General features: G+C 68.0%; 107 protein-coding genes, 2 pseudogenes and 1 riboswitch (2 of these 110 only partly in view). Of the genes and pseudogenes, 44 read left to right on the top strand and 65 right to left on the bottom strand.

The annotated features are described in order from the left end of the window. Positions 1-773: the 3' portion of an enoyl-CoA hydratase gene (locus tag OCU_RS30840; RefSeq protein ID WP_014379411.1), read on the top strand. Its footprint begins 40 nt before the window's first position; only the last 773 of its 813 coding nucleotides appear in the window; its start codon lies off the left edge, out of view; its stop codon occupies positions 771-773. A 93-nt stretch (positions 774-866) separates the two neighbouring features. Next, positions 867-2,225, top strand: a complete 1,359-nt coding sequence (locus OCU_RS30835) for an NAD(P)H-binding protein (protein ID WP_014379410.1) — start codon at positions 867-869, stop codon at positions 2,223-2,225. Position 2,226: 1 nt separating this feature from the next. Here OCU_RS30835 and OCU_RS30830 read toward each other — a convergent pair whose 3' ends face one another. Continuing rightward, complete coding sequence (locus OCU_RS30830; protein ID WP_014379409.1) at positions 2,227-2,949, bottom strand: CPBP family intramembrane glutamic endopeptidase; 723 nt, start codon at positions 2,947-2,949, stop codon at positions 2,227-2,229. Beyond that, on the bottom strand, positions 2,946-4,094 hold the full coding sequence (locus tag OCU_RS30825; protein WP_014379408.1) for an NAD(P)H-binding protein: 1,149 nt from the start codon (positions 4,092-4,094) through the stop codon (positions 2,946-2,948). Before OCU_RS30825 ends, OCU_RS30830 begins: the two co-directional genes overlap by 4 nt. Positions 4,095-4,185: 91 nt before the next feature. Here OCU_RS30825 and OCU_RS30820 point away from each other — a divergent pair, with 91 nt between their 5' ends. From OCU_RS30820 to OCU_RS30810, 3 genes are read left to right on the top strand one after another with little or no spacing between them, the layout of a single operon-like run. Then, complete coding sequence (locus tag OCU_RS30820) at positions 4,186-5,268, top strand: type III polyketide synthase (protein WP_043955624.1); 1,083 nt, start codon at positions 4,186-4,188, stop codon at positions 5,266-5,268. Positions 5,269-5,288: 20 nt separating this feature from the next. Further along, on the top strand, positions 5,289-5,789 hold the full coding sequence (locus OCU_RS30815) for an isoprenylcysteine carboxyl methyltransferase family protein (RefSeq protein ID WP_014379405.1): 501 nt from the start codon (positions 5,289-5,291) through the stop codon (positions 5,787-5,789). Continuing rightward, positions 5,786-6,802, top strand: coding sequence for an NAD(P)/FAD-dependent oxidoreductase (locus OCU_RS30810; RefSeq protein ID WP_014379404.1), 1,017 nt, complete (start codon positions 5,786-5,788; stop codon positions 6,800-6,802). The genes OCU_RS30815 and OCU_RS30810 overlap by 4 nt, the downstream gene beginning before the upstream one ends. 16 nt (positions 6,803-6,818) lie before the next feature. On the opposite strand, the gene OCU_RS30805 is transcribed toward OCU_RS30810, so the two are convergent. The 9 genes from OCU_RS30805 to OCU_RS30765 all read right to left on the bottom strand — a co-directional run bounded on the left by OCU_RS30805 (position 6,819) and on the right by OCU_RS30765 (position 17,801). Further along, positions 6,819-7,610 (bottom strand): crotonase/enoyl-CoA hydratase family protein, encoded by a 792-nt coding sequence (locus OCU_RS30805; protein ID WP_009957567.1) that lies wholly within the window; start codon positions 7,608-7,610, stop codon positions 6,819-6,821. Beyond that, positions 7,607-8,755, bottom strand: a complete 1,149-nt coding sequence (locus OCU_RS30800; RefSeq protein WP_008254449.1) for a thiolase family protein — start codon at positions 8,753-8,755, stop codon at positions 7,607-7,609. The genes OCU_RS30805 and OCU_RS30800 overlap by 4 nt, the downstream gene beginning before the upstream one ends. 225 nt (positions 8,756-8,980) lie before the next feature. Beyond that, entirely contained in the window at positions 8,981-10,465 is a 1,485-nt protein-coding gene (locus tag OCU_RS30795; RefSeq protein WP_014379402.1) for an aldehyde dehydrogenase family protein, read from the bottom strand. 91 nt (positions 10,466-10,556) lie between these two features. Then, positions 10,557-11,771, bottom strand: coding sequence for a cytochrome P450 (locus OCU_RS30790; RefSeq protein WP_014379401.1), 1,215 nt, complete (start codon positions 11,769-11,771; stop codon positions 10,557-10,559). Next, positions 11,771-12,772, bottom strand: a complete 1,002-nt coding sequence (locus OCU_RS30785; RefSeq protein ID WP_014379400.1) for an SDR family oxidoreductase — start codon at positions 12,770-12,772, stop codon at positions 11,771-11,773. The genes OCU_RS30790 and OCU_RS30785 overlap by 1 nt, the downstream gene beginning before the upstream one ends. Continuing rightward, positions 12,765-13,913, bottom strand: coding sequence for a spirocyclase AveC family protein (locus OCU_RS30780; protein ID WP_026071436.1), 1,149 nt, complete (start codon positions 13,911-13,913; stop codon positions 12,765-12,767). Before OCU_RS30780 ends, OCU_RS30785 begins: the two co-directional genes overlap by 8 nt. Before the next feature lie 5 nt (positions 13,914-13,918). Then, entirely contained in the window at positions 13,919-15,037 is a 1,119-nt protein-coding gene (locus tag OCU_RS30775) for an ABC transporter substrate-binding protein (protein ID WP_009957561.1), read from the bottom strand. A gap of 87 nt (positions 15,038-15,124) precedes the next feature. Continuing rightward, a complete protein-coding gene (locus OCU_RS30770) occupies positions 15,125-15,985 on the bottom strand; it encodes a CbbQ/NirQ/NorQ/GpvN family protein (RefSeq protein WP_014379398.1) in 861 nt (286 codons plus the stop codon). Between the two features lie 55 nt (positions 15,986-16,040). After that, the gene (locus OCU_RS30765; RefSeq protein ID WP_014381984.1) at positions 16,041-17,801 is read right to left on the bottom strand and encodes a nitric oxide reductase activation protein NorD; all 1,761 of its coding nucleotides are present in this window, start codon (positions 17,799-17,801) and stop codon (positions 16,041-16,043) included. Between the two features lie 141 nt (positions 17,802-17,942). Here OCU_RS30765 and OCU_RS30760 point away from each other — a divergent pair, with 141 nt between their 5' ends. From OCU_RS30760 to metE, 8 genes are all read left to right on the top strand, one after another. Beyond that, on the top strand, positions 17,943-18,932 hold the full coding sequence (locus OCU_RS30760; protein ID WP_009957558.1) for an SDR family NAD(P)-dependent oxidoreductase: 990 nt from the start codon (positions 17,943-17,945) through the stop codon (positions 18,930-18,932). 142 nt (positions 18,933-19,074) lie between these two features. Then, complete coding sequence (locus tag OCU_RS30755) at positions 19,075-20,250, top strand: acyl-CoA dehydrogenase family protein (protein WP_179293418.1); 1,176 nt, start codon at positions 19,075-19,077, stop codon at positions 20,248-20,250. Then, complete coding sequence (locus OCU_RS30750; protein ID WP_009957554.1) at positions 20,247-21,368, top strand: acyl-CoA dehydrogenase family protein; 1,122 nt, start codon at positions 20,247-20,249, stop codon at positions 21,366-21,368. The genes OCU_RS30755 and OCU_RS30750 overlap by 4 nt, the downstream gene beginning before the upstream one ends. Beyond that, entirely contained in the window at positions 21,368-22,015 is a 648-nt protein-coding gene (locus OCU_RS30745) for a nitroreductase family protein (protein ID WP_009957552.1), read from the top strand. The genes OCU_RS30750 and OCU_RS30745 overlap by 1 nt, the downstream gene beginning before the upstream one ends. 138 nt (positions 22,016-22,153) lie before the next feature. Then, positions 22,154-23,434, top strand: a complete 1,281-nt coding sequence (locus OCU_RS30740; protein WP_009957551.1) for a TetR/AcrR family transcriptional regulator — start codon at positions 22,154-22,156, stop codon at positions 23,432-23,434. A 96-nt stretch (positions 23,435-23,530) separates the two neighbouring features. Beyond that, positions 23,531-24,373: an SDR family oxidoreductase gene (locus OCU_RS30735; RefSeq protein WP_008254428.1), complete on the top strand. Its 843-nt coding sequence runs from the start codon at positions 23,531-23,533 to the stop codon at positions 24,371-24,373. 87 nt (positions 24,374-24,460) lie between these two features. After that, positions 24,461-25,102, top strand: coding sequence for an SDR family oxidoreductase (locus tag OCU_RS30730; protein ID WP_009957550.1), 642 nt, complete (start codon positions 24,461-24,463; stop codon positions 25,100-25,102). Positions 25,103-25,175: 73 nt separating this feature from the next. Continuing rightward, positions 25,176-25,399: riboswitch (cobalamin riboswitch) on the top strand. Between the two features lie 169 nt (positions 25,400-25,568). Further along, positions 25,569-27,839 carry a 5-methyltetrahydropteroyltriglutamate--homocysteine S-methyltransferase gene (gene metE / locus OCU_RS30725; protein ID WP_009957549.1) on the top strand — a complete coding sequence of 757 codons (2,271 nt, stop codon included), beginning with the start codon at positions 25,569-25,571 and terminating at the stop codon, positions 27,837-27,839. A gap of 66 nt (positions 27,840-27,905) precedes the next feature. Here metE and OCU_RS30720 read toward each other — a convergent pair whose 3' ends face one another. Further along, complete coding sequence (locus OCU_RS30720; protein ID WP_014379396.1) at positions 27,906-29,630, bottom strand: DUF3556 domain-containing protein; 1,725 nt, start codon at positions 29,628-29,630, stop codon at positions 27,906-27,908. 52 nt (positions 29,631-29,682) lie between these two features. Then, positions 29,683-30,405 (bottom strand): potassium channel family protein, encoded by a 723-nt coding sequence (locus OCU_RS30715; RefSeq protein WP_009957546.1) that lies wholly within the window; start codon positions 30,403-30,405, stop codon positions 29,683-29,685. 121 nt (positions 30,406-30,526) lie between these two features. Between OCU_RS30715 and OCU_RS30710 the strand changes: the two genes are divergently transcribed. Next, positions 30,527-32,023 carry a potassium/proton antiporter gene (locus OCU_RS30710; protein WP_026071435.1) on the top strand — a complete coding sequence of 499 codons (1,497 nt, stop codon included), beginning with the start codon at positions 30,527-30,529 and terminating at the stop codon, positions 32,021-32,023. Between the two features lie 1,101 nt (positions 32,024-33,124). After that, positions 33,125-34,504 (top strand): flavin monoamine oxidase family protein, encoded by a 1,380-nt coding sequence (locus OCU_RS30705; protein WP_014379394.1) that lies wholly within the window; start codon positions 33,125-33,127, stop codon positions 34,502-34,504. A gap of 61 nt (positions 34,505-34,565) precedes the next feature. On the opposite strand, the gene OCU_RS30700 is transcribed toward OCU_RS30705, so the two are convergent. Next, the gene (locus OCU_RS30700; RefSeq protein WP_009957543.1) at positions 34,566-35,087 is read right to left on the bottom strand and encodes a DoxX family protein; all 522 of its coding nucleotides are present in this window, start codon (positions 35,085-35,087) and stop codon (positions 34,566-34,568) included. A 213-nt stretch (positions 35,088-35,300) separates the two neighbouring features. On the opposite strand from OCU_RS30700, the gene OCU_RS30695 reads away from it, so the two are divergent. Next, positions 35,301-36,878 (top strand): pyruvate, phosphate dikinase, encoded by a 1,578-nt coding sequence (locus tag OCU_RS30695; protein ID WP_014379393.1) that lies wholly within the window; start codon positions 35,301-35,303, stop codon positions 36,876-36,878. Next, positions 36,875-37,489: a hypothetical protein gene (locus OCU_RS30690; protein ID WP_009957540.1), complete on the top strand. Its 615-nt coding sequence runs from the start codon at positions 36,875-36,877 to the stop codon at positions 37,487-37,489. Before OCU_RS30695 ends, OCU_RS30690 begins: the two co-directional genes overlap by 4 nt. On the opposite strand, the gene OCU_RS30685 is transcribed toward OCU_RS30690, so the two are convergent. The 3 genes from OCU_RS30685 to OCU_RS30675 form a co-directional block, all read right to left on the bottom strand. Continuing rightward, complete coding sequence (locus OCU_RS30685) at positions 37,490-38,731, bottom strand: WS/DGAT domain-containing protein (RefSeq protein ID WP_036458326.1); 1,242 nt, start codon at positions 38,729-38,731, stop codon at positions 37,490-37,492. It lies immediately after the preceding gene. Between the two features lie 4 nt (positions 38,732-38,735). After that, on the bottom strand, positions 38,736-39,638 hold the full coding sequence (locus tag OCU_RS30680) for an alpha/beta fold hydrolase (protein WP_008254405.1): 903 nt from the start codon (positions 39,636-39,638) through the stop codon (positions 38,736-38,738). Positions 39,639-39,781: 143 nt separating this feature from the next. Continuing rightward, a complete protein-coding gene (locus OCU_RS30675; protein WP_029384428.1) occupies positions 39,782-40,270 on the bottom strand; it encodes a VOC family protein in 489 nt (162 codons plus the stop codon). 120 nt (positions 40,271-40,390) lie between these two features. On the opposite strand from OCU_RS30675, the gene OCU_RS30670 reads away from it, so the two are divergent. Next, positions 40,391-41,254, top strand: a complete 864-nt coding sequence (locus OCU_RS30670) for an alpha/beta fold hydrolase (RefSeq protein WP_008254400.1) — start codon at positions 40,391-40,393, stop codon at positions 41,252-41,254. A gap of 9 nt (positions 41,255-41,263) precedes the next feature. Here OCU_RS30670 and gnd read toward each other — a convergent pair whose 3' ends face one another. Continuing rightward, entirely contained in the window at positions 41,264-42,286 is a 1,023-nt protein-coding gene (gene gnd / locus OCU_RS30665; protein WP_009953426.1) for a phosphogluconate dehydrogenase (NAD(+)-dependent, decarboxylating), read from the bottom strand. A 16-nt stretch (positions 42,287-42,302) separates the two neighbouring features. After that, complete coding sequence (locus OCU_RS30660) at positions 42,303-43,712, bottom strand: glucose-6-phosphate dehydrogenase (RefSeq protein WP_009953427.1); 1,410 nt, start codon at positions 43,710-43,712, stop codon at positions 42,303-42,305. A 122-nt stretch (positions 43,713-43,834) separates the two neighbouring features. On the opposite strand from OCU_RS30660, the gene OCU_RS30655 reads away from it, so the two are divergent. After that, entirely contained in the window at positions 43,835-44,668 is an 834-nt protein-coding gene (locus tag OCU_RS30655; protein WP_009953429.1) for an adenylate/guanylate cyclase domain-containing protein, read from the top strand. Here the strand turns inward: OCU_RS30655 and OCU_RS50200 are convergent. Next, positions 44,620-44,829: a hypothetical protein gene (locus OCU_RS50200; protein ID WP_014381976.1), complete on the bottom strand. Its 210-nt coding sequence runs from the start codon at positions 44,827-44,829 to the stop codon at positions 44,620-44,622. The genes OCU_RS30655 and OCU_RS50200 overlap by 49 nt on opposite strands. Positions 44,830-44,975: 146 nt before the next feature. Between OCU_RS50200 and OCU_RS30650 the strand changes: the two genes are divergently transcribed. After that, entirely contained in the window at positions 44,976-45,659 is a 684-nt protein-coding gene (locus tag OCU_RS30650) for a hypothetical protein (RefSeq protein WP_014384004.1), read from the top strand. A gap of 48 nt (positions 45,660-45,707) precedes the next feature. Here the strand turns inward: OCU_RS30650 and OCU_RS30645 are convergent, their stop codons facing one another. From OCU_RS30645 to OCU_RS30610, 8 genes are all read right to left on the bottom strand, one after another. Then, positions 45,708-46,031: a putative quinol monooxygenase gene (locus OCU_RS30645; protein ID WP_009953431.1), complete on the bottom strand. Its 324-nt coding sequence runs from the start codon at positions 46,029-46,031 to the stop codon at positions 45,708-45,710. A 362-nt stretch (positions 46,032-46,393) separates the two neighbouring features. Next, entirely contained in the window at positions 46,394-47,026 is a 633-nt protein-coding gene (locus tag OCU_RS51600) for a peptidoglycan endopeptidase (RefSeq protein ID WP_371286264.1), read from the bottom strand. Between the two features lie 124 nt (positions 47,027-47,150). Further along, positions 47,151-47,510 (bottom strand): hypothetical protein, encoded by a 360-nt coding sequence (locus OCU_RS51490; protein ID WP_179293417.1) that lies wholly within the window; start codon positions 47,508-47,510, stop codon positions 47,151-47,153. Positions 47,511-47,595: 85 nt separating this feature from the next. Then, the gene (locus tag OCU_RS30630) at positions 47,596-47,979 is read right to left on the bottom strand and encodes a hypothetical protein (protein ID WP_026071433.1); all 384 of its coding nucleotides are present in this window, start codon (positions 47,977-47,979) and stop codon (positions 47,596-47,598) included. 98 nt (positions 47,980-48,077) lie between these two features. Beyond that, positions 48,078-48,476, bottom strand: coding sequence for a VOC family protein (locus OCU_RS30625; protein WP_009953435.1), 399 nt, complete (start codon positions 48,474-48,476; stop codon positions 48,078-48,080). A gap of 78 nt (positions 48,477-48,554) precedes the next feature. After that, on the bottom strand, positions 48,555-49,106 hold the full coding sequence (locus tag OCU_RS30620) for a VOC family protein (protein WP_009953436.1): 552 nt from the start codon (positions 49,104-49,106) through the stop codon (positions 48,555-48,557). A 57-nt stretch (positions 49,107-49,163) separates the two neighbouring features. Further along, positions 49,164-49,535 carry a type II toxin-antitoxin system VapC family toxin gene (locus OCU_RS30615; RefSeq protein WP_009953437.1) on the bottom strand — a complete coding sequence of 124 codons (372 nt, stop codon included), beginning with the start codon at positions 49,533-49,535 and terminating at the stop codon, positions 49,164-49,166. Continuing rightward, a complete protein-coding gene (locus OCU_RS30610; protein WP_026071432.1) occupies positions 49,522-49,728 on the bottom strand; it encodes a type II toxin-antitoxin system VapB family antitoxin in 207 nt (68 codons plus the stop codon). Before OCU_RS30610 ends, OCU_RS30615 begins: the two co-directional genes overlap by 14 nt. A 238-nt stretch (positions 49,729-49,966) precedes the next feature. On the opposite strand from OCU_RS30610, the gene OCU_RS30605 reads away from it, so the two are divergent. After that, on the top strand, positions 49,967-50,629 hold the full coding sequence (locus OCU_RS30605) for a class I SAM-dependent methyltransferase (RefSeq protein ID WP_014379386.1): 663 nt from the start codon (positions 49,967-49,969) through the stop codon (positions 50,627-50,629). A 79-nt stretch (positions 50,630-50,708) separates the two neighbouring features. Here the strand turns inward: OCU_RS30605 and ychF are convergent, their stop codons facing one another. Next, positions 50,709-51,782, bottom strand: a complete 1,074-nt coding sequence (ychF, locus tag OCU_RS30600; protein WP_009953440.1) for a redox-regulated ATPase YchF — start codon at positions 51,780-51,782, stop codon at positions 50,709-50,711. Positions 51,783-51,923: 141 nt separating this feature from the next. On the opposite strand from ychF, the gene OCU_RS30595 reads away from it, so the two are divergent. Further along, the gene (locus OCU_RS30595; RefSeq protein WP_179293415.1) at positions 51,924-53,063 is read left to right on the top strand and encodes a DUF6542 domain-containing protein; all 1,140 of its coding nucleotides are present in this window, start codon (positions 51,924-51,926) and stop codon (positions 53,061-53,063) included. Positions 53,064-53,108: 45 nt separating this feature from the next. On the opposite strand, the gene OCU_RS30590 is transcribed toward OCU_RS30595, so the two are convergent. Then, entirely contained in the window at positions 53,109-54,107 is a 999-nt protein-coding gene (locus tag OCU_RS30590) for a 4-hydroxy-3-methylbut-2-enyl diphosphate reductase (RefSeq protein WP_008254378.1), read from the bottom strand. Positions 54,108-54,196: 89 nt separating this feature from the next. On the opposite strand from OCU_RS30590, the gene OCU_RS30585 reads away from it, so the two are divergent. From OCU_RS30585 to OCU_RS30570, 4 genes are all read left to right on the top strand, one after another. Next, entirely contained in the window at positions 54,197-54,796 is a 600-nt protein-coding gene (locus OCU_RS30585; RefSeq protein ID WP_009953444.1) for a lipid droplet-associated protein, read from the top strand. Next, positions 54,793-56,040 (top strand): exodeoxyribonuclease VII large subunit, encoded by a 1,248-nt coding sequence (gene xseA, locus OCU_RS30580; protein WP_009953445.1) that lies wholly within the window; start codon positions 54,793-54,795, stop codon positions 56,038-56,040. Before OCU_RS30585 ends, xseA begins: the two co-directional genes overlap by 4 nt. Then, a complete protein-coding gene (locus OCU_RS30575) occupies positions 56,030-56,299 on the top strand; it encodes an exodeoxyribonuclease VII small subunit (protein WP_008254374.1) in 270 nt (89 codons plus the stop codon). The genes xseA and OCU_RS30575 overlap by 11 nt, the downstream gene beginning before the upstream one ends. A gap of 61 nt (positions 56,300-56,360) precedes the next feature. Then, positions 56,361-57,461, top strand: a complete 1,101-nt coding sequence (locus OCU_RS30570) for a 3-beta-hydroxysteroid dehydrogenase (RefSeq protein WP_009953446.1) — start codon at positions 56,361-56,363, stop codon at positions 57,459-57,461. Here OCU_RS30570 and OCU_RS30565 read toward each other — a convergent pair. Together OCU_RS30565 and OCU_RS30560 are read right to left on the bottom strand one after the other, a co-directional pair. Then, positions 57,458-59,002: a carboxylesterase/lipase family protein gene (locus OCU_RS30565; protein ID WP_009953447.1), complete on the bottom strand. Its 1,545-nt coding sequence runs from the start codon at positions 59,000-59,002 to the stop codon at positions 57,458-57,460. The two genes, OCU_RS30570 and OCU_RS30565, sit on opposite strands and share 4 nt — an antisense overlap. Before the next feature lie 59 nt (positions 59,003-59,061). Beyond that, positions 59,062-62,349, bottom strand: a complete 3,288-nt coding sequence (locus OCU_RS30560; protein WP_014379384.1) for a non-ribosomal peptide synthetase — start codon at positions 62,347-62,349, stop codon at positions 59,062-59,064. A 154-nt stretch (positions 62,350-62,503) separates the two neighbouring features. On the opposite strand from OCU_RS30560, the gene OCU_RS30555 reads away from it, so the two are divergent. Then, the gene (locus OCU_RS30555; protein WP_041787035.1) at positions 62,504-63,775 is read left to right on the top strand and encodes a glycosyltransferase; all 1,272 of its coding nucleotides are present in this window, start codon (positions 62,504-62,506) and stop codon (positions 63,773-63,775) included. A gap of 7 nt (positions 63,776-63,782) precedes the next feature. Here the strand turns inward: OCU_RS30555 and OCU_RS30550 are convergent, their stop codons facing one another. Both OCU_RS30550 and OCU_RS30545 read right to left on the bottom strand, forming a co-directional pair. Next, positions 63,783-64,580 carry a dienelactone hydrolase family protein gene (locus OCU_RS30550; RefSeq protein ID WP_009953450.1) on the bottom strand — a complete coding sequence of 266 codons (798 nt, stop codon included), beginning with the start codon at positions 64,578-64,580 and terminating at the stop codon, positions 63,783-63,785. Between the two features lie 12 nt (positions 64,581-64,592). Continuing rightward, positions 64,593-65,294, bottom strand: coding sequence for a DUF4245 domain-containing protein (locus tag OCU_RS30545; protein WP_008254364.1), 702 nt, complete (start codon positions 65,292-65,294; stop codon positions 64,593-64,595). Between the two features lie 55 nt (positions 65,295-65,349). On the opposite strand from OCU_RS30545, the gene glpX reads away from it, so the two are divergent. The 3 genes from glpX to OCU_RS30530 are packed head-to-tail and all read left to right on the top strand — an operon-like array spanning position 65,350 to position 68,908. Continuing rightward, positions 65,350-66,429 (top strand): class II fructose-bisphosphatase, encoded by a 1,080-nt coding sequence (gene glpX, locus OCU_RS30540; protein ID WP_026071430.1) that lies wholly within the window; start codon positions 65,350-65,352, stop codon positions 66,427-66,429. A gap of 34 nt (positions 66,430-66,463) precedes the next feature. After that, a complete protein-coding gene (locus OCU_RS30535; RefSeq protein WP_008254358.1) occupies positions 66,464-67,870 on the top strand; it encodes a class II fumarate hydratase in 1,407 nt (468 codons plus the stop codon). 51 nt (positions 67,871-67,921) lie between these two features. Beyond that, positions 67,922-68,908 (top strand): hypothetical protein, encoded by a 987-nt coding sequence (locus tag OCU_RS30530; RefSeq protein WP_014379382.1) that lies wholly within the window; start codon positions 67,922-67,924, stop codon positions 68,906-68,908. Positions 68,909-68,921: 13 nt separating this feature from the next. On the opposite strand, the gene OCU_RS30525 is transcribed toward OCU_RS30530, so the two are convergent. From OCU_RS30525 to glyA, 5 genes are all read right to left on the bottom strand, one after another. Then, positions 68,922-70,376: an adenylate/guanylate cyclase domain-containing protein gene (locus OCU_RS30525; protein WP_008254355.1), complete on the bottom strand. Its 1,455-nt coding sequence runs from the start codon at positions 70,374-70,376 to the stop codon at positions 68,922-68,924. A 49-nt stretch (positions 70,377-70,425) separates the two neighbouring features. Beyond that, complete coding sequence (locus OCU_RS30520) at positions 70,426-71,301, bottom strand: polysaccharide deacetylase family protein (RefSeq protein WP_009953454.1); 876 nt, start codon at positions 71,299-71,301, stop codon at positions 70,426-70,428. A gap of 88 nt (positions 71,302-71,389) precedes the next feature. Then, positions 71,390-72,691, bottom strand: a complete 1,302-nt coding sequence (locus tag OCU_RS30515; protein ID WP_008254341.1) for a PhoH family protein — start codon at positions 72,689-72,691, stop codon at positions 71,390-71,392. A gap of 241 nt (positions 72,692-72,932) precedes the next feature. Further along, complete coding sequence (locus OCU_RS30510) at positions 72,933-73,760, bottom strand: acyl-ACP desaturase (protein WP_008254339.1); 828 nt, start codon at positions 73,758-73,760, stop codon at positions 72,933-72,935. A gap of 96 nt (positions 73,761-73,856) precedes the next feature. Further along, the gene (gene glyA, locus OCU_RS30505) at positions 73,857-75,137 is read right to left on the bottom strand and encodes a serine hydroxymethyltransferase (RefSeq protein WP_009953456.1); all 1,281 of its coding nucleotides are present in this window, start codon (positions 75,135-75,137) and stop codon (positions 73,857-73,859) included. A gap of 115 nt (positions 75,138-75,252) precedes the next feature. Here glyA and coaA point away from each other — a divergent pair, with 115 nt between their 5' ends. Next, positions 75,253-76,191, top strand: coding sequence for a type I pantothenate kinase (coaA, locus tag OCU_RS30500; protein ID WP_008254336.1), 939 nt, complete (start codon positions 75,253-75,255; stop codon positions 76,189-76,191). 6 nt (positions 76,192-76,197) lie between these two features. Here coaA and OCU_RS30495 read toward each other — a convergent pair whose 3' ends face one another. Both OCU_RS30495 and OCU_RS30490 read right to left on the bottom strand, forming a co-directional pair. Beyond that, positions 76,198-76,623: a hypothetical protein gene (locus tag OCU_RS30495; RefSeq protein WP_014379379.1), complete on the bottom strand. Its 426-nt coding sequence runs from the start codon at positions 76,621-76,623 to the stop codon at positions 76,198-76,200. Between the two features lie 148 nt (positions 76,624-76,771). Continuing rightward, on the bottom strand, positions 76,772-77,560 hold the full coding sequence (locus OCU_RS30490) for a (2Z,6E)-farnesyl diphosphate synthase (RefSeq protein ID WP_008254334.1): 789 nt from the start codon (positions 77,558-77,560) through the stop codon (positions 76,772-76,774). A gap of 181 nt (positions 77,561-77,741) precedes the next feature. Between OCU_RS30490 and trhA the strand changes: the two genes are divergently transcribed. After that, positions 77,742-78,515, top strand: coding sequence for a PAQR family membrane homeostasis protein TrhA (trhA, locus tag OCU_RS30485; protein WP_008254333.1), 774 nt, complete (start codon positions 77,742-77,744; stop codon positions 78,513-78,515). Between the two features lie 8 nt (positions 78,516-78,523). On the opposite strand, the gene OCU_RS30480 is transcribed toward trhA, so the two are convergent. The 4 genes from OCU_RS30480 to mca form a co-directional block, all read right to left on the bottom strand. Then, on the bottom strand, positions 78,524-78,907 hold the full coding sequence (locus tag OCU_RS30480; RefSeq protein WP_008254332.1) for a nuclear transport factor 2 family protein: 384 nt from the start codon (positions 78,905-78,907) through the stop codon (positions 78,524-78,526). A 186-nt stretch (positions 78,908-79,093) separates the two neighbouring features. Continuing rightward, entirely contained in the window at positions 79,094-81,109 is a 2,016-nt protein-coding gene (locus OCU_RS30475; RefSeq protein WP_014379377.1) for a thioredoxin domain-containing protein, read from the bottom strand. Continuing rightward, complete coding sequence (locus OCU_RS30470) at positions 81,096-81,413, bottom strand: hypothetical protein (protein WP_009954600.1); 318 nt, start codon at positions 81,411-81,413, stop codon at positions 81,096-81,098. Before OCU_RS30470 ends, OCU_RS30475 begins: the two co-directional genes overlap by 14 nt. After that, entirely contained in the window at positions 81,410-82,282 is an 873-nt protein-coding gene (gene mca, locus OCU_RS30465; protein ID WP_008254328.1) for a mycothiol conjugate amidase Mca, read from the bottom strand. Before mca ends, OCU_RS30470 begins: the two co-directional genes overlap by 4 nt. Before the next feature lie 112 nt (positions 82,283-82,394). On the opposite strand from mca, the gene OCU_RS30460 reads away from it, so the two are divergent. Beyond that, positions 82,395-82,829 (top strand): DUF4307 domain-containing protein, encoded by a 435-nt coding sequence (locus tag OCU_RS30460; RefSeq protein WP_014379376.1) that lies wholly within the window; start codon positions 82,395-82,397, stop codon positions 82,827-82,829. A 219-nt stretch (positions 82,830-83,048) separates the two neighbouring features. After that, entirely contained in the window at positions 83,049-83,543 is a 495-nt protein-coding gene (gene greA, locus OCU_RS30455; RefSeq protein WP_007168983.1) for a transcription elongation factor GreA, read from the top strand. A 19-nt stretch (positions 83,544-83,562) separates the two neighbouring features. Here the strand turns inward: greA and OCU_RS30450 are convergent, their stop codons facing one another. From OCU_RS30450 to OCU_RS30435, 4 genes are all read right to left on the bottom strand, one after another. Next, complete coding sequence (locus OCU_RS30450) at positions 83,563-84,729, bottom strand: cystathionine gamma-synthase (RefSeq protein ID WP_009954595.1); 1,167 nt, start codon at positions 84,727-84,729, stop codon at positions 83,563-83,565. Positions 84,730-84,740: 11 nt separating this feature from the next. Continuing rightward, complete coding sequence (locus tag OCU_RS30445) at positions 84,741-85,475, bottom strand: RDD family protein (protein WP_009954594.1); 735 nt, start codon at positions 85,473-85,475, stop codon at positions 84,741-84,743. A gap of 111 nt (positions 85,476-85,586) precedes the next feature. Further along, entirely contained in the window at positions 85,587-86,993 is a 1,407-nt protein-coding gene (locus OCU_RS30440; RefSeq protein ID WP_009954593.1) for a cystathionine beta-synthase, read from the bottom strand. Positions 86,994-87,028: 35 nt separating this feature from the next. Beyond that, the gene (locus OCU_RS30435) at positions 87,029-88,096 is read right to left on the bottom strand and encodes an alpha/beta hydrolase (RefSeq protein WP_009954592.1); all 1,068 of its coding nucleotides are present in this window, start codon (positions 88,094-88,096) and stop codon (positions 87,029-87,031) included. A 245-nt stretch (positions 88,097-88,341) separates the two neighbouring features. Here OCU_RS30435 and OCU_RS30430 point away from each other — a divergent pair, with 245 nt between their 5' ends. Together OCU_RS30430 and OCU_RS30425 are read left to right on the top strand one after the other, a co-directional pair. Next, positions 88,342-89,304: an SGNH/GDSL hydrolase family protein gene (locus tag OCU_RS30430; protein ID WP_085977619.1), complete on the top strand. Its 963-nt coding sequence runs from the start codon at positions 88,342-88,344 to the stop codon at positions 89,302-89,304. Positions 89,305-89,397: 93 nt separating this feature from the next. Then, positions 89,398-90,615: an acetyl-CoA C-acetyltransferase gene (locus OCU_RS30425; protein ID WP_009954588.1), complete on the top strand. Its 1,218-nt coding sequence runs from the start codon at positions 89,398-89,400 to the stop codon at positions 90,613-90,615. Between the two features lie 86 nt (positions 90,616-90,701). Here OCU_RS30425 and OCU_RS30420 read toward each other — a convergent pair whose 3' ends face one another. Further along, complete coding sequence (locus tag OCU_RS30420) at positions 90,702-91,961, bottom strand: IS30 family transposase (RefSeq protein ID WP_168162058.1); 1,260 nt, start codon at positions 91,959-91,961, stop codon at positions 90,702-90,704. Between the two features lie 167 nt (positions 91,962-92,128). Next, a complete protein-coding gene (locus OCU_RS30415; protein ID WP_026071427.1) occupies positions 92,129-92,980 on the bottom strand; it encodes a Bax inhibitor-1/YccA family protein in 852 nt (283 codons plus the stop codon). Positions 92,981-93,206: 226 nt separating this feature from the next. Between OCU_RS30415 and OCU_RS30410 the strand changes: the two genes are divergently transcribed. From OCU_RS30410 to OCU_RS30395, 4 genes are read left to right on the top strand one after another with little or no spacing between them, the layout of a single operon-like run. Then, positions 93,207-94,244, top strand: coding sequence for an enoyl-CoA hydratase/isomerase family protein (locus tag OCU_RS30410; RefSeq protein WP_009957778.1), 1,038 nt, complete (start codon positions 93,207-93,209; stop codon positions 94,242-94,244). A gap of 13 nt (positions 94,245-94,257) precedes the next feature. Continuing rightward, on the top strand, positions 94,258-95,040 hold the full coding sequence (locus OCU_RS30405) for an enoyl-CoA hydratase (RefSeq protein ID WP_008254287.1): 783 nt from the start codon (positions 94,258-94,260) through the stop codon (positions 95,038-95,040). 8 nt (positions 95,041-95,048) lie between these two features. Further along, positions 95,049-96,821, top strand: coding sequence for an alpha/beta hydrolase (locus tag OCU_RS30400; RefSeq protein ID WP_009957777.1), 1,773 nt, complete (start codon positions 95,049-95,051; stop codon positions 96,819-96,821). Positions 96,822-96,825: 4 nt separating this feature from the next. Beyond that, positions 96,826-97,485, top strand: a complete 660-nt coding sequence (locus tag OCU_RS30395; protein WP_009957775.1) for a TetR/AcrR family transcriptional regulator — start codon at positions 96,826-96,828, stop codon at positions 97,483-97,485. A 200-nt stretch (positions 97,486-97,685) separates the two neighbouring features. On the opposite strand, the gene OCU_RS30390 is transcribed toward OCU_RS30395, so the two are convergent. Both OCU_RS30390 and OCU_RS30385 read right to left on the bottom strand, forming a co-directional pair. Further along, complete coding sequence (locus tag OCU_RS30390) at positions 97,686-98,123, bottom strand: rhodanese-like domain-containing protein (protein WP_009957774.1); 438 nt, start codon at positions 98,121-98,123, stop codon at positions 97,686-97,688. Then, positions 98,120-98,734 (bottom strand): cupin domain-containing protein, encoded by a 615-nt coding sequence (locus OCU_RS30385; RefSeq protein WP_225337483.1) that lies wholly within the window; start codon positions 98,732-98,734, stop codon positions 98,120-98,122. Before OCU_RS30385 ends, OCU_RS30390 begins: the two co-directional genes overlap by 4 nt. Before the next feature lie 115 nt (positions 98,735-98,849). Here OCU_RS30385 and OCU_RS30380 point away from each other — a divergent pair, with 115 nt between their 5' ends. Continuing rightward, a complete protein-coding gene (locus OCU_RS30380; protein WP_179293413.1) occupies positions 98,850-99,305 on the top strand; it encodes a lipoprotein LpqV in 456 nt (151 codons plus the stop codon). Positions 99,306-99,405: 100 nt separating this feature from the next. Beyond that, positions 99,406-100,476, top strand: coding sequence for a patatin-like phospholipase family protein (locus OCU_RS30375; protein WP_193375135.1), 1,071 nt, complete (start codon positions 99,406-99,408; stop codon positions 100,474-100,476). Positions 100,477-100,501: 25 nt separating this feature from the next. Here OCU_RS30375 and OCU_RS30370 read toward each other — a convergent pair whose 3' ends face one another. Genes OCU_RS30370 through OCU_RS30355 form a run of 4 tightly spaced genes read right to left on the bottom strand, consistent with a single transcriptional unit; the run spans position 100,502 to position 104,455 of the window. Next, positions 100,502-101,371: a patatin-like phospholipase family protein gene (locus tag OCU_RS30370; RefSeq protein ID WP_036458371.1), complete on the bottom strand. Its 870-nt coding sequence runs from the start codon at positions 101,369-101,371 to the stop codon at positions 100,502-100,504. A 24-nt stretch (positions 101,372-101,395) separates the two neighbouring features. After that, a complete protein-coding gene (locus OCU_RS30365; protein ID WP_014379370.1) occupies positions 101,396-102,286 on the bottom strand; it encodes a class II glutamine amidotransferase in 891 nt (296 codons plus the stop codon). 28 nt (positions 102,287-102,314) lie between these two features. Further along, entirely contained in the window at positions 102,315-102,788 is a 474-nt protein-coding gene (locus OCU_RS30360) for an SRPBCC family protein (protein ID WP_014379369.1), read from the bottom strand. 35 nt (positions 102,789-102,823) lie between these two features. Continuing rightward, positions 102,824-104,455 (bottom strand): fatty acid--CoA ligase, encoded by a 1,632-nt coding sequence (locus OCU_RS30355; RefSeq protein ID WP_014379368.1) that lies wholly within the window; start codon positions 104,453-104,455, stop codon positions 102,824-102,826. A 339-nt stretch (positions 104,456-104,794) separates the two neighbouring features. On the opposite strand from OCU_RS30355, the gene OCU_RS30350 reads away from it, so the two are divergent. Then, a complete protein-coding gene (locus OCU_RS30350) occupies positions 104,795-106,054 on the top strand; it encodes an IS30 family transposase (RefSeq protein WP_168162058.1) in 1,260 nt (419 codons plus the stop codon). Positions 106,055-106,144: 90 nt separating this feature from the next. On the opposite strand, the gene OCU_RS30345 is transcribed toward OCU_RS30350, so the two are convergent. The 7 genes and pseudogenes from OCU_RS30345 to OCU_RS30315 all read right to left on the bottom strand — a co-directional run. Further along, complete coding sequence (locus tag OCU_RS30345; protein ID WP_225337482.1) at positions 106,145-107,236, bottom strand: YncE family protein; 1,092 nt, start codon at positions 107,234-107,236, stop codon at positions 106,145-106,147. Between the two features lie 397 nt (positions 107,237-107,633). Then, entirely contained in the window at positions 107,634-108,395 is a 762-nt protein-coding gene (locus OCU_RS30340) for a DUF427 domain-containing protein (protein WP_014379365.1), read from the bottom strand. A gap of 83 nt (positions 108,396-108,478) precedes the next feature. Beyond that, positions 108,479-109,276, bottom strand: coding sequence for a hypothetical protein (locus tag OCU_RS30335; protein ID WP_009956357.1), 798 nt, complete (start codon positions 109,274-109,276; stop codon positions 108,479-108,481). 85 nt (positions 109,277-109,361) lie between these two features. Continuing rightward, complete coding sequence (locus OCU_RS30330; RefSeq protein WP_009956356.1) at positions 109,362-110,579, bottom strand: class I SAM-dependent methyltransferase; 1,218 nt, start codon at positions 110,577-110,579, stop codon at positions 109,362-109,364. A 69-nt stretch (positions 110,580-110,648) separates the two neighbouring features. After that, the gene (locus OCU_RS30325; protein ID WP_225337481.1) at positions 110,649-111,062 is read right to left on the bottom strand and encodes a hypothetical protein; all 414 of its coding nucleotides are present in this window, start codon (positions 111,060-111,062) and stop codon (positions 110,649-110,651) included. A 299-nt stretch (positions 111,063-111,361) separates the two neighbouring features. Continuing rightward, positions 111,362-112,762: a hypothetical protein gene (locus OCU_RS30320; protein ID WP_014379363.1), complete on the bottom strand. Its 1,401-nt coding sequence runs from the start codon at positions 112,760-112,762 to the stop codon at positions 111,362-111,364. Between the two features lie 501 nt (positions 112,763-113,263). Then, positions 113,264-113,455: pseudogene (locus tag OCU_RS30315) on the bottom strand (IS3 family transposase); the annotation flags it as partial. Between the two features lie 214 nt (positions 113,456-113,669). Here OCU_RS30315 and OCU_RS51875 point away from each other — a divergent pair. Next, positions 113,670-114,725, top strand: coding sequence for an IS110 family transposase (locus OCU_RS51875; RefSeq protein WP_009953171.1), 1,056 nt, complete (start codon positions 113,670-113,672; stop codon positions 114,723-114,725). Here OCU_RS51875 and OCU_RS50975 read toward each other — a convergent pair. Beyond that, a pseudogene (locus OCU_RS50975) lies at positions 114,726-115,343 on the bottom strand (IS3 family transposase); its annotated part runs 370 nt beyond the window's last position; the annotation flags it as partial.

The following is a 115,343-nucleotide window of genomic DNA, read 5'->3' as shown; positions in this document are numbered from 1 at the left end:
GCCTCGACGTCACGCTGTCCGGCGGCGTGTTCTCGGTGACCATCAACCGGCCCGACAGCCTGAATTCCCTGACCATTCCGGTGATCACCGGGATCGCCGACGCGATGGAGTACGCGGCGACCGACCCCGAGGTCAAGGTGGTGCGGCTCGGCGGCGCCGGACGCGGCTTCAGCTCCGGTGCGGGCATCAGCGCCGACGACGTGTCCGACGGGGGCGGCGTCCCGCCGGACGAGATCATCCTCGAGATCAACCGGCTGGTGCGCGCGATCGCCGCGCTGCCCCACCCGGTGGTCGCGGTCGTCCAGGGCCCCGCCGCCGGGGTGGGCGTTTCCATCGCCCTGGCCTGTGACGTCGTATTGGCTTCGGAGAGCGCGTTTTTCATGCTCGCCTTCACCAAGATCGGATTGATGCCCGACGGCGGCGCGTCGGCGTTGATCGCGGCCGCGATCGGGCGGATCCGGGCCATGCAGATGGCCTTGCTGCCCGAACGGTTGACCGCCGCCGACGCGTTGTCCTGGGGGCTGGTCACCGCGGTCTATCCGGCCGACGACTTCGAGGCCGAGGTGGACAAGGTGATCGCACGGTTGTTGGGCGGCCCGGCTGTCGCCTTCGCCAAGACCAAGCTGGCGATCAACGCGGCCACGCTCACCGAACTGGATCCGGCCCTGCAGCGGGAGTTCGACGGGCAGTCGGTGCTGCTGAAGTCCCCCGACTTCGTCGAGGGCGCCACGGCCTTCCAACAGCGCCGCACGCCCAACTTCACCGACCGCTGACGGCCGTCGCGCCCACCCGGCGCGACGCTTGAGCCCGCGCCGATGCGGTAATCCCTCTCGTCAGGAGAACGACGGCTGACGAGCGGAGAATCGATGCCCGAACAGGTGCGGTGCCTGGTGACCGGAGCGACCGGCTACATCGGCGGGCGCCTGGTGCCCCGGCTGCTGGACGCGGGACATCACGTTCGGGCCTTGGCGCGCAACCCGGACAAGCTGAGCGAGGTGCCGTGGCGGCAAAGGGCGGAGGTCGCGCGCGGCGACCTCGGTGACGTCGATTCGCTGATCGCCGCCTGCGACGGGATCGACGTCGTGTACTACCTGGTCCACTCGATGGGAACGTCGAAGGACTTCGCCGCCGAGGAGACCCGCGCCGCCCGCAATGTCGTGACGGCCGCCCGGCGCACCGGGGTGCGCCGGATCGTCTACCTCAGTGGCTTGCATCCCGAAAACGCTGATCTCTCACCGCATCTCGCGTCGCGCAAGGCCGTCGGCGAGGCCCTCATCGACTCCGGCGTCGAGACCGTGGTGCTGCAGGCCGGGGTGGTCATCGGGTCGGGGTCGGCGTCGTTCGAGATGATCCGGCACCTCACCGACCGGTTGCCGGTGATGACCACACCGAAGTGGGTGCACAACCGGATCCAGCCGATCGCGGTGCGCGACGTGCTGCACTACCTGGCCGCCGCGGCGACCACCCCGGTCCCGAAGTCGCGGACCTGGGACATCGGTGGCCCCGACGTGTTGGAGTACGGCGACATGATGCGCGTCTACGCCGAGGTCGCCGGGCTGGGCAACCGCTACCTGTTCGTGCTGCCGTTTCTCACCCCGGCGATCGCCAGCCTGTGGGTGGGTCTGGTGACCCCGATCCCGTCCGGCCTGGCCCGGCCGCTGGTCGAGTCGCTGGAATGCGATGCGGTGACCCGTGATTCCGACATCGACGACATCATCGCCCCGCCGCCGGGTGGGCTCACCGGATACCGCCGCGCGGTCGAGTTGGCGCTGCGGCGGGCCGCCCGCGGCGTCCCCGAGACCAGCTGGTCCTCGCTGCGGTCCGAGCCGGCCGAGCCGTTGCCCAGCGACCCCGACTGGGCCGGCGAGATCGTCTACACCGACGTGCGGACCGCGATCGCCGGCGCCGCACCCGGTGACGTGTGGTCGGCGGCCCGCGCCGCGGCAACCGCCCGCCGGTGGCAGCGACGCCTACCGCTTAGCGGCTGGACGGTCGAGGAAAGCGATCCCGGCGTCGGCCTGCGGCTGCACTCCAGGCCGAGTCGAGTGGGCCGGGCCTGGCTGGAGATCACGACGCGGCCGCACGACGGCGGCGCCAGCCGGTACACGCAACGGCTGATCTTCGTGCCGCGCGGCGTCCTCGGCCGGATGTACCGGCGCACGGTGTGGCCGTTGCGCGTCGCGGCGCTGCGGGGCCTGGCGCGCGAGGTCGTCACGCCGGGGTGACTCAGACCCCGAACATCGGCGGCAGGACCAGCACCATGATCAGCCCCCAGCCGACGTGGGTCAGCACCGGCGCCAGCACGCCGCCGCTGGCCCGGCGCTCCAGCGCGCACACCGTCCCGAGGATGATCGCGGCGAATCCCAGCATGGGGTTGCCGCTGGCCATGGTGGCGGCGGTGTAGAGCAGCGTGGAGATCAGCACCGGGTGATAGCGGCCCAGCGCGGTGTAAAGCGCGCCGCGGAAGAACAGCTCCTCGGCGACGCCGTTGATCACGGTGATCAGCACGACCAGCAGGAAGGACCCCTGATGGGCGAAGAGCAGCACCCGGGTGATCAGCTCGGAGACGGCCGGGATCTCTCGGGCGATCAGCCCACCGACCACGAACGCGCCACCGACGAGCAGGCCGACGGTCGTCCCGGTGATGACCGGCCGCTGGTTGCGGCCCCGCCAGCAGATGCCGCCCAGGTGCAGCGGGCCGGAGACCAACGCGCCCGCGGTCCACACCGCCGCGAGCGCCAGCGTCAGCCAGTAGAAGCTGGCCTCCCCCGGATGGCGCCGCAACGAGTACCCCAGCACCGCCGCGCCGACCACCAGCGTGATCGCGACGATGACGCGGCGCCGCCGCACGACGGACGGCGATTCATGATGGGGCACAGCAACATTGGTGACCGCGCGGCGCAACTCGGCGAAGACGCTGCTGTGGTAGGGGGCCGTTGACTGGCTCATGCGGGACGCACCTTCGGGGTCAGGGCGATCAAAATGTCGAGGCCGGTGCGAAGCGCTCCGGCAACCGGACCGGGGACCCTGTTCACCAGCCCCAGGGTCGGCCGCGCGATGGACGGTGTGACGCGCTGGGCGAGTTGGCGGAGGCGCCGCGCGTCGCCACCGGCCCAGGCGGCGTCGGTGTTGGCGAGGTCGTGCGGATCGGCCAGGGCGTTGACCGGGCGCGGCCGCTGATTGGAGAGGCCGCGCAGCGCCAGCGCGATGGCGTCGTCGATCCCGAGCAGGCCGCCGGGCGGATCGGGCACCCGGTCGCGCAGGCCGCTGACCGACGCCACCATCGGGTGGTCCAGCGACTCGACCAGGTCCCCGGCCAGGCCCGGGGGCACCGGCAGGGCGACGCCGGTGATCAGCGAGGCCAGCCCCGTGTCGACCCTGCCGACCGGCAAGCCGGTGTGCCAGCGCCCCGAGATACGGGCGTAGGTCTTCAGCAGCCGCCGGTAGGAGGTGGTGTCGGGCCCCGAGATGTCGTAGGCCCCCGCGGGCACCCGGTCACGATCGGCCGCGGCGACGAGATAGTGCAGGACGTCGCGGATCGAGATCGGGTCGATCGGGTTGTCCATCCAGCTCGGGATCGGGATGACCGGGAAGCGGTCCCCCACGTAGCGCATCATCTCGAACGACGTCGAGCCGGCGCCGATGATCATCGCCGCGCCCAGCCACACCAGCTCCGGGCCGTCGGGGACGGTGAGCGCCTCGGCCACCTCGGCCCGGCTGGTCAGGTGCTCGGATAACGCCTCGTCGGCGGGCACGAAGCCGCCCAGGTAGACGATGCGGCGCACCCCCGCGTCGCGGGCCGCGGTCGCGAGGTTGGCGGCCGCGGACTTGTCCGCGTCGCGGAAACCGGGCTGACCGATGGCGTGCACCAGGTAATACACCACGTCAATGGGGTCGCAGCCGGCGAAGGCCGCCCGCAGCGACTCCGGGTCGGCGGCGTCGAGGGTCACCGGCGTGATGTCGTCGAACCAGCCGAAGCGCTTGAGCCGCAACGGGTTTCGCGTGGCGGCCACCACCTGGTGCCGGTTTTCCAGCAGCGCCGTGACCAGCCGTGATCCCACATAGCCGGTGGCACCGGTGACCAGAACCCGCATACCCCGACCCTAGCCCGACGATCTGGCCCGTGGCCCGCGCGACGCAAAGACGAATTTGAACCGGTGCGGCACCGGCACCGTGACCGGGGGCATGAAGAAGTTCACTGGGGGCGCCGCGGACACCGCGGTGAAATATCCGTCCATCGCCGGCGTGGCGGTGAAGTTCCCGCCCAATCGCTACACCCAACACGAGGCCATCCGCGCGCTGACCGACATCGCCGGCCCCGATTTCCGCCGGTTCGGCGGCAGCAGCGGGGTCGAGTTCCGCAACACCGCCTTGCGGCTGCCCCGCTACCGCGAGCTGAGCGGCTTCACCGAGGCCAACGACGCCTACCTCGACGTCGCGCTCGAGCTCGGCGAGCAGGCGCTGGTGGCGGCCCTGGACGAGGCCAAGGTCAAGCCGTCGGAGCTCGACATCGTGTTTTCCACGACGGTCACCGGGCTCGCCGTGCCGACGCTGGAGGCGCGCTTGGCGACGCGGGTCGGGCTGCGGCCCGACGTCAAACGCGTCCCGCTGTTCGGGCTGGGCTGCGTCGCCGGCGCGGCCGGGGTGGCGCGCATGCACGACTATCTACGCGCCTTCCCCGACCACACGGCCGCGCTGCTCGCGGTCGAACTGTGCTCGCTGACCATCCAGCGCGACGACACGTCCGTCGCCAACCTGGTCGCCACCAGCCTCTTCGGCGACGGCGCGGCCGTGGTGATCAGCGAGGGCGCCCAACGCACCGGCGCCGAACACACCGGCCCCCGGGTGCTGGCCACCCGCAGCCGGATCTATCCCGACACCGAAGACGTCATGGGCTGGAAGATCGGCGGCGACGGATTCCGCATCGTGCTGTCCGCCGACATCGCCACCATCGCCGAGAAATACCTGGGCGACGACGTCCGCGATTTCCTCGCCGACTACGGTTTGCGCCCCCGCGACGTGACGACCTGGGTGTGCCACCCGGGCGGCCCGCGGGTGATCGAGGCCGTCGAGCACGTGTTGGACCTGCCCGCGGACGCCCTGGACCGCACCCGAAAGTCGTTGCGCGAGAACGGCAATCTGTCGTCGGTCTCGGTGCTCGACGTGCTCGCGGCCAACATGGCCGATCCGCCGGCGCCGGGCTCGATCGGCCTGATGATCGCGATGGGGCCGGCGTTCTGCTCCGAACTGGTGCTGCTGGCCTGGTAGCGCTGGTAAAGACTGTAGCCATGTATTACCTGCTGGTGCTGGCCGTCGGGGTCGAGCGCGTCGCCGAGCTGGTGGTGTCCACCCGCAACGCGCGATGGTCGTTTACCCAGGGCGCCAAAGAATTTGGCCGATCGCACTATCCGGTGATGGTGGTCATCCACACCGGGCTGCTGGTCGGTTGCCTCGTCGAACCGTGGGCGCTGCACCGGCCGTTCATTCCGTGGCTGGGCTGGCCGATGCTGGCGGTGGTGGCGGCCAGCCAGGCGCTGCGCTGGTGGTGCATCGCGACGCTGGGGCGGCGGTGGAACACCCGGGTGATCGTGCTGCCGCAGGCCCCGCTGGTGCGACGGGGTCCCTACCGCTGGCTGCACCATCCGAACTATGTTGCAGTGGTGGCTGAGGGGTTGGCATTGCCGCTGGTGCACACGGCGTGGCTGACCGCGGCCATCTTCACGCTGGCCAACGCCGCGTTGCTCGGGGTGCGGCTGCGGGTGGAGAACTCGGCTCTGGGTTACACATGAGCGATTACGACGCGGACCTGCTGATCGTCGGCGGCGGCCCCGGCGGCCTGGCCACGGCGTTACACGCTCGACGCCTTGGACTTTCGGTGATCGTGGCCGAGCCGCGCGAGAGCCCCATCGACAAGGCGTGCGGTGAGGGGCTGATGCCCGGCGGCCTGGCCGAGCTCACCGCGCTGGGCGTCGACCCGGCCGGCATGCCGTTCCATGGCATCGCCTACGTGAGCGAACGGCGGCGGGCCCAGGCGCGGTTTCGCGGCGGGCCGGGGCGCGGCGTGCGTCGCACCACGCTGCACGCGGCGCTGGCCGCGCGCGCCAAAGAGCAAGACACCGACTGGATCCGAGCGCGGGTGACCGGTGTCCGGCAGGACGCGCACGGCGTCTCGGCCGCGGGGGTGCGCGCGAAATGGTTGGTGGCGGCCGACGGCCTGCATTCACAGGTCCGGCGGGACGTCGGCATCGCGACGACGGCGGGAACGCCGCGACGCTACGGCGTGCGTTGGCACTACCGGGTGCCGGCGTGGACCGATTTCGTCGAGGTGCACTGGTCGCGCTGGGGCGAGGCGTACGTGACGCCGGTCGAGCCCGACCTGGTCGGGGTGGCGATTCTGTCCCGCGGGCGGCCCGACCTGGCCTGGTTTCCGCGGCTGGCCCGGCAGCTGGAGGGCGCGAGCCGCGGGCAGCCGCGCGGCTGCGGCCCGCTGCGCCAGGTGGTCTCGCGGCGCGTCGCGGGCCGCGTCCTGCTGGTCGGCGACGCCGCCGGTTACGAGGACGCCCTGACCGGCGAGGGCATCAGTCTGGCCCTCAAGCAGGCCGCCGCGGCCGTCGATGCCATCGCCGCCGAGGCGCCCGCGTCCTACGAGAGGGCCTGGCACCGGATCACCCGCGACTACCGGCTGCTCACCCGCGGGCTGGTGCTGGCCAGCACGCCGCCCGCGGTGCGCCGCGCCGTCGTGCCGGCGTGCACGCTGCTACCGGGGGTGTTCCGCCGCGGGGTGAACGTCCTGGCGCACTAGCCCGCCTAGCAGCGCGTTACCGCGCCTTCCAGACCGGCTCCCGCTTCTCGGCGAACGCCAGCGGCCCCTCCTTGGCGTCCTCGGATTTGAGCAAAACCCGCATCTCGCGCACGGTGCGGTCCCAACCCGGCTCGTCGCCGACGACGACCCCGTCGTCGACGCCGTAGGCGACCCGCTTGCTGGCCTGCACCGACAGCGGCGCGTTGACGGTGACCCGCGCCGCCAGCGCCAGCGCTGCGTCCAGCACCGAGCCCTGCGGGGCGACCTCGTTGATCAGCCCCCACTCGCAAGCGGCGGCCGCGGTGAGCGGCTCGCCGGTCAGCAGCAGTTGCATCGCCACCTTGCGCGGCAGCTGCTGCGCGATGCGGAAAACGCCACCGGCGGCGGCGATCAGCCCACGCTTGACCTCGGGGAGCCCGAACTGGGCCCGCTCGTCGGCCACCACCAGGTCACTGGCCAACGCCAGCTCGGTGCCGCCGCCCAACGCGGTCCCGTTCACCGCCGCGATGGTCGGCTTGTCGATGAAGTGGTGCACGTAGCCGGCGAAGCCCCATTCGGGATGGTCGGGGTGATACAGGTTTTCGCGCCGCGCGATCGCCTTGAGGTCGGCACCGGCGCAGAACGACTTGTCGCCCGCGCCGGTGAGCACCACCGCCCGCACCTCGGGGTCGTGTTGCGCCGCTTCGAGCGCATCCCCGACACCGATGCTGACCGCGGCGTTGACCGCGTTGCGGGCCTCCGGCCGGTTGATGGTTATCACCATCACGTTGCCCCGGCGTTCGGCCAGGGCGCCCGGCTCCTGGGTCACAACAGTTCCACGATGGTGGCGTTGGCCTGGCCGCCACCCTCGCACATGGTCTGCAGACCGTAGCGAATTCCCTTGTCCCGCATGTGATACAGCAGGGTGGTCATGATCCGGGCGCCGGATCCGCCGAGCGGGTGGCCCAGCGCGATGGCGCCGCCGTTGGGGTTGAGCTTCTTCTCGTCGGCGCCGATGTCCTTGAGCCACGCCAGCGGGACCGGCGCGAACGCCTCGTTGACCTCGTAGGCGCCGATGTCGTCGATGGACAGCCCCGATTTCTTCAGCACCTTCTGCGTCGCCGGGATGGGGGCGGTCAGCATGATCACCGGGTCGGCCCCGGCTAGCGAAGCGGTGTGCACCTTGGCGATCGGCTTGAGGCCCAGCTCCTTGGCCTTCTCGGCCGACATGAAAAGCAGCGCCGCCGAACCGTCGGAGATCTGCGACGAGTTGCCGGCGTGGATCACGCCGTCCTCCTTGAACGCCGGCTTCAGCGAGGCCATCTTCTCCATCGGCGTGCCGCGGCGGATGCCCTCGTCCTTGAGGACCACATTGCCGTCCTGATCCTTGATGCCGACAATCTGATCGTCGAAGGCACCGGAATCCTGTGCGGCCGCGGCCTTTTCGTGCGAGGCCAACGAGAACTCGTCGAGCGCCGTGCGGTCGAAGCCCCACTTCTCGGCGATCATTTCCGCCCCGATGCCCTGGTTGGGGATCTGGCCCTGGTAGCGGTCCAGGAAGGCCTGCGAGTACGGCCGCCCGCCGTTGGCCAGCGACGCCCCCATCGGGGTGCGCGACATGGACTCGACGCCGCCGGCGACGACGACGTCGTAGTGCCCGGCGATCACCCCGGCGGCCGCGAAGTGGATCGACTGCTGGCTCGACCCGCACTGACGGTCGACGGTCACGCCGGGGACGGTCTCGGGCCACCCGGCGGTCAGCAGCGCGGTGCGGCCGATGTCGAGAGCCTGCTCCCCGGCCTGCATGACGCAGCCCCAGATGACGTCGTCGACGATGCCCGGGTCGACGCCGGCCTTGTCCACCAGGCCGTTGAGCACCTGCGCGGACAGATCCGCCGGGTGCACCCCGGACAATCCGCCGTTGCGCTTCCCGATCGGTGAACGCACTGCCTCGACGATGACGGCTTCAGCCATGGTCTTGTCTCCTTTGACACGTGGACTTCGAAAAACGAGTGAGTCTTGCCTCGATTGTCAACCAAGGGGTTGGGAGGGCGAGGGCCGGGGTGCTTCTCACCCGTATCGAGCCGAGGTGACCGATTGCGTGGCCGAATGCGCCAGCACAGGTGCCGGCGCATTCGGCAGCCACGTAAAGAGCGCTGTCACAGCCGCTTTGGGTGGCGCGACCGAGTCGCGCCGCCCTCAGCCGGCGGGGTAGGCGACCGACTTGATCTCGGTGTACTGGTCGAACCCGGCGACACCGTTCTGGCGCCCCACGCCGCTCTCCTTGTAGCCGCCGAACGGGGTGTCGGCGCCGTACGGGGCGCCGCCGTTGACGCCCATGAAGCCGGCCTTGATGCGGCGGGTCACCGACAGCGCATGCTCGAGGGAGCCCGCAAACACGTTGCCGGCCAACCCGTACACGCTGTCGTTGGCGATGCGGATCGCGTCCTCCTCGTCGTCGAACGGGATGACCGAGAGCACCGGGCCGAAGATCTCCTCCTGCGCGATCGTCATGGAGTTGTCGACGTTGGTGAAAAGCGTTGGGCGGACGAAATATCCCTTGTCGAAACCGGTGGGGGCGTCGGGACCGCCGACCAGCGCGGTGGCACCTTCTTCCACGCCCTTCTTGATGTAGCCCGTCACCCGGTCGAGCTGCCGCTGCGAGATCACGGGCCCGCAAAGGGTTCCGGGGTCCTGCGGGTCTCCGCACGTGACGTTCTCGTAGATGTTCTTGAGGATCTCCACGCCCTCGTCGTAGCGGGACCGCGGCAACAGCAGCCGCGTCGGGTTGGCGCAACCCTGACCGGCGTGCATGCACGGCGCGATGCCGACCATGCAGGCCGTCCCGAAGTCGGCGTCCTCGAGCACGATGGTGGCCGACTTGCCGCCGAGCTCCAGGAACAGGCGCTTCATGGTGGCGGCACCCTTTTCCATGATCCGCTTGCCGACGACCGTCGAACCGGTGAACGAGATCAGGTCGACCTTCGGTGACAGCGTGAGCTCCTCGCCCACGAAGTGGTCGGACGCGGTGACGACGTTGACCACACCGGCCGGGATGTCGGTCTTCTCGGCGATCAACCGGCCGAGCCGGGTGGCGTTGAACGGCGTGTTCGGCGCCGGCTTGAGCACCACCGTGTTGCCGGTTCCCAGCGCCTGGCCGAGCTTGTTGAGGGTGACTTCGAACGGGAAGTTCCACGGCACGATCGCACCGACCACACCCACCGGCTCCCGCCAGACCTTGCGGGTGGTCAGCGTGCCGGTGAGGCTGATGACCTTGTCGCCCAGGTCGGTCTCCCACGCATACTCGTCGATCAACCGGGCGGGATACTTCAGCCCGTCTTCCAGCGGGGCGTCCAGCTGGGGGCCGAACGTGATGGCCCGGGGCGAGCCGACCTCGAGGATGAGCTCCTCGCGCAGTTCTTCCTTCTCTGATTCGATCGCCTCGTGCAGCTGCAACAGGCAGCGCTTGCGCAGTTCGCGGTTGGTCGACCAGTCGGTCTCATCGAAGGCGCGGCGGGCGGCGTCGATCGCCCGGTGCATGTCCTCCTTGGAAGCGTCCGCGACCTCGCCGAGCGACTCCTCGGTCGCCGGGTTGATGTTGGTGAAGGTGCCGGCCTGCCCGTCGACGAGCTTGCCGTCGATCATCATCTTCGGCTCGAAGCGGACCTTTACAGCCTCAGTCATATCTGTCACTCTCTTCTGGGTCGTTGAGGGGCTACGGAGAGCCTTACCGGAAACTAGCCGATTGGCAAGGTGCAACCGGTCGCGGGGCCGCTTATTGCGGGTCGAACAGCACCGGCACCGACGTCGGCGACCGGAAGACCTGTCCACGGATATGGGGGTCGTCCGCGTCGGGGTCCAGCCGAAGGTTCGGCAGTCGGTCGAGCAAAAGGTTGATGGCGGTGCGCATCTCCAGCCGGGCCAAGTGCATGCCGAGGCAGACGTGCACGCCGTGCCCCCAGCCCAGGTGGCTCTTCGGTGAGCGGAAGATGTCGAACGTGTCCGGTTCGGGGTAGCGGTCTTCCTGCCGATTGGCCGCGCCCAGCATCGGCATCACCGTCGAGCCGGCCGGTATCGGCACCCCGCCGAGTTCGGTGTCGCGGGTGGCCACCCGGGTGATGGTCAGCAGGGGCGGTTCCCACCGCACGCCTTCTTCGATGGCCTGAGGCAGCAGCGACCGGTCGGCGCGGATGGCATCGAGCTGCACCGGGTCGGACAGCAGCGCCAACAGCAGGCTGCCGAGCGACCGGTAGGTCGTCTCGACGCCGGCGGGGAGCAGCAGGCGCAGGAACGAGTAGATCTCCTCGTCCTCGAGTTTCTCGCCGTCGATCTCCGCCTGGGCCAGCCCGCTGATCAGATCGTCCTTGGGCTCGGCGCGGCGGGACGCGAGGATCGGCGCGAAGTAGTCGCACAGCGCGGCCGAGGCGGCAAGCCCGCGTTCCGGATTCAGCATCCAGCTCAGCAGCGAGATGGACCAGCGCTGAAACTGCGGGTAGTCCTCCTGCGGCAGGCCCAGCAGGCCGGCGATGATCTGACTGGGATAGTCGAAGGTGAATTCCTTGACCAAATCGGCCTTGCCGTTGGCCGCGAACTTGTCGATCAGGCTGTTGCCCACGCGCCCGACCAATTCGTCTTCCCACCGCGCCAAGGCCTTCTGCGAGAAGGCCTTTGACACCAGCGATCGCAGCCGGCCGTGCACCGGCTCGTCCATGCCGAGCATGACCCGCTCCCCCAGCACGGGGCCGAACGCGGCGATGACGGCCGCCGAGGAGAACGTCTCGTTGTCGCGCAGCATCTGCTGGGCTTCCTCGTGGCGGTAGACGATGAAGACGGGCTTGGATTCCTCATGCGGCATGCCCGACGCGTCGAGGCGCTGAATGGGTTCCTCGTGGCGCAGCCGGGCCAATTCGGTGTACGGGTCGCGCACGTCGCCCGACACCGCGTCATCGAACGCGCCGAAGTCTTCCAGGTCGTCGAAAAGTTGCTCCATCAGTTCCCCTCACTCCCCTGTTGACGCCGCCCCGCCAGCGCCGCAAGGCGCTGCAGCACGGGCTGCGGAAGAACGCGGGCGACGAAGACCATCGCCTTTTGACTTGTCGTCAACGGCCACGCCCCGCCCCGCATCGACCCCTGTCTCGGTATGCCCAGCACGGTCCGCGACATGTGGTGCATGCCTGAGGCGGGCAGGATCCTGTTGGCCGCCAGCAGGATCGACGCGTCCGGGCCGATGCCGCGGCGGCGAAACGGCGCGCGGTCCTCGAGCGCCTTGAGCAGGCCGTCGGTGAACCGCTCGGGTGGCCGCGCCAATTTCATCGCGAAGCGCCCGCGGCTGTTCATGGTGGTGTGCAGCCGGGCGTACGGGCCGCCGAAGTTGCGGTCATCGATGGTGCCGGCGTCGGTGATGATATCGGTGTCATACGTGCCCGCCACCAGGACGGTGACCCCGAGACCGAACGGCGCGATCTCGCACGCCATCGATTCCCCCCACCGCTCCAGCGCCCCCTTGGCCGCCGAGTACGGCGCGGTGGCGGGCTGGCCGCGCACTCCAGCGGCGCTGGACACCAACACAATTCGACCCGCACCGGCCGCCCGCATCGACGGCAGCAGGGCCTGGGTGAGCGCGACGGGCCCCAGGACGCTTGTGGCGAACATGCGCTGCCACAACGCCATGTCGGTCTCCTCCACCATTCCGGCGGCGGAGATGCCCGCGTTGTGCACCAGCGCATACGGTGCACCCACGGCCTCTTCGATGGCCTTGGCCGCCGCGGCGATCGACGCGGTGTCGGTCAGGTCGAGCTGCACACCGATCAACCGTTCGTCGTCGGGCGACAGCCCCCGGTCCTGAATCGCCCGACGCAGCAGTGGCATTCCCCGGTCGGGTGTGCGCATGGCCGCGACGACCCGCCACCCCTCCCGATACAGCCGCACCGCCGAGGCGAACCCCAACCCGCGCGACGCGCCGGTGATGACGACCGTGCGCGGCTCAGCCATGGTTGCCCGACGGGGGAGTCGCACACGGGCCTTCGCCCGGTGGCGGGGGCTCGACGTGGGGTCGACCGTTGGGCTCCCCGCTCGCCCACGTCGACCAGATGCCGACCGAGTACGGACCCTGCGCGCCCGCCTTCTCGTAGAAGCCTTGCGGGTCATAGACTTTGGCCTCGGGGTACGGCCACGGGCAAGCCACCGAGGTGGCGGCATGGGTGACCTTGATGACCCAGAACCAGCCGCCGTACGCGAAGTAGGACACGTTGATGATGACGAACATCACCAGGAACGTGCCCAGCACCGGTCGCCCCGGGAACAACTTCGCTTTTGCGGCAAGCTTTTCCGCGACCGACTTACCCGTGTCGTCGCGATAACACAGGATCGCGGCCGGCACCATCACGAAGCACACCGAGAACGACTCCCAGATCAACGGGAACTGGAATGTCGTGCCGGTGAACACCGATCCCCACGGAATGACCTGCGAGTAGATGTACATGCCCCAGTGGACGAGCGTGTTCTCCAGGAAGGCGTCGAAAACGAAACCGATCACCAGGGTGATCAGACCCAGGCACACCAGGGGGTGCCGCGACGCATAGCTCGCGGGCCCGTATTTCGCCTGCAGCTTGCGCAGCAGCCAGACGGCCGGGAAGTAGGGGCCGAAGTAGAACATCACGTAACCGAAGACCACGAACGGCTCGACCGTCGGCGACAGCGAAACCAGCGGCCAGGATTCCGGCCAGTGCACCAGATCGGGGTTGTAGACCGCGAACGGCGACCAGTTCATGATCGGGTCCTGCCACACGATCAGCGTGGTGCACAAGAACATCAGCATCGCCGGGCTGCCGGGGTTGCGGCGCCAGCCCCTGATGAAGACGATCAACAGCACGATCAGCGCCACCACGGTGGCCCAGTCCAGGAAGTCGATGTAGTCCAGCCCGAACATGAACTTCACCGGGCGCGGCCGCCCCTGCACGTTCGGATTGGCCACGCGCGGGTCGAGGGCCACCCGGCAGTTCGCGATGAAGAACAACACGAAGGCGGCCAGCGCGGCGCCGGAGATCCAACCGCCCCAGCCGCGCCTGTTGGTTCGCGGCGGGGAAACCGTTTCCTGCGGCGCGGCAGGGGGTGTGGACTGTTCGGTGGACATCGTCGTCACCCTTCCTCGCCGAAGCGATCAACCAGGTGCGAGTTGACGCCGTCGGCATCCAACGTCCGGGCCACGAGATACCCGGCGCCCATCCATGCCCGGCGCGTCCACTTGCCGAAGGAGACCCGGGTTCCGGGCGCCCCCGAGGCGGCGGGCATCATCTTCACCCGCTCCAGCGCCTCCTTGACGCCGCGCGGGCTGAGCGGGTGCGCGTCCGTGAATGCGCGCACGAGTGTCGCGGCGACGTCGCGATTCACCACGGTCACGCAGAACTCGGGGCGGCTGCCGTTGTACTTCTTGGCGTAGCTGTCGAGGAAGTCCTGGCCGATACGGTTGGCCTCGTCGTATTGGTCGACGCCGATCCAGCCCATGAACGCGTTCCACATGATCGGGTTCACCCAGGCGTTCTGCCACGCGGTGGTGGTGAAGCGGGGTGGGTCCCAGCCGAGAGCCTCGAGCGCCGGGTTGATGAAGACGATCCCGAACCCGAATCCCAGGTGCACGATCGCCTCGGCCTTCGCCTCGTGGAGCGTCTGCACCGCAGCGTTGATGTCCTGAGCCGTCTGGGCGATCGCCGCCTCCGCCACGATCCGAATGCCCTTGCGCCGACAGGCACTTCGCAGGTTCTTCAGGTAGCTCTCCCCGATGAGGCTCTGCTCGACCAGGACACCGACCTCGGCGAGTCCCCGCTTGGCGATCAGGTCGGCCAGGAAGATGGGTTCGTCGGTCATCGATCCCTGGGGGAACGCGAAGGTCCACTCGCCTAGCCAGTCGTCGGTGCCGGTCACGCTGATCGCGGGCACCTTGAACCGCTCCTCGATCGCTTCGCGCAACGGCACACAGTTGTCGGTGATGTTGGGGCCGAAGACCACCAGGCAGCCCTCGTCGACCAGTTCGCCGTAGGCATCGATCACCGCCTTGACCGAACCCTTGGGCAGGCCCTCCACCTCGCGATAGATCATCTGCACCGGACGGTCCATCAGGCCCTGGGCGACGGCCTCCTCGAAGATGAGGTCGAAGGTCTGGGTGAACGACGCGAACAGATCCTCCGGAAAGCCCGGCGGCAGCGTGAAATCCATCAGGTAGCCGACCTTGATCGGCTCAGCGCTGCTTTCGTAGGACATCTGACCTCCCGGGTGACGAACTCAGGCGCGCGCCCCAAATCAAAAACCTAATATTTGTTCAGACCCTAGCCGGGCCGGTATGCAGCGTCAATGACCGCGCCCGTCGGGCCCGCACAGATAGATCTCGATCATCTCGCCCAGGGCCCTGCCCACCGCCACATCGTCGGTGAGCGGCCCCGCGATGGCGGCCCGGGCGGCCTCTTTCATGCTCAGCCCCTCGGCCACCAGCCTGCCCGCCGCGATCAGCACGCGCGTCGACGCGACCTCACGCAGCCCACCGGTCTCCAGCCGGCGGATCGCCTGGCCGAAACGGACCAACTCGGCCGCGACGGCGGCGTCCACCCCGGCCTCGTGCGCGACGATTCCCTCTTCGACATCGGCTGCGGGGAAGTCGAATTCGATCGCGACCATGCGCTGCCGGGTCGAATCCTTGAGGTCCTTGAGCACGCTCTGATACCCCGGGTTGTACGACACCACCAGGCCGAATCCGGGGGCGGCGTCCAGCGTGACACCGAGCCGCTCGATGGGCAGCTGACGGCGGTGGTCGGCGAGCGGATGCAGGACCACGGTGGTGTCCTGCCGGGCTTCGACCACTTCGTCGAGGTAGCAGATCGCACCCTCGCGCACGGCCCGGGTCAGCGGGCCGTCCACCCAGACGGTCTCGTCACCGCGCAGCAGATAGCGGCCGACCAGGTCCGCGGTCGTCAGGTCGTCATGACAGGCGACGGTGATCAGCGGCCGGCCCAGGTCGTAGGCCATCGCCTCGACGAATCGGGTCTTTCCGCAGCCCGTCGGACCCTTGAGGACCAGCGACAGGCCCTGGCGGTACGCCGCCTTGAAGACGGTCTCTTCGCTACCGACCGCCTGGTAATAGGGCCGCACTTCTCCCTTTTCGTCCCCCTCGGACTTACCGCGGTCGAAGTACGCAAGCCCGGACTCGTTGGCCATAGCTTCCCTTCAGATCGTCCGGCGATTGGAGCCTAACCGGAACAGATGTTTGTTTTCAAGCGTCGTAACGTGCGGGGCCGGTGAGTTGGCGCGCCAACTGTGTTCTGGGACTTGACATCACCGACACCCTGCGGCGAACCTCCGCCGAGCGCAGCGCAGACCGAAACAGCGGGCCGACGACGCCGGCCAGCTGATCGGGGCGTGCGATCGTCGCGTGCGCGGCGCTGCCGAACACCCTGCGCAGCGATTGCACGTCGGTGCCCGCGCCGACGGTCAGGCACACACAGCCGGTCCCCCGCCGGCGGGCCTCGGTCAGGGCGCGGCGCGCGTCGGCGGCACCGTAGGCGCGCTCGTATCCGTGGTCGTAGGCGAGCCCGTCGGACAGCACCACCAGCAGCCGCCGCGACGTTCCGCCGCGCGCCTCCAGGACCGCCGAACCGTGCCGGATCGCCGCGCCGAGCCGCGAGTACGCGCCGGGTTCCAGGCTGTTGAGCCGCCGGATGACCAGGGCGTTCAGCTGGTCGTCGAAGCGCTTCACGGGCACCATGCTCACCGCGCGCCGGCCCTGCGAGTAGTAGGCGTAGAGCGAGACGCGGTCGCCCAGGTCGTGCAGGGCCACGGTGAGGTTGGCGACCGCGGCGCGCTGTTGCTCGTGGACCGTCCGCCCGACCGTTCCCGGTTCGCCCGCCGACCCCGACACGTCGAGCAGCAGCAACACCGACAGGTCGCGCCGGCGCCGCAGGCTGTCGAGGTACACCGCCTCGTCGGGCACCGCGCCGGCCCGCACTTCGACCCGGGCTTCGACGGCGGCATCGATGTCGATGTCGTCGCCTTGCGACTGCCGGTGCCGGCGGTGCAACCCCATGCCGAGCCGCGAAAGTGGCCGGCGCACACCGATGGCGTCGTCGATGGCCTGTGTCGCGGTGGCCTTGATCTCGGGTTGGATCTCGCGCACGGTGCACCATGCGGGCCGGTAGCTCTTGCGCGCCACATCCCATTCCGGATACCGCACGCCGTCCGCGATGGGGTCCTGCTCGTTCCCCTCGTCCCCGGGCGCCGACGCCAGCGACGCCACGGCGTAGGCGCCGCGCTTGGTGGAGTTGGTGCGATGCGTGAAGCCGTCCGCGCCGGGCGGACCCCCGCCGCTCCCGGTCTTGCGCGCGGACGACAGCATCTTTTTCAGCCATTTGCCGATGAAGCCGCCCCCGCCCACCGGGCTGGTGAACAAGTCCGGGTCGTCGGAATCGTCGACGTCACCGTCGTCGAGCTCCTCGAGTTCCCGCTTCTGCTCGCTCGAATTTCGCGGAACGTGTTGGGATTCAGCCTGATTCCGTTGCGGTGCCAAGCGGGAGGCCGCCGTCACCACCTTTGCCGCACGGATCACGCCGAATTCCGGCCGCGGGACCTCGACGGCGCCCCGGCCGGAGGCGATGCGCAGCGACGCCGCAGGCGAGTCACTGCGGCCGGCGACGCCGCGATCACCGACCGACGCAAGGATGCCCGGCAGCACGTCGGCGTTACTCACCAGTGCGCGATGACCCTCCACCGCCAGATAGCGTCTGGCCAGCCGCGGGTGGCGTACCAGGGCACGCACAATGGCGGGATCCAGACTGCCGGCCGCGATCAGCGAGGCCTGCACCGCAACCGATGCGAGCCGAGCGCGGTCTGGCGCGACCGGGTCGACGTAGATCGTCTGGCCGTCCGTCCACGGCGGTTCACCCGGCTGCAGTTCGGCGACGGCCACCGCGCGGCCCGCCAGCGCCGAGGCCAGCATCGCGAGCCCCCGCACCCGGTCGCCACGCGCGTCGTCCGCCACCCCGGACCTCCGAACCAGTCGTTGACCAAATATCTGTTCCACCGTAAAGTCCGCCGTGAGCGCAGTCAATCGCCCGGGTTGGTCTGTCCCAACGGGCCGGCGCCCCACCGCGGGTGGACACGAGTTAGTCGGGAGCACATCATGATTGACTTCACCGGCCAGGTGGCGGTGGTGACCGGCGCCGGCCGCGGGCTCGGTCGGCTGTACGCGCTCGACCTGGCCCGCCGCGGCGCCACAGTGGTGGTCAACGACCTGGGCGGCGGAATGCGGGGCCTACCAAACGAAGCCGCCGACGCCCGCGTGGCCGACGACGTGGTCGACGAGATCACGAAGGCCGGCGGCACCGCGATCGCTTCCTACGACTCGGTCGACACCCCCGCCGGTGGTCAGGCGATCGTCGACACCGCGGTCGACACGTACGGGCGCCTGGACGCGGTGATCAGCAACGCCGGCATCTTCGGCAGTGCACCCTTCGAGGACCTCTCGCACGACGACTGGGCGCGCATGCTGCGGGTGCATCTCGACGGCGGCTTTCACCTGTCGCAGCCCGCGTACCGCGTGATGAAGAAGAACGGCGGCGGCCGATTCGTGTTCATCTCGTCATCCGCCGGGATCTTCGGTCAGCCGATGGAGGCGCACTACGCCGCAGCCAAGGCCGGCCTGGTCGGGTTGACGAACGTCATCGCGATCGAAGGCGAGGCACACGGGATACTCGCCAATTCCGTGCTGCCGACCGGCTTCTCGCGCATGGTCACCGAAACCGTCGGTGACGAGAAGTTCCTCGCCGAATCCGGGTTCATGCAGGCCATCAGGCCCGAACTCGTCGTGCCGTTGGTGATTTTTCTCGCCAGCAGGGCCTGCACGTTCAGCCATCGCAACTATTCGGCATCCGCCGGCCGCTACGCGCGGGTGTTCGTGGGCCTCACCCAAGGATGGCTCTCCGACGCGGGCAGCCGGCCCACCGCCGAGGACATCGAAGCACACCTCGAGCAGATGTCGTCGACGGAGAAGTTCATCATCCCCGCGTCGATCGTCGACGAGGTGCTCGAAGTGTGCGCGCGGCGCGGTGTCAGCCCGATGCCGGGCGGGACCGACATCGAATTCCCCGCACCCCAACACCACGGGAGCTGACCGTGGATGACCAACTGCGCGAGCAGGTCCGGCGCCCGGTCGATCGCACGGCGATCTACGACCGCGCGCAGCGCTGCGCGCGCGGTCGGGGCCGCGCACGCCCCGTGATCGTCCGCTTCTGGCGTCGCGTCATTGACCCCCTATGTGCCCAACCGTAAAGTCCGGGAAAGTGGACTTCTCATACCCGGCGGAAGTGGAACAGTTCCGCACCGAGCTGCGTGAGTGGCTTTCGGAAAACCTGACCGACGAGCTGGTGGCCGCCCGCCGGCCCACCGGGCGCAACGACGCCGCGTTCGAGAAGCTGCGCGTGTGGAACGCGACGATGGCCGACGCGGGATGGGCCGCGGTGTCGTGGCCGCGTGAGTACGGCGGGCGCGGCGCGTCGGTGCTCGAGCAACTGGTCTACACCGAGGAAACCACCCGCGCCCGAGCGCCCGTGCCGCTCAACGTCATTGGGCTGAACAACATCGCGCCGGCGATCATGCAATACGGCACCGAGTCCCAGAAGCGCACCCTGCTCCCGCGCATGATGCGCGCCGACGACATCTGGTGTCAGGGCATGTCGGAACCCGAGGCGGGCTCGGACCTCGCGGCGTTGCGCACCCGCGCCGTGCGTGACGGCGACGACTTCATCGTCAACGGCCAAAAGATCTGGACGTCGCTGGGACATCGGGCCGACTGGTGCCAGCTCTACGTGCGCACCGATCCCGACGCTCCCAAGCACAAGGGGATCTCCTGTCTGATCGTCGACATGACCCTGCCCGGCATCGAGGCACGCCCGCTGGTCACGCTCAACGGCGACGCCGACTTCGCCGAGGTGTTCTTTCACGACGTGCGGGTGCCGGCGGACGCCTTGCTCGGGCCACTCAATGCCGGCTGGCAGGTGGCCACCACCACGCTCAGCCACGAGCGTGCCGGGGCCGCCCGGTTGTACGCCGAGATGCAGGTGCGGCTCGAAGAGCTGGTGGACGATCTCGCCGCGGCGGACACCGGCGCGCTGGACGACCCGGTCACGCTGCGGCGCCTCGGCGAAATCGCCGTCCGCATCAAGTATCTCGAAGTCCTGTGTCAACGATCGATCTCGGCCACGATGCACGGCGGTGATGCATTGGGGTCGGCCAGCCTCGCCAAGACCGTGTGGGGCGAGATCGGGCAGGACCTGGCCGCCCTGGCCTTTGACGCGCTGGGCGGCCGCGACACCGGTGCCCCGTGGGCGGACTACCGCCTGACGTCGCGCGCGCTGACCATCGCGGGCGGCACCAGCCAGATCAACAAGAACATCACCGCCCAACGGGTACTGGGGCTGCCGCGAAAATGAACCTCGAACTCAGCGACGAGCAGGCAGCGCTGCGCGACACCACGCGGCGCTTCCTCGCCGAAAAGGCCTCCGTCTCCGACCACGTGCGCCCGCTACTCGACGACCCGACCGGCACCGATGAGTCGGTGTGGCGGGGCCTGGCCGGTCTCGGCGTCACCGGTCTGCTGGTGCCGGAGGACTGCGGCGGCTCCGGCATGACGATGGTCGAGGCCGGCATCGTCGCCGAAGAGCTGGGGGCCGCACTGCATCCGGGACCGTGGTTGTCGACCGCGGTGGCCGCCCCACAGGCGCTGAACCTGTTGGGCGCCAACGATACCGCCGCAGAGCTGCTGCGCGGGATCGCGGACGGCACCACGATCGCCGCCGTCTGCTTCCTGGACCTCGGCAACGCGTCCGTCACCGCCAGCCGCCGCGACGACGGCATAACGCTCCGCGGCGAGGCCATCGGCGTACCCGATGCCGCCGCCGCCGACGAGCTGCTCGTGCTCGCCGACGATGCCGGCGACACCGGGCTTTTCGCGGTGCGAAACGGCTCGCCCGGGGTGTCAATTGCGGCCCAGCCCGGCATCGACCCGACCCGCAAGCAGTTTCGCGTCTCGTTCGACGCCGCCCCCGCCCGGCGCCTGGCCCCGGTGTCTGCGCACCAGATCGCCGCGGTGATCGACGACGTGCTGATCGCGTCCGCCGCCGACGCGCTCGGCGCCGCGCGCGCAGTCATGGACCTCGCCGTCGGATACGCCAAAGCCCGAACGCAATTCGGTCAGCCGATCGGCTCGTTCCAGGCGATCCAGCATCTGTGCGTCGACATGTACGAGACCGTCGAGCTGGCCCGCAGCGGGGTGATCCACGCCCTGTGGGCCAGCGACGCGCACCCCGGCGCCGACGGGCAATCCGGCGGCGAGCGGCATGTTGCCGCGCTGCGGGCCAAGGCGTTCGCCGGACGGCTGGCGACCGTGGCCGACACCGCCATCCAGGTGTTCGGCGGGATCGGCTACACCTGGGAACACGACGCTCACCTCTATCTCAAGCGCTTGCTGGGCTGGAGCGCGTTTCTCGGCGGGCCCGACCGGTACCTCACCGAAATCGGTGCGCGCCTTGCGAAGAGAGGCTGTCACTGATGGAGATCGACTATCTGCTCACCGCAACCCCGTCGGCGCGAAAGTCGCTCGACCTGGAGGCCGACGTCGATCTCGGCGACATCCGCGAGTGCCTGCGGATCGGCCTGCAGGCCGCGAACGGGTCCAACGCGCAGTCGTGGCGCTGGCTCGTGATCGCCGATCCGGCGCTGCGCGCCAAGATCGCCGAGCTGTATCGCGAGGCCTACCTGCGGCGGGTCGGCGGGCAGCTGCTTGCCGATCTGATGCCGGCGGGAACACCCGAGAGCCGGGTCATGTCGTCCACCGAGTGGCTGGTCGAGAACATGGCGCGCGTGCCGCTGCTGGTGATCCCTTGCTATGAGGCCTACTTGCCCCGCATCGACGGTGACGAATCGTTCCACCTGGCAACGCTGTACGGTTCGATCTTCCCGCCGGTGTGGAATTTTCAGCTGGCCCTGCACACCCGCGGATACGGGACCTGCATCACGACGCTGCACCTGCACCACGAGGAAGAAGTCCGAAAGTTGCTCGGGATTCCGCAAACCTACGTTCAGGGCTGCCTGCTGCCGGTGGGCCGCCTACGCGCGGGCCGCACCTTCCGGCCGGCCCCGCGGCGCCCGGTCGAGGACGTGGTCGCGCGCGACCGCTGGGATGGCCCGGCGCTCTAGAATGGGGTTTTCGCCGCTTGTGCAGCGCATTCATCGGGTCCGGGTCTGATAGCCTCTAACAAAGATTTGGTTCGGCACGAGAGGACGAATGCGCATGCTCGCCACCCCGCACTCGTCCGGATTCCCACACCGCTGATCATGGCGAAAGCCGAGTCACTGCGGTCCGGCGGAATCACCGACTCCCCCACGCGCCGCGCCGAGATCCTTGCCACGGCGGCATCACTGATCGCGTCCTCCGGATTGCGGACCTCGCTACAGGAAATCGCCGATGCCGCAGGCATTCTTCCCGGCAGCCTGTATCACCACTTCGAGTCCAAAGAGGCGATCCTCGTCGAGCTGATCCGGCGCTACCAAGACGATCTGGAACGGATCGGCCGGTCCGCGCAGGCGAAGCTGGACGAACCGGACTCCCGTCCGGTCGCCGAACAGATCATCGAGCTCGGGGCGGCGATCGCCAACTGCGCCGTCGAACACCGCGCCGCCCTGCAGATGTCCTTCTACGAGGGGCCGAGCACGGATCCGGAGCTGATCAAGCTGACGCAGCAGCGGCCGGTCGCGATTCAGGAGGCGATGCTGCAAACGCTGCGCGCCGGCCGGTGGAGTGGTTACATCAAACCCGACATCGACCTGCCCACACTGGCCGACCGCATCTGCCAAACCATGCTGCAGGTCGGCCTCGACGTCATGCGCCACAAATCTCCCGGGGATCAGGTGGCCGGCCTGCTGTGCCGAATCATCCTGCAAGGGTTGGCAACTCGCTCGCCGACCGACGCCGCGCTGGACCGCTCGAAGGCCTTCGCCGCCGCCGACGACGTCATCGCCACCTGGTCCGACGACAGCGACGCCGACCCCAGCGACAAGGCGGCACTCGTGCGCGCGGTGGCGCGAACGGAATTCGGACGCAGGGGTTATGAGGTCACCACCATCAGGGACATCGCGTCGGCCGCCGGGCTTGGCACCGGGACCGTGTACCGGGTGATCGGATCCAAGGACGAGCTGCTCGCCTCGATCATGGAGTCCTTCGGCAAGAAGGTGGAGGCGGGCTGGGTCAACGTCCTGCGCTCGGATGCCACCCCGATCGAAAAGCTGGACGCGCTGAGTTGGGTCAATGTCAACGCGCTCGACCGGTTTTCCGACGAGTTCAGGATCCAACTCGCCTGGATGCGTCAATCGCCCCCGGACACGCCCAACCCGGGCTGGCTGTACGCCACGCGGCTGCGGCAAATGAAAACGCTGCTTTCCGAGGGGATCCGGTCCGGGGAGATCGGCGTCGACGCGCCGTCCACCGCGATGTTGGCACGCTGCGTGGTCGGCCTGCAGTGGATACCGGAGAACATCCTCCGAGACGTCGGCAAACGCGCGGGACTGGTACACGCCCGCGACACCGTGCTGCGCGGCGTCGCCGTGCGCGGCAAGTAAACCGCAATAACCCGCCCCGGTATTGAACCAAATAACTGTTACCCATACAGTTGAGCAGTTAGAACCGCGTTGGCATTATCCGAGAAGGGGATTTCCATGACCATTGTCGATCGGTTGCGCTACGACGGCAAGCGCGCTCTGGTGGTCGGCGGCGCGACTGGCATGGGCGCCGCCGCGGCCAAGTCAGCGGCCGAACTGGGGGCCGAAGTGATCGTGATGGACTACGCGCCGGTGGACTACAAGGTCGCCCAGTCCGTCCAGGTGGACCTGCGCGACCCCGCGTCCATCGATTCCGCCCTCGAGCAGGTCGACGGCCCCATCCACGCGGTGTTCTCCGCCGCCGGCGTCGCCGACGGAACGATCGACCTGATGAAGATCAACTTCATCGGCCACCGCCACCTGATCGACCGCCTGCTGGAAAAGGACCAACTGCCCAACGGCTCGGCCATCTGCTTCATCTCCTCGGTCGCGGGCATGGGCTGGGAGAACGACCTGGACCTGATGCTGGAATTTTTGGCCACCCCGGACTTCGCGGCGGCGGAGGCGTGGTGCCAGGCGCACGAGGCCGAAGGGATCAACCACTACGGCACCAGCAAAAAGGTGATCAACACCTACGTGGCGACCCAGGGCTACCCGTTGGCGAAGAAGGGCATTCGCATCAACGCGATCTGCCCCGGCCCGACCGACACCCCGCTGGCCCAGGCCAACGCCGACCTGTGGCTGTCCTTCGCCCAGGACTACCGCGACGAGACCGGCTCCAAGGTGCACACGCCCGAGCAGATGGGCGACGTGATGGCCTTCCTCAACAGCGAGGCGGCCTGCGGCGTCAGCGGGATCACCCTGCTGGTGGACTCGGGCCACACCATGGCCTCGATGACCGGTGCCTACGCGCCGGGCAAGCCGATCATCGACATCATCATGGGCAAGGTGAAGCTCTAACCTTTCTCCCGCGAGACTGTAACCGCCTACCGCTCTACCCGGCGTTCGCGTCGGGAGTTGCAGTTTGGCGGGAAGTAGCGTGGGGGCATGGCTCGCATCGCCCTCATCGGCGGCCACGGCAAGGTCGCCCTGCAACTGGCCCGGATCCTGACCGAACGCGGCGACGACGTGAGCTCGGTCTTCCGCAACCCGGACCACGCCGGCGATGTCGCCGCCACCGGCGCCGAACCGGTGACGGCCGACATCGAGCGGCTCGACACCGACGCCCTGGCCGGCCTGCTGGCCGGGCATGACGCGGTCGTGTTCTCCGCCGGGGCCGGCGGCGGGAACCCGGCACGGACCTATGCCGTCGACCGCGACGCGGCCATCCGGGTGATCGATGCCGCGGCCCAGGCGGGCGTCACGCGGTTCGTGATGGTGTCCTACTTCGGCGCGGGCCCGGATCATGGTGTGCCGCAAGACGACCCGTTCTTCGCCTACGCGGAGGCCAAGGCGGCCGCGGACGCCCACCTGCGCGCCAGCGACTTGGACTGGACGGTGCTGGGCCCGGGTCGGCTCACCCTCGAGCCGGCGACCGGGCGCATCGCGCTGGGCGAGGGCAAGGGCTCGGTTTCGCGCGCCGACGTCGCGCACGTCGCCGCCGCCGCGCTGGCGGACGACTCCACGATCGGCCGCACCATCGAGTTCAACAACGGCGACGTCCCGATCGCCCAGGCACTGGCTCGCTGACCCCGTCACCAGCGGAGTAAGCTGCGCTACGCAGCTGGTCTGCCGTCACCGCACAACGCGGCGTCGGCATCGAGCGAGACATGTTAGACATGCTTCGCAAGAGGGAACCCGGTGGGAGTCCGGGACTGTCCCGCAGCGGTATGCAGGAACGACCGCCGTCACGAGCACTGGTCTGGCGAAAAGACTGGGAAGCGACGGCCATTAGGAACTGCCCGGCTCCTCAGCGGCCCTTCCGGGCCGCATCGTCGGCCGGGCGTGAGCACCACCTGGTGCGCGCCTGCGAGTCCGAAGACCTGCCAGCTGTGCCGGACGCGCCGCGTCCGGCGGGCTCATCGCCTCGTGGAATGGGCGTTTGACCGTAACCGTTAGTGGTAAGTGCCTGAAAGAAAATCGGGCACGCACCGCGAGACGGTTCGGCCTCGCGTCTGCCGGCGGTGACCAGACCGTTGATAAAAGGACGAAAAACGTGACCACTCAACCATTCACCGCCACGGTTACCGGCTCGCCGCGCATCGGCCCGAAACGCGAACTCAAGCGCGCCACCGAGGGCTACTGGGCCGGCCGCACCAGCAGATCGGAACTGGAATCCGTCGCCGCGACACTGCGCCGCGACACCTGGGCGGGCCTGGCGGCCGCGGGCCTCGACTCGGTGCCCGTGAACACCTTCTCCTACTACGACCAGATGCTGGACACCGCGGTGATGCTCGACGCGCTGCCGGCCCGTGCCACGCAGGTCTCCGACGACCTCGACCGCTACTTCGCTGCCGCGCGCGGCAATTCCGACGTCGCGCCGCTGGAGATGACCAAGTGGTTCGACACCAACTACCACTACATCGTTCCCGAGATCGCCCCCACCACGAAGTTCGCGCTGAACCCCGACAAGGTGCTCTCGGAGCTGAAAGAGGCACTGGCACAGGGCATTCCCGCGCGGCCGGTCGTCATCGGGCCGATCACCTTCCTGCTGCTCAGCAAGGGCGTCGACGGCGCGGGCGCACCCATCGAACGACTCGAGGAACTGGTGCCGATCTATTCCGAGCTGCTGTCGCTGCTCGCCGACAACGGCGCGCAGTGGGTGCAGCTCGACGAGCCGGCGCTGGTGACCGACGCCTCCCCCGACGCGCCCGCGTTGGCCGAGGCCGTCTACAACAAGCTCGGCGCGGTGAGCAACCGGCCGTCGATCTACGTCGCCACCTACTTCGGTGACCCCGGCGCGGCGTTAGCCGGTCTGGCCCGCACGCCCGTCGAGGCCATCGGCGTCGACCTGGTCTACGGTCCCGACACGGCCATCGCCGCGGTCCCCGAACTAGCCGACAAGGTACTGGTGGCCGGCGTCGTCGACGGACGCAACATCTGGCGCACCGACCTGCAGGCGGCGCTGGACAAGCTGGCGAGCCTGCTGGGTTCGGCTGCCGCGGTTGCCGTCTCGACATCCTGCTCGACGCTGCACGTCCCGTATTCGTTGGAGCCGGAGACCGGACTCGACGAGGCGCTGCGCAGCTGGCTGGCCTTCGGACAGGAGAAGGTCGGCGAGGTGGTGGCGCTCGCTCGCGCGCTGCGCGAGGGGCGCGAGGCGGTCGCCGAGGAGATCGCGGCATCGAACGCCGCGGTGGCCTCCCGCAAGAGCGATCCGCGCCTGCACAACGACCGCATCCGTGCCCGCATCGAATCGATCGTGGCCTCCGGCACACACCGCGGTGACGCGGCGAGGCGCCGGGCCAGCCAGGACGAGCGGCTGCAGCTGCCGCCGCTGCCGACGACGACGATCGGGTCGTTTCCGCAGACCGTTCAGATCCGCAAGGCCCGCGCCGCGCTGGTCGCCGGCGAGATCGACGCGGCCGAGTACGAAAAGCGGATGAAGCAGGAGATCGCCGACGTCATCAAGCTGCAGGAGAACCTCGGGATCGACGTGCTGGTGCACGGCGAGCCCGAGCGCAACGACATGGTGCAGTACTTCGCCGAGCAGCTGGAGGGCTTTTTCGCCACCAAGAACGGCTGGGTGCAGTCCTACGGCAGCCGCTGCGTGCGTCCGCCGATCCTCTACGGCGACGTGATCCGCCAGCACCCGATGACGGTGGAGTGGGCCAAGTACGCGCAGTCGCTGACCGACAAGCCGGTGAAGGGCATGCTGACCGGTCCGGTGACGATCCTGGCGTGGTCGTTCGTGCGCGACGACCAGCCGCTGGCCGACACCGCCAACCAGGTGGCGCTCGCGATTCGCGACGAGACCGTGGACCTGCAGTCCGCCGGTATCGCGGTGATCCAGGTCGACGAGCCGGCGCTGCGTGAGCTGCTGCCGCTGCGTCGCGCCGACCAGGACGACTACTTGCGTTGGGCCGTAGGGGCTTTCCGGCTGGCCACGTCGGGTGTCGCGGACTCCACGCAGATCCACACCCACCTGTGCTACTCGGAATTCGGCGATGTGATCGGCGCGATCGCCGATCTGGATGCCGACGTGACGTCGATCGAGGCGGCACGCTCACACATGGAGGTGCTCGACGACCTCAACGCGATCGGCTTCTCCAACAGCGTCGGACCGGGCGTCTACGACATCCACTCGCCCCGGGTGCCGAGCACCGAGGAGATGGCAGAGTCGCTGCGCGCGGCGCTGCGAGCCGTTCCGGCCGAACGGCTTTGGGTCAACCCCGACTGCGGACTGAAGACCCGCAACTCCGACGAGGTGACCGCGTCGCTGAAGAACATGGTCGCCGCCGCGCAGGAAGTGCGCGCGGGGGTCTGAGGCATCGCGGGAGTAACGCCACGGCGGTTTCCGGCGGGAAATGTCGCCGTGGCGTTACAACCGCGCCTACCCCGACACCACCTCGACGGGAACGTCGTCGGCCCAGGGCTGGCGGGTGACCATGTCGGCGACCCGGACGATGCCGCGCTCGAACTCACCGGTCGCGGCGTCGACCAACCGATACGCCTGCGTTTGCTTGTGAATCGGTTGCGCGTCAAGCAGAACCACGCGGACCTCGCCCGGTTCGAAGTGGCAGCGCTCCTGCAGCGCGCTGATCAGCTGCTCGTTGTGCATGTGGCCGTCGCCGAAGTTCCAGCCGATCGCGGTGCTGCAGATCCGCTCGCCGTCGGTGAGGACGTAGTCGTCCTCGTTCTGGCCGGCCATGGCGCGGTGCGCCAGCGTGAACAGCGCCCGGCCGTGAGTGTTGAAGCCGCGGAACGCGTATCCCATGTAGAGCGGAATCTGCGCCGCCTCCGGGCTGCCATAGAACCGTTCCAGCTGGGCCTGCGGCATGCTGGCGATCGCCACGATGCCCCTGCCGATCTTGTCGTTGGCGGACGGCTTGATGCACCACAGCGTGGTGTCCCAGTTGCCCGCGTAGTACCGCATCCCGGGCAGAAACGAGATCTTGCGCGGAAACATGTTGCCCAGCAGAACGATTCCCGCGATCACGACAAACAGGATCGCCACCACCACCGGGTGCTTGAGATCCGCGAGACCGAGCTGGGTGTGGGCGACGAACAGCGACAGCACCCCGAAGATCATGAAGACGTTCCACTCCAGCGGCACGCCCATCGGGATCGAGACCAGGATGCCGAGGTGGAAGCACACCATGACCACCGCGGCCACCGTGACGGGCCAGCCGCCGTGACAGAAGAACAGCGGCAGCGGCACCAGCATCTCGATGGCGGTGCTCAGGTGCGCCAGCCACCGCGACAGCCACCCCGGCCGCAGGTCGTCCGGGAACTTCTCGAAGAAGCGCCTTTTCAGCCAGCGGGGCCGCACCAGCGGATTGTTCGACATCATCGTGGAGATCACGAACGGAAAGTGTTTGTTGAGTTTGGATGTCGCGGCGCCCATCCAGATCACCAGGAACACCACCTTGGACCCGACGATCATGTCGGGCGCGGCGAACAGGAACGTCACCGCCATCGTCGCGTAGACCTCGCCACGCGCGGCCAGGAAGATCACCTTGTCGCGCAGGCCGAGCACCGCGAGCAGCAGCAGGATCAGCACGACCTTCCATGCGGGCAACAGCCCGATGGTCGTGCCCAGTTCGGGGATCGGCCCGGTGCCGTCGGCGAACAGCGCCGCGAACGTCACCAGAAGGAACAGCGCATACAGGGCCACGTCGATCGGTTTGCGCTTGGTGCCCTTGGTCAGTGGCACGCGGTCCGGCCAGGGTGGCAGCCGGATGGTGCCGAAGCGCATCCAGTACAGGACCGAACCCATCGGGGGGAAGAACCGGTTGTTCAGCGGGCCGAAGCCACAGCCCAATCCGATCACCTCGAACAGCATCGTGTAGAGCACGACCTTCTCGAACACGATCGGCTCCGACCACCACGACGCGACCTGTGTGAACCCGCCGAGGCCGCGGGTGGCCGAGGCGAACACCCACGCGCCGAGGATGTAGAGCAGGATTTTGACGACGTAGAACAGGTGCAGCGCGACCGGTGTGCCGAAGCCGACCTCGGCCCAGTGCTTGGCCATCGGGCGGATCTTGTCGCTGCGGCTGCCCTTGTTCCATTCGGCCATGTCGAGCTGCGGTAGCTCGGGCTTCAGAAATCCCATGGTTCCACAGACTAGAACGTGTTCTAGGTAGGTGGCACGCGTTGGGCCCGAACTAGGCGGGCAAGTTTCTCACCGGGCCGGCCGGTATTTCACGCCGGCGCGCCGCCCGGGCCGGGGCGCCCTGGACGATGAGGGCGCGGACCTGATTCTCGGCGGCACTGCCTGCGACGAACAACATTTCGTCGCCGGCCTCGAGCACGTCGTCGGGCTGCGGCAAGATGACGCTGCCGGCGCGCAGCACGGTGATCAACGCGGCGTTATCCGGCAGCGGCAGGTCACTAATCCGGCGGCCGACAAGCGGGTTGTCCACCGGCAGTGTCAGTTTCGACAGGCCGACCTGACCGCGCGCGAGCCCCATCAGTTGCACGAGGTGGCCGACGTCGATGGCCCCCTCGACCCCGGCCACCATGGCGCGGGGCGTGGAGACCGCCACGTCGATGCCCCACGCCTCGGTGAACAGCCACTCGTTTCTCAAGTCGTTGACGCGCGCCACCACTCGAGCGACCCCGAACTCGGCCTTGGCCAACAACGCCGCCGCGAGGTTCACCTTGTCGTCGCCGGTTGCCGCGATGACGACATCGCACAGCTGCAGTCCCGACTCTTGGAGCGACGCCAGCTCACACGCGTCGGCGAGTAGCCACTCCGCGTCGGGCACCGTCTGCGGTACGTAATGGTCGACGTTGCGCTCGATCAGCAAGACGCGGTGACCGGCCTCGAGTAGCTCGAGTGCGACCGAACGACCGACCGCGCCCGCGCCGGCGATCCCGATGCGCACTATCCACTCTCCTGACGGCTGGTCGGCGTGTACCCCAGCTAGTCATTAGTGTTACTAGTGATTCACTTGCACACAACCCGACTTCGCTGGCCTGAGCCGCGACCGAACGGCGATGAACAACATGACCTTGCAGCAGCTGTACGTGACGCTGCTGGTCGGGGGCCTCGTGCTGCTGGCCAGCATCGTCGCCACCCGGGCGGCCGCCAAAGTGGGGTTGCCCAGCCTGCTGCTGTTCCTCGCGGTCGGCGTCGCCCTCGGCAACGACGGGCTGGGGCTGGAATTCAACGACGTCCAGCTCGCCAGCGACCTCGGCACCACGGCGCTGGCCGTCATTCTGGTCGAAGGCGGATTGACGACGCGGTTCGCCGACATCCGCAAGCTGCTGGCACCCGCGGGTGTGCTGGCCACCCTCGGGGTGGGCATCAGCATGGTGATCACCGCCGCGGGCGCGCACCTGCTGCTCGGCATCAACTGGCAGCTCTCGTTGTTGCTCGGGGCGATCGTTTCGCCCACCGATGCCGCCGCGGTGTTCTCGGTCCTGCGCGTCCTACCGCTGCCCAGGCGCCTCGCCGGTCTTCTCGAGGCCGAGTCCGGATTCAACGACGCGCCCGCCGCGATTCTCGTGCTCATGTTCAGCACGACCCCCATGACGCTGGCGCCGGGAACCGCCGCGACTGGCGTGGTGTACGAGCTGGTCGTCGGCGTCGCGGTCGGCCTGTTCAGCGGCGTGCTGGGCGCCTTCGCGATGCGACGGGCGGCGCTGCCGGCCTCCGGCCTCTATCCGTTGGCGACATTTGCGCTGGGCATGGTGGCGTTCGCCGCGGCCGCCAGCGCCCACGCCAGCGGGTTCATCGCCGCGTATCTGTCGGCGGTGATATTGGCGAACTCCGGGTTGCCCCATCGCTCGGCGACCCGGTCCTTCGCGGAGGGGCTCGGCTGGCTGGCTCAGATCGGGCTGTTCGTGCTCCTCGGCCTGTTGGTGAGCCCGAGCCAATTGGGCAGCGAACTGATCCCGGCGATCGTCGTGGGCGCGGTGTTGCTGTTGCTCGGTCGGCCGCTCTCGGTCTTGATCTCCCTGGCCCCGTTTCGGGTGCCCTGGCGCGAGCAGGTGTTCCTCTCGTGGGCCGGGTTGCGCGGCGCGGTCCCCATTGTGCTGGCGACGTTTCCCATCGTCGAAGGGGTCGCGGACAGCTACCGGCTGCTCAACATCGTGTTCATTTTGGTCGTGGTGTTCACCCTGATCCAGGGCCCCGGATTGAGCCTGCTGGCGCACAGGATCGGGCTGATCTCGCGTGAAGCCACGAGGGAGATCCAGGTGGAAGCGGCGCCGCTGGACGTGTTGGAGGCCGAACTGTTGACGATGACGGTGTCGCCACCGTCGCGGCTGCACAACGTCTCGGTGCTCGAGTTGCGGCTACCCGACCCGGCCGTCATCACGCTCATCATCCGGAAGGGCCGCACCTTCGTCCCGCAGCCCCACACCCGCATCCAGGCCGGCGATGAGCTGCTGATCGTCACGACACCCAAGACGCGCGCCCCCACCGAGCGCAGGCTCCGCGCGGTGAGTCGCCGCGGCAAACTGGCGTACTGGTTCGACGAGTACGGCGAACCGGACTGATCTGCCGCCTGTATGGCCACGGTCGGCACATATGAGATCGGCCAGAGTTTCGGCGGCGCCCAGCGCGCCGTCGCTAGAATCGAATCATTGTGTGGTTCAACGACGGAACCAGACCGCGACGGTCGCCCCCGGTCATTGCGATCGCCGCCATGGTGGTGTTGCTAGCCGCGGTCGTCGGATCCGGCCCGTCGCGCTCGGAGTCAGCGGGGTCCGAGCCTCCCGCGACCGCGGCCCCGCATCCGGTGGTCGCCGCTATTGGCCACGACGACCACCCGGCTCCTGACCAGGGTTTGTCCGCCGAGTACCACAAGCCTCCCGCGACCGCGGCCGCACCTCATGGCCGGCAAGCGAATTCGCCGCGCTGGACGCCGGCGCCGCCGTGGTCACCGTCGCCGGCTTCATCCATGTCGAGTTGGCGAGCCGACGGCGTCGACCCGTGTACACCCGGCACTTCCCTTGGCGCCCAAGATCTTTTCACCCGGCTCTGCGTCTCCAGACGCTGATCGGCCAGGACCGGCCGTCATGCCATGCGCGACGGCCGCTCAGACGCATCGACGTTAACTCCTGCTGCTCACGCGCCACCGCATACCTCTCTCAATCGGCGGGTGTACGCGCGGGACCTTGTATTTCAGGGAGAAATTTTGTCCACATTCTTGGTCGCGAAGACCCTCACAATTCTCGGTGGTGCCGCGCTGCTTGTCTCGGCGGTCGGATGCGACGACGGCGTCGTCGCGACGTCGGCGGGCCCGTCAATCACCACGACGGCCGCTTCGTTCGGCGGGGCGCCGGCACAACCGCTTCCGGCTTCGCCCGAAAGTCGTGCTGGCGGTGCGGGATTCACTGGCTGCATCATCGGCCTAAACTGCGGTTGCTTCCCTCGTCAAGGCAAGTGTGGGCGGCAGCGGTCGCCACGGGTGGTGCCTTCGCCCCCGCCGCCGGGCGAGTTCGGTAACAACGGCCCCGCCGAAAACCGGCATGTGCCCGTGGTTCCGTGAGCCGCCGACCACACCGTCGTCTCGGAAATCCGGGTGAACTCGCTGTCGCGGACGCCGCCGTCGGTGTAGTTTGCTGCTGGGGCGGGACTACGGTGAGGAGCCGGCCATGTCCGACGTCGATTATTGCGTGGTCGGAGCGGGATTCGCGGGCCTGACGGCCGCCTTGCGGCTCCAGCGGGCCGGCCGATCGGTGGCCTTGCTGGAGGCGCGCGACCGGGTCGGTGGGCGCACCTTCACCGAGACCCGCCCGGACGGGACGTGGATCGACCGCGGCGGCGCGTGGATCGGCCCGGGCCAGGACCGGATCTACGCGCTGATGAACGAGTTCGGCGTGCCCGAGTACAAGCAGCACAACGACGGCGACGCGATGATGATCGTCGGCGGCAAGAAGCACCGCTACGGCGGCACCATCCCCTGGACGATGAGCCCGTGGGCCGTCACCAACCTGGGCCTCGCCCTGATGTCGTTCGAGAGAATGTGCAAAACGCTCCCGCGCGAAGCCCCTTGGGAGGCAACGCAAGCCGCCGCGTGGGACCGGATCAGCCTGGGCGAGTGGATCGAGAAGCACACGCTGTCCAAGGCGGCCCGGCAAATGCTGGACATGGCCCTGTCCGGCCTGTACACCTCGGCGGGATCCGAGACGTCGTTGCTGTGGGCGCTGCTGCAGACGGGATCGGCCGGCGGCCCGACGTTCGCCATTTCCGGCAAGGGCGGCTCCCAGGACGCCCGCCCGGTCGGCGGCATGGGCGCCATCTACCGACAGATCGCCGCCGAGCTCGGTGATGCGGTGCACCTGTCGCGGCCGGTCCGGCAGGTCGCGCAGGACGCCGACGGCGTCACCGTCAGCGCGGAGGGCATGACGGTGCGGGCGCGGCGGGTGATCGTGGCGATCCCGCTGGCGATCGCCACGTCGATCGCCTACGAACCGGCCCTGCCGGTGGATCGGGCGTTTCTGCACCAGCGCATGCCGAGCGGCGCGGTCGTCAAGATCTCGGTCGTCTATGACGAGCCCTTCTGGCGGGCCGACGGGCTGTCCGGCCAGTCGGCCGCGCCGGGATGCCCGGCGACGCTGACCATCGACGCCTGCACCGACACGGGCAATCCGGGGGTCATGTGCGTCATCAGCGAGGGGCCCGCGGCGCGACGGCTCGGCAGGCTCGGCGAGGCGGAACGCCAAGCGGTCATCATCGGCGAGCTGGTCGACCGCTTCGGGAGCAAGGCGAACGATTACCGCGAATTCCACGAACAGAACTGGACGGTGGAGCGCTATTCCGGCGGCGGCATGATCAGCCACGCGCCCACCGGCGTGCTGACCGAATTCGGTTACACCCTGCGCGAACCCTGCGGCCGCATCCACTGGGCCGGCACCGAGAGCTCGGCCGTCATGTGTGGGTGGGTCGACGGCGCGATCCGCTCCGGGGAGCGCGCCGCGGCCGAGGTGACCGCGGCCGACACGGCGACCGTGGCGGCCTCGAGCGTCGACTAGTTGCGCGCGTCGCCGGCGTGTCGGCCCAACAACTCGACGTTCGGCGCGGGGGGCGCCGTGGCTAGCCGGCTTGCTTGGCCGGCGGCCGATAGAAGATGACCAGCTGGCCGATGGCACCGGCCAGGCCGAGCACCACCGAGATCAGCAGGCCGTGCCAGCCGTCCATCCAGTTCTTCCCGAAGACCAGGTAGTCCAGGCTGTACTTCCCGGCGCCCAGCGTGGCCACGACGACCGCGCTGACGGCGAGCACCAGGTTGTATTCCCAGCCCTCCTTGACGATGAAGAAGCCGTTGGCGCGGTGCACGGTCCAGGCCGCGACCAGCATCAGCGAGACGAAGCCCGCGGCCGGGATGGGGGTGAGCAAACCCGCCGCCAGGCCCAGGCCAGCGGCCATTTCCGTGGTCGCCGCCACCGTGGCGTGAAACTTTCCGGGTTTCATGCCGATGCTCTCGAACCACCGTGCGGTGCCCGGGATGCGGCCGCCGCCGAAGAACTTGTTGTAGCCATGCGCGGCCAACGTCACGCCCAACACCAGCCGCAGGATCAGTACTCCGACGTCATGGACCGTGTCATATGAAGTCATAACTGTAAACCTAGATCATGGGGCGGGTGGCAAGACAAGAGCCGCCGAGCAGCTACGGCGCTTTATCCGCTGGTACGTGTGGGAACATAGCGGGCGTTCCGACGTCGGCATCGGTAGCTAAGTCCACAAAGGGGGTGCACCACGGCTCGCACCGCATCAGGTAGCGGCGCCCACCGCCATGCGTCGAGCGGGGCCACGCGTGCCGAGCATCCCGTGGTGTTACTGGACGGCGCATCGAACCACCCGCGCGAACTGCTGGGCAACAAGGGCCACGGCATCCAGACGATGCGCCGCCACCAGCTGCCGGTGCCGCCCGCCTTCTGCATCACCACCGCGGTGGGGCTGCGGTACCTCGCCGACCCCGCGGCGACGATGGACGCCATCTGGGACGACGTGCTCGACCGGATGGGCTGGCTGGAGACCCAGACCTCGCGCACGTTCGGACGGGGACCGAATCCCCTGCTGGTCAGCGTGCGCTCGGGCGCCACCCAGTCCATGCCGGGCATGATGGACACCATCTTGGACCTGGGCATCAACGACGACGTCGAGCAGGCGTTGGCGGCGGGCGACCCGACGTTCGCCCGCGACACCCGCCGGCGGTTCTGCGACATGTACCGCCGCATCGTGGGCGGCGGTGAGCAGCACGACGTTCCGTCCGACCCGTACGCTCAATTGCGCGCCGGCGTGGAGGCCGTGTTCGCCTCGTGGAACTCGCCCCGCGCGGTCGCCTACCGCACCCACTACGGTTTCGGTGATCAGCACGGCACCGCCGTGGTCGTCCAGGCCATGGTGTTCGGGAATTACGGCCCCAATTCCGGTGCCGGGGCATTCATTTCACGCAATCCGATAACCGGCGACAACGAGCCGTTCGGCGAGTGGCTCCCCGGCGGCCAGGGCGACGACGTGGTGTCGGGATCGGTTGAGGTGCAACCGATCACCGCGCTGCGCGACGAGCAGGCGGCCGTCTACGACGAGCTGGTCGCCGCCGCCGGCACCCTCGAGCGGCTGGATGCCGACGTCCAAGAGATCGAGTTCACCGTCGAAAGCGGCAAACTGTGGTTGCTGCAGACCCGGGCGGCGGAGCGGTCGGCGCAGGCCGCGGTGCGCACGGCGCTGCAGCTGCGGCACGAGGGACTCATCGACGACGCGGAAACACTGCGGCGGGTGACCCCGGCCCACGTGCAGACCCTACTGCTTCCCGCGCTTCAGCCCGAAATACGCTTGGCGGCGCCGCTTTTGGCCAAGGGGCTGCCGGCCTGCCCGGGCGTGGCGTCGGGCACGGCATACACCGACGTCGACGAGGCGCTGCGTGCCGCCGACCGTGGCGAACGAGTGATCCTGGTGCGCGATCACACCCGGCCCGAAGACGTGTCGGGGATGCTGGCGGCGCAGGGCGTCGTCACCGAGGTGGGTGGCGCCGCCAGTCATGCGGCGGTGGTCAGCCGCGAATTGGGCCGGGTGGCGGTGGTGGGCTGCGGCCAGGGCGTGGCGGCGTCGCTGGCAGGCAGACAGATCACCGTCGATGGCGCCGAAGGTGAAGTGCGCGAAGGCCTTTTGGCCTTGTCCGCGTGGTCGGAAGACGATTCGCCGGAGCTGCGCGAGCTGGCCGACATCGCGCGACGCGTCAGCCCGCTGCGCGCCCACGTCACCGGAGACCATCCGCGGCTGGACGACAACTCCGAGGCCGCCGTGCGTGCCGCCATCGACCGCGGACACACCGACGTGGTCTCGGCCACCCCGTTGATCGTCATGCTGACCGCGCTGCGGCTGGCCGCGAGGGCGGCGCCATGACCGAACTGGATGTGCTGCAAGGGGTCCGGCTCAAGGGCCGGGTGAGCAGAACCGATCTGGCCGCGACATTGGGGGCCGATCCCGGCGACATCACTACCATCGTCGAGCAACTGACCGCGGCGGGCCTGCTGGCCGAGGGCGCAACCGTGCAGATAACCCGCGCCGGCAGCGACCGGTTGGCGACGCTGCTGGCCGAGGAGCGCGAGGGCATCGATGCGGGCGCGATGGCCGCCGCGTACAAGGACTTTCGCGCCGTCAACGCCGACTTCAAGCGCCTCGTGACGGATTGGCAGCTCAGGGGAGGCCCCGGCGGCGTTCCCAACACCCACGACGACGCCGAGTACGACGCCGCCGTGCTCGCCCGCCTCGACGACGTGCACGCCCGCGCCGTGCCGATCGTCGAGGCCGCCGCGGCCCAACTGCCCCGGCTCAACGCCTACGCGACGAAACTTGCTGCGGCATTGGACAAAATCAAGGCCGGGGAGACCTCCTGGCTGGCCAGGCCGCTGGTCGACTCCTACCACACGGTGTGGTTCGAGCTGCACGAAGAACTCATCGTCGCCGTCGGCCTGACCCGCGAGGAAGCGGCCAGATCCGGCGACGCGCAATAGCTAAAGGGCCTCGTCGAGCAGCGCCGTGTAGGCGTCGATATCGGGAATGGCCGAGGCCGCCGCGTGCACGCTGATCGCGATGGTGTCGCCGATGCCGTGCACGCCGTGCGTCAGACCCATCATCGGCGACAGCGCCGGATATCCGGCCGTCAGCACCACCGGGGCGCCGCCGAAACTCAGGTCGGCGGCGCCGCGGTAAACGCTGGACACCACGGTGTTGCCGGCCACCTGCGTCGGACGCTGGTCGAGGTCGAACTGGTTGATCCCCCAACGCAACAGCGGTGCGGGCACCGCGGCGAAGGCCCGGTCCGCGGCCCGCGTGGCCGGATGCTCGAACCGGCGCCGGCCATCGGCCAACTCGGCCGCGATCCGCCGCAGCCGCGCATCCAGATCAAGCTGTGGGTACAGCCCGACGACCACGTTCCCGAAGTGGTTATTGGCATGAGGCACACCGGGTTTGGCCATCGGGACTTCGGCCCCTAACGTCTCGGATCCCGGTCCCAGCAGTCGATACAGCGCGGTCGACACGGCGGCGAGAGCCCCGACGGTCACCGTGGGCCCGCGAAGCTGCGCGCGGGGACGCACCAGCGTGCGCACCGAGCGCGCGCCGTTCGGGCGGGCATTCGTCGGCAACAGCGGGCGGGGCCCGGCACCGGGCGTCAGCACGCCCGCGCGGATATCGCGGACCCGGCGGCGGTCGGCGCGGGCCGCCTGCACGGCCCGCCACGGCAGGAACCCCGCCGGCAACCGTTGCACCTCGGGCACCGGAACGTCCCGGCCGAACAGCCAGGCCGCCATCGCCGCACCGCGACCCCCGTCTGCCAGCGCATGCGCGAGCTGCACGACCGCGACCGCGCCCGGGCCGTCGACGCCCGGGATGCCGTCCACCGGCGTGAACAGATGCACCCGCCAGGGCATCCGGCGAACGTCCAGCTGGCTGTCGGCGAGGCCGGCGACCGCTTCCAGGCACGCACCCCAGCTGCGCTCGACGAGCTCGTGGCGCACGATCTGCTCCGACACCACCCGAGCGGGAACCCACTGCGGATACCTCAGTAAGGACCGGTCGCGGACCCGCACCGACAGGGCGGGGCAACCATTCGCCCGGCGGCGAACCTGTTCGACGGCGCGGCCGAGGTCGGCGGGCTCGCCGGCGAAGGCGTACAGCAGGAACTCGTCGCTGGGGATTTTCGCCGACATCCAGTAGAACTGCGCATCGACGGCCGCCATCCGGCGCGCAGTCATCGCGTCAGCCGGGTGGGCCGACGAACGCAAGCACCCGCTCGGCCACCTTCTCGGGCTGTTCGAGCTGCAGGAAATGCCCGGCGTGATCGATGATGGCCACGTCGCTTCCGGGTGGCAGCACTTTTTCCGTCCAGTGCGCGAAAGCCGGAGTCATGCAACCGTCGTCGAGGCCGTGCAGATACAAGCTCGGCAGGATGGGCGCCTCGGTCCAGCGCTCGTTCAGCTCGGCGTACCGCTGCGGGGGCTTGGTGTTTCGCAGGGTGGCTCGGTAGGTCCCCAGGGCCGCGCGCCAACTTTCCGGCGTGCCGATCGCGGCGTCGACGTGCCGCAGATCCTCGTCGGCACCGCGATAGCCCGGCGACCATCGCCGCCACAGCAGCGGCAAGATCCAGCGCGCGGAACGCTCTGGCAGCAAAGGCAATTGGAAATAAAACATGTACCAGCTGCGCAACAACTGGCGCGGCAGCTGACGGGCCAGCCGGCCCCGCTCGCTCACCTGCCCCCGGAACGCGGCCGAGACCGGCACCGACATGATCACGGCTTTGGTGAACGGGCTGTTGGGCATCGCGGCCAGGCCGGTGGCCGCCAGCGCACCCCAGTCGTGACCGATCACCACGTCGCGGTCGGTTCCTCCCGCGGCCGCCCGCACGCGCAGGGCGTCGTCCATGATCGCCCCGACGTGATAGCTGCCGTCCTCGGGAATCGACGAGGGCGCGTATCCGCGCATGAACGGCGCGATGACCCGCCAGCCCGCCGCCGCGAGGAGCGGGGCCATCTTGCGCCAGCCGTAGGCCGTGTCGGGAAAGCCGTGCAGGCATAGGGCGATCGGACCGTCGGCGGGTCCCCAGGTCAGCGCCTTGAGATCCCCGGGCGGCCCCGGCACGTCGATCCACCGCGGCTCGGTCATCTCGCGTTGTCCGCCATATCCACTCCTGTTCGGCGCGTCCGCACGGACAAACCTAACCCGTGGGACTCCGCGATGCACCGACCGGCGCGGGATATTCGTCAAATATGGCCCGCCTCAGGGGGTTTCGCGGTCAGAGTGAGTCATCACCGCGCGGGGTCGCCGGACGCCTCCGCGGCCCGTTCCAGCTCGGCGATGATGATCTTGCGCATGCCGTACATCGCCTGGGTGGCGGCCGCCGCCCGGGCGCGATCGGGATCGCCGATCAATTCGTAGAGCCGATCGGGGACGATTTGCCAGCTCAGGCCGAAGCGGTCTTTGAGCCAGCCGCATTGCGATTCCTCGCCGCCGTCGGTCAACCGGTCCCAGTAGTAGTCGACCTCGTCCTGGTCCTTGCAGTGGACCGTGAAGGAGACCGCCTCGCTGAACTGGAAGTGCGGACCGCCGTTGATCCCGATGAACCGGGCGCCGTCGAGCACGAAGCTGCCGGACAGCACGGTGCCGGGCTTCCCCGGTCCGGCGTCGGTGGTCCGGTTGAGCCCCTCGATGTGGGAGTTCGGGAACACCGAGGTGTAGAAGCCGGCGGCTTCCTCCAGGTTGTCGTCGAACCATAACGACGGGGTGATCGATGGCATGTGCATGGCCTCCTGGGTCGCTCGTGGGGGTTCGACAGACAGACCCCCGCGAACACGGAAAGTCATCGCGCCGTCGACCCGCGCAAGAGTGCTTATGCGACCTATGTAACGTCAGGACGCATGAGCACCGTCAGCAGCAGCCCCCAGACGGTTGAGTTTGCCGGCGCCAAGGGCATCACCCTGATCGCCGACGAATGGAATCGGGGCACCGATGCCGCCGGCCGGCCGAGCATTCTGATGCTGCACGGGGGCGGCCAGAACCGGTTTTCCTGGAAGAACACCGGTCAGAGGCTGGCCGACGAGGGTTTGCATGTGGTGGCCCTGGACTCCCGCGGGCACGGTGACAGCGATCGCTCACCCGATGCCGACTACGAGATCGAGACGTTGACGACCGACGTCCTGCGGGTGCTGGACGCGATCGGGCGGCCGGTGACGATCATCGGGGCGAGCATGGGCGGGTTGACCGGCATCCTCGCCGCGCACCGGGCCGGCCCGGCGAAGGTGACCCGCTTGGTGCTGGTCGACGTGGTGCCCCGCTTCGAGAAGGGCGGCAGCGCCCGCATCCGCGATTTCATGTTCAGCGGCCTCGAGGGGTTCGAGTCGCTGGAGGAAGCGGCCGACGCCGTCGCCGCCTACCTGCCCTACCGCAGCAAGCCCCGCAGCCCCGAGGGGCTGAAGAAGAACCTGCGCCTGCGCGACGGCCGCTGGTACTGGCACTGGGACCCGGCGTTCATGACCAAGCCCGGCGACGATCCCGAACTGCGCACCGAGAGCTTCGAGCAGGCCGCCAAGAACCTGAGGATTCCCGTCCTGCTGATCCGCGGCAAGCTCTCCGACGTGGTGAGCCCCGAGGGCGTTCGGCACTTCCTGGCCACCGTGCCGCGCGCGGAGTTCGTCGAGCTGTCCAACGCCGGGCATACCGCGGCCGGCGACGACAACGACGCGTTCAGCGACGCCGTGGTGAAATTCGTCCAACGCCACTGACCGGTTCGGTCAGTTCGCCGGCTTCTCCGCGTGCCCGCCGAATTGCTTACGCATCGCCGAAAGCGCCTTGTTGGCGAAGTCGTCGAGCGAACGCGAGGCGAAGCGCGACTGCAACGCGGTGGTCAGCACCGGCGAGGGGACTCCCTCGTCGATCGCGGCGATGGACGTCCACCGTCCCTCTCCGGAGTCCGAGACGCGCCCGGAGAATTCCTTCAGCTCCGGGGATTCGTGCAGGGCGATCGCCGTCAGATCCAAGAGCCAGGACCCGATGACGCTGCCGCGCCGCCACACCTCGGCGACCTCGGGGATGTCGAAGTCGTACTGGTAGAACTCAGGATTCGACAGCGGCGCCGTTTCCGCGTCACCTTCCTGGACGTGCTTGCCGATGTCGGCGTTGCGCAAAATGTTCAGCCCCTCGGCGAGCGAGGCCATCATGCCGTACTCGATGCCGTTGTGCACCATCTTCACGAAGTGCCCGGCGCCGGCCGGCCCGCAATGCAAGTACCCCTGCTCCGACGTCGCGACCTCGCCGTCGCGGCCCGGTGTGCGCGGTGCCGCGTCGACGCCCGGCGCGACGGTGGCGAAGATCGGCTCGGCGCGCGCGAACGCTTCGTCGTCGCCGCCGACCATCAGGCAGTACCCACGTTCGCGGCCCCACACCCCGCCGCTGGTGCCGCAGTCCAGGAAGTGAATGCCCTTCTCCGACAGCGTCTTTGCGTGGCTGATGTCGTCGCGGTAGTAGGAGTTCCCGCCGTCGATGACGATGTCGCCGGACTCGAGGGTCTCGGCCAGTTCGTCGATCACCCCGGTGGTGATCGTCCCGGCCGGCACCATCACCCATACGACGCGCGGCGCGGTCATCTTCTCGGCGAGCTCTTGCAGCGAGGACACCCCGGTGGTCTTGTCCTCCCCCGCCATCGCCTCCACCGCGTCGGGGTTGTGGTCGTACACCACGCATTCATGTCCTCCCGCGACCACGCGTCGGACGATGTTGGCGCCCATCCGGCCGAGGCCGATCATCCCAAGCTGCATGCTGTCCCTGGTCTCCTTACTGTTTCGTGGCCGTGCTGCGCGGCAGCCACGGCTCCTGCCAGGCGTGGTGGCCACGCACCAGCGCTTCGGCGGCCTCCGGCCCCCAGGAGCCTTGGTCGTAGTGGTGGATTCGACCCGGCTTGTCCAGCAACGGCTGCACGATCCGCCACGTCTCTTCGATGGCGTCCTCGCGGGCGAACAGCTGGCGATCTCCGTTGAACGCGGCGTAGAGCAGCCGTTCGTAGGGGCGTACCGGCTCGCCGAGATCCTCGGCGAACGACGAGTCCAGGTGAACGTCGTGCCACGAATCGCCGACCTGAGCGGACAGCTGCAGCCGCATCCCGGGGTCGGGGTCGATGCGCAGCACGATCTGGTTGGGATCGGGTGGGCGACGGTTGGGCAGGAACGAAAACCCGGGGACATGGTGCAGGAACATCCGGACCTCGGTGACCTTTTCCGGCAGCGCCTTGCCGGCGCGCAGGAAGATCGGCACGCCGGCCCAGCGCCAGTTGTCGATCTCGGTACGCAGCGCGACGTAGGTCTCGGTGGTGGAATCCTTTGCCACGCCGGAGACTTCGGTATAACCGCGGTACTGCCCACGCACGCAGCGCTCCGGGTCCAGCGCGGGCATGGCCCGGAAAACCTCGGCCTTCTTGTCGTTGAGGTCGTCGGCGCCGGCGCCCACCGGGGGCTCCATGGCGACCAGCGCGAGCACCTGCAGCAGATGGTTTTGCACGACGTCGCGCAGCGCTCCCACCGCGTCGTAGAACTTGCCGCGGTCCTCGATCCCGAAGTCCTCGGCCATGGTGATGTGGATCTCGGAGATGCTCTCGCGGTCCCACAGCTTCGCCAGGCCGTTGTTGGCGAAGCGCAGGTACTGCAGTTCTTCGACGGGTTGTTTGCCCAAAAAGTGGTCCACGCGCAGGATTTGGTCTTCGTCGAGCACCGCGCGCAGCCGGGCGTTGAGGTCGCGCGCCGACTCCAGGTCGTGGCCGAACGGCTTCTCGATCGCCACCCGCGCCCGCTCCAACAGGTCGGCCTTCGCCAGGTTCTCCACGATGGGCGCGAACAGCGCCGGCGGCATCTCGAGGTAGTAGAGCGGATGGGCGTCCGAATCGATCTTCTTGGCGAGCTGCTTGTAGAGATCGGCATCGGTGACGTCGCCGTGCAAGTAGGAGATCCGGCCGGCCAGCCGGTCGAACACCGCGTCGTCGAACTTCTCGCCGGATTTCTGGATGGCGTCGCGCGCCCGGTCCAGCAGCTGCTCGGTGGTGATGTCGTCGCTGGCCACGCCGATGATCGGGTGGTGTAGCTCGTCGCGACGCTCGAGGCGATACAGGGCGCGAAACGTCATCTTGCGCGCCAGGTCGCCGGTGATTCCGAAGATCACCAGCAGGTCGGATGAATCACCGTCGCCGTCGGCCAAAACCGCTCCTCCCGAAAGTCACCTGATGGGACGCCCCTGAGATCACTACCCGCGGCCGGCGGCCTCAACCCTAGACACTGCTCACAGGGCCGACAACCTAGCCGGACCGCGGCCTTGCAAGGATGACCGGCATGGGTGACGCGCTGCATGTCTCGGTCTACATTCTGGCCGGGTTTGCTGCGATCGAGGCCATCGGGTTGGTGGTGCTGTGGCAGCTGCTCGCGCGCAGTCAGCGCGAGCTCGACGAGCTGCGCCAGCGAAACGACGCCCGCAGCTGGTTGCTGTCGGGCGGCCGCGAAGCCGTGAAGACGGTGTGGAACACCGCCAACCTGGTGCGCAAGGAGGGCTTCGGGGCGGCGGTGCGCAGCTCGATCGAAGACCTCGCGGACTGGGCCGAGGTCGAACGGCCCGACCTCGCGCGGGTCACGCCGGACGGCCGGGTGGTGATCCTGTTCTCCGACATCGAGGAGTCCACCGCGCTGAACGAGCGCATCGGGGACCGGGCGTGGGTCAAACTGATCAGCTCGCACGACAAGCTGGTCTCGGATCTGGTGCAGCGGCGGTCCGGGCACGTGGTGAAGAGTCAGGGCGACGGATTCATGATCGCCTTCGCGCGCGCCGAAGAGGCGGTGCGCTGCGGGATCGACCTGCAACGCGCGTTGCGCAGGGATGCAAACCGCAAGCGGCACGAGGAGATTCGCGTTCGGATCGGCATCCATATGGGACGGTCGGTGCGCCGCGGCGATGACTTGTTCGGCCGCAATGTCGCCATGGCGGCGCGGGTCGCGGCACAAGCCGCCGGTGGTGAGATCTTGGTGAGTCAGCCGGTGCGGGACGCGCTTTCGGAGTCCGAGGGCATCCGTTTCGACGGCGGCCGCGACGTCGAGCTGAAGGGTTTTTCGGGCAGCTATCGGTTGTTCGCCGTTGAGCCCTCGGCCGATCCCGGCCCGGACTGAAGGCCTCCCCCTTCGTATTCGGCCAACCGCTGATGCAACCGATTGCGGACCTCGTCGGCGGTGTAGGCGCGCCGCTTGCGCTGGTCGCGAGCCACCAGCACGCCCCCGGCGACGACGCCGGCGGCACCGGCCAGTCCCAGCCACTTCCACACACTGCGCATGAGACCAGGCTATGCGTAGTCCCCGTCGTCGCGCGCTGGTTGTGATTGACTGGTGTGCCCGCGAGGCACGGCACCGCGACGCGCAGGCGGGCTCAGGAGACGAGGAGACCGGCGAAAGCCGCAGCGGCGAACGGGCTTACACAACCATGCTCACCTTGAACCAAGCGCTCGAGGAGACCCGTACGGGCGATCTTTGGCTGTTTCGCGGCGGTTCGGGACCCGACCGTGCCATCCAGACCTTGACGAACGCCCCGGTGAACCACGTGGGAATGACGGTGGCCATCGACGACTTGCCGCCGCTGATCTGGCACGCCGAACTGGGTGACAAGCTCGCCGACCTGTGGACGGGGACGAACCACCGCGGCGTGCAACTCAACGATCTGCAGCAGTCCGTCTTGCAGTGGACCCAGCGCTACCACCAGCGGTGCTGGCTGCGCCAGCTGACGCCGCCGGCCAACCGCGAGCAAGAGAACAAGCTGCTGCGCGTCATCGCCCGCATGGACGGCACCGCGTTTCCGACCACCATGCGCCTGACCGGCCGGTGGTTGCGCGGCCGCCTGCCGAACGCGTACGACTGGGCGCGCGGAATCCCGGTCGTGGACAGGAAAGTTCGAGAGTCGACGCTGCGGCGCAAGGAGCGCCAGCGCCTCGGCCTGGAGGCCGCCTACTGCGCGGAAACGGTGGCCATCACCTACGAGGAAATGGGTTTGATGGCCACGGAGAAGTACTCGAACTGGTTTGACCCCGGCTCGTTCTGGAGCGGTGAGAGCCTGCCGCTCACACCGGGATACGCGCTGGGCGACGAAATCGAGATCGTGGTGGCCGGCTAGCTTGGGGGGAAGGGTGTCTGGCCGGCCGCCGACATCCGTGGCCGGCGGCTAGCCGACCGACATCTCGCCCATCTCGGACCACCCAGTGGCATCGAGCGTCTGGTTGATGATCTTCGGCGTCGACTTCAACGCCTGCGGAAGTTCGTGCATGGCCCGCTTGAAGTGATCGCTGTTGACGTGGACACCGCCCGCCTCATCGTCGCGGAACGCTTCCACCAGGACGTACTCCGCCGGGTTGTCCAGGCTGCGCGACCACTCGAACCACAGGTTGCCCTCCTCGGCACGAGTCGCCGCCGTGAACGCGGCGACGAGTTCAGGCCACCGGTCCGTCCACTCGGGTTTGGTTTCGAACTTGACGACGATGAAGATCATTGCGGCCCCGCCTCGGTTCGCCGATTTCGGTGTGCCCGCACCGCAGGCAGCGCCAGCCTATCTGGCGGCGGGCACTGTTGCGGCGGGGTGTCGGGCGCGTTTCCGGTCAGCGAAGGCGGCAGCAAAGTGTTCTCACGAGTCACAAGCAACCCATGAGAAACTTTCGCCGCGGCGCGCACTTCCGCCACTTTTCCGAAGGCAGTGTCGTAGCTCACACACGGCTCGGTGGTCGTGTCATTTCACTATTGTGCCGGCCCGTCGGGATGGCCGCCGCCAATCGTCGGAAAGAACCGATAAATGGCCGACGGCACGCATTTCATTTGTTATGAATCCGCAATTACCGCGCTGTCGGACAAATACAATTAAAGTGCCGGCGGGGTGTCCATCGGCGGCGCCGGAGCGTCGATCAAAACGGCGGGCTCTTCCGGCGGGGGCGCGGGCGCGTCCGCCGGCGCAGGAGCGTCGGGCGGAGGCGGCAAAGCGTCCGCCGGCGGAGGGGCGTCGGGCGGCGGCGGCAACGCGTCCGGCGGCAAAGCGGCGTCCGGCGGCGGCGGCAACGCGTCCTCCAACTCCATCGGAAGGAACATGTGATGCGTGAATCCGGCCTGGTAGGCGCCGGGGCCGCCCACGTGGACGCCGCCGCGCTCACCGCTGGCCACCGACGTCCCGTCGGGCAGCGTCACCGCGGTGTGGCCACCGTTCCATCCGATGACCAAGGCGTTGGGCGCGGTCCCGTATTGGAACCCTCGCGCCAGCAACGCCGCTTCTTCGTTTCCGGTGTTAAATCGATCCCCAAAAACTGGCCTATCGGTTGCGGCATTCGCAATCCACGAAGCGAGTCCCGAACAATCGGTCCCGGCGGGAGAATCTCCGCCCGCGATATATGGCGTGCCGGAAACCTGATTGATCAACGACATCAATGTAGCAATAACGACCATGGGCAGCGAGGCTAGCAATAACATATATTGCCAACCAAAATTTGTGGCGCACGTCATTCGGTAAACCGACAATGACCTGTGCCGCAGCTAAAGCAAATTTATTACACACGGGTATATTTTTGGCGGCAAATTGCCCGCATTTAGGCGATGCCGTCCAGGGATACCTCGGTCGCGTCACCCATCAGGCGGGGTCAGGGCCCCGTTCGCTTTGCGCAATCTCGCGGTCAACGTCGGCCTGGTCCCGCTCCGCGCGCGCCTGTGCGCGCTGCACCCTTTCATCGGCGCGCCGCAATCGCGCGCGTTCCTGCTCTTCGCTCGTGCCCTCGCGTTCGTCCGCGCGCTGCTCTCGTTCGTCCGCCGCCCGCTCGCGCTCGTCGGCAATCTGGTCGCGCTGGTCGGCAATCCCGTCCCTTTTGCCGGCAAGAAATTCACGCTTTCGGAGCTCAGCCTCCTGCCGGACCAGGGCCCTTTCGCGCTCCTCGAGCGCGTCGGGCCCGCATTCCGGCCCCTCGGGCGGCTCGGCGCGGTCGTCTGCGGCCACAGTTCACCCTAGCCCCGGGAGGGTTGACCGTTAGCGCCGCCAATCGCGTCTGATCAAAGCGGCCTTGGCCCGAGACGGTGCCTGCTCAGATGGGCGTCCATATCCCGTTGTTCCACAGGCCCCAATCGGCGTCGGTCGGGTTCCACATCAGTTGAGCCCCCGGCGCCCACGCCGGTTGAGGTGGCTGCGGCGGCGCCCACGCCGGCGGGGGGCCCCAGGGACCCCAGCCCGACGGGGCGGTCGGGCCGCCCGGATGTTGCCACTCGTGGCAGCGATTCCAGTCCCAGTCCAAGACGTTGCCCCAGGCCGGGTTCCATGGCTCGCCCGGGCACCAGTGGTCGGTGGGCGCCGGCGCCGCCTGCGCGCCCGGGCCGCCGGCCAGCCCCAACGCGGACAATGCCAACCCGCTGCTCACCAGCACGCGCGCAGCCCGCCGCGGCCACGGTCCCGTTCGCTTGACAGTCGTCATCTCCCCAGGATTTCCCTGGACCGGGATCCGGGCAAGTAGTTCTGCGGATCATCTGCAACCTGCAGGTCCGTCGACCGCCTCATCGCGGCGCCCGGCGATCAGAGCCCGAACTTCGCGCGCGCCTCGTCGGTGACCGGAGTGAACAGGTTGACGAGATTTCCGTCGGGATCCCGGAACAACAGCGCGCGGTTGCCCCAGGGCATGGTCGTCGGCGTCGTCACGACCTCGGTGACACGCTCGCGCAGCCGCTCGAACTCGGCGTCCACGTCCTCGACGATGAATTCCACGATTGCGCTCCGGTTCGCCGCCGGCTCGGCCGATCCCGCCCCGAACAGCGGCACCGTCTTGTCGCTACCAATGGCCAGCGTGCCGGCCGGGGTCGGAATCTCCGCGAACAACTCGTTGCCCCACACGGCCGCGATCTGGGTGACCATCTCGTAGAAACCCACCAGGCGCTTGACGTCGGCGGTGATGATGCGGGTCGATACGAACTTCATGCGGTCCTCCTGCGGGCCCTGGCGGTGTGGGTGTCGTGCGCGAAGGATGCTAACCGCCACCCCCGACAACGGCGGCGGTCATCGGGCCGGCAGGTTTCTCCTGGCCTGCATCGTGACGCCCGGGACCGTGTTCGCCAGGTCCGGCCGACTCTTCGCGAAGGCACGAATCGCGCGATAGAACGCCCAAAGTTGGCGAGGCGTAGGGACTTTCGGCACCCAGGCCAATTCCCAGTGAATCCCATTGATCGGGTCGTCGAAGAACACCGCGTAGTAGCCGGGCCAGTACTGCGGGTATTCCTTCGGCTCGTCGGTGACGGGGATCGCACGTTCGACCAAGAATTCACGATGGAAGCGGTCGACCTCTGCCCTACTGCGCGCCCACAACGCGATGTGGTTGATGCCGACCGCCTGATCGGAATGCGTCAACTTGTCGCCGGTGCGGGCGGGCTGGATGCCGATGTAGCTGTGCGGGTTGACATTACGCGTCATGTAATACGTCGACTGGTATTCCATGTTGAGCGACGAGAAGCTGCTGTAGCCGAGCCAGCCGAACAACGCGTCGTAGAACGCGATCGAGTCGTCGTAGTCCAACACCGCGAACTCGACGTGACACACGCCCCGCCACCGCATAACGCCTCCTTGTGTGACTGTTGAAGCGGAGCTGGATGACGGCTGCACCAAACAACGTCACGACTCATCGACGATCGCAACACCCACTTCTTTACACGCCGCTTTCAACTTCTTGTCCCTCGTCCAAAGCCGTGCACCGTCGACGACAGCAACCGACCCAAGAAGGTGGGCGTCGATTGCACTCAATCCCCTTCCCCACAAGCGGCGACGGTCAACGAGATGGAGGATTTCCGCGTGCGTCAACAACGGAAACTCGCGCAGATGGGACAGCAATCTCAGTACGTCGTCGCGCTGCTTGATCATACCGAGTGCCAGCTCCTCGATCACCATTTGGTGGCAACCGATTTCGTCGTTGGTCAAGCGGCCGACGAGGCGCTGCTCGGCGACGTGCAGATGGTCAATCCATATCGATGTGTCAACGAGGATCACGGGTCGGCGGCCTCCGCCGCGGGGCGGCCGACGCCTTGGGGTCCGTGCCGCCGAGCGCCGCGAGACGGCGGGCGCTCTCTACCCGAATGAGGGTCTGCAATCCCTGACGGAGAAGCGCCGCACTCTCCGTCACGCCGGTCAGTTCCGCCGCCTGAGCCAGTAAGGCATCGTCGATGGTCACTGTTGTCCTCATCGACACCTCCATACGCATCATTTGATGCATACCATGATGCCATAAGCCGACCGGCGAGTCCTTCGGGCCATGATCACGCGGCCGGCGTTGGCCTGGGACGGAGCTAGACGTTGAACCGGAACTCCACGACGTCGCCGTCGGCGCGTCGTCACGATGTGCTGGACGATATTCGTCCGCCGACCGGACACCTTCGTTGCCCAGGCTCCAGTCACTTCATCCGATAAGCCGTGCCGCATCAGTGTCCGTGCTCTACGGTCGTCAAATGGGTGTCCGGGACGCGGTCATGGCGGGTATTGCTCAGCAGCTCGGCCATCCAAGTGGTCTGCGCGGGCGGTTGGTTGGTGCGGCGCTCAATCGGGGCAACCGGCGCTTCGTGAGCGCCGCCGCGCGGGCGCTGCAACCCGATGAAGCATCGGCGGTGGCCGATGTCGGATTCGGTGGCGCAGTGGGGCTGAAATTCCTGCTCGACAGTGTCGGTCCGTCGGGCAGAGTTCACGGTGTCGAGGTGTCGGAGACGATGCTCAGCCGAGCCGCGCGACGCTACCGCCGTGACATCGCAACCGGGCGGCTGTCGTTGCATTCCGGGTCCATGACGCAGTTGCCCTTTCCCGATGGGGCATTGGACGGCGCCATCACCGTCAACACCATCTACTTCGTCGCCGAGCTCGACAGAGCGTTCAGAGAGCTTGCCAGGGTGATAAACGGTCGGGGCCGACTCGTCATCGGACTGGCCGACCCCGACGTCATGGCAAAACTGCCATTCACGGAACACGGCTTTCACCTCCGTCCGGTGCCGGACGTGATCGACACGTTACGCAGCACCGGCCTCACGGTCGAACACCGCCAGATCAGTGGAGACGCCAACGCACCGCACCTGCTGATCGCCCACGCCGTCGCGTGAGAGGTCGCGAACGAGTGCGGGACATCGATCGAGGCAGACTTTCGACTTCGTTCGCCAGCGACCGCCCTACTTTGATGGCTTAGACGTTGAAGCGGAACTCCACCACGTCGCCGTCGGCCATGACGTAGTCCTTGCCCTCCATGCGGACCTTGCCGGCCGCCTTGGCCGCCGCCATCGAACCCGCGGCGATCAGGTCGTCGTAGGACACGATCTCGGCCTTGATGAAGCCCTTTTCGAAGTCGGTGTGAATCACCCCGGCGGCCTTGGGAGCGGTGTCGCCCTGGTGAATCACCCAGGCGCGCGCCTCTTTTGGGCCCGCCGTCAGGTAGGTCTGTAGCTTGAGGGTGTGAAAACCGGCCCGCGCCAACGCGTCTAGCCCCCGCTCGGTTTGCCCGATGGACTCGAGCAGCTCGGCGGCGGATTCGTCATCCAACTCCTGCAGCTCGGCCTCGATCTTCGCGTCCAGGAACACCGCGTCGGCGGGGGCGACCATCGCGGCCAGCTCGGCCTTGCGGGCATCGTCGGTCAGCACGGACTCGTCGGCGTTGAACACGTACAGAAACGGCTTGGTGGTCATCAGGTTCAGCTCGCGCAGCAGGGACGCGTCGACGCCGGCCGCGAACAGCGTCTTGCCCGAGTTCAGCACCGCCTCCGCGGCGACGGCCGCCTCGTGCACCGGCTTGCGTTCCTTGTTGTTGCGGGCTTCCTTCTCCAGGCGCGGCACGGCCTTCTCCAGGGTCTGCATGTCGGCGAGGATCAGCTCGGTCTCGATCACCTCGATGTCCGAGCGCGGATCGACCTTGCCGTCGACGTGCACGACGTCGTCGTCGGCGAACACCCGCACCACCTGACAGATCGCGTCACACTCGCGGATGTTGGCCAGGAACTTGTTGCCCAGCCCGGCGCCCTCGGACGCGCCCTTCACGATCCCGGCGATGTCGACGAATGTGACCGGCGCCGGCACGATTTTCTCGGAATCGAACATCTCCGCCAGCTTGTCCAGCCGCGGATCGGGCAGCGGGACGACGCCCTCGTTGGGTTCGATCGTCGCGAACGGGTAGTTGGCCGCCACCACGTTGTTCCGGGTCAGCGCGTTGAACAACGTGGACTTGCCGACGTTGGGCAGGCCGACTATTCCCAGGCTCAGGCTCACAGGGAGCCAAGTCTAGGGGCCGCGGGCGTGCCGGACGATCGGGACCGCCACGCGGCCGAGCGTGCGCGGGAATGGGGCACGCCACAGGATCGCTACGAGGTATTTACGAGCCTTTCGGTCCATTCCCGGTACGGTCTACATGTGTCAGCACAGCGGGCTAGTGCGACGGTGGATGGTGCTCACCGTTCGGTCCACCCCAACATCCCAGGCGCCCCCTGGTATGCAGCCCTGCTTATCGCCGTCACCGCGACAGCTATCGGCTACGGCATCGACGCTGGTCACAAGGAACTGACCCACGTCTTCGCGGGCTTCTATATAGCGGGTTGCGTGGCGGCGGTGCTCGCGGTGCGCCAGGACGGCATTTTCACCACCATCATCCAGCCGCCGCTGATCCTGTTCTGCGCCGTGCCCGGCGCCTACTGGCTGTTCCACGACGCCAAGATCGGCCGCCTCAAAGACCTGCTGATCAATTGCGGCTATCCGCTCATCGAGCGCTTCCCGCTCATGCTGGGCACCGCCGGCGCCGTCCTGGCGATCGGACTGGCCCGCTGGTATTTCGGAAACGCCCAGGGCACGAAGGCGACGAGCACCTCGACCGATTCCGCCGGCGCCACCGGCGTGCACGTCAAGTCCTTCTTCAACAGCATCGGCGCCAAACTGCAGTCGGCGCTGCAGCCCGATGCCGACGACACCGACGAGGCCACCGAGTCGCGCCGCGGCCGCACGTCGGGCTCGTCGGCCAGGACACGCAGAACGGCGCGCGACGGTCGCTCCTCCACGCGTTCCCGCTCCCGGCATGCGCGACCGTCCCTCGACGACGAGTCGGTCGAGCGGCTCGAGCGTCCACGGCGCAGTACCCGCCGCAATCCTGCGGCCGCCCGCGACTACGACGCCGAACCGCCCCGCCGGTCACGGCGCCGGCCCAGGCCGGAGGGCGACCCGGACTTGCGCGGCCAAACCCCCCGGGAGCCGCGCCGCGAGCCGCGCACCCGCCGCAATCCCTACGAGCGACCCTACGACCGGCCCCGCGGCAGCCGTTTCGACGGCTTTGAGCCCTACGGCGACAGGTACGAGGAGAGCCGCGAGCCCTATGAGCCGCGGCGCCGGCGGCCCCCGTCGACCGGGAGCGGCGGCACGCATCACCCCATCTCGCAGGTCCGCTACCGCGGCGGCACCCAGGACCAACCGCGGGAGCCGCACACCGAGCGCCGGAGTCGCTCACGCACACCGGGTCGCGCGCACGGGCGGCCCGCGGCGGAATCCTGGGAGTACGACGTCTAACGGCGCAGCCGGGCGCGGCGAGTCACCGCCAGCGGTCCAAGGCCCTCAGCGGGCTGAGCGGATCTCGCGCGGCAGCGCGAACACGAGGGTCTCCTGCGCGGTGGTGACCGGTTGCACCAGGTCAAAGCCGCACTCGGCGAGCCGCTCGAGCACCCCTTGCACCAAGACCTCGGGAACGGACGCCCCGGACGTGACGCCGACCGTGGTGACTCCCTCGAGCCAGGCCGGGTCGATGTCATCGGCCCAGTCGACCAGGTGGGCCGCGGCGGCCCCGCCGCCCAGCGCCACTTCCACCAGGCGCACCGAGTTCGACGAATTGCGCGACCCGACGACGATCACCAGCTCGCACTCCGGCGCCATCGCCTTGACCGCAACCTGCCGGTTTTGGGTCGCATAGCAGATGTCGTCGCTGGGCGGGTCCTGCAGCTTGGGGAATCGTTGCCGCAGCCGTTCGACGATTTCCATGGTCTCGTCGACCGACAGCGTGGTCTGCGAGAGCCACACCACCTTGTCCTCGTCGCGAACCGTCACGTTGTCCACGGCAGCGACCCCGTCGACCAGCTGCACATGGTCGGGCGCCTCCCCGGCGGTGCCGACGACCTCCTCGTGGCCCTCGTGGCCGATGAGCAGGATGTCGTAGTCGTTGCGGGCGAATCGCCGGGCCTCGTTGTGCACCTTGGTGACCAGGGGGCAGGTGGCGTCGATGGTGTGCAGGTTGCGTTCGGCGGCCGCCGAGTGCACCGAGGGGGCGACGCCGTGCGCGGAGAACACCACGATGGCGCCTTCGGGCACCTCGTCGGTCTCCTCGACGAACACCGCACCGGCCTTTTCCAGCGTGCTGACCACGTGCCGGTTGTGCACGATCTCGTGACGCACATAGACCGGCGGCCCGTGCTTTTCCAGCGCGCGCTCCACGGTCTCGACGGCCCTGTCCACGCCCGCGCAGTAACCGCGCGGCTCCGCCAGGAGCACGCGCTTGCGGGTCGGGGGGACGGCGACCGAGCTGGCTGCGCCGGGAATCCCCATGTCGACGGTCGAGGGCATGTCCCCCAGGGTACGTTCTGCCGACACGGGGCTGCCAGCTCGCGGCGGCGGGCTTGGAGTTAGCCGCCGCTTAAGGCAATCTTGGACCCATGGCTACTGCACCGTATGGGGTTCGGCTGCTGGTCGGCGCGGCGACGGTCGCCGTTGAGGAGACCATCAGGCTGCCGAAAACCATCCTGATGTACCCGATGACACTGGCCAGTCAGGCGGCGCACATCGTGATGCGCTTCCAGCAAAACCTCGCCGAGCTGGTGATCAAGGGGGACAGCACCCTCGAGTCGATTTTCCCGCCCAAGGACGAGAAGCCGGAATGGGCGACGTTCGACGAGGACGTGGACGACGCGATCGACGGGGCTTATGCCACGGTGACCGACGGCGGCGAGGGCGAACGCCGGGCCGAGGGACGGTTCGCGCTGTACTCGGTGGCCGACGCGCACGAAGATGCCAGCGCGCTGACCAAACCCGCCCGCCCATCGAAGAAGCCGGCGGCCGGCGCGTCGGTCTCGCAGCCGGCGGTGGCCACCGAGCTGGACTACTCGGCGCTGACGTTGGCCCAGCTACGGGCCCGTCTGCAATCGCTGAGCGTGGATGAACTCGAAGACCTGCTGGCCTACGAGCAGGCGACCAAGGGCCGCGCCCCGTTCCAGACGTTGCTCGCCAACAGGATCACCCGCGCGAACGCGAAGTGACCCGAGCCAATACGTCCGAACCGAATTCCGCGGAAAACCCTTTTCCGGTGCGCGCGGTGGCGATCCGGGTGGCCGGCTGGATCGACAAGCTGGGCACCGTCTGGGTGGAGGGTCAGCTCGCCCAGGTCTCGATGCGGCCCGATTCCAAGACCGTGTTCATGGTGCTGCGTGACCCCGCCGCCGACATGTCGCTGAGCGTGACGTGCCCGCGCGACCTGGTGCTGAATGCGCCGGTGAAATTGGCCGAGGGTACGCAGGTGGTGGTGTGCGGCAAGCCCTCGTTCTACACCGGTCGCGGCACATTTTCGTTGCGGCTCAGCGAGATTCGCGCGGTGGGGGTCGGAGAGCTGCTGGCACGCATCGATCGGCTGCGCAGGCTGTTGGACGCCGAAGGGCTCTTCGATCCGCGGCTCAAGCGCCCAATCCCCTTCCTGCCCAACATGATCGGCCTGATCACCGGCCGGGCGAGCGCGGCCGAGCGCGACGTGAGAACGGTGGCGGCGGCCCGCTGGCCTGCGGTGCGTTTCGCGGTGCGCAACACGGCGGTCCAGGGGCCCAGCGCGGTTGCGCAGATCGTCGACGCCCTACGTGAGCTCGACCGCGACGCCGACGTCGACGTCATCGTCCTCGCCCGCGGCGGCGGCAGCGTCGAGGACCTGTTGCCGTTTTCCGACGAGACGCTGTGCCGCGCGATCGCGGCGTGCCGCACCCCGGTGATCAGCGCCGTCGGCCACGAACCCGACAACCCGCTGTGCGATCTGGTCGCCGATCTGCGTGCGGCCACCCCGACAGACGCGGCCAAAAAGGTGGTTCCCGACACCGCGGCCGAACAGCGGCTGATCGACGACCTGCGCCGGCGCAGCGCACAGGCGTTGCGCAACTGGGTATCTCGCGAGCAACGTGACCTGGCCCAGATACGCAGCCGCCCGGTGCTCGCCGAGCCACTGACGGCGCTGAAGGCACGCGCGGAGGAGATTCACCGCGCCCGGTCGGCGATTCGCCGCGACATCACCCGGCTGGCCGCCACTGAAACCGAACGGATCGGCCATCTGAGCGCGCGGCTGGCGACGCTGGGCCCGGCGGCCACATTGGCGCGCGGCTATGCGGTCGTGCAATCGGTCGGTCCCGCCGAGAGCCGGGTGCTGCGTTCGGTCGACGACGCGCCGGCGGGCACCCGCTTGCGGGTGCGGGTGGCCGACGGCGCCGTGGCCGCCGTCAGCGAGGGGCCGGCCGATGGCCCGTAAGAATGACGCCGGGGAGGGCCCCGCCGAGCCGGAGGGGACCGAATCCATTACACCTATTAGTCAGCTGGGCTACGAAGCGTGCCGGGACGAACTGATCGAGGTCGTGCGGCTGCTGGAGCAGGGCGGGCTGGACCTCGATGCGTCGCTGCAGCTATGGGAACGAGGCGAACAGCTGGCCAAACGCTGCGAGGAACATTTAGCTGGCGCCCGCAAGCGGATCGAGGACGCGCTCGCCTCCGGCGACGCCGACGACGCCTGAGACCCGCAACATCGGAGGGCTGCGTTGAAAGATTTTTTCCGAACTGGAACACGTTTCAGTTATGATTTCGCGCATGGGTGATGCATCTCTGACGGCCGAGCTCGGCCGCGTCCTGGTCACCGGGGGGTCCGGATTCGTCGGCACCAACCTGGTGACCACCCTGCTCGACCGCGGGCATCAGGTCCGCTCGTTTGACCGCGCCCCTTCGCCGCTACCGGAGCATCCCCAGTTGGAGGTGCTGCAGGGAGACATCACCGACACGGCCGTGTGCGCCCGAGCGGTCGACGGCATCGACACGGTGTTTCACACCGCGGCGATCATCGACCTGATGGGCGGCGCGTCGGTGACCGAGGAGTACCGCCAGCGCAGCTTCGGGGTCAACGTCGGGGGCACCGAGAACCTGGTCCGCGCCGGGCAGGCGGCCGGGGTGCAGCGCTTCGTCTACACCTCGTCGAACAGTGTCGTGATGGGCGGCCAGAACATCGCGGGCGGCGACGAGACGCTGCCCTACACCGACCGGTTCAACGATCTGTACACCGAGACCAAAGTGATCGCCGAGCGATTTGTATTGGGCCAGAACAATGTTGACGGCCTACTGACGTGTGCGATCCGGCCCAGCGGCATCTGGGGCCGCGGCGACCAGACGATGTTCCGCAAGCTGTTCGAGAGCGTGATCGCCGGTCACGTCAAGGTGTTGATCGGCCGCAAATCGGCCAGGTTGGACAACTCCTACGTGCACAACCTGATTCACGGTTTCATCTTGGCGGCCCAGCATCTGGTACCCGGCGGCACCGCACCCGGTCAGGCGTACTTCATCAACGACGCCGAGCCGATCAACATGTTCGAGTTCGCGCGGCCGGTGATCGAGGCCTGCGGCGAGAATTGGCCCCGCGTCCGGGTGAACGGCCCCGTCGTGCGCGCGGCGATGACGGGTTGGCAACGGCTGCATTTCCGGTTTGGGATACCGGCGCCGCTGCTCGAGCCACTGGCCGTCGAGCGGCTGTACCTGGACAACTTCTTCTCGATCGCCAAAGCGTCTCGTGACCTCGGCTATCAACCGCTGTTCACCACGGAGCAGGCGCTGTCGGAATGTCTGCCGTACTACGTGGGCATGTTCGAGCAGATGAAGCGAGACGCGTTGACGGCCAAGGCATCCGGTTAGCGAAAGCTCACCATCTCGCTGCCCCAGGCGGCGCGGATGTTCGCGTCGACGTCATGGGCGAGGGTGTCCTTCTTGCCGATGAGCAGGCAGGCACGGTCGGTCGCCCGGTAGCGGGGCCATTCCGGCTCACCGGTGGGTCCCGCGGGCGCGCCGTGCGCGGCGAAGTTGATCCATCGGGTGCGCACCCTCTTGGAGACCGCCTTGGCGGTTCTGGTGCCGCCGAGCTTCAGCGTGGGATCCTTGGGCGCACCGAGAGTTCCCCAGACGTAAGGCAATTCGGTGGCGTGCGCGGCTCCGACCGTCAGCAGCCTCAACAACGGGGTGGAGTAGTCGAACCGGTACAGATACACCGGTGCCGCGTGGGCGTGTCCCTCGGCCAGCCACACCGAGGGCATCCGGAAGCCGACGTCGGTGGCGATGCTCAAACTCCGCGCCTTGCGCCGCAATCGCGAATACGCCGAGCCGATCTCCTCCTCGGTGGGCAACTGCAAATCGGGTTGCTCGGCGGCGATCTGGTTGAACATCGAGGTGATCGCGCTCGGGGTGATCGGCATCAGCGGCGAGCGCATCAGCCGGAAGAGTGCCGCCTCGTGTTTGTTGGTGCCGATGATCAGCGGGACCGGGTGGGTGCGGCCCTCCTGCGCCAGCTTGACAGGGTAATCGCCCAGTACGTCGCCGTCGACGATCGGCACGAACGCCAGCGTTCCCGGGTTGCGCGCCGGCACTTCGTCGAACACCTCTTGCGACGCGGCCAGGATCGCCGCCATCGGCATGTCGACCAACCGCTGCGCCTCCGACGGGGCGATTCCCAGTTTGCCGAGGAAGGCTTGGGTGACCCGGTGCGCGCGGTCGCGGTCGTACACCGAGGTGGCCGGCGAGCTCTGCGCGATCGCGCCGGCGAACAGGCCGTCGGCCGCCGGGCTGGCCAGCAGCGTCGTGACGATGCCCGCCCCGGCGGATTCACCGAACAGCGTGACCCGGTGCGGATCGCCGCCGAAGGCGGCGACGTTGTCGCGCACCCACTCCAGCGCCGCGAGCGCGTCGCGCAGCCCGACGTTCGAGTCGAACCGTCGCCCCGCGGTGTCCAACGACGTCAGGTCGAGGAAGCCGAGCACGCCGAGCCGATAGTTGACCGTCACCACGACGACGTCGCCGTGGCTGACCAACCTGCTGCCGTCATAGAGCGTCTGGCTGCTCGATCCCAGGACGTAGGCGCCGCCGTGCAGCCACACCAGGACCGGTTTGGCGTCCCCGGGCCGGGTCTCAGAGGATGCCCAGACGTTGAGCCGCAGGCAGTCCTCGCCCTGCGGTGCGCCCAGATCCAGCGGCATGTTGGGAAAGACCGGTTGCGGGCAGGCCGGCCCGAACACGGTGGCGTCGGCGATCTCGGTCCAGCGCTCGGGCGGTTGCGGCGCCCGGAAACGTAAGTCGCCCACCGGCGCCGCCGCGTAGCGGATGCCCTTCCACGCCTTGACGCGGCCGTCGTCGACGCCGCGGACCGGGCCGTTGCTGGTTTCGACCACCAGGTCGTCGATCGCCATGCGCGTGCACAATCTCCCGAGTGAGCTCAACAGGGTCGTTACGCCATTATCGTCGACGATCAGGCCGACGGTGCCGGCTCACCGCCGCCACCGTGCCGCACATGCGCGCAGATGCCGGTCAGTGCCTCGAACAACAGCCGGTTCAGCCGCTGAATCTGTTCCTCGTCCAGTGCTGAGGGTGCCCACGTCCATGTCGTGTGCAGGCGCTGGCCGGTACCGGTATCCAGGAGGGCGGCGTTGAATTCCACGGTGTGGCCGAGCGGCGTGGGTATCGCCGACGCCGCGGGGATGGTCGCCATGGCGTCCTCGTCGACCCGCCAGAGATGTTCGGACAGAACGGCCGCATCGGCGTCAAACCGCCCGAGGTAGTTGAATTCGATGGTCGGCTCCGAACCAGCCAGTCCCACTTCGGGATTCAAATAGCGCAGGAGACCGTAGGTCAGACCGTCAGGCATGGCGCGAAGCCGTTCCAAAGTGGCCGCGATCAACGGTCCCAGCGCGGCCCCGCCGGCGGCTACGTGCGCCCACGGCAATTCACCCACCGTCAGCGCCACCGGGTACTTACTGGTGAACCATCCCACGGTGCGCGACAGGTCGACGTCGCGCCGCAGTTCTTCGGCGCGGCCGTGACCTTTGACGCTGATACCGATCGGTGAGCCGGCGGCGCCGAGGAATTCGTTCCAGGCCAACCCGAACGCGATCAACAGAACGTCTTGCACCCCAGCGTGAAACGTGGCCGACACCTCGCCCAGCAACTGGTGAGTGGTCTCGATATCCAGCGTCGCCAACAGGTGACCAGCGCGGGCGTAGGTGTCGACCGCCGGTCGCACCGCGGGCAACGCGGCGGGCGTCGCCAACAATTGGCGCCATGCGTCGGCCAGCTCCACGACCGCCGGGCTGCGCGCGTGCTCACTCAGTATCGCCGCCCACCGCGCGAACGACGTTCCACCAGTGGGCAATTCGACCGGCTGCCCGTGGTGATGTTGCGCCCATGCAATGTTCAAGTCTTCGAACAGGATTCGCCACGACGACACATCCACGGACAGATGGTGAATCATCAACGCCAACTGGCCCGTGTTCGGCACCCACAACGCGGTGAACATCGCCCCGGTCGCCGGATTCAACCGTGACCGCGCGGCCACGAGCGCCTCGTCGGACAACGCATCCACCGACTGCAGGCAGGCGCGGGCGTCCACGGCCCCTACCTCGGGTACCCACAGCGACCAATCCCCGTCCCCGGTGTCCGCGGCGCGCAGCCGCAGCATGGCGTGGCGGTCCAGCAGGGCTTGCAGCACGACGACAACGTCGGCCTCGGTCACTCCGGAGGGAGCTTGCAGCACCACCGTCTGGTTGTACTCATCGACCGGACCGTCAAAATCGTGTAGCCAGCGCATGATCGGGGTGGCCACCACCGCACCGACGCCCTCGTCGACCTCCGCCGCCTCGCCATCGAGCAAGACGGCCACCTGCGCAAGCCGGGCCACCGTCTGCTCGACGAAGACATCGCGCTGTCGACACGCCACACCGGCCGCGCGCGCCCGGGCCACCACCTGCATCGACAACACGCTGTCCCCGCCCAGGTCGAAGAACGAGTCGTCCACGCCGACCCGATCGACACCGAGGACCTGGGCATAGATGTCGGCCAGGACCTGCTCGACCGCGTCTCCCGGCGCGCGGTAACGGTCGGCGTCCCGGTACTCCGGTGCCGGCAGGGCGCGTGTGTCGAGTTTGCCGTTGACCGTCAGCGGCAGAGCCTGCAGCCCCACGACCGCGGCCGGCACCATATATTCCGGCAATCGATCCGCCAGTTGCGCGCGCACCTTGACCGGATCGGCGGTCCCGGTGACGTAGCCGACCAGGCGCTTGTCGCCGGGACGGTCCTCACGGGCGATCACGGCAGCCTGCTCGACGCCGTCCATCGCGCCGAGTGCCGCCCTGACCTCGCCCAACTCGATGCGATATCCGCGGATTTTCACCTGCTCATCCGCGCGGCCCACATACTGCAACTCACCGTCAGCGTCCCAGCGCACCAGATCGCCCGTGCGATACATACGTTGACCGGGCGCCTGGGCATCGCCGAACGGGCACGCCACGAACCGCGACGCCGTCAACCCGGACCGGCCCCAGTATCCGGAGGCCACTCCCGCACCGGCCACATACAGCTCACCGACGGCGCCCGCCGACACCCGACGCAGGAACTTATCGAGCACGAAGAAGGCGAGATGCGCCAACGGCACGCCGATCGGGCTGACGCTGTTCTCGACGTCGCGGACGGCGATCTCCCGGAACGAGGCGTGCACCGTCGTCTCGGTGATGCCGTACATGTTGATCATCCGTGGCGACCCCGGATGATTACGGAACCACGACGCAAGGCGTTGCGGTTCAAGCGCTTCGCCGCCGAAGGCCACCGTCTGGAGGTTCAGCTGCCCCATCTCCGAGTGCAGCGCGTCGGCGGTCTGCAGCGCGTGGAACGCCGACGGGGTCTGGCTCAAGACGCTGACCTGTTCGCGCACGAGCAGGGCGTGGAATTCTTCCGACGAACGCACGACACCGTCGGGCACGATCAGCAGCCGAGCGCCATACAGAAGCGGAGCCCAGATTTCCCAGACGGAGTAGTCGAAGGCCAGGGAATGGCATTGCGTCCACACCTGTCCCCGCGCCAGTTCGGCGTCGAGTGACTCGAGGAGCCGGGTCACATTGCGGTGCGTGACGGCCACGCCCTTGGGCATGCCGGTGGTGCCCGAGGTGTAGACGATGTAGGCGAGGTTGTCGGCGGCGGGGGCCGGCAACGCGGCAGCAACTCCGGCGTCGATCGCGGAGTCGTTGATGTCGATGACGGGCACGTCCGAGGTGTCCACCCGCAGACGCAGGTCCGCGGTGGTGATCACGGCGATCGGGGCAGCGTCGCCGAGGACCATCCCGAGGCGCGCGTCGGGGTGCGCCGGATCCATCGGCACGTAGGCCGCCCCGGTCTTGATCACGGCCAGGACCGCCACGATCGCCTCGGCGCAGCGCGGCAGCAGCATCGCCACACGCTCGCCGGGGGCGGCGCCGCGGTCAACGAGCAGGTGCGCCAATCGATTAGATGCCGCGTTCAGCTCGCCGTAGGTCATCGAGCGGCTCCCGCACGTGACCGCTACCGCCTCCGCGTCGCGGGCCACCTGCGCCGCGAACAATTGCGGAATCGAGACCGGCGTGCGGGCTGGCTGTGCGAGCACCGCTCGGTTGCCCCATTCGTCGAGCTGGCTGTGTTCATCGGCATCGAGTAGGTCGATCGACAACAACCTCTTGGCCGGTTCGGCCGCCGCGGCCGCCGGTAACGCGCCGCCATCAGATTCCATTTTCACCGTTCACACGCCGAGAGAGCTGCCATAGAGTGCAGCGATATTAGGCACACTGATTTCCTCAGCCCCCTGGACGACATCGTGAAATGGTCCGAATTGTACTCAGAGATAACGTGACCCGTCCCGGTTTCACTCGATTGAAAGTTTGAGATCCGTCATGAGATTTGCGCTGGCAAGCTATGGAACTCGAGGCGATATCGAGCCTGCTGTTGTTATCGGCCGCGAACTGCAGCGCAGAGGGCATGATGTGTGCATCGCAGTCCCGCCCGATTTGGTCGGCTTCGCGCAATCGGCCGGCCTGTCCGCGGTGCCCTACGGGGCGGAGACGAACGCCTGGATGGACGCGTTTCGCACCTTCACCACGACGCTGTTCAGCAGGTTCTGGAGGGTTCGGGACATATCGCGGTCTGGGCTCGAAATCAAGAAGGTCACCGACCAGTCTTGGGCGCACATGAACGAGACATTGAAGTCGTTGGCGGAGGGGGCCGACGTGGTACTCGCCGGGCAGACCTATCAGGAAATCGCCGCCAATGTGGCTGAATACCATGGTCTTCCGTTGGTTACCCTGCACCATGTTCCGATGCGTCCCAACGGCCAGGTTGTGGCGATCTTGCCGGCACCGGCCTCTCGCTTCGCGGTGCGGGCGTTCGACTGGCTGACGTGGCGCCTGAGCAAAAAGCTCGAGGACGCGCAGCGCGGCGAACTCGGCCTGCCGAAGACAACGTCTTCCTCACCGCGACGAATTGCCGCATTGAGAGCCTTGGAAATTCAGGCATACGACGAGGTTGCCTTCCCGGGATTGGCGGCCGAATGGGCGAAATGGCGGCGCCAACGGCCCTTCGTGGGCGCGCTGACGATGGAGTTGGCGACGGGCGCCGACGACGAGGCCGCATCGTGGATTGCCGCGGGAACACCGCCGATTTTCTTCGGCTTCGGCAGCATGCCGGTGGAATCTCCGTCCGACACGATCGAGATGATCAGCGGGGCGTGCGCGCAGTTGGGCGAGCGGGCGTTGATTTGCGCCGGCTGGGGCGACTTCGACGACGTCCCGCATTCCGATCACGTCAAGGTGGTCGGCGCGCTGAATTACGCGTCCATCTTTCCCCTGTGCCGGGCCGCCGTGCACCACGGCGGATCGGGCACCACCGCCGCAAGTCTGCGTGCCGGAATTCCCACCCTGGTCCTGTCCGTGGACGGCAATCAGATCATCTGGGGAGCCCAGGTGAAACGCCGCCTCAAGGTGGGCACCCACCGCCGCCTATCCGCCACCACCCGGGAATCGCTCGTCGCAGACCTGCGCCGAATCTTGGCGCCGGAGTACGCAATCCGAGCTCGCGACCTTGCCGCCCGGATGACGACACCCGCCGAAAGCGTCGCCAAGGCAGCAGATCTCGCCGAGAATTTCGCCAGTTCGAGGCGGTCGGCCTAGCGGACCGCTAGGTGAGCCGCTCGGTGAGGAATCGGACCACGCGTTTACGGGCCTCGTAGGCGGGGTGTCCGTCGATTTCACGGACCTCATCGGTCAGCACCGAATGCGCTGCCTTGCCGAAGCCGTGCTGATTGGTCGGGCCCGAATCGATGTCGATCACCTCGAACGCGTCCCCGAGGCGCTCCTTGAGCGTCGCGAACCGCTCGCCCGGCGACAGTTTGTCCTCGCTGAATCGTAATCCCATGGCGCACAAGCCGTCAGTGGCGCAGCGGTCGGCCACGGTGGTCAGCTCGGACTCGCTCAGGCCGGGGTCGCGGCGCCGAGCGGCGCCGAGCGGGAACGGCACCGACGGCTGCGACAGTACCGGGGCCAGCACGCTGTCGTCGACCGCGGCGGCCAATGCGAATCCCCCGGTGAAACATTGGCCGATCACGCCGACGCCCTTGCCGGGCGTCGAGGCGTTGAGGTCGCGCGCGAGCGCGCGCAGGAACGCCGACACCGGCCGCTGCTTGTTCAGCGCCAACGCCGCGAATTCCCTTGCCACACAGGCTCGTCCGATGGCGCCGACGAGGTAACCGGCCGTCTTGGCACGGCCCGGCTCGCCGAACAGCGACGGGATTGCGACGGTGAAACCGTTGTCCACCAGGTGATTACCCAAGCCCAGCACGCCGGGATGTATTCCGGGCAGCTCAGGGATCAGCACCACACCGGGGCCGGCGCCCTTGCGGTAGACGTCGTGGGTGTAGCCGCCACCGCTGAACGGCGCCGCCGACCACCCGGACAGATCTGCCTCCGGTGCACCCATGCGAGTCCCCTTCTATCGGCTCGTCGGCAGCGGCGGCTGCGATTGCGTCGCCGAGGCCAGCGTACGAAACTGATCGCTGCTTCCGGCGCCGGTTATCGCGATCTGCGTCGCGCCGCCCGGGCCGCTTAGCCGGGTCGTCCACACGGCTTCGGCGTCCGCGCCGCTTTCGCCGGACCCCTGATAGACGACCCAGTTGGTCCCGCTGACGTCGACCGCCCCGGTGGGATACGCCGACGGATGGATCGAGTTGATCAGCTTGTCCTCGTCGGCGTTGCTCTGGGTCAGGCTCAGATACATGCCGCTCGGGCTGATGTATCCGACCACCGAGATGGGCGCGTTCACGCGTTGACCCGTCGCGGGGTCGGATCGCCCGTTGGGGATGCCGCCGCGGTGCCCAGAGTTGGCCTGCCAGCCGCCGGGCAACTGCGGTTGGCGGATGGGAAAGCCGAGCGTCGCCGCGTCCGCCCGCAGGGCCGCCGCGGCGTCATAGGACGGGATGGGGCCCCTGCGGCTGTCGAGCTGAAACGAACACATGCCCAGCAGCCCGGCCAGCACCACGCAGCCAATGACCAGCGGAATCAGGGACCAGAACATGTCCCGGCCGTCCTGCAGCAGCCGAGGCTTCGCCGGCCTGGGCGCGGGCCCGGCGGCCGGGGCCGGCTCGTCGGCCACAGAGCCGTCCGAGCTGGCATTCAGCGGCGGCTTCTCGGTCATCCCCCGAGTATCCCAGTTCCAGCGGACCGATCCGCTTCTGGGACAATCAGCAACCATGACAGTTGAGGGCGACCGCTCGTCCACCGCCAATGGCCGAGCTCCAGCGCAAGCGCGGCCGCGCGGTGAGGCTCCAGACCGCAACCTGGCCTTGGAACTGGTCCGGGTCACCGAGGCCGGCGCCATGGCGGCCGGACGCTGGGTAGGCCGCGGCGACAAAGAGGGCGGTGACGGCGCGGCCGTCGACGCGATGCGCGAGCTGGTCAACTCGGTGTCGATGCGCGGCGTGGTCGTGATCGGCGAGGGTGAGAAGGACCACGCGCCGATGCTCTACAACGGCGAAGAGGTCGGCAACGGGGACGGCGCGGAGTGCGACTTCGCCGTCGATCCGATCGACGGCACCACACTGATGAGTAAGGGCATGCCCAACGCCATCTCCGTGCTGGCGGTGGCCGACCGCGGCGCGATGTTCGACCCGTCGGCGGTCTTCTACATGAACAAGATCGCCGTCGGCCCCGAGGCGGCGCACGTGCTCGACATCACCGCGCCGATCGCCGAGAACATCAAGGCCGTCGCGAAGGTGAAGGCGTTGTCGGTGCGCGACATGACCGTATGCATTCTCGACCGGCCGCGGCACGCCCAGCTGATCGAGGACGTCCGGGCCACCGGGGCCCGCATCCGGCTGATCACCGACGGCGACGTCGCGGGCGCGATCTCGGCCTGCCGGCCGCACTCGGGCACCGACATGCTGGCCGGGATCGGCGGTACGCCGGAAGGCATCATCGCGGCCGCCGCGATCCGGTGCATGGGTGGCGCCATCCAGGCGCAGCTGGCCCCCACCGACGACGAGGAACGCCAAAAGGCCATCGACGCCGGCTATGACCTCGATCAGATCTTGACCACCGAGGACCTCGTGTCCGGCGAGAACGTCTTCTTCTGCGCCACCGGGGTCACCAACGGCGACCTGCTCAAGGGCGTGCAGTACTACCCCGGCGGCTGCACCACCCAGTCGATCGTCATGCGGTCGAAATCGGGCACCGTCCGCATGATCGAGGCCTACCACCGGCTTTCGAAGCTCAACGAATACTCCGCCATCGACTTCACCGGCGACAGTTCTGCCGCCTATCCCCTGCCCTGACCGCCAGATCGAAGAACGAGGAAGCCAGCACTCTATGGCCACGGATGACACCGAGTACCGCATCGAGCACGACACCATGGGCGAGGTCCGCGTCCCCGCAAAAGCGTTGTGGCGCGCGCAAACCCAGCGCGCGGTCGAGAACTTTCCGATCTCGGGCCGCGGGCTGGAGCGCACCCAGATCCGCGCCCTGGGCCTGCTGAAGGGCGCGTGCGCGCAGGTCAACAAGGACCTCGGGCTGCTGGCCCCGGAGAAGGCCGACGCGATCATCGCCGCGGCCGCCGAAATCGCCGACGGCCGCCACGACGACCAGTTTCCGATCGACGTCTTCCAGACCGGTTCGGGCACCAGCTCCAACATGAACACCAACGAGGTGATCGCCAGCATCGCCGCGGCCAACGGCGTCACGGTGCACCCGAACGACGACGTCAACATGTCGCAGTCGTCGAATGACACCTTCCCCACCGCGACCCACATCGCGGCCACCGAAGCCGCCGTGCGCCACCTCATCCCGGCGCTCGAGGTGCTGCATGACGCGCTGGCGAGCAAGGCCCGCGAATGGCACACCGTGGTCAAGTCGGGCCGCACCCACCTGATGGACGCCGTGCCCGTGACGCTCGGCCAGGAATTCAGCGGGTACGCCCGCCAGATCGAGGCCGGCATCGAGCGGGTGCGCGCCACGCTGCCCCGGCTCGGTGAGCTGGCGATCGGCGGCACCGCGGTGGGCACCGGTCTCAACGCTCCCGACGGCTTCGGCGCCAAGGTCGTCGAAACGTTGGTTGCCTCCACCGGCCTGAGCGAATTGCGCACGGCGGCAAACTCCTTCGAGGCCCAGGCCGCGCGCGACGGCCTGGTCGAGGCGTCCGGCGCGCTGCGCACCATCGCCGTGTCGCTGACCAAGATCGCCAACGACGTCCGCTGGATGGGCTCGGGCCCGCTGACCGGCCTGGCCGAGATTCAGCTGCCCGACCTGCAACCGGGTAGCTCGATCATGCCCGGCAAGGTGAATCCCGTTCTCCCCGAAGCAGTTACGCAGGTGGCCGCGCAGGTGATCGGCAACGACGCCGCGGTCGCGTGGGGCGGCGGGAACGGTGCGTTCGAGCTCAACGTGTACATCCCGATGATGGCCCGCAACATCCTCGAGTCGTTCAAGCTGCTGACCAACGTCTCGAAGCTGTTCGCGGAGCGCTGCATCACCGGCCTGGCGGCCAACGTCGAGCACCTGCGCGAGCTCGCCGAGTCGTCGCCGTCCATCGTGACGCCGCTGAACTCGGCGATCGGATACGAGGAGGCCGCCGCGGTCGCCAAGCAGGCCCTCAAGGAGCGCAAGACGATTCGCCAGACCGTGATCGACCGCGGCCTGATCGGCGACAAGCTGTCGATCGAGGAGCTCGACCGCCGGCTCGACGTGCTGGCCATGGCGAAGGTCAAGCCGGAAGACTAGGCCCGACCGTCACGCGGCGACGGTGTCGATGAGTGTAAGGGTGGTTTTTCCATGACGGCTCCTCCCGGCGGCGGCCCCTACGGCCCTGGGCCTTACGGAAGCAATCCCTATGGGCAGGAACCGAATTGGGGTGGCCAGCCGCCGGCCGGCGGCGCTTACCCGCAGGGTCCTTACCCGCAGGGGGGTCCGTACGGCTACCCGCCGGGCGGTCAGTACCCGTATCCGCCGCCGGGTGGTCCCGCCGTCAATCCGTACCAGGCACCGCAGTATCCCCCGCCGGGACAACCATTTCCGCCCGGCGGGCCCTACCCGCCCGGCCCTCCCCCAGGCGGCTCGAAGCTGCCCTGGCTGATCGTCGCCGGCCTGGTCGCGCTGGCCGTGATCGCGCTGGTGGCCACCCTCGTGGTGATGAAGGGCGGCCACGGCAACAAGCGATCGAGCGCCGCGCCGCCGTCGACGAGCACGTCGGTCTCGCAACCGAAGAATTCGGCACAGAACGCCACGGATTGCACCCCGAACGTGTCCGGCGGTGAGATGCCCCGGGGCGACTCGATCACCGCCGGAAAGCTGTCGTTCCCGGCCAGTGCGGCGCCGTCCGGGTGGACGGTGTTCTCCGATGACCAGGGCCCCAACCTGATCGGCGGACTCGGCGTCGCCCAGGACGTGCCCGGGGCCAATCAGTGGATGATGACGGCCGAGGTCGGCGTCACCAATTTCGTTGCCAGCATGGACCTTACGGCGCAAGCCACCAAACTGATGCAGTGCGTGGTCAACGGCCCCGGCTATGCCAACGCGACACCCACGCTGGGACCGGTCAAGACGTCGTCGATCACCGTGGACGGGACCAAGGCGGTGCGGGCCGACGCCGACGTCACGATCGCCGATCCCACCCGCAACGTCAAGGGCGACTCGGTCAGCATCATCGCGGTCGACACCAAGCCGGTCACCGTGTTCATCGGCAGCACACCCATCGGTGACACCGCGTCGGCGGACCTCGTCGGCAAGATCATCGCCGCGCTGAAGGTCGCGAAATCCTGACGCGGCCCTGGTCCTAGGTGGTTGGCGCCGAGACGTGGGTCGTCTCGGATCGCCCACGCAATACGGTGGAATAGCATTCGGCCCAGTGCCCGCGTTCGGCCTCACCGGCCGCATCGATGGCGGCCGCCGAACACAGGATTCGCCGATCGGACGTCTTGGCGAGGTCGGCCAGCCGCGCGGCCTCGTTGACGGCGTCGCCGATCACGGTGTATTCGTAGCGGTTCTCGGCGCCGACGTTGCCGGCGAACACGCGCCCCGCGGAGACGCCGACGCCGAAATCGACTGGCAGCCGGCGCAGTTGAGTGGCCAGCGCCCGGGCCGTCGCCAGCGCTGCGGACGCCGGCTCGCTGGTCGGCAATGGCACCCCGAAGACGGCCAGCGCGGCGTCTCCGGCGAATTTGTTGATCAATCCGTGGTGTTCGTCGACGGCGTTGACGACGATCCGGAAGAAGTCGTTGAGCACCTCGGCGACTTCTTGCGGCGGGCGGCTTTCCGCGAGCTGGGTGGAACCCACCAGGTCGATGAAGAGCACCGCCGCTTCGACCACGTCGCCGGACAGGGAGGCTCCCTCTTCGACGGCGCGCTGCGCGACGTCGGCGCCGACGTGGCGGCCGAACAGGTCACGTAGCCGGTCGCGCTCGGCGAGCCCGGCCACCATACGGTTGAAACCCGTTTGCAGCCGCCCGATCTGGGAACGTTCGTAGGCGCCGACGTAGGTTTCCATGCGGCCATGTTCAACCTCCGCCATGGCGTCGACGACCTCCCCGATCGGGTCCGAGATGGACCGCGAGGTCAGGATCATCGTCGGCAGTCCCAACACCAGCGCCGCCAACGACACCACCAGGATCGGCACGTCCAACGATGCCGACTTCTCGATCAGCCACCCGTAGGAGCGCAGAACGACCAGGGACGCGATGACCGCGATGGGAAACGCGCTGCAGAGGAACCACAGCAGAACCAGTCGCGCGTACACGCTCGGCACGGCCAGCCGTGGCTCGGCGCCCAGTGTGGCGGCACGCATGATGGGGCGCAGGGTGCGTTGCGCGAGCAGCATCCCCGTGCCGGCGGCGGCCGAGCCGCCGAGCAGCACGCCGAGCACGATGGGTAGCAGAAGTCGGGCCCCGCCACCAAGATTCAGCAGGATGAAGGTCCCGCCGCTCAGCGCCCAGGCCGTCACCAGGATCGCCGACTGGCGCCCGGCGAGCTTCATCACGGCCTCGCGTTGTTGTGGTGTCGGTTCGTCGCCCGGCACGAACCAGCGCAGTGTGGGCGCCAGGCTCAAGGCGCCGGCCACCGAGACGCCGATGATGCCCAGCACGACGAGCAGCGCCACCGGCCCCGTGCTGTGCCGCGCGAAGTCGGCGTTGGCCCCGACGGACGTGTGGCCGCGCAACGGGATCAAGATGGCGGCCGCTTCGACGACCGCCAGCACATACGACAGACTCAAGTCGAGGCCGTAGTGAAACATCCACCGTCGAGCGGACTTTCGTCCTTTCGTCGCGGCCCCGCTCGTCGCGCTAGGCACCATTGTTCGGCCCGCCGGAATTCTGCCCGGGGATGTCGGTGATCGGGAAGTTGGGCATCGGCTTGGGTGAGGGCGTGTTGGGCAGCGTGGGGATGTCACCGGCGGGGATGTCGCGCAGACCGTTGACGGGTGGCCCGTTCTCCCGGCCGCCGTAACTGCTGCCGGGCGCGCGTGGTCCCAACAGTTCGCTGACCGTCACCATCCGGTAGCCGTTGGCCTTGAGCACCGGGATGAACTGATAGACCAGATCGACGGTGCTCGAGTAGGTGTTATGGAACAGCACCACCGAGCCCGGTTTGATGTAGGTCATCAGCATCGATCGCGTCGCCGCCGTGTTCGAGTCGTTGGCCCAATCGAAAGGGATGACGTCCCAAAGGATTTCGGCCAGACCGAATTGCCCGGCGGTCTGGCGCACCACCGGGTCGGACAAGCCGCCCGCGGGCCGGTACAACGTCGGCGTGTGGCCGGTCGCGGCGGTGATCGCGTCATTCGCCTTGGAGAACTGCGCGGCGATGTCCTCCCGCGGGATGGTGGTCATGTTGGGGTGTTCCCAGGTGTGGCTGCCGATTTCCATCCCCGCGTCGGCGATGCGTTTGGCCCCCGCCGGGTTGGCGGCCACCTTGTTGCCGATCAGAAAGAAGGTGGCCTTCGCGTCGTTGCCCTTGAGGATCTGCAGCAGCCGCTCGTCGAAGGGCCCGGGGCCGTCATCGAACGTCAGCGCGACGCATTTGACGACCGAGCAGGACAGGTCGTCGGCGCGCGTCACGTGACCGGTCAGCCCGCCGATCACCAGCACCGCGACGGCGGCGACGACACCGGCCAGCGTGCGCCCGTAGCGCCAGGCCAAGGTGTCGGGTCGTTTCGCCACGGTAAAAGCGTACTCACCGCGAGACTGCAACCATCGACACATATCGCGAGTGGAGCTGTCGTGGAATACAGCTTCACGGCGAAACCGCTCAGTGCGGCCCGGCGATCTCCTCGAGCATCTCGGTGACCAGCGCGGCGATCGGCGAGCGCTCGCTGCGCAACAGGGTGATGTGGGCGAACAGCGGGTGGCCCTTGAGCTTCTCGATCACCGCCGCGACCCCGTCGTGGCGGCCCACCCGCAGGTTGTCGCGCTGGGCGATGTCGTGGGTCAGGACCACCCGCGACCCGGTGCCCAGCCTGGACAGCACGGTCAGCAACACGTTGCGCTCCAGCGACTGCGCCTCGTCGACGATGACGAACGAGTCGTGCAGCGAACGTCCCCGGATGTGGGTCAGCGGCAGCACTTCGAGCATGCCGCGGGACAGCACTTCCTCGAGGACCGCCGGGCTGGCCAGCCCCTCGAGGGTGTCGAACACGGCCTGCGCCCACGGGCCCATCTTTTCGCTCTCGCTGCCGGGCAGGTATCCCAGCTCCTGGCCGCCGACGGCGTACAACGGGCGGAAGACCACCACCTTGCGCTGGGTCCGCCGCTCCAGCACGGCCTCCAGCCCGGCGCACAGCGCCAGCGCCGACTTGCCGGTGCCGGCCTTGCCGCCCAGCGACACGATGCCCACCGACTCGTCGAGCAGCAAGTCCAGCGCGACCCGCTGTTCGGCGGACCGCCCACGCAATCCGAACACCTCGCGGTCACCGCGGACCAGCTGAACGCGCTTGTCCGCGTTGACCCTGCCCAGCGCGTGAGAGCTGCCACCGAGCAGCCGAATACCGGTGTGGCAGGGCAGGTCTCGGGCTTCCGCCAGATCGATCTCGCCGTCGCTGAACAGGGCGTCGATATCCTCGGTGGCGGTTTCGATCTCCCGCATGCCCGACCAGCCGGAGGCCACGACGTCTTGGGCGTGGTATTCGTCGGCGGCCAGCCCCACCGCGGCGGCCTTGACCCGAAGCGGAATGTCCTTGCTGACCAACGTGACTCGTTTGCCTTCGGCGGCCAGGTTGGCGGCGCAACTCAGGATCCGGCAGTCGTTGTTGTCGTTGCGGAAGCCGGCGGGCAGCACCGCCGGGTCCGTGTGGTTGAGTTCGACGTGGAGCGTACCGCCTTGTGTCCCAACGGGAATGGGTTGATCCAGGCGCCCGTGCACAAGCCGAAGATCGTCGAACAGGCGCAACGCCTGGCGGGCGAACCATCCCAGCTCGTGGTGGTGGCGTTTGGCCTCCAGCTCGCTGATCACCACCAACGGAACAACCACCTCGTGTTCGGCGAACCGGCTGCACGCCCATGGGTCGGACAGCAGCACGGAAGTGTCGATCACGTAGGTCCGGATATCGGTCACGTAGCGCTCCTCGAGCGGGATGAGCCCGCGCGGACCCGCACAGGCATGTCGACGGGAACCGCAGCACCAGGACCGGGGCCGGTCCTTCCGTTGTGATGACGGGAGGTGCCGCCCTGGCAGCAGAGCATGACGCTGACCATCGGGAACGACGCTACTCCCGTGGTCGCGTGCCCGCTGTGCAGGCGCGCCGACATGACGAGCCGCGACGACCCCCCAAAGGGATCGGGGACGGGGACGCGGCTCAGCCGACGATGAATTGCCGCAGCGCGGGCTCGTCCGCGAGCCCCCATGCGGCGATGCGGTCGGAGATCGCCTGACGCAGCTGCTCCGGACCGAAAATGCCTGCCTTTTCGACGTTCTGCACCTTGTCGCGGTACGCGTCGATGTCGGCGCCGGGCACATCCAGGTCGGCCGCACGGGCGGCGATCGCCGCGATCGTCTCGTCGCGGGTGTATCCCAGGCAGTGCTCGACGAGGTTGGAGAAGAACAGTTCGTGCCGCCGCTCGTCGCGGGCGATCCGGTCGATCAGGCCGGCCAGGATGGGCTCCTCGAGCTTGGCGGCCAGGTTCTCGCAGAACACGGCGTGGGTGCGTTCGACGAACGCCATGTGCACCAGGGTCTCCACCTGCGAGTAGGTGTCGGCGCGGTAGCCCTTCATGACGTACTGGACGCGGGCCTCTTCGTTGGCGGTCGGGTCGACTTCGCGGGTCACCACCAGGTACTCGCGCAACGCGATGGCGTGCAGGTGCTCCTCGGCGGTCCACCGGCCCAGCCAGCGGCCCCAGTAGTCCTCGAGGATGAAGTGCTCGACCAGCTCGCGGTGGTGCGCGGCCAGGTTGTCCTTGAGCAGCAGCATGATCTCGCAGGCGTCGGTCAGCGGTCTCGGCAATGTCATCGACGACGGGTCCCAGTCGCGCCCACCGAGGAATGCGAAGTTCTCGCCCCGATCGAACGGCACGTAATCGTGGGCGAACCAGAGCTCTTCGGTGGACAGGTGGCGGTCGACGTTCGCTTCGACGACCGGCTCGAGTTCCAGGGTCAGCGCGTTAGCGACGGGTCTTTCGGCCATGAGATAACTGTAACCCGCGTACACAGGTTCATGAAATCGGCGGGGTCGTGTCGGAGCAAGTGGTGACGTTGGTCCTCGAACCCGACCAGACGGGCGTCAGCGACCGACCAGCGCCCAGTCTTCGAGGCCGTCGTACAGCGGGAACTCCTGCGCCAGCCGTGTCACGCGCTGGCGCAGCCCCGCCACGTCGGCCGAGCTGCCCGCGGCCAGGGCGGTGGCGATGACGTCGGCGACCTCGCTGAACTCGGCGTCGCCGAAGCCGCGGGTGGCCAGGGCGGGCGTGCCGATCCGCAGCCCCGACGTGACCATCGGCGGCCGCGGGTCGTTGGGCACGGCGTTGCGGTTGACGGTGATGCCGACCTCGTGCAGCAGGTCCTCGGCGGCTTGGCCGTCGAGCGGGGAGTTGCGCAGATCCACCAGCACCAGGTGCACGTCGGTGCCGCCGCTGACCACCGATACGCCTGCCTTGGCGACGTCGGCGGCCAACAGCCGGTCGGCGAGGATGCGCGCGCCCGACAGGGTGCGCTGCTGCCGCTCGACGAATTCGGGGGTGCTCGCGATCTTCAGCGCGACGGCCTTGCCCGCGATGACGTGCATCAGCGGTCCACCCTGCTGGCCGGGGAAGACCGCCGAGTTGATCGCCTTGGCGTACTCCTGCTTGCCGAGGATCATGCCCGAGCGGCCGCCGCCGAGCGTCTTGTGAATGGTCGTCGACACGATGTCGGCGTGCGGCACCGGCGAGGGGTGCAGGCCGGCCGCGACCAAGCCCGCGAAGTGCGCCATGTCCACCCAGAGCTTGGCGTCGACCTCGTCGGCGATCGAGGCGAACGCCGCGAAGTCGAGGATCCGCGGGTAGGCCGACCAACCGGCGATGATGACCTTGGGGCGAAATTCCAGCGCCTTGGCGCGCACCGCGTCCATGTCGACGAGATGCGTCGTCGGGTCGACGCCGTAGAAACCGTTCTCGTAGAGCTTGCCGGAGAAGTTCAGCTTCATGCCGTGCGTCAGGTGGCCGCCGTTGGCCAGGTCCAGACCCAGCAGCCGCTCCCCCGGCGTCATCAGCGCGTGCAGGACGGCGGCGTTGGCCTGGGCGCCCGAATGCGGCTGCACGTTGGCGAAGTCGGCGCCGAAGAGGGCCTTGGCCCGGTCGCGGGCGATGTTCTCCACGACGTCGACGTACTCGCAGCCGCCGTAGTAGCGGCGCCCCGGCAAGCCCTCGGCGTACTTGTTGGTCAGCACGCTGCCCTGGGCCTGCAGCACCGCGCGCGGGACGAAGTTCTCCGACGCGATCATTTCCAGCATGTCGCGCTGGCGGCCCAGCTCCTGGCCCAGCAGCCCGGCGATGTCGGGATCGACCTCGGCGAGCGGGACGGACATCACGGAGGTCGTGGCGCGGGCGTCAGGTGCAGCAGTCACGGCGCCAGTCTATCCAGCGCCGACTTTTCGCCAGCCCAGCCGTCGGGCTTTTCGGCGCTCCTGCAACACTTGCACTATGCCGCGGCTTAGCGAGCCGAGCCCTTATGTGGAGTTCGACCGAAAGCAATGGCGTGCGCTTCGTATGTCGACGCCGCTGGCCCTCACCGAGGAGGAACTGGTCGGCCTGCGCGGTCTGGGTGAACAGATCGACTTGCTCGAAGTCGAAGAGGTTTACCTGCCGCTGGCCCGGCTGATTCACCTGCAGGTCGCGGCGCGCCAGCGGTTGTTCGCCGCCACCGCCGAGTTCCTGGGTGAACCTCAGCAAAACCCGGACCGGCCGGTGCCGTTCATCATCGGGGTCGCCGGCAGCGTGGCGGTCGGCAAGTCGACGACCGCCCGTGTGCTGCAGGCGCTCTTGGCGCGCTGGGACCATCATCCCCGGGTGGACCTGGTGACCACCGACGGATTCCTGTACCCCAATGCCGAGCTGGACCGGCGAAACCTGATGCATCGCAAGGGGTTTCCGGAAAGCTACAACCGTCGGGCGCTGATGCGGTTCGTGACGTCGGTCAAGTCGGGCTCGGACTACGCGTGCGCGCCGGTGTATTCGCATTTGAAATACGACGTGATCCCCGGGGCCAAGCACGTGGTGCGGCATCCCGACATCCTGATACTCGAGGGCCTCAACGTTTTGCAGACCGGTCCGACCCTGATGGTGTCGGACCTGTTCGACTTCGGCGTCTATGTGGACGCGCGGATCGAGGACATCGAGCAGTGGTACATCTCGCGGTTTTTGGCCATGCGCAGCACGGCCTTCGCCGATCCCGAGTCGCACTTCCACCACTACGCGGCGCTCAACGACACCAAGGCCGTCGCCGCCGCCCGCGAGATCTGGCGCTCCATCAACCGGCCCAACCTGGTCGAGAACATCCTGCCCACCCGGCCACGCGCCACGCTGGTGCTGCGCAAGGACGCCGACCACTCGATCAACCGGCTGCGGCTGCGCAAGCTCTAGGCGCGACTACGCCGTCTCGAGGCCACGCACTCCCAGGTACTGGAGCGCGGCGAACGCGGCCGCGTAGGCGCCGCTGGCCAGCGTCAGCGCGGCCCCGGTGACGGTCAGCGGCAATGCCTCGGTTGCCACGATCGAGGACAGCGTGAAAAAGATGTTGGCCACGATCACGCCGATGCCGACACCGCGCACGTCCGGCATCGCCCCGAGGCTGAACACCACGAGGCCGTAGATCACTAAGAAGGCCCCCATGGCGTAATTCTCGAAGGACGTCAGGCCGGTCAGCGACGAGAGCGGGTCGGCGAGGAAGGCGATGACCAAGCCGAAGAGTCCCGTCAGGGTGGCGTCGGAGCGCACGGCGAAGCGCAACAGCGAGTCGGTCGCGTCGTAGAGCGGCCGCGTGGTGAGGCCGGATACACCAGAAACAAGCAACATGTGATTACTCCTCGCGATGGCGGTGTTGGCTATTGCCACGGATACAACGACGAGGTGGTTCACCCGGCTATTCCCGTTATTTTGTAAATATTTGACACGCGCCAGTCGGGCGGGATCAGCCGCCCCACGAGTCACAGGCGCAGCGGATTTACTTCCCGTAGCGGCGATGGCGCTGGCTGTAGTCGCGCAGCGCGCGCAGGAAGTCGACGCGGCGGAAGGCGGGCCAGTGCGCCTCGGTGAACCACATCTCCGAGTACGCGCTTTGCCACAGCAGGAAGCCGGAGAGCCGTTGCTCGCCCGAGGTGCGGATCACCAGGTCGGGATCGGGCTGACCGGAGGTGTAGAGATTTTCCGAGATCGCATCGACGGTGACGGTGTCGATCAGCTCTTCGGCGGTCGCGCCGTTGGCGAGTTCCTTGCTCAGCAGCGAACGCACCGCGTCGACGATCTCGCGGCGACCGCCGTAGCCGACGGCGACGTTGACGTGGAAGGGCGCCACGACCGGGGTGGACTCCACCGCCCCGCGCAGCCGGCGGGCCGGTTGCTCGCCGAGCAGCTCGAGGTCGCCGACGGTGCGCACGCTCCAGCGGTTGGCCGGCGCGCAGATCTCCTCGACGACGTCGGTGATGATCTCGATGAGCCCGGCCAGCTCGTCGGGATCGCGCTGCAGGTTCTCCGTGGAAAGCAGGTAGACGGTGGTCATTTCGATGCCGGCTTCCTGGCACCAGCGCAGCATCTCGGCGATCTTGGCCGCACCCATGCGGTAGCCATAGCTCACGTCGTCGTACCCCGCGTCGCGCGCCCAGCGCCTGTTCCCGTCGCACAGCACCGCGATGTGGCGGGGCAGTTCCGACTTGGAAGCGGTCAGGCCCTGCCGCAGCCGCATCTCGTAGATCCGATACAGCGGCTCTTTGAGTCGCCGCGGGATGATTTCCACGAACACACACCCTACTGCCAGGCGCAATGGATTCCGGGTTGCGATTTCGGCCGGTCATCCGAGCAGCCGGCCGAGAAGTCGACACTGCGCCGTAACCATCTCTGGCTACTCTGGCTCTTACACCCCGCCCATGGCACCGTGGCCACCGGCGTCCCCGTTGTAGAGACATTCCACAGGAGACATGAGCAGCCAGACCAGCACCGTCCCGCATCCTGAGCGCGAACCCGAGCCGATCGCCCCGGGCAACACCGTCGAGCGACTCGCCGAAGGGGCCGCCAATGTTTTGGGCAAACCCCGGATGCGCGGCTGGATCCACTTCTACTCGGCGTGGCTGGCGATCATCGCCGGCGCCACGCTGGTGTCGGTGTCGTGGGCGGCGTCCTCGCCCCGCGCCGGGCATTCGACGCTGATCTACGCCGCGTGCACGGTGGCGTTGTTCGCGGTCAGCGCGACCTATCACCGGGTGCACTGGAAATCGGACCTGGCCCGGATTCGCATGAAGCGGCTCGATCATTCGATGATCTTCATCTTCATCGCCGGCAGCTACACGCCGTTCGCGCGGCTGGTCATGCCGCAGGACACCGGCGTGGTGGTGCTGTGCATCGTGTGGGGCGGCGCGCTCGCGGGCATCGCGCTGAAGGTGTGCTGGCCGACGGCGCCGCGCTGGCTGGGTGTACCGCTCTATCTGCTGTTGGGCTGGGTGGCGATCTGGTACGCGCCGACGATTCTGCACCAGGCCGGGGTGGCCGCGATGGTGCTGCTGGCCGTGGGCGGTGTGTTCTACAGCGTCGGTGGCATTTTCTACGGTCTACGCTGGCCCGACCTGTGGCCGCGGACGTTCGGCTATCACGAGTTCTTCCACGCCTTCACCGCGATCGCGGCGATCCTGCATTACATCGCCATGTGGTTCGCCGTGTTCTACACGGAAGAACACGCGTGGCTGCTGGGAGCCTGATGGCCCGGCTAGCCCTGGTCGACGTCGTCGTCGGGTGACCAGTACGCCTTCATCGCCGCGATCTTCCCGCTGCCGTCGAAGACCATGACATCGATCGGCTCGATCACCATCCGGTGCTCGCCGGCGGTCACGGTCAGCCGGAACTGGAAGGCCGCCTCGTTGCCGGCCACGCGCAGCGTCTTCAGTTCGCATTCGCGCTGCAGGTTGTCGACCGCGGAGTAGAAGCCGTGGATCGCTTGGCGCCCGATGTGCACCTCGCCGCCGACGGGGTCCTCGACCGTGGCGTCGTCGGCGTACAGCTCGACCAAGTCGTCGGCGCTGCCCTTGGCGACCAGCTCGATGTAGCGGTGGACCGTGCTTCTGATCGCTTCGGTCTTGGCGGCATTCGGCATGGGAGGCAGGGTAACCCGGCTTCAGTGGTGATCGCCAGCGCGGCGCAGCCGGGCGCAGCGGGTCACCACCATCGACCCAGTGGTGATCGCCAGCGCGGCGCAGCCGGGCGCAGCGGGTCACCACCATCGACCCAGTGGTGATCGCCAGCGCGGCGCAGCCGGGCGCAGCGGGTCACCACCATCGGCTCAGCGGCTGGAAACAGCCAGGGCGGCGGCCAGTTCGGCCGCGGTGGTCACCGGCAGGTCGCAGACCTGGCCACGACACACGTAGGCGGCGTCGGCGCCGGCCACCCGGTCGCGGCCCGCCAGCAGCGCCGAGGAATCGACGTCCCCGCCCACGACGACCGCCCCGCCGGGCGCCAGCCGTCGCGCCTCGGCCAGCAGCGGCGACCACGACGGGTCGCAGGCCACCGCGATCTGCAGCGGCCCGCGGACCGCGGCCTCCGCCACGGCCAGCCAATGCCCGGCCGACCGCGGCGCACGCTCCAGCAGCACCGAGTGCGCGCGCAGCGCGTCGTCCGCCGCCCGCAGGTACCGCTCGGCGCGCTCCCCGTCGACCACGTGCGCCGCGGTCAGCAGGGCCTCGGTGATCGACGACGCGCCCGACGGGGTCGCCCCGTCCAGCGGGTCGGCGGGCCGCAGCATCAACCGCTCGGCATCGTCGGCGGTGTCGAACCAGCGGCCGGGCTGCTCACGATCGGCGAAGTGCGCCAACGCGGTGTCCAACAGATCGGTCGCCCTTGTCAGCCAGGCCGCCTCGCCCGTCAGCTGGTAGAGCGCCAGCAGCCCGGTGGACAGCATCGCGTGGTCCTCGAGGATGGCGGCGCTGTCGCCGACCACGCCGCCGAGGCTGGCGCGCCGCAGCCTGCCGTCGACCACGTGCAGGTCGAGCAGCGCCCGCGCGCAACGGCTTGCGGCGTGGACGAACTCGGGCTCGTCCAACGCCACGCCGGCCTCGGCCAAGGCGGTGATCGCCAGCCCGTTCCACGACGTGACGATCTTGTCGTCGCGGCCGGGCTGGATGCGGGCGCGCCGGGCGTTCAACAACGCGGCCCGCACGCGTTCGGCCCGCTGCGCATCCTCCGGATCGGCGGGGAGCTGCAGCACCGAGGCGCCGTGCTCGAAGGTGCCGGCCGGGGTGACCGCGAAAACCTGTGCGGCCCAACGACCGTCGTCGGGCCCGAGCGCGTCGTTCAGCTGTTCCGGCGTCCACACATAGGTCGAGCCCTCGCGGCCGTCGGCGTCGGCGTCCAGCGATGAGGTGAACATGGCACCATCGGCGAGGTCGTCGAGCAGGAACCGGGCGGTCTGGTCGGCGATTCGGCGCGCCAGCGGATCGCCGGTACGCCGGGCCCAGTGCGCGTAGGCGCGCAGCAGCAGCGCGTTGTCGTACAGCATCTTCTCGAAATGCGGTACCACCCAAGCGTTGTCGACGCTGTACCGGGCGAAGCCGCCGCCGAGCTGGTCGTAGATGCCGCCGCGGGCCATTGCGCTGCCCGCGCGCGACACCGCGTCGAGCGCCGCTGGCGATCCGGTGCGCTCGTAGTTGCGCAGCAGCGCCTCGAGCAGCGCCGAGGGCGGGAATTTGGGCGCACCGCCGAACCCGCCGTGCACGGTGTCCTCGTCCCCGAGCAGCGCGGCGACGGCGTGGTCACACAGGTCGGCCGCCACCGCGGGGCCGCCACGCGCGACACCGGAAGCCATCTTGCGCAGCTCGCCGGCGATATGGTCGGACGCCTCCTCGACCTCACCGCGACGCTCCCGCCATGTGGCCGAGACGGCCGAAAGAAGTTGCAGGAAGCTATCTTTCGGATAGTAGGTGCCGCAGAAGAAGGGCCGCCCGTCCGGCGTGAGGAAACAGGTCATCGGCCAGCCGCCCTGCCCGGTGAGCGCCACCGTGGCGTTCATGTACACCGCGTCGATGTCGGGCCGTTCCTCGCGGTCGACCTTGATGCAGACGAATCCCGCGTTCATCGCGGCGGCGACGTCGGCGTCCTCGAACGACTCGTGCGCCATGACGTGACACCAGTGACAGGCCGCGTAGCCGACCGACAGCAGGATCGGCACGTCGCGGGCGGCGGCGTCGGCCAGCGCCTCCGGTGTCCACTGCTGCCAGTGCACCGGATTGTCGGCGTGCTGCCGCAGATACGGGCTGGTGGCCAGCCCCAGGGTGTTCGCGGCGGACGAGTCAGCCTGGCTCATCGCCGGATCCCGGGGGTCGCGGCGACCCGTCCGCCCGATCCGGGGCCTGCCCGGCGCCCGGGTCGACCGCGTCGGTGCCCTCGTCCGCGGCCTGGTCCGGCTCGGGATGCTTGGGGTCGAACGACTCCGGCACCTTCTTCAGCTGCCGGTTCATCGAGCGCAGCAAGAACAGCGTGCTGATCAACAACAACACGACGATCAGCAGCCCGACCGGGCTGGCCTTGCCGAAGTCGGGCCCGGTGTGCTGCGGCGCGTTGTCGGCCTGCCAGCCGGCGGCGCTCGCGAGGAGGACGAGGTGATTCACGCGTCCGTCTCGATCCCGGCGAACAGGTCGTCCTCGGGCAGCCGGGCCGGGACCCGCGAGCGGGCCAACTCGAATTCCTCGGTGGGCCAAAGCCGTTGCTGCCATTCGATGGGCGCCGCGAAGAAGTCGTGGTCGGGGTCGATCTGCGTGGTGTGCGCCCGCAGCGCGTCGTCGCGCTGGCTGAAATAGGCCGAGCACTCGACGCGCGTGGTCACCCGGGATTCGAACGGGTCGTGCGCGGCGTCCCAGTGCTCGAGCCACTTCTTGAACGGCGGTTCGTGACCGTGCTTGAGGGCCTCGTCGTGCAGCAACTGCATCCGGGCCCGCAGAAAGCCGTGGTTGTAGTACAGCTTGGACACCGTCCACGGTTCACCGGCGTCCGGGAAGCGCCGATAATCGCCGGCCGCCTCGAAAGCGCCGACCGAAACCTGGTGGCAGCGAATGTGATCGGGATGGGGGTAGCCGCCGTTCTCGTCGTACGTGGTCATCACGTGCGGGCGGAACTCGCGTACGACGCGCACCAGCGCCTCGATCGACTCCTCCAGCGGTACCAGCGCGAAACACCCCTCGGGCAGCGGGGGCGGGGGGTCGCCCTTGGGCAGGCCGGAGTCGACGAAGCCGAGCCAGGTGTGCTCCACCCCGAGGATCTCCGCGGCCTTGGCCATCTCGTCGCGGCGGATTTCGGCGATGTGCCCGTGCACCTCGGGCAGATCCATCGCGGGGTTGAGGATGTCGCCGCGCTCACCGCCGGTCAACGTCACCACCAGCACCCGATGCCCCTCGTCGGCGTAGCGGGCCAGGGTGGCCGCGCCCTTGCTGGACTCGTCGTCGGGGTGGGCGTGCACCGCCATCAACCGCAATTCGCTCACGTGCTCCCTTGTCACCTCGGGTGGTCACCCGGTCTGACCCTATAATTCCAGTTCCACATCGTTGCATGCTGTCGGCCGGTGGCCGGCGGCCGACAACCAGGCATAACCAGCCATGACCGATACCCCCACTCCGCGTCCGGAGGCCCGCTACGGGCGTTCCCGGCTGTCGCGCATCCCCCGGCGATGGGTGATCGTCGCGCTGGGCGTGCTGGTCGTCGCGGCAGGCCTGGCCGTGGCCGCCGTCGGCTACCACCGCTTCGGCACCAGTGATGTCAAGGGGACGCTGGCCGGGTACCGGGTGATCGACGAGCAGACGGCGTCGATAACGATCAGCGTGACCCGATCGGATCCGTCGCGCCCGGTGGACTGCATCGTGCGGGTCCGCTCCGCCGACGGGAGCGAGACGGGACGACGTGAGCTGCTGGTCCCGCCGTCCGACGCGGCCACGGTGCAGGTGACGACGACGGTCAAATCCTCTCAGCCGCCGGCGGTGGCCGACATCTATGGCTGCGGCACCGATGTGCCCGCCTACCTGCGCCCGTCCTGACCGTCGCCATCGACGCCGAACAGCGAAGATGGAGTCATCAGTTGTTCGCGCGGTGGTAACATGGGTGAATGCACGGTTCCGATTGGGACCGTGTTGCTGCATTAGCGGCCGTCAGCAGATCGGCGCCGCAGCACACGGGGATGGACCCGCACGCTTTCGACGGCGGAGTTAACAGGACTTACGCGAACTCGCGGAACAACATACGAGGAGCACGACGAGATGACGGACACTTCGGTGACCTGGCTGACCCAGGAGTCGCATGACCGACTCAAGGCCGAGCTCGACCAGTTGATCGCGAATCGTCCGGTCATCGCCGCGGAGATCAACGACCGCCGCGAGGAGGGCGACCTGCGCGAAAACGGCGGCTACCACGCCGCCCGCGAAGAGCAGGGCCAGCAGGAGGCCCGGATTCGCCAGCTGCAGGATCTGCTCAACAACGCCAAGGTCGGCGAAGCGCCCAAGCAGTCCGGCGTCGCGCTGCCCGGTTCGGTGGTGAAGGTCTACTACAACGGCGACAAGTCCGACACCGAGACGTTCCTCATCGCCACCCGCCAGGAGGGCGTCAACGACGGCAAGCTCGAGGTGTACTCGCCGAATTCACCTTTGGGCGGCGCCCTGATCGACGCCAAGGTGGGCGAGACCCGCAGCTACGTGGTGCCCAACGGCAACACCGTCGAGGTCACGCTGGTCAGCGCGGAGCCGTACCACTCCTGATCGCTTTGCGCGAGGTGCGCTAGGCGAGGGCCTGCTGCAGATCGGCCACCAGGTCGGCGACGTCCTCGATGCCGACCGACAGCCGCACCAGGTCGTCGGGCACTTCCAATTGCGACCCGGCCGTCGACGCATGCGTCATCGCGCTGGGGTGCTCGATCAGCGACTCGACCCCGCCCAGCGATTCGGCCAGGATGAACACCTTGGTGTTGGCGCACAGATCCCCGGCGGCGTCCCGGCCGCCTTTCATGCGCACCGAGACCATGCCGCCGAACCCGCGCATCTGCCGCGCGGCGACCTCGTGCCCGGGGTGGCTGGGCAGGCCGGGGTAGAGCACCGCGCTCACCGCGCGATGGCCCGCAAGGAATTCCGCTACGGCCATGGCGTTTTCGCTGTGCCGCTGCATGCGCAGCACCAGGGTCTTCAGTCCGCGCATCGTCAGGTAGGCGTCGAACGGGCCGGGCACCGCGCCGGCCCCGTTCTGCAGGAAGCCGAACGCGTCGTCGAGTTCCTGGTCGTTGGTGACCAGCGCGCCGCCCACCACGTCGGAATGGCCGCCGATGTACTTGGTGGTGGAGTGCAGCACGATGTCTGCCCCCAGCGTCAGCGGCTGCTGCAGCGCGGGTGAGGCAAAGGTGTTGTCCACCAACACTTTCGCGGAATGCTGCTCGCCCAGCTCGGCGATGGCGGCGATATCGGCGATGGACAGCAACGGGTTGGTCGGGGTTTCCACCCAGATCATCCGGGTGCGCGGCGTGATCGCGGCGGCGACGGCGTCCAGCTCGTGCAGCGCGACGGGCGTGTAGTCGACGTTCCACTGGGTGAAGACCTTGTCGATCAGCCGGAACGTGCCGCCGTAGGCGTCATTCGGGATCACGACGTGGTCACCCGGCCGCAGCACTGTGCGAAGGGCGCAGTCGGTGGCGGCCATCCCCGAGGCGAAGGCCCGGCCGTAGCTGCCTTCCTCGACGGCGGCCAGCGCGGCCTCCAGCGCGGCGCGGGTCGGGTTGCCGGTGCGCGCGTATTCGAATCCGCCCCGCAATGCGCCGACGCCGTCCTGGGCGAAGGTGCTGCTGGCGTAGATCGGGGCGTTGACCGCTCCGGTCGCCGGGTCCGGCCGGTAGCCGGCGTGAATCGCTTTGGTGGCCAGCCCGGTGAACTCGGGGTGTGGGTTGCCGTCGTCGCTCATCGACGATCAGCCTAGGTGACCGGCGGCCTTTCGGTCCCGTCGATCGGCAGGCACACGGTCGTCATGATCTTGTCCGCCAGCGTCTGACGCTTCGAATCCCACAGCGGGAAAAGGAAACCGATGAAGCAGATGATCGCGTCGACGAAGTGCGCCAGCGCCCGCACCACGGACAGGCCGAAGCCCAGGGGTTGGCCGGTGATCTCGCTGACCACTTTGAATTTCATCACCGATTTGCCGACGCTCGACCCGGTCGTGCCCTGCTGGTAGCCGTAATTCCAGATCAGGTAGAACAGCCCGACGATCGACGCCAACCACTGCGCCACCATGCCCAGGGTCGAATTCTGGGTGGCGCAGTACTGGTTGACGGCGTACTGGGTGACGTCGGTGATGCAGGCCGTCTGCTGCGTGGCGAGCAGGATCGCGGTGCCGATGCCGTGCACGACGACGTACGGGAGGATGTCGATGACGAACGCCAGCGCGCGGGTGAGCCACGGCGTGTACTCCTGCGTCGGCAGGGTCCGGATCGCCGGTCCCGGCGGCGGCGGCGCGTAGCCCCCGGACGACGGCGGCGGTGGCGGGTAGGACCCGCCGGGTGGCGGTGGCGGCGGGGGGTAGGAACCGCCGCCGGGCGCCGACGGAGGCGGCGGGAACTCCTGACCGCCGGACGGCGGCTGCTGCCCACCGGATGGGCCGGGCGACGAGGGGGGCGGCGGGTAGGCGCCGCCGGTCGGCGGTTGATCGGTCATGGGCAACCTTCCACTGCGGAACAGCTGGACATCTCGCTGGATTAGCCGAATTACCGTACCTGAGCGTTTCACGGACGGGCGAGACGCGCATCACCCGCCGAGCGCGGCGAACTACCGGCGTCCGCTCAGTCCACGGGGCCCCTCGGAGAGGAAGCCCAGCAGGTCATAACGGGTGATCACGCCGACCGGTTTGCCCTCCTCGACCACCATCAACGCGTCCCAGTCCCGCAAGGCCGTGCCCGCCGCGCTGATCAGCTCACCCGCGCCGATCATCGGCAGCGGCGGGCTCATGTGCTGGGCGACCGCGTCGGCCAGTTTCGCCCGGCCCTCGAACACCGCCGACAGCAATTCGCGTTCGGAGACGCTGCCGGCGACCTCCCCCGCCATCACCGGCGGCTCGGCGCCGACCACCGGCATCTGGGACACCCCGTACTCGCGCAGGATGCCGATGGCGTCGCGCACCGTCTCCGACGGGTGGGTGTGCACCAGGTCGGGCAGCGCACCGGACTTGCGGCGCAACACGTCGCCGACCCTGGACTGCTCGGTGGACCCGTCGAGCCGGCTGCGCAGGAACCCGTACGACGACATCCAGGCGTCGTTGAAGATCTTCGACATGTAGCCCCGGCCGCCGTCGGGCAGCAGGACCACGACGAGCGCGTCGGGTCCGGCTTGCTCGGCGACGCGCAGCGCGGCGACCACCGCCATCCCGCACGACCCGCCGACCAGCATCGCCTCCTCGCGGGCCAGGCGCCGGGTCATGTCGAACGAGTCGGAGTCGGACACCGCGATGATCTCGTCGGGCACCGTGCGGTCATAGGCCTGCGGCCAGAAGTCCTCGCCGACGCCCTCCACCAGATAGGGCCGGCCGGTGCCGCCCGAATACACCGAGCCCTCGGGGTCGGCGCCGATGATGCGCACGGCCCCGTTCGATATCTCCTTGAGGTAGCGGCCGGCGCCGGTGATCGTGCCGCCGGTGCCGATGCCGGCGACGAAGTGGGTGACCTTGCCGTCGGTGTCGGCCCAGATCTCCGGGCCGGTGGTGGCGTAGTGGCTGGCCGGGCCTTCCGGGTTGGCGTACTGGTCCGGTTTCCACGCGCCCTCGATTTCGGTGACCAGCCGGTCGGAGACGCTGTAGTAGCTGTCCGGGTGGTCGGGGGGCACGGCCGTCGGGCACACGACCACCTCGGCGCCGTACGCGATCAGCACGTTGCGCTTGTCCTCGCTGACCTTGTCCGGGCAGACGAACACACACTTGTACCCGCGGTGCTGGGCGACCAACGCCAGCCCGACGCCGGTGTTGCCCGACGTGGGTTCGACGATCGTGCCGCCGGGCCGCAGCTGTCCGCTGGCTTCGGCGGCGTCGATCATCTTGACCGCGATCCGGTCCTTCGAGCTGCCGCCGGGGTTGAGGTATTCGACCTTGGCCGCCACGATGCCGGCACCGTCGGGAACGACGGAGTTCAGGCGCACCAGCGGCGTGCCGCCGATGAGGTCACTGATGTGCTGCGCGATCCGCATGCGTCACATCGTCTCAGGCGGTTTCGGGCGGCGCGCTACTCGGTGGCCTCGCGGATGTAGTCGCCGATCTGGCGCAGCGAGCGCACGGCCTCCGGCACCATCGGCGCGGCCAGCTGGAAGTCGTGGATCTGGCCGGGCCACACCCGCACCTCGGCCGGGGTGCCGACTGCGGCCAGCCGGCTCGCCGCCAACCGCGCGTCGTGCAGCAACACCTCGGAGCCCGAGACGTGAATCAGGGTGCGCGGCAGGCCCGGCTTGATGTGTTCCAGCGGCTCGTAGATCTCCTCGGCTTTGCCGTCGACCTTGTTCTTTCCGGCCGCGGCGGCAACCAGCTCGGCGAGGGCGTCGAACGCCCCGGCGGAGAACATCGCGTCGGTGTCGATGTTGGGGTGGGCCTGCTTGGGTTCCTTCGCCAGCTGCAGCAGCGGCGAGATCGCCACGAGCGCCGCGGGCTCCTCGCCTTCCTCCTGCAGGCGTTGCGCGAGCGTGAGCGCCAGGTAGCCGCCCGCGGAATCGCCCGCCAGCACGATCTGGTCGGGTTGGTAGCCGCGCAGCCGCAGCCATCGGTAGGCGTCGTGACAATCCTCGATCGCCATGCCCACCGAATTCTTGGGCAGCAGACGGTAATTGACCACCAAGATGGGCGCGTCGGCGAACTTGGAGAGGGCTTCGACGAGCCGGCCGTGCGAGTTTGCCCCGCAGGTCAAAAACGCGCCGCCGTGGAGGTAGACGACCACGCGGCGGCTGCCGTCGGCGGGAAGCACGCCGGGCGCGCGCACCAGCTGCGCCGAGGCGTGCGGCAACTTCACCGTCTCGCGGACGGTGGCCGACGCCGGGATCAGCACCCGGGCGGTGAGGTCGATGAGGCCCCACGGCCACGGCAGGTTGGGGACGTGGCTGCCGACGGTCAGAATCGGTCGGATCGTCAGCCGTGACGTCAGGTTGGCCAATCGCGCAGCAACGCTGGGGCCGGATTCGAGGACCTCGACGGGCGCGCCGTCGCTGATCGCGAACTTGCGCGTCTGGGCGCGCCGGGCTTTGAGGACATCATGGGCACGAACGGTGGCCTCAGGCGACCCCGATACCTTGCTAGGTGCGGTCATGCTCAACACTTCCTACGCCGTTGTAGTGCGATACAGCATGTGACGAGGCTGTTGAGCGTCTGGTTCGACCGTTTGCCAAAGCGCTCAGCCATCCCCTTGTTCTCAGCTTGACAGCCATCGCTTAGTGCAACGTATGAAATCTCTGAGTTGATACCAGTTTTGCTTCGCACCGTGATCAGTTCGTTTTTTCCCACCGGCCGCGCAAACTCCGCAGCGGCCCTAAACTTGAGTGCGTGACCATTCGGGTGCCACGCCGGTCGGCGATCGCCCTGGCCACAGCGGGCGCGCTGGCCTCGACAGGAACCGCCTACCTGGGGGCACGCAGTCTGTTGGTCGGCCAGGCGTCCCACGCGCGCACCGTCATCCCCAAGGCATGGGACATCCCGCCCCGCGCCGACGGCGTGTACACGCGCGGCGGTGGGCCCGTGGAGCGGTGGCGCCGCGGGATGGCGGCCGACCTGCACCTGATGATCTTCGGCGATTCGACCGCCGCCGGATACGGATGCATGAGTGCCGACGAGGTGCCGGGGGTGCGGATCGCGCGCGGCCTGGCCGAGCAGACCGGCAAGCGAATCCGGCTGAGCACCAAGGCCATTGTGGGCGCCACCTCGAAGGGCTTGTGCGGCCAAGTCGACGCCATGTTCGTGGCGGGCCCCCCGCCGGACGTGGCGGTGGTCATGGTCGGCGCGAACGACGTCACCGCGCTCAACGGGGTGAGCCAGTCGGCGCAACGGCTGGGGTTGGTCGTCCGCAGGCTGCGCGCCCGGGGCGCCGTGGTGATCGTCGGCACCTGCCCGGATCTGGGCTTCATCAGCGCGATTCCGCAGCCGCTGCGGTCGCTCGCGCACGAGCGTTGCCTGCAACTCGCCCGCGCCCAGACCGCGGCGGTCCGCTCGGCCGGCGGCGTGCCGGTTCCGCTGGCGCAGCTGATGGCGCCGCAGTTCCGGGCCACGCCCGACGCGATGTTCTCCGCCGACGGCTACCACCCGTCGGCGCCCGCCTATGCGCTGGCCGCCGACGCGCTGCTGCTGGCCCTGTGCGACGCGCTGGGCGAGAAGGTGGAGCGCCCGCCGCTGAGTCCACCGGTGCCGCCGGCGGAGCCGGTCCTGGGGCAGCGCCACACGCGGGCCAGCGTGATGTCGCGGCTGTGGCGGCGCCCGGCACCCGGACCTGCCCCGTCTTCGTGCCCCGAGGTTGGCAGCGACTAGATTTGTCTTCGCCCGTCGGCGTGGGCCCACCGCCCGATGATGAAGCGAGCCAGCCCCATCTGTGGGATCTGCAGGGATCTGAAGGGAACCACCATGCCTGAAGCCGTCATTGTCTCAACTGCTCGCTCGCCGATCGGCCGCGCGATGAAGGGGTCGCTGGTCAACATGCGCCCCGACGACCTGACCGTTCAGATCGTGAAGGCCGCGCTGGACAAGGTGCCCGCCCTGAACCCGCACCAGATCGACGACCTGATCCTGGGCTGCGGGCAGCCCGCCGGCGAATCCGGATACAACCTGGCGCGAGTCATCGCCGTCGAACTCGGCTTCGACTTCCTGCCGGGCACCACCGTCAACCGGTACTGCTCGTCGTCGCTGCAGACCTCCCGGATGGCGTTCCACGCGATCAAGGCCGGTGAGGGCGACGCGTTCATCTCGGCGGGTGTGGAAACCGTGTCGCGGTTCGCCAAGGGCAGCGCCGACTCGTGGCCGGACACCAAGAACTCGCTGTTCGGTGAGGCTCAGGAGCGCTCGGCCGCCGCGGCCGAAGGTGCCGACGAGTGGCACGATCCCCGCGCCGACGGCAACCTGCCCGACGTGTACATCGCGATGGGGCAGACCGCCGAGAACGTCGCCTTGCTGACCGGCATCAGCCGCGAAGACCAGGACCACTGGGGAGTGCGCAGCCAGAACCGCGCCGAGGAGGCGATCAAGAGCGGGTTCTTCGAGCGGGAGATCACCCCGGTGACCCTGCCCGACGGCACCACGGTGAGCACCGACGACGGCCCCCGCCCCGGCACCACCTACGAGAAGATCAGCCAGCTCAAGCCGGTGTTCCGGCCCAACGGCACGGTGACCGCGGGCAACGCGTGCCCGCTGAACGACGGCGCGGCCGCGGTGGTGATCACCAGCGACACCAAGGCCAAGGAGCTCGGCCTGACGCCGCTGGCGCGGATCGTGTCCACCGGGGTCAGCGGCCTCTCCCCGGAGATCATGGGCCTGGGCCCGATCGAGGCGACCAAGAAGGCGCTGGCGCGGGCCAAGCTGTCGGTCAGCGACATCGACCTGTTCGAGATCAACGAGGCGTTCGCCGTCCAGGTGCTGGGCTCGGCCCGCGAGCTGGGCATCGACGAGGACAAGCTGAACGTGTCCGGCGGGGCGATCGCGCTGGGCCACCCGTTCGGCATGACCGGTGCCCGCATCGCCACCACGCTGCTCAACAACCTGCAGACGCACGACAAGACGTTCGGCCTGGAGACCATGTGCGTCGGCGGCGGGCAGGGCATGGCGATGGTGATCGAGCGGCTCAGCTGAGCCGCTCGTCGTTGGGTGCGTCCCGGCTTTGCGTGTGAAACCCGGGCTTTGAGTGTGAAGCCTGGGCGGCGACACGCCGGGCGGTTTCAAGGTTTGGTTGCAACAGTGGTTCCTGTCGGAGTTGACAGTAGCCGGTTGAGGACCTGGGCGGGGCTGTCCCAACCGAAGCGTTTACGTGGGCGTTCGTTGAGTTCGGCGGCAACCTCGGCGAGGTAGTCCACCGAGTGCACGGATAAGTCGGTGCCTTTCGGGAAGTATTGGCGCAGAAGGCCATTGGTGTTCTCGTTGCTGCCACGCTGCCAGGGTGAGTGCGGATCGCAGAAGTAGATGTCGATGCCGGCGTCGATACTGATGCGGGCATGGCGCAGCATCTCGTGGCCTTGATCCCAGGTCAGCGAGCGGCGCAGCGCTTCAGGCAGGGTTTTGATGGTGGTGATCATCGCCTCAGCCACCGTGTCGGGATCGCGCCGGGCGGGCAGGTGCAGCAGTTGCACGAATCCGGTGGAGCGTTCCACCAGGGTGCCGATCTGGGAATGCTGGTTTTTGCCCAGGATCAGATCGCCCTCCCAGTGCCCGGGCACCGCGCGGTCAGCAGCCTCGGCGGGCCGCTCGCTGATGTTGACCATGCCCGGGATGCGGCCACAGCCAGTGCGGGCGCCGACCCTGGCACGTGGCTTGCGTAAGGCCCGCCCGGTCCGCAAACACTTGGTCAACTCGCGGCGCAGTTCCCCGCGTCCTTGCACGTAGAGCGCCTTGTAGATGGTTTCGTGGGACACCTGCATCTCCGGGCGATCGGGATAAGTCTTGGCCAACACCGAAGCGATCTGCTCGGGGCTGTACTTCTTGGCTAACCACGCTTGCACCTCGGTGCGCAAGACCGGGCAGCGACCCAGCTTGCCGGTCTTAGGCCGGCGCGCTCGCTGCTCACTGCGCAGCTGAGCAATCCGCGCCGAATAGCCTGATTTCGCGTCCCAGCCGGCCCGGCGGGCTCCGAAGCGATACCGGGCGCGATACCGGCCCACATACCCTCGCATCACGCCGTTGTGGGCGATCTCGCGCATGATCGTCGAAGGGGCCCGGCCCAACCGACGTGCCATCGAGCGGATCGACTCGCCTTGAGCCGCGCCGATCATGATCTGTTCGCGCTCATCCGCAGACAGCCGCGGCCGTTTCTGCCCCTCAGGGACAACCCATCGTGGATTCACGCCACCAAATCTGCGAAACCACTTGCTCCCGCACGTCGCCGACACGCCGACCGCACCCCCGGCATCCTCCGACGACAACCCCGCCGCGATCAATTCCCAATACCGACGCTGCACCGCCAACAGCTGAGGCTCACCCGTCATCAACACCCCTAACTACGAAGTGTTGCAATCACCCCTTGAGCCCAAGCCGAGCCAGCGCACCGCTGGTTCACTCTCGACGCCGGCGCTTCACACTCAACGGCAGTGCACGAGGACCGCAGACAAAAAACCGGCACGCCCATCGGCGTGCCGGTTTTCGTGTGGCAGAGCTAATCGTTTTGTAGATAGCTGAGCAGGCGCAGGATCTCGATGTACAGCCAGACCAGCGTCACGGTCAGGCCCAGCGCGATGCCCCATGCCGCCTTCTCCGGCGCACCGGCGCGGACCATCTGGTCGGCCGCGTCGAAGTCGATCAGGAAGCTGAACGCCGCGATGCCGATGCACACCAGCGAGAAGATGATCGCGAGTGGGCCGCCGCTGCGCAGGCCCAGGCCCGCGCCGCCGCCGACACCGAACATGGCCAGCACGAAGTTGCCGAGCATCAGGGCCAGCACGCCGAACAGGGCGGCGACCACCATGCGGGTGAACTTGGGCGTGACCCGGATGGCGCCGGTCTTGTAGACGACCAGCATGCCGAAGAACACCCCGAAGGTGCCCATGACGGCCTCCCCGATCAACACGCCGGCGTTGGCGTTCGACACCGAGAAGTGGGCGAAGACGAACGAAAGCGCTCCCAGGAACAGACCCTCGAGTACGGCGTAGCTGAGCACGATCGCCGGGCTGTCCTGCTTGCGACCGAAGGTCGCGACCAGCACCAGGCCCAGGCCGCCGAGCGCGCCGATCAGGGTCAGCGGCATCGCCAGCGCGAGGTTCGAGACCACCAAGAAGTAGGAGACGACGGCGGAGGCCGCCAGCACGGCCAGCGTGATGCCGGTCTTGGTGACGACGTCGTCGATGGTCAGGGGGCGCGAAGGCCGGGCCTCCTGGTACGGGGCCTGGTAGGGAGCCGCATAGGGGTCGGCCTGGTAGCCCTGCATCGGGGCCGCGCCAGTGCCGAATTGCGCGTATCCGCCCCTCTGCTTAGGCAGCGAACGAAATACCGGGTTGCTTGTCTCCCGCACCGTCGGATCCTCTCTTGTTGGCTTCGAGCTGTGCGAACACCATCTCAACGATCAGCGGTCCACCCAGGTTCCCAGCCGAGCTGGGCATTTTGCGGAGTTCTCGAGCCTTGGAAGGCTTAAGCCGTTGTCGTCGCGTTAAACATAACCCTTACCCGCGCATACCGCGCCGGTCGTGACGATCTAGATTTCTTCCTCGAGGCTGGACCGGCGCGAGGGAGGCTAAGGCGTGACCGACGGATCCGATGAGGTTCTCACCGAGGTTGACGGAAGCGTCGGCTTGATCACGCTCAACCGGCCCAAGGCGATCAACTCGCTGAACCAACGGATGGTGGACGATCTGACCGCCATCCTCACCGGCTGGGCCGGCGACGAGGCGGTGCGCGCGGTGGTGCTCTCCGGCGCCGGTGAACGCGGACTGTGCGCGGGCGGCGACGTGGTCTCGATCTACCACAGCGCGCGCAAGGACGGGGCGGAGGCGCGACGCTTCTGGCGCGACGAATATCTGCTCAACGCCCAGATCGCCGACTTCGCCAAGCCATACGTCGCGGTGATGGACGGCATCGTGATGGGTGGCGGTGTGGGCGTCAGCGCGCACGCGAACACCCGGGTGGTGACCGACACCTCCAAGATCGCCATGCCCGAGGTCGGAATCGGCTTCATCCCCGACGTCGGCGGGGTTTACCTGCTGTCGCGCGCGCCCGGCGGCCTGGGCCTGCACGCCGCGCTGACCGGGGCGCCGTTCTCGGGAGCCGACGCCATCGCCATGGGCTTCGCCGACCACTACGTGCCGCACGCCGACATCGAGGCGTTCCGTCGGGCGATCGTCGGGGACGGAGTCGAGAACGCGCTCGCCAAATACACCGTCGAACCGCCACCGAGTGAACTTGCCGCACAACGCGATTGGATCGACGACTGCTTCGCGCGCGACACGGTCGAGGACATCGTCGCGGCCCTCGCGGGCCACGGCGCGGGCCCGGCGAACGACGCCGCCAACCTGATCGCCACCCGCTCCCCCATCGCGTTGTCGGTGACGCTGGAGGCGGTACGCCGCGCGGCCGAATTGGAAACGCTCAAAGACGTTCTCGTTCAGGACTATCGGGTGTCCTCGGCGTCGCTGCGCTCACACGACCTGGTCGAGGGAATTCGCGCGCAGCTGATCGACAAGGATCGCAATCCCAAGTGGTCGCCGGCGCAGCTGGCCGCCGTCACGGCGGCCGATGTCGAGGCGTATTTCACCCCGGTCGACGACGACCTGAGTTTCTAGAAAGGCGGCCCAGATGACAGACACGCAGTACGAGACCATCCTCGTCGAGCGCGAGGAGCGCGTCGGCATCATCACCCTGAACCGGCCGAAGGCCCTCAACGCGCTGAACACCCAGGTGATGAACGAGGTCACCAGTGCGGCAGCGGATTTCGACGACGACCCCGGCATCGGCGCGATCATCATCACCGGCTCGGCCAAAGCGTTCGCCGCCGGCGCCGACATCAAGGAGATGGCCGAGCTGACGTTCGCCGACGCCTTCGGCGCCGACTTCTTCGCCCCCTGGGGCAGACTCGCCGAGGTCCGCACCCCGACGATCGCCGCGGTGGCCGGGCACGCGCTCGGTGGCGGCTGCGAGCTGGCCATGATGTGCGACGTGCTGATCGCCGCCGACACAGCGAAATTCGGCCAGCCCGAGATCAAACTCGGTGTGCTGCCCGGCATGGGCGGCTCGCAGCGCCTGACCCGCGCCATCGGCAAGGCCAAGGCCATGGACCTCATCCTGACCGGGCGCACCATCGACGCCGCGGAGGCCGAACGGAGCGGGCTGGTTTCGCGCGTGGTGCCCGCCGACGACCTACTGACCGAGGCGAAGAAAGTCGCGACCACCATTTCCCAGATGTCGCGGTCGGCGTCGCGGATGGCCAAAGAGGCCGTCAACCGCGCGTTCGAATCCACGCTGGCCGAGGGGCTGCTCTACGAACGCCGGCTGTTCCACTCCACTTTCGCGACCGAGGACCAATCCGAGGGGATGGCGGCCTTCGTCGAGAAGCGCGCGCCGAACTTCACCCACCGCTAGGACGCACCATGAGCGAACCCGGCTCCGCGACCAACGTCGACACCGGCGACAAGCCGGCGGACGACGTCGAGGAATCCGCGGTCGCCGTTTCACAGGCCCCGCCCGCCCCGCGGGCCGGGCGCGCCGCCCCCACTCTGCCGTGGACCGAAAAGCCTTGGTGGGTGCGGCATTACACATTCACCGGCACCACGGTCGGCCTGGTCTTCATCTGGCTTTCGCTGACGCCCTCGCTGCTGCCGCGCGGCCCGTTGTTCCAGGGACTCGTCAGCGGGCTCTCCGGCGCCATCGGCTATGGGCTGGGCGTCTTTTCGGTCTGGTTGGTGCGGTTCATGCGGGAAAAGGATCACAGCCCGCCGCCGCCACGCTGGGCCTGGAAGGTGCTGATCCCGATCGGTGTGGTCGGCCAGGTACTGATGGCGATCTGGTTCCACGTGTGGCAGGACGACGTGCGCGACCTGATGGGCGTGCCACATTTGGAGTGGTACGACTACCCGCTATCGGGAGTCCTCTCGCTGGTGGTGCTGTTCACGGTGGTCGAAATCGGCCAGTTCACCCGCTGGTTGGTCCGCTTCCTGGTCGGTCAGGTCGACCGGTTCGTGCCGTTTCGGCTCTCGGCGACCATCGTGGTCGTCACGCTGGCGGTCCTGACCGTCACCGTGCTCAACGGCGTCGTGCTCAAGTTCGCCATGCGCACCATGAACGACACCTTCGCCTCGGCCAACAACGAGATGAACCCCGACAGCGCGCCGCCGAAGACCGCGCTGCGCTCCGGCGGACCGGAGTCGCTGGTGTCGTGGGAATCCCTTGGCCACCAAGGGCGCGTCTTCGTCGAGGGCGGTCCCAAGGTCGGCGATCTGACCGCGTTCAACGGCGCCCCTGCGACCGAACCGATACGGGCCTATGCGGGGCTGAACTCCGCCGACGGCATCACCGCGACCGCCGAACTCGCCGCGCGCGAGCTGCAGCGCACGGGCGGGCTGCGGCGCGCGGTCGTCGCGGTCGCGACCACCACCGGCACCGGCTGGATCAACGAGGCGGAGGCCACCGCCCTCGAGTACATGTACAACGGCAACACCGCGATCGTCAGCATGCAGTATTCGTTCCTGCCGAGCTGGCTGTCGTTTCTGGTGGACAAGGAGAACGCCCGGCACGCCGGCCAGGCGCTGTTCGAGGCCGTCGACCGGCTGATCCGCCAGATGCCGGAAGCCCAACGCCCCAAGCTGGTCGTGTTCGGTGAGAGCCTCGGCTCGTTCGGCGGCGAGGCGTCGTTCATGAGCCTGAACAACGTGCTCGCCCGCACCGACGGCGCCCTGTTCAGCGGGCCGACGTTCCAGAACACCATCTGGACCGACCTCACCACGACACGCGACCCCGGGTCCCCCGAATGGCTGCCGATCTACGACGACGGCCGCTACGTCCGCTTCGTGGCCCGCGCGGGCAACCTGGCGCGCCCGAAGGATCCGTGGGATCACCCGCGGGTGGTCTATCTGCAGCACGCCTCGGACCCGATCGCCTGGTGGACCCCGGACCTGGTGTTCAGCAAGCCCGACTGGTTGCGGGAGCGGCGCGGCTATGACGTGTTGCCGCAGACGCGCTGGATCCCGGTCGTCACCTTCCTTCAGGTGTCGGCGGACATGGCCGTCGCGGTGGACGTCCCCGACGGGCACGGTCACCGTTACGTCGCCGACGTCGCCGACGGCTGGGCGGCGGTGATGTCGCCGCCCGGGTGGACACCGGAGAAGACGGCCCGGCTGCGGCCGCTCCTGCACGCCGAAGGCTAGCCGGGTGGGCCGGGAACCGGTGTCCCCGTCTGGGATTCAGAAGCGGCGCGGTAGACGCCAGGGCGAGCCGGTATCGCGCGACGCGGTCCTTCGCGCGGCGAAGCGGCAGTTCGCCGCCCATGGCTACGACAAGACGACGCTGCGCGCGATCGCCGACGATGCGCGAGTTGATCCTTCGATGGTTCTCTATCTCTTCGGCTCGAAGGCGGCATTGTTTCGCGAATCGCTGAAGCTGGTGCTGCCCGCTGACCTGCTGACGACCGAGATCGCACGCAACGACGACGATCTGGGCTGCCGCGTAGTGCGCGCCTACCTGGGTATCTGGGAGCAGCCCGACACGGCCTCGAGCATGGCGTCGATGGTGCGGTCGGCGACGTCGAACGGCGACGCCAACGACGCGTTTCGCGGATTCCTGCACGACTACCTGCTCACCGCGGTGGCCAGCGCTTTGGGCGGTGGAGATGAGGCGCGGCTGCGCGCAACGCTGGCCGCGACCAACCTCGTCGGCACCGGAATGCTGCGCTACGTCATGCGGGTGCCTCCGCTGTCGTCGCTCGGGGTCGACGAGGTGGTCGGGTTGGTGGGGCCGGCGGTGCATCGGTTCTTGACCGCACCCGCCGACGAGCTGGGGCTGGACCCGACGTCGCAATCAGCCGACGGTTAGCGATTAATTCAATCGTTATTGAAATTTGCTCGTAGCCCCGCTAGAGTTCTGCGCCGGGGGGCCGACGAACGGAGTCCTCATGTCACGTCTAGCCGCGAAACTCGTCGTTGCGGCGGTCCTCGCACTCACCGCCGTCACCGCGGCCGCGTGCGTTCCCAGTGCCGAATCACCCGTCGGGGTTGCAGTTAACTAGCGGCCGGCTAGATCCAGCGGCGGGCGCCCGCGGCCGCGTCGGCCAACGGGGCGCCGGACGCACCGCCGGCCAGCTGGGTGAGCACGCCCGCGCCGGCCAACGCGTGATACCCGCCGATGACGTCGGTGGCGCGGTGCAGGCCGATGTCCAGCAGCGCGGCCGCAGCCAGGCTGGACGTGTAGCCCTCCGAGCACAGGATCACCCATTCGACGTCGTCGCCGACGGCTTCGGGCAGTTTGGCGTCGCTGGTGGGGTCGCAGCGCCACTCCAGGACGTTGCGTTCGATCACCAGCGCCCCGGGCACCTCCCCCTCGCGGAACCGCTGGGCCTGGGGGCGGATGTCGACGAGCACCGCGCCGCGCCGCAGCGCGTCGGGCACTTCGGTGGCGGGCAGGCGGCGATACCGGCGCCGGGCGGACCTCAAGACGACGTCGATGCGGCTCACGGCGATCCTTCCGGCTGGTCGGTCAGTTCGGTGCGTTGCCGGCGCAACGTGTTGCGGTCGGTGATGTCGTAGTACGACATGGCGGTCAGGGGCGGCGAGTACGCGTGCACGCTCAGGGTCGGCTGCGCCGGCCCGGCGCTCGCACCCGGCAACCCCGTGACCGGCACGGTGACCGGCCGCGGCGCCCAGACAACGTCGTGCACCCAGCCCAGCGGGAACCCGGCCTGGTCGCCGGCGTCGAGCCGACGGCGCCGCAAAGCCCTTCCGTCCCAACGGTATTCATTGAGCGAGCCGGAAACGACGGTCAACGCACCCAGCGACCCGCCGTGGTCGTGCAGCTCGGTCGGATGGCCGGGCACCCAGCTGATCAGCCAGACGTCGAGCTCCTCGTCGCCGTGGATGCGGGTGAACCAGCGCTGCGACTCCGGGATGCCGCCCTCGGGCAGCAGGTGGTCGCAGCGCCCGCTGAGCACGTCGTCGGCGGCCTGGTCGGTCGCGTGCAACAGGTCTGGCACCCGCAGCGGGGTCGGGCCCGCGGACGGGGACGAAAGGGTTCGTGGGTGCGTGACCGCGGCGGTGACGGGCGCTGCCCCGGCAAGGGACAAAGTCATGGGGGGAACTCCAGAGCGAAAGAGGATCGAACGGGCGGCGGCGTGTTACGGCCGACAACACTCGCAAAATCCGAAGCGCTCCATCACGGCAGCCAGTGTTGCATAGATTGAGACCGTGCGCTGGCGCGGTGGTCGACCCCGGCGGCGGGGCGCGGCGGTTGCCGCGGCCCTTGTAGTGGGCGTCCTGCTGGCGGTCGCGGGCTGCTCGCAGGGCGGCCAGCACGGCGCACCGGCCCCCTCGTCGGCGCCGCAATCGGACAGCGCCGGCGGCCCGGGCTCGGTGCCGGCGGGCGCCATCGGCGTGTCCCCCGGCGGCGTGACCACCAGGGTCGACGTCCCCGCACACTCAACCGAGGAGGAGTACTACCAGGCCTGTCACGCCGCAAAAGTGTGGATGGATGGCCAGCCCAGGACCGGCGCGTCGCTGTTCGAGCCCTATCTGGCCATGCTGCAGGCGTCGCCGTCGGGCACGGCGGGCAGCTGGAACGCCCCCTGGTCGAAGCTGACCCCGGCCCGGCAGGCCGCCGTGATCGTCGCCGCGCGGGCGGCGGCCAACGACGAGTGCGGGTAGCGCCGCGCGCCGGCGCCCTCCCCCGCGGAGTAATTACGATCACGGCTGAAAAAAGTCCGCGCGCGGCCCGCTGAGGACCCCCGCCGCGCAAAATGGTGGGGTGCCTGACGAACTTCCGCGTCGCTCGGCACCGACTCGGGTGGCACTGGCGCTCGGCAGCGGTGGCGCCCGCGGCTACGCGCACATCGGGGTGATCGAGGCGCTGCGCGAACGCGGTTATGACATCGTCGGCATCTCCGGCTCGTCGATGGGCGCGCTGGTCGGCGGCCTGCACGCGGCCGGGCGGCTCGACGAGTTCTCCGAGTGGGCGAAGTCCCTGACCCAGCGCACCATCCTGCGGCTGCTGGACCCGTCGATCAGCGCGGCCGGCGTGATGCGAGCCGGAAAGATCCTGGACGCGGTGCGCGACATCCTGGGTCCGGTCGCCATCGAAGACTTGCGGATCCCGTACACCGCGGTGGCGACCGACCTGCTGGCGGGAAAGTCGGTGTGGTTTCAGCGCGGCCCACTCGACGAGGCGATCCGGGCGTCGATCGCCATCCCGGGGGTGATCGCGCCGCACGCGGTCGACGGGCGGCTGTTGGCCGACGGCGGCATCCTGGACCCGCTGCCGATGGCCCCGCTGTCGGCCGTCAACGCCGACCTGACCATCGCGGTGAACCTGTCCGGCAGCGAGGCGATCACCACCCGGGAAGCGGAGCCGGGGGCCACCGCCGAATGGTTGACCCGCATGCTGCGCAGCACCTCCGCGCTGCTCGACACGGCCGCCGCCCGCTCGTTGCTCGACCGGCCGACCGCCCGGGCGGTACTGAGCAGGCTGGGCGGGCCGGGCGGCGAGCCGGATGACTGGTCGGACAACCCCGACGAAGAGCCGTCACCGGCCGACGCTGTCGCCGGCGAGCTGGCCGCCGCGGTGTCCGACGTGCCGAAGTTGGGCAGCTTCGAGGTGATGAACCGGACGATCGACATCGCGCAGGCCGCCCTGGCGCGTCACACGCTGGCGGTCTACCCGCCCGACCTGCTCATCGAGGTTCCGCGGTCGACGTGTCGGGCCCTGGAATTTCACCGGGCGGTGGAGGTGATCGCCACCGGCCGAGCGCTCGCGGATGACGCCCTGGACTCGCTGGAAGCCGGGCGCGACGACGCCGTCCCGCCCGCGATCGATCGCTAAAGGTTGTGTGCGGCAACCAAATCCGTCACAAGCCCAGGAACCGGGCGATGGCCGCGGCTTCGCGGCGACCCTGCTCGCGCCCGGCCAGGGCCGAGGGGATGCGGCAGCCCGGATCCAAGGCGTTGGGCCCGAAGGCGGCCAGCGAATCGGCGTCGGCGAACACCGCGAACGCCGCCCCGGGAAACGATGAGACCTCGGCGGCGGGCCCGGCGCCGAACGGCGACGGCGCGTCGATGCCCGAGGGCACCAGCACCACCGCGACGTCACAGTCGGCGGCGACCACGAGGTTGACCGAGCTGGCCACCCCGCCGTCCATGTAGTGGCGGTCCGCGATCGACACCGGCGGCCACGCCCCGGGCACCGCGCAGCTGGCCGCCACGGCATCGACGAGGTCGACGCCCGATTCGCGGTCGAAGACGGTCAGCTCTCCGGTGGCGACGTCGATGGCGGTGAGCCGCACCGCGCGCTCGGGCCACTCGTGCGACGGCAGGCGCTGCGCGATCACCTGGCGGCGCACCGGCGCGGGAACGGTTTCGGTCGCCAGGGCCACGGCCCCGATCCGCTGCATTTGTTGGCGGGTCTTGTCCAGCGGCTCCTCGTACGGCGCGGCCAGGGCGGTCAGGAACAGTTCGGTGATGGTGTCGACGTCGACGCCGGAGTCGATTTCGGCCGACGACTCGGAGACTTGCCGGTCGAACAGCTCGTCCAGCGTGTGGCCGCTGCCGAGCTGCGCGGCGACGGCCGAGCCCGCCGACGTCCCCACCAGCACGTCCGATTCGATCAACAGCCGGGCCGCGGCCGGCGACTCGTCGGCGATGCCCCGCAGAACACCTGTCTCCCAGGCGATTCCCGCGATCCCGCCACCCGCCAGCACCAGGGCGCGTTTGTTCGTCACGCTCACCAACTCTGCCAAACGTCCTCAGACCAGCCGCCGGGTGCTCGGCAGGGCGTGTTGCGAGTCCTCCACCGGCGTGCTCAGGTCCTCGCGGCGCAACAGCTGGTTGGGCGGCTCGGGCAGCACCAGACTGCGGGTGACGCGCAACCCGGCGTCGACGTGAATCAGCTCGCCGGGCTCGAGAAGGCGCCAGCGCGGGTCGGCGTCCATGCGTTCGGTGGCGAACACCACCGACGGCCGCGTGCACAGGTGCTCGGAGCGCGCGTGAATTCGTATGGTGTGCAAGTCGAATTCGGGGTCTTGGGACGCCACACCGTCGGATCGATCCAAGACGTAGAGCTCGTGGGTTTGCGGGTAACGCAGCGCCCACATGTCGGTGGCCGTGCTCAGCAGCACGTTGACCGCGTAGATCGGAACGTGCTCGGCGAGCCATCGCATGGCGTCGACGAGCCCCGCGGTGATGTCGCCGCCGCGGGCCCGGATCGAGCCGGTGATCAAGCCGAACACGCGCTCGGAGTCGGTGTCGCCCAATACCAAATCGGCGGTACCGATCTCGCGCAGCCGCTCGTCGATGATGTCCAGCCCTTCGAGGACGCCGTTGTGCGCGAAGATCCGGTCGTCCTGCATAAACGGGTGGGTGTTGCGGATGTCGAGCGAGCCGGTGGTGGCGTAGCGGACGTGGGCGATGACGGTGGTGCCGGTCAACCGGTGCGCCTCGGTCGCGAATGCGGCGTCCTGCCAGGCCGCTATCGGCTCCTTGTAGAGGTGCGGCGCGGCGTGCTCGTCGAAGATGCCCAGGCCGGTGCCGTCGGGGTTTCGCCGGCTCTGTTCGGACAGGCTGTCCGGCGCGTCCAGCAGCCAGAAGGTCGCGGTGCACGCGTGCGTCCCGGCGTGCAGGCCAAAGAGTCGGCACATGGCTTCACACCGTAACGGTTCGCGGCTCTCACTTCGTCAGCAAGGCCGACAAGTTGGCCAGCGCGCGCCGCGCGTAGCCCTTCCACATCCTGCCCAGCAGCGGGAGCGCCCAGGCCGTGCGCGGCGACTTCGGGTGGATGTCCCAGCGCCAGGTGATCTCGGTTCCGGCGGCCGCCGGTGTGAAAATCCATTCGCCCACAACGTGATCGACCAGCAACGCCATCGGGCCGGTGACCTCGCAGAGCCGGTAGCCGAACGAGCGCGGCGGGTCGACACTGGTCAGCTCCTCGCGCATGGTGGCGCCGCCGGCCAGGTGCACGATGCGGGTCTGCCCCGCCGCGTCCCAGGCGCCGGTCTGCTCGCGCACGTCGCGGATCGGCGGGAACGGGCCGTACCAGCGGTTGAACAGCGTGGGCAGTGGCATCGGCAGCGTCCGGCCGAACGCGTCGTGCACCGCGACCGGTGTGACGACGGATTGGTCGACGACGAGTGAATGTGTCACTGCCTCAAGCCTTTCCGGTCTCGTTGCGGCGTCGATCAGTCGCGGGCTTCGACCACCTGGTAGCCGTCTTCGGCGTAGCGCGAGCGAATGGCTTTCTTGTCGTACTTGCCGACGCTGGTGCGGGGGATCTCGTCGACGAACGTCCACCGTTCGGGCAGCCACCACCGAGCGACCTTGTCCGCGAGGAAGTTTCGCAGCTGCCCCGGGCTGACCGACGCGCCCTCCTTGGCCACGATCACCGCGAGTGGGCGTTCCTCCCAGCGTTCGTCGGGGACGCCGACCACCGCGGCCTCGACCACCTCGGGGTGGCCGATGAGGACGTTCTCCAGCTCCACCGAGGAGATCCATTCCCCGCCGGATTTGATGACGTCTTTGGCCCGGTCGGTCAGCGTGACGAAACCGCGGCCGTCGATGCGGCCCACGTCGCCGGTGCGCAGCCAGCCGGAGTCGAACTTCGACTCGTCGTGGCCCAGGTAGTAGGAGCCGGCGATCCACGGGCCGCGGACCTCCACCTCCCCCACGGCGACGCCGTCGTTGGGCAGCACCTGGCCGTCGTCGTCGACGATCCGCATCTCCACCCCGCAGACCGGTTGGCCCTGGGTTCCGCGGAAGGCCCAGTGCTGGTCCTCGGGGGTGCCCGGCGGTGGCCAGGCCATGGTCGCCAGCGGCGACGTCTCCGTCATGCCCCACAGCTGCCGGATCTGCACGTCGTGCTTTTCCTCGAAGGTGCGCATCAGCGAGACCGGGACGGCCGAGCCGCCGCAGACCACCAGCCGCAGCGACGACAGGTCGTGGTCGGGGTCGTCCTCGAGGTGGTGCAGGACGGCGTTCCAGATCGTCGGCACCGCGCCGGTCACGGTGGGGCGCAGGTCTTCTACCATGCCGACCACCGATGCCGGGTCGAGGTGGCGATCCGGCAGCACCAAGTCGGCGCCGGCCATCAGCGCCGCGTACGGCAGTCCCCAGGCGTTGGCGTGGAACATCGGCACGATCGCCAGCACGCTGTCGACGGCCCCGACGCCGATGCCGTTCGTGGTGGACGCCGCCATGGTGTGCAGGTAACTCGAACGATGGCTGTACACCACGCCTTTCGGGTTGCCGGTGGTCCCGCTGGTGTAGCACATCGCCGCCGCGGATTTCTCGTCGATGTGCGGCCAGTCGAATTCGGTCGGCTCCGCGGCGATGGCGTCGGCGTAGTCCAGCACGGTCTTGCCCGATTCCCGCAGCGGTTCGGTGTCGCCCTCGCCGACGGCGATCACGGTGTGCACGGTCTCGAGGCGGGGCAGCACCGGGGCGAGCACGTTGATCAGGGAGGCGTCGACCAGCACCACCTGGTCTTCGGCTTCGTTGGCGACGTAGGCGATCTGTTCGGGGAACAGGCGGATGTTGAGGGTGTGCAGTACGGCGCCCATCGAGGGCACCGCCAGGTACGCCGTCAGGTGCTCGGAGTTGTTCCACATGAACGTCGCGACCCGTTGGTCACCGGTCACCCCGAGCCGGCGCAACGCATTCGCCAGCTGGGCGGCCCGGCAGCCCAGTTCCCGATAGCTCGTCGTGCGGTAGCCGTCCCCGGTGGCGGTGGTGACGGTGCGATCCCCGTGAACGCGGCAGCCATGGCGCATGATCGCGGTGATCGTCAACGGATAGTCCTGCATCGTGCCGTCCATCGATGTACCGCCTCACTCTCCGCGCGGCACCGTCCGTGCCAAGCCGCGAAATGCCGCGCCCGCATTCCGGGCCGACGGCGACGGGCCGTCGGCCGCTTCCACCCTAAGCCCGATTTCGGCGATCGTGACAGCAACCACCCGTGCCGGTCGCCCGCGACGTGGATCCCGTTCGGCGGGCGGGCCTTTCGGATGACTCTGCGGTTGAGTGTGCGTGCTCTGCCGACGACCCGCGCCCGCTGCCGTTGAGTGTGCGTCCCGGGAGTTGAGGGTGAACGCTGGGCGGCGACACGCCGCTTGGGCTCAAGGGGTGATTGCAACACTTCGTAGTTAGGGGTGTTGATGACGGGTGAGCCTCAGCTGTTGGCGGTGCAGCGTCGGTATTGGGAATTGATCGCGGCGGGGTTGTCGTCGGAGGATGCCGGGGGTGCGGTCGGCGTGTCGGCGACGTGCGGGAGCAAGTGGTTTCGCAGATTTGGTGGCGTGAATCCACGATGGGTTGTCCCTGAGGGGCAGAAACGGCCGCGGCTGTCTGCGGATGAGCGCGAACAGATCATGATCGGCGCGGCTCAAGGCGAGTCGATCCGCTCGATGGCACGTCGGTTGGGCCGGGCCCCTTCGACGATCATGCGCGAGATCGCCCACAACGGCGTGATGCGAGGGTATGTGGGCCGGTATCGCGCCCGGTATCGCTTCGGAGCCCGCCGGGCCGGCTGGGACGCGAAATCAGGCTATTCGGCGCGGATTGCTCAGCTGCGCAGTGAGCAGCGAGCGCGCCGGCCTAAGACCGGCAAGCTGGGTCGCTGCCCGGTCTTGCGCACCGAGGTGCAAGCGTGGTTAGCCAAGAAGTACAGCCCCGAGCAGATCGCTTCGGTGTTGGCCAAGACTTATCCCGATCGCCCGGAGATGCAGGTGTCCCACGAAACCATCTACAAGGCGCTCTACGTGCAAGGACGCGGGGAACTGCGCCGCGAGTTGACCAAGTGTTTGCGGACCGGGCGGGCCTTACGCAAGCCACGTGCCAGGGTCGGCGCCCGCACTGGCTGTGGCCGCATCCCGGGCATGGTCAACATCAGCGAGCGGCCCGCCGAGGCTGCTGACCGCGCGGTGCCCGGGCACTGGGAGGGCGATCTGATCCTGGGCAAAAACCAGCATTCCCAGATCGGCACCCTGGTGGAACGCTCCACCGGATTCGTGCAACTGCTGCACCTGCCCGCCCGGCGCGATCCCGACACGGTGGCTGAGGCGATGATCACCACCATCAAAACCCTGCCTGAAGCGCTGCGCCGCTCGCTGACCTGGGATCAAGGCCACGAGATGCTGCGCCATGCCCGCATCAGTATCGACGCCGGCATCGACATCTACTTCTGCGATCCGCACTCACCCTGGCAGCGTGGCAGCAACGAGAACACCAATGGCCTTCTGCGCCAATACTTCCCGAAAGGCACCGACTTATCCGTGCACTCGGTGGACTACCTCGCCGAGGTTGCCGCCGAACTCAACGAACGCCCACGTAAACGCTTCGGTTGGGACAGCCCCGCCCAGGTCCTCAACCGGCTACTGTCAACTCCGACAGGAACCACTGTTGCAACCAAACCTTGAAACCGCCCCGACGATCCCCGGCCCAGGATTCACACTCGAGGGCGAGGATTCACACACTCCGGGCGCCGCGCCGTCCCGCAGTGCAGCCGGCTAGGCCAGCGCCGGCTCCCACTGGGGCACATCGAACAGCCAGCCCGCGGTCGCGTCCGGGTGATCCGCGTCGCCGCTGTGTGGCGTCTGGCCCGAGTCGATGCGCGCCGCGGTGAGCACTCCGGAGTAGTCGGCGACGTACAGGTGGCTGCCGTCGGGGCTTTCCAGCACGCAGGACGGGTTCTTGGTCACCGTGACCTCGCCGAGGACGTCGAGCGCGCGCGTGCCCAGCACCGTGACGCGGTCGTCGCTGACCAGGTAGGCCCGCTCGCCGTCGCGGCTGAGCGTCATCCGCGCCAGCGGCCCGGTGATCTCGTTGATCTTGTGCGTCTTGACGAGTTTGTTCGCGCGGGTGTCGATGACGTCGAGCACCGAGCCCACGACCGGGCCGCAACTGGCGACGTATGCCGTGGCGCCGTCGCTGCTCAGCGCCACATCGCGGACGGGCAGACCGAGCTCGATCGTGCCGACCACGCGCGAGCGGCCGCCCACCCGGCCGCCATCGGATCGGGTGCGGGTTTCGACGACGGCGAGGCTGCCGCCGTTCGGCCCGTTGACCCCGACGTAGAGGCGCCGGCCGTCGGCGCTGGCCCGCACGCATGCGGTGGTCGTGCCGGGTGCGGTGGCCAGTTCGATCACCTCGAGTTCGCCCGTGGTGGTGTCCAGGACCGTCACGTCGGCGCCGCGAACGGCGTTTCGGCTCGCGTACAGGTGCTTTCCGTCGGCACTCACCGTCAGGTCGCTCACGCTGTGCGCGACCCGATGCGTGGCGATCCGCCAGTTCGTGACGACGTCGATGACTTCGATGGCGTCGTAGGCGGCGGTGGCGGTGCTGACGTAGGCGTAGTTCGCGTCCGCGCTGCTCATGGCGACGGCGGACGGTTCGCAGAGGCCGGCGAGGGTGCTCGAGACCCGAAGCGTGTGGGCGTCGATGACCGTTACCGCGTCGCGGGCATAGTTCGTGACGAGCAGCCGGCGACCGTCGCCGCTGAGGTCCATGTCGCTGATCGGGCCGTGGTGCACCGGGACTCGAACCACCGCGGTGTCGTCGACCGAGAACCCGGCCGCCGTTGGGTCGTATGCATCACTCACGCTGGTACCGCCTTTGCTGTGTTCGTCGGCCCTGGTGGCCAAGTGGCGCCGCCGCACACACGCGACGATTTGGCCTCCGGATCCACCGGCTTTCAGCACCGAAAGGCGCTGACGAGACTGGTTTTCGGTAGTCTACTGACCAAAAATCGCCTTAAAGCAGTTCGAAATGCCCGACGTTAGCTACGTCACTCGGCGCACTCAGGTTCTGCTCAGACTTCCAATCACGCTGTATCGCAATCGCTTACCCGTAGCGAAACGCACGCAAACCCGCTTCCGGCGGATTTTGCTTACACCGCTAACGATTCGCGTTTCCGCTCGACCGAGGCTTTAGTAAGGAATTCTCAGGATTTGCCGTCAGCGAGGCGAATATCACACCGCCGCGATTCGGCCGCCGCCGCTAGCTGAACTGCGTCTGCGGCCGCGCCAATGGGGCCCCGTCGACGACGATGTCGACCTTTTCGTTGTAGAAGGCGATCAGGCCGGCGATCTGACCGACCGCGGGCAGCGGATAGTGGTAGGTCCACGCCAGGTCCTCGTGCACGATGTCACCCACTCGCACCGACCAATATCCCGACGTCGTTCCCTTGTACGGGCACAATGTCTGTGTGGTGCTGGGTTGCAGGTGCTCGAAGACGACGTCGGTAGGATCGATGTAATACCTTGTGGGCAAGCCTGTTTCGAACAGCAACACGGGAGATTTGGTGGCCGCCAAGGTGATTCCGTCGAGCTCCACCCGGACATGGCGGTGCGAGCGCAGGGCGTCGACACGCGAATAGGGGTTGCGCGGGTGACCGTAGACCGGCTCGTCCTCTTCGAACCAGCGCAACGGATTCCATTCGAACCGCACGGTGCCCGCCAGCGGGCTGTCGCTGTCGGCGTCGAATACCCGCGCGGCGGACGCATGCGTCTGGCCTTCGGCCACCAGGGAGTACAGCCGCGACGGGCCGAATTGCACTGTCTGCGCGTGGTTCTCGTCGCGCAGGAACTCGGTGCGGACGTCGGCCAGCGGAATGTAGTACTGCGGGTAGTAGGGGACCTCCCACACGTAGCGCGCGGCGGTGGTGTCGAAGACCAGCGCGTCGCCGAGAAAGCCACGGACCCGCCGGGGCGCGGGCTCGATCCTGCCCCGGGCGGCGGCCATTTGCGGATAGTCGGTCATGGTCGGCCGTATCCGGGCAGGTGGTGAATCCACACGATGCCCTCCGTCGGGCTGGGCGCGTTCATCACGACTCCTTGTCGGGTTCAGTGCCGCTTGTCGCGCACCTTGTACGTCGACGGCCACGACTTGCGGGACTCGTCTCCGGTCAACGGGGTTCCCATCCCGCCGACCTTGACGGCGTAGGCCTCCTTGCCCGGGCCCACCTCTCGGTTGGCGTGTTCCTGGGCGAGGAAGTACAGCTCGTCGATGGTGGCCTCGTCGTAGGCGACGAAGGAGGTTTCCCGCGCCACATCGTCGATCCCGGCCAGCATCCGGTCGGGCAGCAGCCGCGAGGCCACCGCGGCCAGGCCCACCAGCCCGAAGGGGATGATCCAGTAGCAGAGGAAGGACAGCGGGGTCTTGGTGTCCAGGATCAGGGCGGAGGCGTTCGCCGCGGGCCGTTGCACGATCGACGGGACGGCCGAGGAGACCGTCATGGCGGCGAACGTCGCGACCCAGACCCAGCCGAGGACCTGGACGACGCGGCCGAACAGCTCGGTTTTGGCGACGTCGGGCGCGTGCTCCGCGGCGGCGAACTCGGCCACGAACGGCTTGCCGACCAGCATCCCCACCAGTGTCACCACCAAGATCCCGGCGTTGCTGAGCGTCAGTAGCCACCGCTCGAGGAACGACTGACTGAGCGTGAAAGTCAGCACAGTGAGGATCAAAAGCGCTGCGACAGAAGCGAAGTCAAAGAACTGCCACCGCCTGCCCGTCGCGCCGCCCAGCCCCAGGCCGGCGGCGGCGACCGCCAGCGCGACCAGTACTGCAGCGGCGAAGGGAACGTTTCCGACAAGGACCCAATACACAATCCACGGCGCGAGACCGAACAGCATGCCCATGCTGGGTCAGTGTATGAGTGACGGTTTGCTCCGGCGTGGGCAGGCCCAAAATGTTGGTCCGACGCTGAACCACGTCGACCGGGTGCTAATCCGACGACGTGTGCAGCGCCATCGCCAGGAAATCGAGGCGCCACAGCGACTGGAACAGCTGGTGCCCGAACTCGCGCACCCGCGTGCCGTCCTCCCGGCTGCCCTGGGCCACCGCATCGACGATTTCCCGTATGGTGCGCCGCCCGTCGACGCGCCGGACAAATGCCAACTGGGCCGCGGTGAGTGTCAGCTTCGCGCCGGGAAGGTGAATCTCGTCGCCGGACAGCAGGCATGCCGTCCGCGGCAGGGGGACGTAATCGAGGGACGACGCCGTCGAGAAGTCGATCGCATAGTCCCGTGTCGGGCGTTCGGGGCGGCAGGCGAGGAAGAAGTGGGTGGCATTGGCCGGCTGCAGGCGTTCCATCACCGACCACAGCGTGGCGTCGGGCAACCGGTTCAACAGCGACTGAAACGGACCCGTCTGCGCAAAGAGCCCGTCGTGGGGGTAATACGGCGAATTGCGCAGCCAGCCCTGGAACGTCAGCCCGGCGGCGCCGACCAGCTCCAGGCATTCCTCGACGGTGTAGCTGCGTTGGCGGGCGTGCAAGAAGGTGTCGACCAGCGCGCCGTCGGACATCAGGTCACGCGCGCCGTGCAGGTAGGGACGGACGGGATGGTCGGGCGGCAGCGCCGCAACCGCCTCCTTGACCAGCTGAACCGACGCGTCGTCCTGCGACAGGCCGAGGTCGCGAAACGCCGATTCGAGCAGCTCCACGCCGAACCGGCCGTACTTGGCGTAGAGCATGACGCCCAGGGCGCCGTCTCTGCGCAGGCATCCACCGAGCGCGCTGAGCCCGGCCAACGGATCCGCCAGGTGGTGCAAGACGCCGGTGGAGACGATGAGGTCGAAGTCGCGGGACAGTGCCGAGACCTCTTCGATGGCCAGCAAATGCAGTTCCAGGTTGGTCAGCTGATGCTTGTCCTTCAGGTACCGCTGGTGATCCAACGCGGACCGGCTGACGTCGATCGCGACGACCCTGGCGGCGCGGTTCATGAAGGCGAAAACGGCCGCCTGGAACGTGCCGCAACCCGCAATGAGGATGTCGAGATCCGGCTTGTATGCGCGGTTCGGCCACAACACGCGATGCGCATAGAAGGGGTCGAACCAATCCCAATGGTTCTTGGTCCACGCCTCGAGATCGGTTACCGGGGGCGGATATTCCCACCGATCGTATTGGCGGGAGACGCCATCAGCCCGCGGATCCTCGGACACCTTCGCGCTGGCTCCTTCGCGGTGGCGGCTCGCACAACGGTCTCGAGCAACTTACCGCGAGTGGGGCGTTCAGGGGCGGGTCGCCGTTGCGTCCCAGCCCTCCAGGTACGTGGACACGTCCTCGATGTCGTCGGCGCTTCTCCCGAGAATGCTTTTGACGGCCTTGCCATGCACGTAGATTGTCACGGCCTGCGCGCTGGCCTTGTCGTCCTTGTTGAAACGCCTGACCAGCCACCGTTTGATGCTGTCGGAGATATCGGCCAGCAACAGGGACAGGAATTGGGTTGTCACGCCGGCGAGGATGTAGACGCTGACCGATTCCGGCGTCTGAACGGCGAACTTGCCGGCATCAGGCATTCGGAGGGTGACGTTGCGCCCTTCGCTGGCCAGCTCACAGCGCAGAGCGTCAACGTCTTGCCGGGAGCCCGGATCGAAAGCCGTACGAATAGTTGGTCTGAGCAATACCGACGGCTGTCCATCCATCCCTGGACACTAGCCGCAAACCCGCACCGGCGCGGCGAGGCGGTGGATGCGGGCGTGGCGTCCACACGGCGCGCGTGCGTGTTCGGACGGGTTTCGCGGTGCCCCCAGTCGGACTCGAACCGACACTTGACGGATTTTAAGTCCGGATCCCTTGTCCGATTGTGGTTGCTGCAACGCCTCGCGGCGACCCAGCAGAGCCGGAAAATTGCACTTCAGCGGTGCTGTACAGGCGGCAAAACGGGCAATAGGGCCGCTGCTGGCTCATTGCCGCAGGCAGCCGTCGTGCTGCCGCGCTGCTGTCACGGTGCTGTCACGCCGTCAGCATCACCGCTGGCCTGGTCGTCAATGACGTCGTTAGGTTCGTAGTTGACGACGAAGCGCAACACGCGCGGAGCAAGCGGGCTCAGGGGCGGCCACGGGTTGCGGCGCGTGAAGCCGGGACCGTTTTGCAACGCATGCAGTCCGTTCGGGTGCGGGTAACGGCTCAACAGCTCCCGTACCGTGGCAACGTCATCCGCCACGTTCGGGTACAGGATCTTGTCCAGCTTCTCCTGGAGCGGTCCCATCAACGGCTGAACCGCTTTGATCATGTCCAGCACGCTGGGATCAGACTCCATGTCTTCCAGCTCTCGACGCTTCAACCACTTCTTCTGCGACGAGTTGTGCGTGAAGCCCAGCATGAACTCTCGACTCATGTACACGTTCGCCGTAGGTTCCGCGTCCATCGATGCCCCGAAGCCCCACCTGAAGGCGTTGATGTCGCCATGCTGCAGCGCACCCCGCAGCTCTTCCAGCCAGCCGTACTCAAACGACGTCTTACGCAGCTCGTCAAACAACTTCTCGACTGCCTGGACCTCAGGACCGCGATTAAACGCCTTCTTGGCCGCCCTGACCGTCTGCTCCCTGTGGCTGTATAGCGCCGTGGTGAATGAGATCAGTGCAGACCGGATCTTGCGCCTATGTTCGTCCCAAGCGTCCTCGTCAAAGAGCGATATCCGGTTGTCTCTCAGATCAATCAGCAGTGCCATCACCACATCGCACAAACGGTCGCTCTCATCGGAGATGTGCTCCAGCAACTCGCTGTCGATCATGCGCCGAAGGCGTTCGTAGGCATCGCGGTAACGTTTGTCATCGTCTTCAGTCAACGAGCTCACCTTCTCCATGATCGGGGCGTCAGAACGGCTGGGGTCCAGGTGAAGAAAGATCGCGCCGTACGGGTCTGCGGCTGCTTCGGCCTCGTGGGCTTCGTCTTGGGCCTGCAACTTGTCAGCGGCTTCCTTGATCCTCTGCATGCTGGTGATCGCCGAATTGTTGCGTTGCTTGATCACTTCGGCTGACGGTAAGCCGTTCGATAAGGACTGCTCGCTCAGCTGGCGCACGCTGCGCAGGGCTTCCCGCAAGGACTTGAGAACGTCATCGCGGGTCATCCGGTCTCTGACATCCGGGGTCTCGTAATAGTCCACCGTCGCTGCAAACGCCGCGTCCATGAGCGCCTGCAACGTCTCGAGGACAACAAGAGCGGCTGCAGTAGCAGGCCGCGGAGGATTTTCAGTGAAGGATGCCTGCCATGCCTCGCACGCCTTCTCGCAGAGATCTATCGGACCTTCCTCCACGATGTCGTCCAGTGACGATGTGAAAGCGTTCAGCCGGCCGATCCACTCTCGTACGCGCTCTACTTCTTCCTGGTCGTCATCCTCCACGTCTGTACCTTTCCTCGTACTGTCACATCGTGTGGCTCCCTTCTGGTGGGCAGCCCTACAGGATCGCACGAAGGACCGACAAACGGCACGACCGTTCACGGCGTGTCGCAGTCGTGGCCTGCGGACCACAGTGACAACGGCGACGTACCGCTGTAATCTGCAGACGTGCCGCTGACACGGCACCACGGCGCAGGAAACGGCGCGCATCTCAAGTAACGGCCTGACGGCTCGGCACGCACTTGAGAACGCAAACAGTCTGGCGTTAAGTCACGGCCCTTCGGGAGGCACGCGCGAAACGCGGTCCACCTTCACCGACCGGTGAGGTGCCGTGTTTCGACCCCGAAAGGGATAGCAATGTCTATCGACAATCAACGCAGCATCGGCCCCGAGACCACCCTCTTGGAAGTAGCGCGCACTCTAAGCGCACTTTGCCAGCTGCGGCCCGAGAAGGCCGAGCAGTTGGGACTGCCCCGAGTTCAGTTGACTCGCGGGGTGTGATTTTCAGGCCGCGGTTGCGACTGGTGTGTGGAGCAGTTCGAACTCTATCGGGGTGAGCCTGCCGAGTGCGCGTTGCCGGCGGCGTCGGTGGTAGGTCCGCTCGATCCAGGTCACGATCGCCAGGCGTAGTTCGGCTCGGGTGGACCAGCGTCGCCGGTCGAGCACGTTGCGTTGCAGAAGGGCGAAGAACGACTGTGACACTTCCAGCATGCTGCGCGGCAAGGTGGTGCTGGCTGACGTGACCCACAGAATGACCGACCCCACCGGTGTCCTCATTGAGAGATATGTCCGTCAGCCGCACCGCCGACCTCGATGGCTTGATTAGGAGCTTGTCCCTTCGGGTGACCCATCACAGTCCTGCCTCAACTCCTCGGCGGAGTCCTTAACGCCGCATCAGAAGGAGCAAGGCATGGCACTGGCAGAACTCGTCGATCACGTCATTGGCGTAGATCCTGATCGTGATCGGATTACCGCGGCCGTCGTATGTTCGAAGACCCAGGGTGAGCTCGCCTCGAAAGTTTTTCCCACCACGGCCCGCGGGTATGGGCAGGCGTTGCGGTGGGCAGCGCCCTACACGACCGAGGGTCGGCGGGCCTGGTCGATTGAGTCCACGGGGAGCTACGGCGCCGGCCTCGCGGCAGCCTTGGCGGCGAAGGGCGAGTTCGTCATCGAATTTGACCATCCCTGCACCAGAGCGGCCAAGGACGGCGCGAAGTCCGACTCCCTTGACGCAGTCAGGGCCGCACGGGAGATTCTCGGACGTAAGAGTTGGGCAACCCCGCGGTCGCGCGGTACGCGCGAAGGGCTGCGCACACTCATCACCGCACGCGATAGCGCGAAACTTGCCCGGGTCGCTGCGATTAACGTGCTCAAGGCTCTTGTCGTAACCGCGCCGGTTGACCTCCGTGAGGAACTCCGAGGTCGACCCCTGATGGCGTTGGTGGCTCGTTGCCAACGACTGCGCCCCGACACTGCTACTGACCCCGAATACGCGGCTACGAAGTTGTCCTTGCGCAGCACTGCGAACAGAGTCAGGCAACTGACCGACGAGTGCCGCGAGCTTGAGTTGGCGATGATCCCGCTGGTGCGGTCGATGGCACCCGCGCTACTCGATGAACCGGGCATCGGTGTGCTGATGGCCGCTCAGATCCTCGTGTCCTGGTCACACCCCGGCCGCTGCCGGGACGAAGCCGCCTTCGCACGCCTTGGCGGCGTTGCACCGCTCGAAGCGACCTCGGGTCAAACCCAGACTCGCCACCGTCTCTCACGTGGTGGTGACCGCCAGCTGAACCGTGCACTGCACACGGTCATCCTGGCCCGGGCCAAGGTTCACCCGCCAACCAAGGCCTACATCGCCCGTCGGGTCAGCGATGGCAAGACCAAACGTGAAGCCATGCGGTGTCTGAAGCGGTACTACGCGCGCCATCTCTTCCGACTTCTCGAAACCGCCCCGATCACCACTTGACACCGATAGGAGCATCTCCATGGCGGCGTTGTCTCCGCACGCACCGACCCGGCCCATCGATCCGTGTAACCCGTTGTGCGACAGTGCGTGGACGAATTTTCGTGACCGAAATTGGCTGCCCCTGTCGGAATGAACGATCGTCGCGACAGGTGCGCGAAGCGCCACGGCGTGATCCAGGGCGGCCACCGCCAGCGAAGACTTCATTCGCGAGTCGATCGAGTAGCCCACGATCCGGTTGGAGTGGACGTCTTTGATGGCGCAGAGGTAGAGCTTGCCTTCGTCGGTGCGGTGCTCGGTGATATCGGCCAGCCAGACCTGGTTGGCGGCCGGGGCGCCGAACTGACGCTGGACGAGGTCGTCGTGGACCGGTGGTCCGGATCGACGGTTTAGTCCACGTTTCTTGGCGAAGATCGACCAGATGCGCTCCTGGGAACACAGCCGTGCGACGCGGTTCTCACCGGCGGTGATCCCGCGCCCGGGAAGTTCGTCTGCGATGAATCGGTAGCCGAATGCGGGGTCGTCGGCGTGGATGTCGCGGGCGGCGTTGATCAGGTGCGCATCGTCCCAATCTCGCTGCGACAGCGGTGCTTTGCGCCATTTGTAGAACGCCTGGGTAGA

The organism is Mycobacterium intracellulare ATCC 13950 (assembly GCF_000277125.1).
Taxonomy (GTDB): Bacteria; Actinomycetota; Actinomycetes; order Mycobacteriales; family Mycobacteriaceae; genus Mycobacterium; species Mycobacterium intracellulare.
The sequence above is the reverse complement of the archived record's forward strand: the minus strand, read 5'-3'. Positions and strand labels throughout refer to the sequence as shown.

Excerpts from the sequence above, each read along its gene's own strand:
- OCU_RS30795 (WP_014379402.1), bottom strand. The coding sequence starts at position 10,465 with ATGACTGAGGCTGTAAAGGTCCGCTTCGAGCCGAAGATGATGATCGAC.
- OCU_RS30770 (WP_014379398.1), bottom strand. The coding sequence starts at position 15,985 with ATGGCCAACGAGTCCGGGCTTGCGTACTTCGACCGCGGTAAGTCCGAG.
- OCU_RS30705 (WP_014379394.1), top strand. The coding sequence starts at position 33,125 with ATGTCCGACGTCGATTATTGCGTGGTCGGAGCGGGATTCGCGGGCCTG.
- OCU_RS30545 (WP_008254364.1), bottom strand. The coding sequence starts at position 65,294 with ATGACCGAGAAGCCGCCGCTGAATGCCAGCTCGGACGGCTCTGTGGCC.
- OCU_RS30700 (WP_009957543.1), bottom strand. The coding sequence starts at position 35,087 with ATGACTTCATATGACACGGTCCATGACGTCGGAGTACTGATCCTGCGG.
- OCU_RS30440 (WP_009954593.1), bottom strand. The coding sequence starts at position 86,993 with ATGCGGATCGCGCAGCACATCAGTGACCTCATCGGCGGCACGCCGCTG.
- OCU_RS30325 (WP_225337481.1), bottom strand. The coding sequence starts at position 111,062 with ATGGATGGACAGCCGTCGGTATTGCTCAGACCAACTATTCGTACGGCT.
- trhA (WP_008254333.1), top strand. The coding sequence starts at position 77,742 with ATGAGCAGCCAGACCAGCACCGTCCCGCATCCTGAGCGCGAACCCGAG.
- OCU_RS30365 (WP_014379370.1), bottom strand. The coding sequence starts at position 102,286 with ATGTGCCGACTCTTTGGCCTGCACGCCGGGACGCACGCGTGCACCGCG.
- OCU_RS30480 (WP_008254332.1), bottom strand. The coding sequence starts at position 78,907 with ATGCCGAATGCCGCCAAGACCGAAGCGATCAGAAGCACGGTCCACCGC.
- OCU_RS30585 (WP_009953444.1), top strand. The coding sequence starts at position 54,197 with ATGGCTACTGCACCGTATGGGGTTCGGCTGCTGGTCGGCGCGGCGACG.
- OCU_RS30630 (WP_026071433.1), bottom strand. The coding sequence starts at position 47,979 with ATGACGACTGTCAAGCGAACGGGACCGTGGCCGCGGCGGGCTGCGCGC.
- OCU_RS30690 (WP_009957540.1), top strand. The coding sequence starts at position 36,875 with ATGACCGAACTGGATGTGCTGCAAGGGGTCCGGCTCAAGGGCCGGGTG.
- coaA (WP_008254336.1), top strand. The coding sequence starts at position 75,253 with ATGCCGCGGCTTAGCGAGCCGAGCCCTTATGTGGAGTTCGACCGAAAG.
- gnd (WP_009953426.1), bottom strand. The coding sequence starts at position 42,286 with ATGCAGCTTGGGATGATCGGCCTCGGCCGGATGGGCGCCAACATCGTC.
- OCU_RS30720 (WP_014379396.1), bottom strand. The coding sequence starts at position 29,630 with ATGGGATTTCTGAAGCCCGAGCTACCGCAGCTCGACATGGCCGAATGG.
- OCU_RS30350 (WP_168162058.1), top strand. The coding sequence starts at position 104,795 with ATGACGGGTGAGCCTCAGCTGTTGGCGGTGCAGCGTCGGTATTGGGAA.
- OCU_RS30655 (WP_009953429.1), top strand. The coding sequence starts at position 43,835 with ATGACCGGCATGGGTGACGCGCTGCATGTCTCGGTCTACATTCTGGCC.
- OCU_RS30460 (WP_014379376.1), top strand. The coding sequence starts at position 82,395 with ATGACCGATACCCCCACTCCGCGTCCGGAGGCCCGCTACGGGCGTTCC.
- glpX (WP_026071430.1), top strand. The coding sequence starts at position 65,350 with ATGACAGTTGAGGGCGACCGCTCGTCCACCGCCAATGGCCGAGCTCCA.
- OCU_RS30340 (WP_014379365.1), bottom strand. The coding sequence starts at position 108,395 with ATGACCGACTATCCGCAAATGGCCGCCGCCCGGGGCAGGATCGAGCCC.
- OCU_RS30625 (WP_009953435.1), bottom strand. The coding sequence starts at position 48,476 with ATGAAGTTCGTATCGACCCGCATCATCACCGCCGACGTCAAGCGCCTG.
- OCU_RS30570 (WP_009953446.1), top strand. The coding sequence starts at position 56,361 with ATGATTTCGCGCATGGGTGATGCATCTCTGACGGCCGAGCTCGGCCGC.
- OCU_RS30405 (WP_008254287.1), top strand. The coding sequence starts at position 94,258 with ATGACAGACACGCAGTACGAGACCATCCTCGTCGAGCGCGAGGAGCGC.
- OCU_RS30610 (WP_026071432.1), bottom strand. The coding sequence starts at position 49,728 with ATGAGGACAACAGTGACCATCGACGATGCCTTACTGGCTCAGGCGGCG.
- OCU_RS30495 (WP_014379379.1), bottom strand. The coding sequence starts at position 76,623 with ATGTTGCTTGTTTCTGGTGTATCCGGCCTCACCACGCGGCCGCTCTAC.
- OCU_RS30710 (WP_026071435.1), top strand. The coding sequence starts at position 30,527 with ATGACCTTGCAGCAGCTGTACGTGACGCTGCTGGTCGGGGGCCTCGTG.
- OCU_RS30645 (WP_009953431.1), bottom strand. The coding sequence starts at position 46,031 with ATGATCTTCATCGTCGTCAAGTTCGAAACCAAACCCGAGTGGACGGAC.
- OCU_RS30435 (WP_009954592.1), bottom strand. The coding sequence starts at position 88,096 with ATGACCGCACCTAGCAAGGTATCGGGGTCGCCTGAGGCCACCGTTCGT.
- OCU_RS30525 (WP_008254355.1), bottom strand. The coding sequence starts at position 70,376 with ATGTTTCACTACGGCCTCGACTTGAGTCTGTCGTATGTGCTGGCGGTC.
- OCU_RS50200 (WP_014381976.1), bottom strand. The coding sequence starts at position 44,829 with ATGCGCAGTGTGTGGAAGTGGCTGGGACTGGCCGGTGCCGCCGGCGTC.
- OCU_RS30535 (WP_008254358.1), top strand. The coding sequence starts at position 66,464 with ATGGCCACGGATGACACCGAGTACCGCATCGAGCACGACACCATGGGC.
- OCU_RS30385 (WP_225337483.1), bottom strand. The coding sequence starts at position 98,734 with ATGACTTTGTCCCTTGCCGGGGCAGCGCCCGTCACCGCCGCGGTCACG.
- glyA (WP_009953456.1), bottom strand. The coding sequence starts at position 75,137 with ATGTCCGTCCCGCTCGCCGAGGTCGATCCCGACATCGCCGGGCTGCTG.
- OCU_RS30760 (WP_009957558.1), top strand. The coding sequence starts at position 17,943 with ATGATTGACTTCACCGGCCAGGTGGCGGTGGTGACCGGCGCCGGCCGC.
- OCU_RS30335 (WP_009956357.1), bottom strand. The coding sequence starts at position 109,276 with ATGGGCATGCTGTTCGGTCTCGCGCCGTGGATTGTGTATTGGGTCCTT.
- OCU_RS51600 (WP_371286264.1), bottom strand. The coding sequence starts at position 47,026 with ATGACGTGCGCCACAAATTTTGGTTGGCAATATATGTTATTGCTAGCC.
- OCU_RS30775 (WP_009957561.1), bottom strand. The coding sequence starts at position 15,037 with ATGTCCTACGAAAGCAGCGCTGAGCCGATCAAGGTCGGCTACCTGATG.
- OCU_RS30825 (WP_014379408.1), bottom strand. The coding sequence starts at position 4,094 with ATGCGGGTTCTGGTCACCGGTGCCACCGGCTATGTGGGATCACGGCTG.
- OCU_RS30650 (WP_014384004.1), top strand. The coding sequence starts at position 44,976 with ATGCTCACCTTGAACCAAGCGCTCGAGGAGACCCGTACGGGCGATCTT.
- OCU_RS30445 (WP_009954594.1), bottom strand. The coding sequence starts at position 85,475 with ATGACCGATCAACCGCCGACCGGCGGCGCCTACCCGCCGCCCCCCTCG.
- OCU_RS30510 (WP_008254339.1), bottom strand. The coding sequence starts at position 73,760 with ATGGCCGAAAGACCCGTCGCTAACGCGCTGACCCTGGAACTCGAGCCG.
- OCU_RS30810 (WP_014379404.1), top strand. The coding sequence starts at position 5,786 with ATGAGCGATTACGACGCGGACCTGCTGATCGTCGGCGGCGGCCCCGGC.
- OCU_RS30790 (WP_014379401.1), bottom strand. The coding sequence starts at position 11,771 with ATGGAGCAACTTTTCGACGACCTGGAAGACTTCGGCGCGTTCGATGAC.
- OCU_RS30685 (WP_036458326.1), bottom strand. The coding sequence starts at position 38,731 with ATGACTGCGCGCCGGATGGCGGCCGTCGATGCGCAGTTCTACTGGATG.
- OCU_RS30475 (WP_014379377.1), bottom strand. The coding sequence starts at position 81,109 with ATGAGCCAGGCTGACTCGTCCGCCGCGAACACCCTGGGGCTGGCCACC.
- OCU_RS30670 (WP_008254400.1), top strand. The coding sequence starts at position 40,391 with ATGAGCACCGTCAGCAGCAGCCCCCAGACGGTTGAGTTTGCCGGCGCC.
- OCU_RS30565 (WP_009953447.1), bottom strand. The coding sequence starts at position 59,002 with ATGGCGATCGACGACCTGGTGGTCGAAACCAGCAACGGCCCGGTCCGC.
- OCU_RS30745 (WP_009957552.1), top strand. The coding sequence starts at position 21,368 with ATGGAGATCGACTATCTGCTCACCGCAACCCCGTCGGCGCGAAAGTCG.
- OCU_RS30815 (WP_014379405.1), top strand. The coding sequence starts at position 5,289 with ATGTATTACCTGCTGGTGCTGGCCGTCGGGGTCGAGCGCGTCGCCGAG.
- OCU_RS30680 (WP_008254405.1), bottom strand. The coding sequence starts at position 39,638 with ATGACCGAGCCGCGGTGGATCGACGTGCCGGGGCCGCCCGGGGATCTC.
- OCU_RS30800 (WP_008254449.1), bottom strand. The coding sequence starts at position 8,755 with ATGGCTGAAGCCGTCATCGTCGAGGCAGTGCGTTCACCGATCGGGAAG.
- OCU_RS30750 (WP_009957554.1), top strand. The coding sequence starts at position 20,247 with ATGAACCTCGAACTCAGCGACGAGCAGGCAGCGCTGCGCGACACCACG.
- OCU_RS30785 (WP_014379400.1), bottom strand. The coding sequence starts at position 12,772 with ATGGCTGAGCCGCGCACGGTCGTCATCACCGGCGCGTCGCGCGGGTTG.
- OCU_RS30575 (WP_008254374.1), top strand. The coding sequence starts at position 56,030 with ATGGCCCGTAAGAATGACGCCGGGGAGGGCCCCGCCGAGCCGGAGGGG.
- OCU_RS30820 (WP_043955624.1), top strand. The coding sequence starts at position 4,186 with ATGAAGAAGTTCACTGGGGGCGCCGCGGACACCGCGGTGAAATATCCG.
- OCU_RS30620 (WP_009953436.1), bottom strand. The coding sequence starts at position 49,106 with ATGCGGTGGCGGGGCGTGTGTCACGTCGAGTTCGCGGTGTTGGACTAC.
- OCU_RS30400 (WP_009957777.1), top strand. The coding sequence starts at position 95,049 with ATGAGCGAACCCGGCTCCGCGACCAACGTCGACACCGGCGACAAGCCG.
- OCU_RS51875 (WP_009953171.1), top strand. The coding sequence starts at position 113,670 with ATGGCACTGGCAGAACTCGTCGATCACGTCATTGGCGTAGATCCTGAT.
- OCU_RS30755 (WP_179293418.1), top strand. The coding sequence starts at position 19,075 with ATGTGCCCAACCGTAAAGTCCGGGAAAGTGGACTTCTCATACCCGGCG.
- OCU_RS30835 (WP_014379410.1), top strand. The coding sequence starts at position 867 with ATGCCCGAACAGGTGCGGTGCCTGGTGACCGGAGCGACCGGCTACATC.
- OCU_RS30675 (WP_029384428.1), bottom strand. The coding sequence starts at position 40,270 with ATGCCATCGATCACCCCGTCGTTATGGTTCGACGACAACCTGGAGGAA.
- OCU_RS30735 (WP_008254428.1), top strand. The coding sequence starts at position 23,531 with ATGACCATTGTCGATCGGTTGCGCTACGACGGCAAGCGCGCTCTGGTG.
- OCU_RS30420 (WP_168162058.1), bottom strand. The coding sequence starts at position 91,961 with ATGACGGGTGAGCCTCAGCTGTTGGCGGTGCAGCGTCGGTATTGGGAA.
- OCU_RS30830 (WP_014379409.1), bottom strand. The coding sequence starts at position 2,949 with ATGAGCCAGTCAACGGCCCCCTACCACAGCAGCGTCTTCGCCGAGTTG.
- OCU_RS30730 (WP_009957550.1), top strand. The coding sequence starts at position 24,461 with ATGGCTCGCATCGCCCTCATCGGCGGCCACGGCAAGGTCGCCCTGCAA.
- OCU_RS30550 (WP_009953450.1), bottom strand. The coding sequence starts at position 64,580 with ATGGGTGCACCGGAGGCAGATCTGTCCGGGTGGTCGGCGGCGCCGTTC.
- greA (WP_007168983.1), top strand. The coding sequence starts at position 83,049 with ATGACGGACACTTCGGTGACCTGGCTGACCCAGGAGTCGCATGACCGA.
- OCU_RS30425 (WP_009954588.1), top strand. The coding sequence starts at position 89,398 with ATGCCTGAAGCCGTCATTGTCTCAACTGCTCGCTCGCCGATCGGCCGC.
- OCU_RS30555 (WP_041787035.1), top strand. The coding sequence starts at position 62,504 with ATGAGATTTGCGCTGGCAAGCTATGGAACTCGAGGCGATATCGAGCCT.
- OCU_RS30530 (WP_014379382.1), top strand. The coding sequence starts at position 67,922 with ATGACGGCTCCTCCCGGCGGCGGCCCCTACGGCCCTGGGCCTTACGGA.
- OCU_RS30450 (WP_009954595.1), bottom strand. The coding sequence starts at position 84,729 with ATGAGCGACGACGGCAACCCACACCCCGAGTTCACCGGGCTGGCCACC.
- OCU_RS30355 (WP_014379368.1), bottom strand. The coding sequence starts at position 104,455 with ATGGACGGCACGATGCAGGACTATCCGTTGACGATCACCGCGATCATG.
- OCU_RS30780 (WP_026071436.1), bottom strand. The coding sequence starts at position 13,913 with ATGTCCACCGAACAGTCCACACCCCCTGCCGCGCCGCAGGAAACGGTT.
- OCU_RS30590 (WP_008254378.1), bottom strand. The coding sequence starts at position 54,107 with ATGCCCTCGACCGTCGACATGGGGATTCCCGGCGCAGCCAGCTCGGTC.
- OCU_RS30740 (WP_009957551.1), top strand. The coding sequence starts at position 22,154 with ATGGCGAAAGCCGAGTCACTGCGGTCCGGCGGAATCACCGACTCCCCC.